Here is a 113,081-nt window from a genome sequence, read left to right on the forward strand (position 1 = left end):
TGCGGCGCGAGCGCGACGAGCAGGATGAAGCCGTAGTACGTGGCGATCATCAACGCGGTGAGCGTGAAGCTGAAGCGCCACCGCACTTGAAGTTGTGGAGCACCACGTCGGCCTGCGCGGCCAGCTCGCGCGCGATGCGCCGGCCGGCTTCGTCTGCAGGTCGACGCAGATCGACCGCTTGCTGCGGTTCACGCTGTTGAAATAGGTGGTCTCGGTGTCGCCGATCCGCAGCCCCCAGTCGCGCGTATCATCGCCGCGCGCCGGATGCTCGACCTTGATCACTTCCGCGCCGAAATCGGCGAGCACCATCGCGCACCACGGGCCTGCCAGCACGCGCGAGAAATCGAGCACCTTCACGCCGGCCAGCGGCAGCGCGCGCGTGTCGTTCGTCATCGTTGTCTCCTCCCTGCGCGTTTGCGCGCCGTTATTGTGTCGACAGCGGTTTCGACAGCGCGATGTAGCGCGCGAGATGGTGATCCTCATCGCCGAGTTGATGATCGATCATCACGAGACGCTTCGCGTAATGCGACAGCGGCAGCTCCCACGTCATCCCGATCCCGCCGTGCAGCTGGATGCTTTCTTCCGCGACGAGCGTGCCGATCCGGCCGATGGTGTATTTCGCCGCCGCGAGCGCGCGTTCGCGCACCGCGCGCGGCGCATCGAGCTGCGCGGCCGCGTTGATCACCGCCGAGCGCGCCTGCTCGACTTCGAGCAGCAGGTCGGCCATCCGGTGCTGCAGCGCCTGGAAGCTGCCGATCGGCAGCCCGAACTGCTTGCGCGTGCGCAGGTAGTCGAGCGTGTGCTCCTTCGCGACGTCCATCGCGCCGAGCGCTTCCGCCGACAGCGCGAGCAGCCCGTAGCCAAGCACGCGCTCGAGCAGTTCGGCGCCCGCCTCGCCGTCGTGCGCATCCGGCGCGCCGAGGGCGGCATCGGCCGGCAGCGCGACGCGCTCGAAGCGCACTTCGGCCGCGCGGCCGCCGTCCATCTTCCGGTAATCGCGCAGCGACACGCCCGGCGCATCGGCCGGCACGACGAACAGGCCGATGCCGGCCGCGTCGTCGTCGTTGCCCGACACGCGCGCGCTGACGACGAAGAACGCCGCCCGCGCGGCCTGGTCGACGACGCCCTTCGCGCCCGTCAGCACCCAGCCGTCGCCCGACCGTTCGGCGCGCGTGCGCACCGTCGTCAGTTCGTAGTGCGAGCCCGGTTCGTCGTGCGCGAAGGCGGCGCTCGCGCTGCCGTCGATCAGCGCGGCGAGCCGCTCGCGATGCGCATCGCCGCCGGCGAGCGCGAGCGCACGACCCGCGAGCAGCGCGCCGAGGAACGGTTCGACGACGAGCCCGCGCCCGAGGCATTCGAACACCACGGCGATGTCGAAGCCCGCGCCGCCGAAGCCGCCGTCAGCTTCGGCGAACAGCGCGCCGACCGTGCCGAGTTCGGCGAAGCGCCGCCACATCGCGCGGTCGAAGCCTTCGGCCGACTGCGCGATGCGCTCGCGCACCGGGAACGCGTACTGTTCGGCGATGAAGCGGTTCAACGTGTCCGCCAGCATCCGGCGGTCTTCTGTGTGCTGGAAATCCATCGTCGCGTCCCTCTTACAGCCCGAGCATCATCTTCGCGACGATGTTCTTCTGGATCTCGTTCGAGCCGCCGAAGATCGACAGCTTGCGGTTGTTGAAATACTGCTGCGCGGCGCTCGCGGCCTCTTCCGGGCCGACCGGCTCGCCGTCGTAATCGGCATCGAGTGCTTCCTCGACGAACGGCTGCGCGTACGGCCCCATCGCGCGCCGCATCAGCGCGGTGATCTCCTGGCGGATCTGCGTGCCGCGGATCTTCAACATCGAGCTTTCCGCGCCCGGCACGCCGCCGCCCGCGACCGCGGCCAGCACGCGCAGGTTGGTCGTGCGCATGTTTTCCAGCTCGATCTCGACGCGGGCAAGCCGCGCCGCGAAGAACGGATCGTCGGCGAGCGGCCGGCCGTGCTTCGTGACTTTCGCGGCGACCGCGCGCAACCGGTCGAGGGCCGCAGTCGAAAAGCCGATCCCCGCGATGTTGGTGCGCTCGTACGTGAGCAGGTATTTCGCGTAGGTCCAGCCGCGGTTCTCTTCGCCGACGAGGTTTTCCACCGGCACGCGCACGTCGGTGAAGAACACCTCGTTCACCTCGTGCTCGCCGTCGAGCGTGATGATCGGGCGAACCTCGACGCCCGGCGTGTTCATGTCGATCAGCAGGAAACTGATGCCCTCCTGCTTGCGCACGTCGGTCGCGGTGCGCACGAGGCAGAAGATCATGTTCGCGTAGTGGCCGAGCGTGGTCCACGTCTTCTGGCCGTTCACGACGTAGTGATCGCCCTGCGCGTCCACACCTCGCACCGCGCTCGTCTTCACCGCCGCGAGATCGGAGCCGGCGCCCGGCTCCGAATAGCCCTGGCACCACCAGTCGGTGCCGTCGAGAATGCGCGGCAGCCAGTGGCGCTTCTGCGCTTCGCTGCCGTACTTGATCAGCACGGGGCCGAGCATGTTCACGCCGAACGGCACGATGCGCGGCGCGCCGGCGAGCGCGCATTCGTTGTCGAACAGGAACTTCTGCGCGACGCTCCAGCCAGGGCCGCCGTATTCGCGCGGCCAGTGGCTCGCGAGCCAGCCGCGCGCGTTGAGTGTCGCATGCCATTCGCGCATGTCGTCGCGCGTCAGGTGCAGGCCCCCCTTCACCTTGCGCGCGATGCGCTCGGGCAGTTCGGCTTGCAGGAAGCGCTGCACTTCCGTGCGAAACGCTTCCTCTTCGGGAGTGAAATCGAGGTCCATCGTGGGTCCGTGGCGAATGCGGTGGGCGTTCAGTCGATGCGGTTCAGGCTCGCGAAATCCGCGCCGCGCGCGACGAGATCGACGAGCAGCGGCGACGGCTTCCAGAACAGCGGATCTTCGTTCGCGAACGCGCGGATATCGGCGAGCACGTTCGCGAGGCCGACCGTGTCCGCGTAGTGCATCGGGCCGCCGCGATAGCGTGGGAAGCCGTAGCCGTACAGGAACACCGCGTCGACGTCGAGCGGGCGCAGCGCGATCTTCTCGTGCACGACGTTCGCGCCTTCGTTGATCATCGCGGCGAGGTAGCGGCGCAGGATTTCTTCATCGGTGAAGGTGCGCGGCGTGACGCCCTTCCTCGCACGCTCTTCGGCGACGATCGCTTCGACTTCGGGGTCCGGCGTGCCGACGCGCGCGCCGTCCGGATACAGGTAGTAGCCGCGGCCGGTCTTCTGCCCGAACCAGCCGCGCTCGCACAGCCGGTCGGAAATCGCCACGTAGCGCGCGTTCGGATCGCGCGTCGCCGCGCGGCGCTTGCGGGTCGCCCAGCCGATGTCGCCGCCCGCGAGGTCGACCACCTGGAACGGCCCCATCGGGAAGCCGAACGCGCGCACCGCGCGATCGATCTGGTACGGCGACGCGCCGTCCTCCATCAGGTAGTCGGCCGCCGTCCGATAGACGGCGAGGATCCGGTTGCCGATGAAGCCGTCGCACACGCCCGCGCGCACCGGCGTCTTCTTCAGTTGCTTCGCCAGCGCGAACGCGGTCGCGACGACGTCCGGGCTCACGCGCTTCGGCACGACGATCTCGAGCAGCTTCATCACGTTGGCCGGCGAGAAGAAATGCAGGCCGATCACGTCGGCCGGCCGGTCGATGCTCGCGGCGAGTGCGTCGATGTCGAGATACGACGTATTGGTCGCGAGCACCGCGCCCGGCTTGCACACGCGCGCGAGTTCGGCGAACACGGCCTGCTTCACGGCCATGTCCTCGAACACGGCCTCGATCACGACGTCGGCCTGCGCGAGCGCATCGTACGACGTGCTGCCCTTGAAGCGCGCGAGCCGCGCCGCGTGGGCGGCCGGCGTCATCCGGCCTTTCGCGACGAGGCCGTCGTACACCTTCTCGACGTGCGCGCGGCCGCGCGCGAGCGACGCGTCGTCGCGCTCGATCATCGTCACCGGCAGTCCGGCGTCGAGCGCCGCGACCGCGATGCCCGCGCCCATCGTGCCGCCGCCGACCACGCCGATCCGCTCGACCGGCCGTGCGCTCGCACGCCGCGCCTCCGGCGCCTTCGCCGCCTCGCGTTCCGCGAAGAACGCATGCACGAGGCCCGCGCGCTGCGGGCTGTCGAGGCACTGCAGGAACAGGCTGCGTTCGAACTTCATCCCCGCGTCGAACGACTGCGTGAGCGCGGCCTCGACCGCGTCGACGATCTTCGCCGGCGAGAAGAGCCCGCGCGATTTCTTCGGTAACTCGGCACGCGCCGCGTCGATCGCGGCCTGCGCGGCCGCGCGGTCGGCCAGGCCCTGCGCGTCGCGCGTGCGGCGCACCGGCGCGCCGAGCGACACGAGTTCCTGCGCATACGCGAGCCCTTCGGCGAGCGTGTCGTCGCTGTGCGCGAGGCGATCGACGAGGCCGAGCGCGAGCGCTTCCTCGGCGCTCGCATGACGGCCCGTCAGCATCAGGTCGAGCGCGGCCTTCGCGCCGATCAGGCGCGGCGCGCGCTGCGTGCCGCCCGCGCCGGGCAGCAGGCCGAGCGTCACTTCGGGCAGCCCGAGTTTCGCGCCGGGCACCGCGAGCCGGTAATGCGCGGCCAGCGCGACCTCGAGGCCGCCGCCGAGCGTCGCGCCGTGCAGCGCGACCACGACCGGCTTGGTCCCCGATTCGATCCGTTCGCACACGTCGGGCAGCGACGGCGGCACGGGCGGCTTGCCGAATTCGCGGATGTCGGCGCCCGCGATGAAGTTGCGGCCGGCACCGACGATCAGCACCGCGCGAATCGCGTCGTCGGCGTGCGCGGCGTCGATCGCGTCGGCGAGGCCGCGCCGCACGTCGGCGGACAGCGCGTTGACGGGCGGATGGTCGATCGTGACGACGAGCACCTTGTCGCGCCGTTCGCGCGTGACGGTGCCGGCCGTGGGGCTGGCGGGGGAAGCGGTGGAATTCATCGTGTCTCCAGTCGTGCGGTGCGCCGGGCGGCGGGAACCGGTCGCGCGGGCCGGCAGCGCCGGTGCGCGAGCCGGTTCGGGCGGCGCGGGAAACGGTCCGGCGTGGTTGCCGGGCATGACTCGATTCTCGATTGATCGAGATTCGTTGACAATTCCCGCACGCCTTTACAAGCTGTCAAGTCTGGCTTGACACTGAATGCTTTCCGACCGTTTCGGATCGCTTCGGGCCGCTTTGAATCGATTAACGGGACGGATCAGGAGACACCCCGCATGGACCTGAACGCGCTGACGCTGCTCGTCGAGATCCTCGATGCCGGCAATCTCAGCAAGGCCGCGCAGCGGCTCAAGATGAGCCGCGCGAACGTGAGCTACCGGTTGAACCAGCTCGAACGCTCGATCGGGCAGCAGCTCGTGCGGCGCACGACGCGGCGCATGGAGCCGACCGAGATCGGGCTGAAGCTGTACGAGCACGGCCGGCGCATCCGCAACGAGCTGCTCGCCGCGCACGAATCGGTGACGACGCTCGGCCAGGACCTGCAGGGCCGCGTGCGCTTGTCGGTGCCGAGCGGCTACGGGCAGATGGTGATGTCCGACTGGCTGCTCGCGTTCAAGCGGCGGCATCCGGGCATCGTGCTCGACGTGGTGTTCGAGAATCGCGTGGAAGACCTGATGCGCGACGAAGTCGACATCGCGATCCGCGTGATGTCCGAGCCGCCGCAGAACCTCGTCGCGCGCGACATGGGCGCGGTGCGCTACGTCGCCTGCGCGTCGCCCGCGTTCGCGGCCGCGCACGGGATGCCGGCGAGCCTCGGCGCGCTGGCCGCCGCGCCGGTCGTCACCGCGACGGTGCTGGGGCGGCAGTTGCGGATCGCCGCGTATCTCGGCGACGAGCGCCACGAGGTGCTGCTCGAGCCGACGCTGATTTCGGAGAACTTCCTGTTCCTGCGCCAGGCGATCCTCGCGGGGATCGGCGTCGGCATCGTGCCCGACTACGTGATGCAGGACGACCTGCGGCACGGCGCCGTCGTCACGTCGCTCGACGCGTACCGGCTCAGCATCTTCGGCACCCACATGTACATGCTCTACATGCCGAACCGCCACCACACGCGCGCGACGTCGACGTTCATAGAGTTCATCCTCGAACAGGCCGGAAAGACCGGCCGGGGCGGGCCCGGCGGGGTGCGTCAGGGTTTCCTGTCGGATGACAAGCCGCCGGGCACGCGGTGACAATAGCGCGCCGGGGCGGGCAGCGCCGTTGCGCCCGCGCCGACGTCAACCTCAACATCGACGCCGCCGTCTCCTTCGAATTCACTGCTGCCGAGGGTTCCATGTTCGACCGGATTCGTCCGCATTCGCGTCCCTGGACGCTGCTCGCCGCCGTCGCGTTCGTCGCGTTCAATGCCGGCTGCACGTCCCCGTCCGCGCCGTCGGGCGCCGTCGTCCCGGTCGCCGCCGCATCGGGCGCGGCCGTCCCGCTGCCGGGCGTTCACGCGCCCGAACTGTCGTCCGGCTGGACCGACAAGCCGGGCTGGACCTCGCAGCACTTCATGATCGCGGCCGCGAACCCGCTCGCGACGCAAGCCGGCTACGACATGCTGAAGGCCGGCGGCACCGCGATCGACGCGGCCATCGCGACGCAGATGGTGCTCACGCTCGTCGAGCCGCAATCGTCGGGCATCGGCGGCGGCGCGTTCATGCTGTACTTCGACGGCAAGACGACGCAGGCGTACGACGGCCGCGAGACCGCGCCGGCCGCCGCGACCGAGCGCCTCTTCTACGGGCCGACCGGCCAGCCGATGGGCTTCTACGAAGGCGTCGTCGGCGGCCGCTCGGTCGGCACGCCGGGCGTGCTGCGCATGCTCGAGGCCGCGCACCGCGCGCACGGCAAGCTGCCGTGGCGCCGGCTATTCCAGCCGGCCATCCGGCTCGCCGAGCGCGGCTTCACGATCAGCCCGCGCCTGGCGATGCTGATCGCGAACGACAAGTACCTGAGCAACGACCCGGCCGCCCGCGCGTACTTCTACAACGCCGACGGCACGCCGAAGGCCGCCGGCACGGTGCTGAAGAACCCGGCGCTCGCGACGGTGCTGCGCCAGGTCGCCGACCGCGGCGCGAACGCGTTCTACAGCGGCGCGATCGCGCGCGACATCGTCACGAAGGTGCGCAAGCACCCGACCAACCCGGGACTGCTGTCGCTGCAGGATCTCGCGCGCTACAAGGCGAAGGTGCGCGCGCCGCTGTGCGCCGACTACCGGCGCTCGGTCGTGTGCGGGATGCCGCCGCCGTCGTCGGGCGGCCTCGCGATCGCGCAGATGCTCGGCATCCTCGCAGCGATGCCCGACTGGCAGCAGATCGGCGCGCAGAAACCGGTGCGCAACGAGGTCGGCTACGAGCCGACGCCGTTCGCCGCGCACCTGTTCAGCGAAGCCGGACGCCTCGCGTATGCGGATCGCGCACGCTACGTGGCCGATCCCGATTTCGTGCCGCTGCCGGGCGGCAACTGGGCGAGCCTCACCGACAAGACCTATCTCGCACAGCGCGCGCGGCTGATCGGCGACGCCAGCATGGGCGTCGCGCAGGCCGGCACGCCGCAGGGCGCGACGCTCGCACTGGCCGACGATCGCAGCCCCGAATGGCCGTCGACCTCCGACATCGCGATCGTCGACCGCTACGGGCAGGCGCTCTCGATGACGACCAGCATCGAGGATGCGTTCGGCTCGCGGCTGATGGTGCGCGGCTTCATGCTGAACAACCAGCTCACCGATTTCTCGTTCGTATCGAACGACAACGGCCGTCCGGTCGCGAACCGCGTGCAGCCCGGCAAGCGGCCGCGCTCGGCGATGTCGCCGGAACTCGTGTTCGACCAGAAGACGAAGCAGGTGACGATGATCGTCGGCTCGGCCGGCGGCCCGGCGATCATCAACCACGTCGCGAAGACGCTGGTCGGCGTGCTCGACTGGGGGATGACGATGCAGCAGGCGATCGCGCCGCCGAACTTCGGGTCGATGAACGGGCCGACGCAGCTCGAACGCGGACGTGTGTCGGATGCGCTCGTCGATGGGCTGAAGGGCCGCGGGCACGACGTGCGGATCGTCGAGATGAACTCGGGGCTGCAGGGGATCCAGCGGCTGAACGTGCAAGGGCAGACGGTGTGGTTCGGCGGGGCGGACCCGCGGCGCGAAGGCGTGGCGATGGGGGAATGAGGGCGAACGACGTCCCTCCGTGGCGGTGTGCGCGAATCGGCGCGCACCGCCTTCCTGTCGTCTCTCCGTTCGCGCGCCGTCCGTGGCCGCGCGTTGCGTGAGCGCTCCGATCCCCCATCCCGGCATTCACGCCGCCCCGCCATCGCGCAACCGTAGCGTGGCCTATCCACGCTAAATCAATTTCGTACCGGTCTGATCGACGGCGCCCGCGTCCGTCCGTATAGTCGCTCGCTCACGTCGGGGCTACGTGATCGCGGTTTGCCGCTCACGAGCAACAACACCTCGCCCCGCGCCTTTCGACCAAGCCACGTATGCGTCAGCCCGCTGCGTCATACATCGTATCGATCAGGACTGCGATTAAATGTCACGTACCTTCGCCTCACCCTCCCGAACCGCGCGCGTCCGCTCGCATGCGGCACCCAAGCGGCAACCCGCGCCCTCCGTCCGCCTGTCGGCGCTCGCGTTCGCCCTCGTCGCGCTCGCGCCGTGCTACGGCCATGCCGCCGACCTGATCCTGGACAATCTGGTGGTCAACGACGGCACGGGTGGCACGCCCACCGCGTCCGGTGCCGGCTCGATCGCAATCGGAACGGGTGCAAAGGCGAATGGCGAGACCGGCGGGGATTACTCGGCGATCGCGATCGGCGCGAAAGCCGAGGCGAACGGACGCTCGACCATTGCCATCGGCGAAGGGGCGCATGTCCGGGGCGACCGCTCGAGCGCGTTCGGCGTGTCGTCGTCCGTCGTGGGCGACCGCTCAAGCGCATTCGGCTCCTCATCGAGCGTCCAGGCGGTCCGCGGCGTCGCGCTCGGCGCGGATTCGCAGGTCACCGCCAACGGCGCGGTCGCGCTCGGCCAGGGTAGCGTCGCCGACCGCACGAACACCGTATCGATCGGCGATACGGGCAGCGAGCGCCAGCTCGTGAATCTTCGCGCCGGCACCCGCGACACCGACGCAACCAACCTGTCGCAGCTGAAGCCCGTCGTTGCCGCGCTCGGCGGCGATGCGGCCGTCAACGCCGACGGAACCGTGCGCGGCCCGACCTACACGGTCGACGGACAATCGTTCAACAACGTCGGCGGTGCGCTGACCCAACTCGACGGACGCGTCACGACAATCGACGGCCGTGTCACCACCGTCGAAAACAACGTGACGTCGATCCGCAACGACGTCACCGATCTCGGCACGCGGCTCGACAACGGCACGACCGGCCTCGTCCGGCAGGATCCGTCGAATCTCGCGATCTCGATCGGCGCCGACAAGGGCGGCACGTCGGTCAGCGTCGCCGGCACGGACGGCACGCGCACGCTGACCGGCCTGTCGAACGGCACCGGCGACACCGATGCCGTGACGGTCGCGCAGCTCAAGGCGACCGGGCTGATCGATCCGAACGGCAAGGCGCTCGGCGCGATCGTGTACGACGACCTGACGCTGGATCGCGCAACGCTCGGCGGCGTCGGCGGCACCTTGCTCGACAACGTCAAGGCAGGCGCGATCGCGGCGAGCAGCATGCAGGCCGTCAACGGCGGGCAGCTCTTCTCGATGCAGCAGCAATTCGACACGCGGCTGGAATCGCTCGACACACGCATCAAGAACATCGAGCGGGTCGGCCCGACTCCCCGGCCGCCGAGCGACGAGCACGGCAACCAGTTGGCGCAGCTGGGCGACGGCTCCGGTGCGACCGGCTCGAACTCGATGGCGCTCGGCCAGGACTCGACCGCATCCGGTAACGGCAGTCTCGCGATCGGCAACAACGCGACCGCGTCGGGGCAGAATTCGCTTGCACTCGGCAACAATTCGGTCGCCGATCGCGACAACACGGTGTCCGTCGGCGCGCCGGGGCAGGAGCGGCAGATCACCAACGTGGCGGCCGGCACCGCGCCGACCGATGCCGTGAACGTGCAGCAACTGAACGACCGCATCGGCAGCGTGCGATCCGACATGGATCACTATCGACGCGATGCAAGCGGCGGGATCGCGTCGGCGGTCGCGATCGCGAACCTGCCGCAGGCGTCGCTGGCGGGTGAAAGCATGGTCGCGGTCGCCGGCGGCACCTACAGCGGGCAATCGGCCGTCGCGTTCGGCCTGTCGACCGCCACCCGCAATGGGCGCTGGGTGATCAAGGCGTCCGGGTCGACCAATACTCGCGGCACGGTCGCGGTGGGCGCCGGCGCTGGCTATCGCTTTTAACTCGCCACGGCGACACCCTTCGCTTTAGACCGTTAAACGACAGCGGCCGAGGTTCGATCGATACGAACCCGGCCCCCTTGCTTTCTCGATACGGGCGCCAGCCCGCGTCCGTGCAGCCCGTACGGCCTACCCCCGCTCCTTCCCCGGCACGACCCGCCGCTCGACCCACCGCATCGCCAGATCGAACAGCCACGCGATCGCGATCCTGGGAACGCTGACGAAATTGCGCTGCGCTAGAAGCCGATGCTTCGCTGCGTCACGATGGCGAGACAAAGAAATGCATAAAAAAACCCGCAAAGCGGGTCTTTTTATGCGCGGAGCGTCAGCGAGCAATCAAACCACTCCTGCCCCGTGCGCCTGCAGGTCGGCGTGATAGCTCGAGCGCACCATCGCGCCGACGGCCGCGTGCGTGAAGCCCATCTTGTACGCCTCTTCCTCGTACATCTTGAACGTATCCGGATGTACGTACGCCCGCACCGGCAGGTGGTGCTCGGACGGCTGCAGGTACTGGCCGATCGTCAGCATGTCGACGTCGTGCGCGCGCAGGTCGCGCATCACCTGCAGGATTTCCTCTTCGGTCTCGCCGAGGCCGACCATCAGGCCCGATTTCGTCGCGACGTCCGGATGCAGCGCCTTGAAGTCCTTCAAGAGCTTCAGCGAGTGCGCGTAGTCCGAACCCGGACGCGCTTCCTTGTACAAACGCGGCACCGTTTCGAGGTTGTGATTCATCACGTCGGGCGGCGCGGCGTTCAGGATCGAGATCGCACGGTCGAGACGGCCGCGGAAGTCCGGCGTCAGGATCTCGATGCGCGTGTGCGGCGACTGCGCACGCGTTTCGCGGATGCACTCGACGAAGTGAGCGGCGCCGCCGTCGCGCAGGTCGTCGCGGTCGACGCTCGTGATCACCACGTACTTGAGCTTGAGCGCGGCGATCGTGCGCGCGAGGTTCTTCGGTTCATCGGCGTCGAGCGGATCGGGACGGCCGTGGCCGACGTCGCAGAACGGGCAGCGGCGCGTGCACTTGTCGCCCATGATCATGAACGTCGCAGTGCCCTTGCCGAAGCATTCGCCGATGTTCGGGCAGCTCGCTTCCTCGCACACGGTGTGCAGGTTGTGCTCGCGCAGGATCGTCTTGATCTCGTTGAAACGCGAGCTGCCGGTGGCCGCCTTCACGCGGATCCACTCGGGCTTCTTCAGCTTTTCGATCGGAATGACCTTGATCGGGATGCGTGCCGTCTTCGCCTGCGCCTTCTGCTTGGCGGTCGGATCGTAGGCCGGGGTCGCGGCCGTATCGGCCGGTGCGGGAGAAGCGGTAACGTCAGTCATTCGATTGTTCCAGTGCGTGCGGCTTGTCGGCGGCCGCGGATGCGCCGTCGAGGTTGGCGATCAGACGGCTCACCAGCGTGTGGGCGACGTCGTTCCAGTCGGCGGCAGCCTCGAGGCTCGCCATGTCGACGGTTTCGAGTCCGGCATAGCCGCACGGGTTGATCGCGAGAAACGGGCGCAGATCCATCTTCACGTTCAGGCTCAGCCCGTGATAACTGCAGCCGTTGCGGATCTTCAGGCCGAGGGCCGCGATTTTCGCGCCTTCGTGCACGCCGGATGCCACGTAGATACCGGGCGCGCCCGCCTTGCGGACCGAAGCGAGATTATACGCCGCGAGGGTTTCGATCACGGCCGCCTCGATCTTCGTCACGAGCGTGCGCACCATCAGCTTGCGCCGGCGCAGGTCCAGTAACAGGTAGACGACGATCTGGCCGGGGCCGTGATAGGTGATCTGTCCGCCGCGGTCGACCTTCACGAGCGGCACGCCGCTGTCGGCCACCAGCAGGTGCGCCGGGTCGCCGGCCTGGCCGAGCGTATAGACGGGCGGATGCTCGACCACCCAGATCTCGTCGCCGGTATCGGCCGTGCGCGTGTCGGTGAATGCGCGCATCGCGTCGAAGCTCGCCTCGTACGCCTCGCGGCCCCGCCACCGCACGGTGACCGGCTGGGCCGGCTGATCCGGGACTCCGGCGGGCGATGCGGAAACGGCGACAGGCGTGGACACGATGGAAACCGGCGAAACGGACATGGGCGGTAGTTTACCGAAAACCCGTGGGTCTCGCCGGCCTTGGAAGGGGGACGGATCGCCGATATCCGTCGGATGAAACGATGGTCAGACGGTGCGCCAGCCGTCGTGCAGCAGCGCGCTCACGCGCTCGCGCAGCCGGGACAGCCCGCCGAGCGCGACTTCCCGCGGCGGCCGCGACACCGAGAACGCGACGCGTGCGCCCTCGCGACCTTCCGCGCTGAGCCACAGCCGCTCGCCGCGGCGCAGCTTCAGCGTCTCGCCGTCGGCCAGGAAGTAGTCGTCGACGTCGTTGCTGCGCGTCGCCCACACCGGCCCGCACTGGACGACCAGCCGCGTGCTGCGTTGCACCTTCATCGGCACGGTCTCGCCCGCGGGAATTTCGAAGGTGATGCTTGAAGAGATTTCTTGCATGATCGACTCCGCCAATAAGTGCTTCGATGACTACAATCCTAGTCACTTGAAGGTGTCCGACCAAACGACCAATTTTCACGTCGATGTGAGGAAAATTAGCAAATGGACCTCCGCCAGCTGCCGCCGCTGAACGCGATTCGCGCGTTCGAAGCCGCCGCCCGCCACGAGAACTTCTCGCGCGCCGCCGACGAGCTGTTCGTCACGCACGGCGCGGTCAGCCACCAGGTGCGCGCGCTCGAGGAAGAGCTCGGCGTGCAGCTGTTCACGCGCAACGGCAAGCGGCTGTGCCTGACCGACGCCGGCATGCGCTACGCGCAGCAGATCCGCACCGCGCTGATGGCGATCGCCGACGCGACACGCGACGTGCGCGCGAGCGACCGCGACCGGCGGCTGGTGGTCTCGATGCTGTCGTCGTTCGCCGCGCGCTTCATCACGCCGCGCATCGGCACGTTCATCGAGCGCCACCCTGAAATCGACGTCGAGCTGCAGTCGACCAACTCGCTCACCGACTTCGCGCGCGACGACGTCGATCTCGCGATCCGCTTCGGCTTCGGCAGCTATCCGGGGCTGCACGTGGAGCCGCTGTTCGAGGAGGTGTTCTTTCCGGCGTGCGCGCCGACGCTGAACGGCGGCAAGCTGCCGCAGACGCCCGCCGATCTCGCGCACTACCCGCTGCTGCGCTCGGACGACGAGCTGTGGCGGCCGTGGTTCGACGCGGCCGGGCTCGATACGCTGACCGAGCCGAAACGGGGGATTCTGTACCAGGATTCGTCGAACCTGCTGCTGGCCGCGATCGAAGGCCAGGGCATCGCGCTGGTGCGCCGCTCGCTCGCGGTGCACGACCTGCTCGACGGGCGCATCGTGCGCCTGTTCGACATCGACGGGCCGAGCCCGTGGCACTACTTTTTCGTGTGTCCGCCGCCGCTCTTGAACACGCCGCGCGTGCAGGCGTTCAGGACCTGGCTGTTCGAGGAAGTCGCCGAATACAAGCGGCTGTGCGACGAGCTGGACGCGCGGCGCGCGGCGGGGAAATGCCCCGCCGAGTGCGCGCTGGAGGGAGGATGGAAAGGGATCAGCGGCCGTTTGCGCTGACCCCGCGCCGAATGGGCGCTTAAAGAACGACCTTGACCATCGGATGGCCGGTCAGCGCGCGGTAGATGTTGTCGAGCTGTTCCTGGCTCGTCGCGCGCACGGTGATCGTGAGGCCCGTGTAATTGCCGCCGCTCGATGCGCGCTCCTCGATCTTCTCGACGTCGATCTCGTTGTCGTGAACGGCCACGACCTTGAAGATCGTGTCCTTGAATTCGGGGTGCGCCTTGCCCATGATCTTGATCGGGAAATCGCACGGAAACTCCAGCAGCGACTCCTTCCGGGTCTCGATCGCGCCGGTCACCTCGACGGTTTTGGTCGGTTCGCTCATCATTTTCTCCGGGTCAGGTCAAACTGTTCAAATTCGCGCGCCTTCGCACGCTGGTACGCGTCATACAGCGCCGCGAACACGGGGCCCGGCTTGCCGCCCTGCACGGGCAGATCGTCGAGCGACGTAACAGGCAGGATTTCCTTGGTGGCCGACGTCAGCATGATCTCGTCGGCCGAACGCAGCTCGACCTCGCTGATCTCGCGCGCGACGAACCGGATCCCGCATTCTTCGGCCAGTTGCTCGACCAGCGCGTAGCGGATCCCTTCGAGGATCTTGTTGCTGCGCGGCGGCGCGAACAGCTCGCCGTTCTTCACGATCCACACGTTCGACGACGAACCTTCGGTCACGTTGTCGTCGCGCAGCTGGATTGTCTCGAACGCGTCGCGTTCGGCCGCATGCTGCGCCATCAACACGTTGCCGAGCAGCGAGATCGACTTGATGTCGCAATGCAGCCAGCGGCGATCCTCGGCCGTCACGCAGCGCACGCCCTTCGCGCGCTCCGCTTCCGACGGCAGCCGCAGCGGGCTCGCCATCGCGAACACCGTCGGCACCGCGTTCGCCGGGAACGCGTGGCCGCGCTTCGCGACGCCGCGCGTCACCTGCAGGTAGACGAGCGCGTTGCCGTCGCCGAGGCCCTCGGCGTTCGCCGCGACCACCCGCTCGATCAGCGCGCGCCAGCCGGCCGCGTCGTGCGGATCGTCGATGCCGATCTTCTTCAGGCTGCGCGCGAGCCGCTCCAGATGCTGTTCGATCCGGAACGGCACGTGCGCGCCGTCGTGCGCATAGACGGGGACGACTTCATACACGCCGTCGCCGAAGATGAACCCGCGGTCGAGCACCGGCACACGGGCTTCGGACAGCGGTACCAGTTCCTCCTGCGCCGAGACGCTGAGGTAGACGATCGGTTCGAATTCGGCTTGGCTCATGGCTGTGACAGATGGGGATGAAGTCGTGAAAACAAAGGCCCGTCGTGCTTACTTCTTCTTGCTGAACATCAGCAGGATCGAGTCCCAGATACGTCCGAAGATACCCGCTTCCGGCACCGCCTGCAGCGCGACGACCGGGAATTCGGACAGCGTCTTGCCGTCGGCGACGATCTTCACGGTGCCGACCTGCTGGCCTTGCGCGAGCGGTGCGATCAGCGGCGCGTTGACGTCGACCTCGGTCTTGACCTTGTCGCCGAGGCCGCGCGGCACGGTCGCCCACTGGTCGGCCGTCACGCCGACCTGCACGGTGTTGTCCTTGCCCTTGTAGACGCGCGGCGTCGAGATCGCCTGGCCGCCCTTGAACAGGCGCACCGAATCGAACGCGCTGTAGCCGTAGTTCAGCATCTTCATGCTGTCCTGCGTACGGTCGCCTTCCTTCGGCTCGCCCATCATCACCGACACCAGGCGGCGCTGGCCGTCGACGCCCGGGATCGCGCGCTTCGCCGATGCGATCAGGCAGTAACCGGCCGCCTGCGTGTGGCCCGTCTTCAGGCCGTCGACGGTCGGATCCAGCCACAGCAGCCGGTTGCGGTTGCCCTGGCGGATGTTGTTGTACTTGAATTCCTTCTCCGAGAAGATGCCGTAGTACTGCGGAAAATCGCGGATCAGGTGGGCCGACAGCTTCGCGAGGTCGCCGGCCGTCGTGTAGTGGTTCGGGTCGGGCATGCCGTTCACGTCGGCGAAGTGCGTGCCCTTCATGCCGAGGCGCGCCGCCTCGTCGTTCATCAGCGTGACGAACTGCCCTTCGCTGCCGCCGACCAGTTCGGCCAGCGCGATCGCGGCGTCGTTGCCCGACTGGATGATCATCCCGTACACAAGGTCGTGCACGGACACCGGCTTGTTCGCCTCGATGAACATGCGCGACTCGTCGCGGCCGACGCGGCGCACCGCGTCGCTCGGCGTGACGATCTGCTCCATCGAGATCTTCTTCTTGTCGAGCGCCTCGAACACGAGGTAGGCCGTCATCAGCTTCGTCAGCGACGCCGGCTCGACGCGTTCGTCCGCATTGCCCGATGCGAGCACCGTGTTGCTGGTCGCGTCGACGAGCACCCACGAGCGTGCGTTCACGCCCGGCGGCGGCACCGCGCCCGGCATGTAGGTCGCGGGCGCGCCGGTGGACTGCTCGGCGGCCGGCGCCGCATGCGCGGCCTTGGCCTTGGCGGCCGGCTTCGCCTCGGCGACGACGATCGTCGATGCGAGCGCGACGGGCAGCATCACGCCGAGCGCGACGTTGCGCGCGGCCGTGCTGAAGGCGATGGAGGAAGCGAGGGACTTGAGGCCTTGGGAAGACAGACGCATGATCGATTCAGGCTGATGGCAGAAAGTGCGGTGCGAAACGCGCAGGGTTGAACGGCAAGGCGGCGGGCGTGTCGGGCATTCGCCCGATACCGTCGGGCGACGCGAAACGCGCCGGTTGGACTCGTGCGGGCGCGTTCGGTTCGCGGCCGTCGCGAGCGGGCGGACAGGCGGCGAAACGAGCGCCGCATGGGCCCAGCCGGGCCGCGGGCAACGCGAAAGCGGCCATTATACGTGGCCGCGCACGGCGCTTTTGCGAACCCGGCCGCGAACGCCCGACTACCCGTTGCGAGAGCATGGCACGGGAATGCGGCGGGCGCGCGTGCTCGAAGCCGCGTGAAAGGCGGCCGCAGGCGGCGTGCAAGCCGGGTTGCGCCGCCGTGCGGCAGGCGGCGCGATGTCGCATGAAGCTTCGGGAAGGATCGCGCATCGTCCGGCCGGGCGCCGGTGCGCGGTACGGGCCGCCGGCGCTTACGCCGGCGCCTGCAAGCGGGCTAACGCCACGCGTCGACGATGATGCGCTTCAGCACGTGCAGCTTGCGATGGAGGAAATGCTCGGCGCCGGGGATCACGACGACCGGCAGCTCCTGCGGCCGCGCCCAGTCGTACACCGACGCGATCGGCACCGTGTCGTCGGTTTCGCCGTGGATCACGAGCGTGTTCTCGGGCACGTCGGCCACGTGCCAGCGGCTCGCGGCCGTGCCGACGAACACCATCCGCTCGATCGTCTCGCCCGCGTCGCGCAGGCGCTTCGCGACGTGCGACAGCACGAAGGTGCCGAACGAGAAGCCCGCGAGCACGAGCGGCAGGTCCGCGTACGCGGGCTGCGCGCGCATGTGCGCGAGCACCGCGAGCAGGTCGTCGGCTTCGCCCGTGCCGTTGTCGTGCACGCCTTCGGTCGCGCCGACCCCACGGAAGTTCGACCGGTAGACGACGTAGTTCAGTTGCACGAGCGTGCGCGCGAGCGTCTGCGCGACCTTGTTGTCCATCGTGCCGCCGAACAGCGGGTGCGGATGCGCGACGAGCGCGATGCCGCGCGGCACGGCGCCGCCTTCGCGCACGGCGTCGGGCAGGTCGACCGCGATCTCGATCTGGCCGATCGGGCCCGCGATCAGCGATTTCTGCGTATGAACGTTCATTCGGCCGGCCCGCTCAGATCTTCAGGCGGTCGACGACCTTGCCGTCGCGCAGGTGCGATTCGACGATCTCGTCGATGTCGGCCTGGTCGACGTACGTGTACCACGTGCCTTCCGGATACACGACCATCACCGACCCTTCCTCGCAGCGGTCGAGGCAGCCGGCCTTGTTGATGCGCACCTTGCCGGCCCCCGCGAGGCCGAGTTCCTTCACGCGCTTTTTCGCGTATTCCTGCATGGTCTGCGCATTGCATTGCGCGCAGCTCGGGCGCTCGGCGCCCGGATCGCGCTGGTTCAGGCAGAAGAAGACGTGGTGCTGGTAGTAGAAATCCATGGTGATGACGAGCGGCCCGGCACGAGGCCGTGCGCAAAGAAGGGCGATGAATTGCCGTTGCGCGAGGCGGCAACGGAGGATGCGGACGATTATAGCGAGCGGCGCACGCGGCTGCCCGCGCCACGGCCGCCGCCGTGCGGCCCGGGCTGCCGTGTCAGCGGCGCAGCACGGCCGGCAGCCACGCGTGCTCGACCCGCTGGCCGAGCCAGATCAGCGCCGCGTAGGGCCAGATCCATGCGAGCCAGCGCGCGATGCTGTTGAAGTGCACGTAGCGGCCCTGCCGCCACCCCGACAGCGTGAAGTCGAAGAACGGGTTGACCGGCAGCAGGTTCACGAGCGCGACGCCGGCCAGCAGCGCGAACGCGGCGAGCAGCGCGCGCCACGTCGCCGGCACGCGCAATGCGACGAGCGCCGCCGCGAAACCGAGCTCGATGCCGAGCCGCGCGCCGGGCGTCGCCCACACGACGACGAGGCCGGTGGCCGACTGCATGAACGTCGCGGCCGCCTTCAGCACGAGCGTGGCGACCACCAGCGCGATCAGCAGCCGGATGCGCGGCGCACGCGGGCGCATCGCGAGCGACGCGATCGCCAGCGCGGCGAACAGCATCATCCCGCCGAGCACCGCTTCCCACGCGGAATCGGACAGCCAGCCGTCGACCCGCTCGGGCCATTCGCTGACGTGCCACGCGGCCGGCAGCCAGGCGAGCAGCGCGTCCTGCATCGACGCGTCGGCGCGCTCCCACAGCGCGGCCGGCCAGTCGCCGATGCCGAACAGGAACGGCGACGGAAACACGATCGCGAACGGCCACAGCGCGGCGAGCAGCAGCGGCGTCGAACCGTCGGCCTCCAGCCATGCGAAGCGCAGCCGGCGCAGTGCGCCGCGGTCGAGGAGCGCGCCGGTGGCCGGTGCGGCCAGCGCCGCGCCCAGCAGCGCGCCGAGCGCATTGGCGCCGAGGTCGAGATTCGACGCGACGCGCGTCGGCAGGTAGGTCTGCAGCGCTTCCATCGTGCCCGACAGCAGCACGCCGAGCCCGCCCGCGATCAGCGTCGCGGCCACGCCGCGCCAGCGCGGGTGCAGCGCGAGCACGCCGAGCGCGCCGAACGGCAGATAACCGAGCACGTTCGTGACCACGTCGAACACGGTCACGTAGCGCTGCATCGGCGCGAACAGGTAATCGAACGGGCCGATGCCGAGCGACACCCAGCCTTCGAACGGATACAGCGACGCATAGACGATCAGCGCCGCATAGGCGGCAAACGCCTGCCGCGCGAGCGGCGACGCGCGATGCGTGCCCGGCACGTTCATCGCGGATGCAATCGCGGATGCGATCGCGGCAGCACGTCGGGCGTCACGGCGTGCCCGCGTACGCCTGCACGCCGACCCACGCGGCGATCTGCGACACGAGTTCGTCGCTGGCCGCCGCGAGCGCACGCGCGCCGCCGGCCGCGTCGGGCGTGCTCGACGGCGCGCGCGCGACGAACGTACGCTGGCCGAGCACCTTGCCGTCCTGCATCAGCGTCGCGCGCGCGGTCACCGCGCCGTGGCTTTGCGACTGCCCGTCGAAGACCTGTTCGAATTCGCTCAGGTCGACCTTGAGCGTCGGCGCACGCACGCCGTCGGCGCCTTCGAGCACCGTCCCGCGCGACGACAGCGCGCCGCGCAGCCGCTGCGTGAGCAACTGCGCGGGCGGCGCGGTCCAGCGGCTGTCGCGATAGACGGCCACGTGCTGCGCATCGGCGTACGCGAGGCGGTACGCGAACTTGTCGGAATCGAGCGCGTCGGGCGCGGCGACGTCGAGCACCTTCAGCGCGGGCCCCGAACCGGCGGTCGTCACCGACGATGCGGGCCCGAGGTCGTAGCGGATGTTCGACAGCACCGCGTCGTTGCCGGCGCAGCCGGCCGCGAGTGCGAGCGTCAGTACGGCCAGCGCGGCCGCGGCCGGGCGCAGCGCGCGGTCAAGAATTCGTGGCATGGCGTGTTCCTGCATGAGATTTGCGGTTTCGATGAGCGTCAGTGCCCGGCCGTTTCCGGCCGGACGGTCGACAGGCGGCCTCCGGGCGTCACTTCCCGGCCGTCGCGCCCGGCCAGACGAAGCCCGCTTCGCCGGGCCCCGGCGCCGCGCCGGGCGAACCGAACAACAGACTGCGCGGGTTGCGGCCAAGTTCACCGGCGACGTCCTTCAATTGCCGCGACGCGTCGCCGACGCTGTCCGCCAGCGCATTGAAGCGCGGCAGCGTGTCGTACTGCACGCGCGCGTTGAGGCCGTTCAGCGCGACGCCGACCTGCTCGGCGGCCGTGCCGGCCTTGTTCAGGTTCGACACGAGCGGCCCGTTCGGCTGCAACAGCGAATTCGCCGACGCCATCGCGCGGTTCACCTCGTGCATCGTTTCCGGCAGCGCGGTGACGGCCGGGCCGAGCTGCTTCGTCAGCGTCGCGGCGCCGTCGGCCGCGTGCTGCAGGCTTTCGGCGGTCGCGCGCAACTGCTCGCGCATCTCGGGCGACATCAGCGCGTTCGCGCTCTTCGCGGCCAGTTCGAGCTGCCGCAGCAGCACGTCGCCGCGCTCCTGGATCTGGTCGAACAGGCTCGGCCGCATCGGGATCTGCGCGATCGACTTCGCGGACGACGGCAGCGGCGCCAGATCGCGCCCCGTATCCTCGAGCTGCACGAACGCGATGCCGGTCACGCCCTGGAAGCCGAGGCTGCCGTAGGTCGACTGCGTGATCGGCGCGTCGTGATCGACGAGGATGCGGATCCGGATCTGGCCCGGATGCGTGCGATCGAAGCCGATCGACTGCACCTTGCCGACGTCGAGGCCGCGAAAGCGCACGGCCGCGTCCGGAAACAGCCCCGTCACGTTGGTGCGCGCGAGCAGGTCGTACGGCACGCGCACGGTGCGGTCGACGTTGAACCAGAACACGGTGCCCGCGATCGCGAGCGTCAGCGCGATCGTGAACAGGCCGGCCCAGAACGCATGTGATTTGTTTTCCATTCGCGGGTTCCTTGCTTCTACAGCTCGACGCTCGACAGCGCCGGTTCGAGGGCCGCCTTCGGCAGCTTCGCGCGCCGCTCGGGCGGCAGCGCCTGCAATGCGCGGCGCCCGCGCAGCCCCAGGAAATATTCGTGGATGAACGGATGGTCGACGTTCGCGGCCTCCTCGACCGGCGCGGCGACCAGCACCTTGCGGTCGGCCAGCACCGCGACGCGCGTCGACAGCGCGACCATCGTGTCGAGGTCGTGCGTCACCATCACGACGGTCAGCCCGAGCGTGCGATGCAGCGTCGCGATCAGCTCGACGAATTCGTCGGACGCCTGCGGATCCAGGCCGGCCGTCGGCTCGTCGAGGAACAGCAGCTCGGGCTCCAGCGCGATCGCGCGCGCGATGCCGACCCGCTTCACCATCCCGCCCGACAGCGCGGCCGGCATCTTCGACGCGTGCTTGCAGGGCAGCCCGACCATCTCGAGCTTCAGCATCACGATGTCGTGCAGCAGGTCGGGCGGCACGCGGCCGAGTTCGCGCAGCGGCTGCGCGACGTTGTCGAACACCGTCATCGACGAGAACAGCGCGCCCTGCTGGAACAGCATCCCCGAACGCGTGCGCATCATCCGCGCGCTTGCATCGTCGATCGTCGCCGTATCCTCGCCGAACACCTTGATCGTGCCCGACGTTGGCCGTTCGAGGCCGAGGATCTGGCGCACGAGCGTCGTCTTGCCGGAACCCGACCCGCCGACGATCGACACGATCTCGCCGCGCCGCACGTCGAAGTCGAGTTTCTGGTGAACGATGTTGCGCCCGTAGCGCTTGGTCAGGTTGCGCACCTCGATCACGAGGTCGCCGGCATCGGCGGCCGCGTCCGGCCCGGCGCCGACCGACCCGGCGCCGATCGCCGCGGCATGCGCGGTCGGTTCGTTCGATGCGTTCATCCGAGCCCCACGTTCTGGAACAGGATCGCGAACACCGCGTCGGCGAGGATCACGACCGTGATCGACGACACGACCGACGTGGTCGTGCCTTCGCCGAGGCTCTGCGAGTTCGCCTTGATGCGGAAGCCGAAATGGCACGCGACCAGCGCGATCAGCATGCCGAACACGACGCCCTTGCCGACCCCGATGTACAGGTTCGCGATCGGCACGACGCCCGGCAGCGAGCGCACGAAATAGTTGATGTCGATGCCGAGCACCAGCTTCGCGGCGAGCGCGCCGCCCGTCAGCGCGATGATGTTGGTCCACATCACGAGCAGCGGCATCGCGACGCCGAGCGCGAGCACGCGCGGCAGGATCAGCCGCAGCCCGTGCGGGATGCCCATCACGCGCATCGCGTCGAGCTCCTCGGTCACGCGCATCACGCCGATCTGCGCGGTGATCGCCGAGCCCGAGCGGCCCGCGACGAGGATCGCCGACAGCACGGGGCCGAGCTCGCGGATCACCGACAGCCCGAGGATGTTCACGATGTAGCGGTTCGCGCCGAACATCTGCAACTGCTGCGCGGACAGGTAGCTGAGCACGATGCCGATCAGGAACGCGACGAGCGCGGTGATCGGCAGCGCCTGCGCGCCGGCGCTGTAGATGTTCGCCGAGGTTTCCTTCCACGGCATCGTCCGCGGGCGGCGCAGCACCGACAGCGCATCGAGGACCACGCGGCCGAACATCGCGATGCCGCCCTGCAGGTGTTCGCCGAACGTGAAGATCGCCAGGCCGAGCCGCGTGACGGGATCGAACCGCACGATGCGCTCGGGCGCCTCGCGCTGGCTGTCGAGGCGTTCGATGCGCTCGAAGATCGTGCGCTGCGTGGCGCTCAGCGCGACGCCGGCCGGCAGCTTGCGCCCCCACACGCGCCACAGCGCCTGGCCACCGACGTGGTCGAGGCGCTCGATGCCGGACAGATCCCATTCGCTCACGCGCCCGTTGGCGATGCTCGCGATGCGGCGCGCCACGGCGCCGCGGTTGCGCGCGAGCGAGAGCGCGGTCCACTGTCCGGTCAGGCGCACCGTCTGGCCCTGGCCGCCGGCATCGACCGACAGGCCGGGAGGAGTCTCGAAGTCCAAGGGCGGGTTGTTTGCAAAAGGATGACAGCGGCCATTGTAGCGAACCGCCCGATGCCGCGACGCGAGGATTTCGGCGGGTTGCGCAGCCGGCGGCGCGAACTCGGGAGGCGCAGCCGGGGCGCGGGGCCGGGGGCGCCGAACGCGGGGCGCGCGATCGAGGCGCCGGGCTCGGGCGCGCAGCCCGGGCGCCGGGCCGGTGCCGGCCGGTGCTGGCCGGGACCAGCCCGAACCGACGCGGACCTCGGCTCGCGGCCGGCGTCGCGACCTTTCATTGTTCCGTCACGTTTCCTTTCGATACTCTCACGCGCCGCACCTCAGGCCGTCGGCGCGCCGCGCCGCCATTCGTGCGTACCTCGCGTTTCATAAAACAGAACACCGAACAGGACATCCGATGCGTCTCCCCCCGCTTTCCCGCCGCCGCGTACCGGCCGCCGCCGCGCTCGCCAGCCTCGCCTTCGTCCTCGCCGGCTGCGGCGGCGACGACGTCACCGCCACGCCGCCGTCGCGGCCCGAAGCCCAGGCGCCCGTCGGCACGACGGCCACGCTCGCGCTGCTCGAGACGACCGACCTGCACACCAACGTGCTGTCGTACGACTATTTCAAGCTCGCCGCCGACAATTCGCTCGGCTTCGAACGCGTGTCCACGCTGATCGCGCAGGCGCGCAAGCAATACCCGAACACGCTGCTGCTCGACAACGGCGACACGATCCAGGGCACCGCGCTGGCGGACTACCAGGCGCTGGTCAAGCCGGTCGGCTGCGACCAGACGCTCGCGATCTACAAGGTGATGAACGCCGCGAAATTCGACGGCGGCGGGATCGGCAACCACGAGTTCAACTACGGGCTGCCGTACCTGTCGCAGGTGACCGGCAACACGTTCGAGATCGACGGCCTGCCGGCGCCGGCCCAGCAGAAGAAGTGCGCGGGCCCGAACTTCCCGCAGGTGCTCGCGAACGTGATCAGCGCGAAGACCAATGCGCCGCTGTTCACGCCATACACGATCCTGACGCGCACGGTGACGGCCACGACGCCGGACGGCAAGACGGTCAGCGCGCCCGTGAAGATCGGCATCATCGGCTTCACGCCGCCCGCGATCATGAACTGGGACAAGCGCTGGCTCGACGGCAAGGTCTACACGACCGGGTTGAAGGAAGCGGCCGAGAAGTACATTCCGGAGATGCGCGCGAAGGGCGCCGATCTCGTCGTCGCGATCTCGCACGGCGGCCTCGACGATTCCGCGTACTCGCCGACGATGGAAAACGGCAGCTGGTGGCTGTCGAAGGTGCCCGGCATCGACGCGATGCTGATCGGCCACTCGCACCAGGTGTTCCCGGACGCGAACAGCACCGTGGCGCAATTCAACCTGCCGGGCGTCGACAAGGTCAAGGGCACCGTCAACGGCGTGCCGACCGTGATGGCCAACTACTGGGGCAAGCACCTCGGCGTGATCAAGCTCGGCCTGAAGTTCGACGGCAAGACGTGGATCGTCGACAAGTCGCAGACGACCGTCGAGGCGCGGCCGATCCAGAACGCCGACAAGAGCTACGTCGCGGCCGACCCGTCGGTCTCCGCCGCGATCGCGGCCGAGCACCAGGCGACGATCGACTACGTGAAGACGCCGATCGGCTCGACCGACTACCGGATGAACTCGTACTTCGCGGACGTCGGCGATCCGGGCGCGATCCAGATCGTCAACGAGGCGCAGGCCGACTACGTGAAGACCTACGTGCAGGCGAACCTGCCGCAATACGCGTCGCTGCCGGTGCTGTCGGTCAGCGCGCCGTTCAAGAGCGGCTTCGGCGGCGGCACCGACTACACCGACGTCGCGCCGGGCGCGCTCGCGATCAACAACGCGGCCGACCTGTACCTGTATCCGAACACCGTGTACGCGGTGAAGGTGAGCGGCGCCGACGTGAAGAACTGGCTCGAGACGGCCGCGAAGCGCTTCAACACGATCGACCCGACCCAGGCCACCGTGCAACCGCTCGTCAGCACCTTCCCCGGCTACAACTTCGACATGTTCACGTCGGCCGATCTCGCCTATGAAATCGACGTCACGCAGCCGGTCGGCAGCCGCATCCGGAACCTGACGTACAAGGGCGCGCCGATCGACCCGAACGCGCAGTTCATCGTCGCGACCAACAACTACCGCGCGAGCGGCGGCGGCAACTTCCCGGGCCTCGATGGCAGCAAGACGATCTTCGCGTCGCCCGACGCGAACCGCGACGTGCTGATCGCGTTCATCAAGAAGCGCGGCGCGATCACGCGCGCGGCCGACGGCGCGCAGCGCAGCTGGCGCTTCACGAAGCTTGCAAGCTCGGTCGCGCACGTACGGTTCGCGTCCGCGCCGAACCGCCTCGGCGACGCGACGGCGGCCGGCCTGACCGGCATCACGCAGATCGCGGCCGACGATGGCTCGGGCAAGAACCTCGCAACCTACGAGATCGACCTCACGCAATGAGACACGCGATGCAACCGATCCGGACGATGCGGCCCGCCGAAACCGGCTTCGCCGCCGCCGCGCGGCGCATGCTGCGCGCGAAACTCCCGCCGGCCGCGCTGCTCGCGGCGGCGGCCGTGACCGTCGCGGCCGTCGTCGCGGCGACCGGCCTGCGCGGCAGCGGCCCCGCGCCAAGCGCCGCGCAGCTCGACGAATGGCAGGCGATGGTCGCGCAGGCGACCGAGCCGCATGCGCTCGCCCAGTTGCGCACGCTCGCGCGCCGCGGCTCGGGCGACGCGCAGGCGGCGCTCGGCATCGCGCTCTCCGATGCGCATGAACCGGGGCTGCGCGACGAGGGACGCGGCTGGCTGGAAACGGCCGCGGCGGCCGACGGCAAGGCCGACGCGCCGGCTGCGCGGCGCGCGCAGCTCGCGCTCGGCAAGGCGTTGCTGCTCGGCAGTGGCGACATGCCGAAAGACTATGCGCGCGCCCGCGCGCTGCTCGGCGCGGCGGCTTCGAACGGCGATCCGGCCGCCGCGTATTACCTCGGGCTGATCTACCGCAGCGGCTACGGCATCGCCGCCGACCCGGTGCAGGCCGCGCACTGGTTCGACATCGCGTCGCGCGCGGACATTCCGGCCGCCGACTTCATGCTCGCGAACGCGTACCGCGACGGCAGCGGCGTGCCGCGCGACGAAGCGCGCGCGCTCGCGCTGTATCGCCGGGCCGCCGAGCATGAACTGCCGGAAGCCGTGCAGACGCTCGCGATGGCCTATCGCAACGGCGAACTCGGGCTGCGGCCCGACGCGGACGAATTCCACGCGCAGTGGATCGAGACCGCGCATGCGCTGAAGCATCCGGTCGTCGCGCCGTGACGGCGGTTCGGCCGGGACAGGCTTGATCCGACGCCCTGCGCATCGATCGTCCGGAAACGGAATCGGTCGCGGGGCGTCGATCGATGCGCGTGCCGCCATGCATTAACATGCAGCCTCACAATAAAACCTGAGAGAACCGCATCATGTCCAATCGCCTGTCGCGGCTTCGCGCCGTCCTCGGCGTGGCCGTCATTTCGGTCACGGCCGCCCCGCTCGCGGCACTCGCCGCACCGCCCGCCCACTACGACATCTTCAACGCCGCGCTCTGCAAGCCACCGTTCACGTCGGACCTGATGGATTCGATCTACAACACCGCGAAGGCGACCGATCCGAAGCCGGACCAGTCGATGCTGGGCGCTGCCGTCTACCGCCTGCCCGAGCCGATCCACCGCGACGGCTTCACGACGCAGCACGTGGTGTTCGTCAGTACCGGCATCGGCGTGCTCGTCGACGGCGAAGTCGCCAGCCAGCTCGCCGAGCGCTACCAGCTCACCCGCGAGAAGGGCAGCCTGCTGGGCGCGTCGTCGGTCGGCTATTCGCGCCGGCTGACCGTCCGCGGCCCGGGCGGCGCGCTGATCCTCGTGTCGGCCCGCCAGGGCCCGGCGCTGAAGGGCAAGACGCTGCTGGCCTGCGAAATGACGTCCGAAGAGGACATCAAGGCGCTGGAGCAGATGGAGAAGCAGCGCTAAGCAGACGGAGCGCTGGCGCAACGCAACGCCACTGCGGGGATATCTCGCATGCGAATACCGTACGTCGTTACTTCTGCTCCGGCAAGACCGTACCGCACGGATTCTCGCAACCTTCCGATGAACACGCTGGAATGAACTCTATCTCTATCTGATTGCGTTCACTCGACGGAACAACGGAGTTGCTTCGCCAGATTTTAGAGTCCATGTGAATCCGATCTTTTGCTACGCCGAGATCGAGCAGATACGCTCGGACAGCATTGGCCCGAGTACGGGCGGTCGAAATTGCGTCTCGCTCGTGCTCGTCGGCATATCCGTAGATCACGACGGGACCGTTATTGGCCGCACTGTCCCGAACTCTAACCAACAAGCTGGCGAGCGCGATCCGGTCAGCATTCGAAATGGTCACGACGCCGCGGTCGAGCTTACTGGCATATTGCAAGGAAAAGCTACAAGCAAACACGACGCCTGACGCACAAAGCCCCGCAAGGCTAATCGATGCACAAGATATACCACGCAATATTGTCCGCATTCCTGATCGCCATTGTCGAAGCCTCTTTGGCGAGTCGCCTGCTGAGAAATTGTCCATAGGTGTTCTTGTAGTCAACCGCTCCGAATGTATCCCGAAAGTGCACGCACTCGTGAACAATGGTCAGTTGCATCGAGGAAAACGTACCCGCACTCGTATCCGGAAGCTCACAGAACTTCGGGGAAATCGATATCGTGTGCGTGGCGGTATCGGGGCCGCAAACGTGCGCAACTTCGCCGTCTAGATTTTTGGTATTCGGCGTACAGCCGAGAGCCCGATCAAGGTCGGGATCGGAGCGAACGAAATTCCTCGCCGTCAATCCATTCATGACTGTGATCAACGCCACCAATCCGTTCGTCAGCACCCCGCGAGTGGGTTCGTCGGCAATCCCGAACCACTCTCTGACTCTCGCCCGCGCAGGCTCTCTCCAGACATCGAGTTCGTCAATTCGCTGCGTGATTATTTTTACGGCATCGTCGCGCAACGTCAGGACTTTCTTCCGAAATGCCGCATCGGTCATGTTTTTGCAGATCGGCGGCCCGTCGACTGCCAATAAAAGCTCAACCTTCGAACCACGCGTCGTATTCGTCATGGCCGAGTCATGCACGGTCACGTATTCGTAGTCATCATGCGGCATGACCATGCTCCACTATTTCAATTCGCAGTTTCTCCGAATGCCGCGTCGCTACGCGCTGTGTGTGCCCGGCACGATCAGTCATACCGCTGAAGACCCGGCCGGAACTGGTATGTATTCGATACGGCACGCATGCCAAGGGCTGCCCCGTCTTCTCGTTTTTCAATACATACTGCTCGTCGCATTCCGCCCCAGCGACGGGCGAGTGAGAATGTTCCTCTCCCAGCCCTTTCTGGTCAGCCGCCCCGTCACCGACCCGCATTCTCATGCCCCGCTCGGCATAGAACACAGGCGGCGGACTGCACCCGCATGCATTGATATCCCCACTCAACGCCCATCCCTGACCATTCGGTGCCCTGCCGGGCAAGCGCGGTCCTTTCGGCGCGACAAACCCGACCCGCTCGCAAGCCGTGCAATAGGTTTTCATGTAGAGCGTGGCGATCTGCACACGTGGCGGCGGATTGGAACACGTGACACATTCCAGTCCCTCGGTGATCGTCGCGCTCCCGCCCCGATCGCCCTTGGCGAGGAAATAGCGGATCATGCGGTATCACCTCGGCTCATCGCGCCCGAGCAACGCTCATCCGTGAAAGCACCGAGCGTCGCGCATCTGACAACGGTCGGCCTGCCAGCGGCATATAGGCCGCCGCTAACCATCAACCGGCCGACAACAACCAACGAAGACTCGAGTAACCATTGCTCGCCACCATTCATCCGGATTCCCTCTCGTCGCTATCAGTGCAAATCTCATCGCACCAAAATGCACGATCGCCACACGAAAATCCATCATACGAATTCGAAATCCTGACCGATCGATATCGGTCGACGATGTTTCGTCGATCGATCAACCGGAATGTCGGAGCTACATTGATTCCAGCTCGCATGCGCACAACTACCTGCATGCAACTTCTCTCAATTCGGCACAAGCGCATTCGCGCGACGCGTCGCACTTCAATCGGCCCCTGCCTCCCGGGGAAATGACCATTCCCCCGCTTGCCGACGCGCCAACGCCCCCTGTCGCTACAATAGGCGCCATGAACGCCCCAACCTCCTCCGACACACCCGAATCCGGCGACGCGCACATCGCGCGCAACCGGCTCGAGGCCCATCTGGACGCCGCACCGCGCGCGTGGCCGCTCGACATCGTCGCCGCCACCGGCTCGACCAACGCCGACGTCGCAACGCGGCTCAAGGCGCTGCCGCGCAGCGCGAACGCGTTGCCCGCGCCGCTCGTGCGCGTCGCGTTCGAGCAGACGGCCGGCCGCGGCCGGCAGGGCCGCCCGTGGTTCGCGCAGCCCGGCAATGCGCTGCTGTGCTCGGTCGGCTGCATCGTGCCGCGCACCGTCGATGCGCTCGGCGGCCTCAGCATCGCGATCGGCGTCGCGCTCGCCGAGGGGCTGGCCACGCTGCCGCTCGACGCCTGCATGCGCGTTGCGCTCAAATGGCCGAACGACCTGCTGCTGACGGCCGACGACGACGGCACGCCGCGCATCGTCGGCAAGCTCGCCGGGATCCTGATCGAAACCGTCTGGACCACCGCCGACGCCACCGCCGTCGTGATCGGCTTCGGCATCAACGTGCGCGGCGCGGAAGCCGTCGCCGCGCAAGTCGACGCGCTGCGCGCGCGCGAAGCGACGCTCGCGAGCGGGCTGCCGCCGGCCGCGTTGTCGATCGCGTGCGCGTCGGCGAACCTCACCGATACGCTCGCCGCGTCGCTGAACGCACTCACGCCCGCGCTCGCGCAGTTCGGCACCGAGGGCCTCGCGCCGTTCCTGCCGCGCTGGCACGCGCTGCACGCGTACGCGGGCCGCGAAGTCGTGCTGCTCGAACAGGGCGTCGAACGCGCGCGCGGCATCGCGACGGGCATCGACGCGACCGGCCAGTTGCTGCTCGACACGCCGAGCGGCGTGCAATCGATCGCGGCCGGCGACGTATCGCTGCGCGAAGCGCAATGAGCGAACCGTACCTGCTGATCGACGCCGGCAATAGCCGGATCAAGTGGGCGCTCGCCGACGCGCGGCGCACACTGGTCGACACGGGCGCGTTCGGCCATACGCGCGACGGCGGCGCCGATCCCGACTGGTCGATGCTGCCCCGGCCGCGCGGCGCGTGGATCTCGAACGTCGCGGGCGCCGACGTGGCTGCACGGATCGATGCGCTGCTCGACGCGCGCTGGCCGAGCCTGCCGCGCACGACGATCCGCTCGCGGCCCGCGCAATGCGGCGTGACGAACGGCTATACGACGCCCGAACAGCTCGGCAGCGACCGGTGGGCCGGCCTGATCGGCGCGCACGCGGCGTTTCCTGGCGAGCATCTGCTGATCGCGACGTTCGGCACCGCGACGACGCTCGAGGCGTTGCGCGCGGACGGCCGCTTCACGGGCGGGCTGATCGCGCCGGGCTGGGCGCTGATGATGCGCGCGCTCGGCACGCACACCGCGCAGTTGCCGACGCTGACCACCGATATCGCCAGCGGCCTGCTTGCGGACGCGCAGGCCGAACCGTTCCAGATCGATACGCCGCGCTCGCTGTCGGCCGGCTGCCTGTACGCGCAGGCCGGCCTGATCGAACGCGCGTGGCGCGATCTCGTCGCTGCGTGGCAGGCGCCCGTGCGGCTCGTGCTGGCAGGCGGTGCGGCGGACGACGTCGCGCGTGCGCTGACGGTCCCGCATACGCGGCATGACGCGCTGATCCTGTCCGGGCTCGCGCTGATCGCAGCGGAGGCAGCCGGCCCGGCAACGGTGCAGGATTGACGCAAAAGCGTCGGCATCGGGCCGGCGCGATGCCGACGCAGGCCAAAGTGAGCCCGACCGGCCCGCGTCACGCCGACGATGCAATACGCGCGGTGCCGCCCCAGCGGTCCGCACGAACGGTCAACGAAAGCCATGAAAAAAGCCGGCCACGCGGCCGGCTCGACTGAACGACGTGATTTACGTCGATGACGACAAGGAGTTTCGACGATGCTGCGCTGGCTGATCGCTGTTCTCTTTCTCGCCAACATGCTCGCGTTCGTGGTGGCGCGCGGCATGTTCGGGCCGCTGCCCGCGGCCGGCCCGCGCGAACCCGCCGTGCTGACGAGGCAGGTGCGGCCCGACGCATTGCGCGTGACACCGCTCATGCGGGCGACCGACCAGCCCGTCGTCGGCGGCCCGATCGCGGCGCCGGCCGTCACGACCGCACCGCTCGCCGCGTCCGCCCCGTGACGGCGCCGCGTCGCGCTCACGGCTGTTGCGCGCGCACCTTCTTCAGCAATGCAGTGGTCGAGCGATCGTGCTCGAACGGAATCGCCAGCGCCCGGCCGCCCCAGCCGCGCACGAGCGCGGATTCCGGCAGCGCATCCATGTCGTAATCGCCGCCCTTCACGAGGATGTCCGGACGGACGGCCTCGATCAGCGACACGGGCGTCTTTTCCGCGAACGTCACGACCCAGTCGACGCTTTCCAGCGCCGCCAGCAAGGCCGCACGATCCTCTTCGCGGTTGATCGGCCGGTCGTCGCCCTTGCCGAGCATGCGCACCGACGCATCGCTGTTCACGCCGACGATCAGGCAGGCGCCGAGCGCTTTCGCATCGGCGAGATACGTGACGTGACCGCGATGCAGGATGTCGAACACGCCGTTGGTGAACACGACGGGCGACGGCAGCGACGCGCGCAGCGCGACGAGGGCATCACGGGTGATCAGCTTGCGTTCGAAGGTGGCGGACATGATGGAGATCGGACGGAATGAACGACGGCGCGCGCGACGGCGGCACCCGATAAAAAGCCCGCCGGATCGACCGGGCGGGCTTCATGCAACGAACGCGACACGGTGCCGCGAGCCGCGCGAATCGGGTGTGAATCGGACCCGACTTGCGGCGGCGGCGCCGGCCGGCCTCAGGCCGGCTGCGCGGCCGACGACGGGCCGCTTTCGGCCTGCAGGCGGCCGGTGACTTCCTTGCGGTAGCGGTTCAGTTCCTGCGCGGTCGCGAACGTGCGCTCGAACAGGATCGACAGGTTGTGCAGGATCCGCTCGACGACCTTCTTCTCCCACTCGCCGTCGAAACGGATCTGCTCGTCGAGCCAGCGCTCGAGCCATTCCGGATCCGGCAGGCGCGACTGCACGGTGTCGCGCGGGAACAGCGCCTGGTTCACGTGCAGGTTGGTCGGGTGCAGCGGCTTCTCGGTGCGACGCGCCGACGCCATCAGCACGCCGATCTTCGCGAATGCGGCACGGGCGACGTCGCCGCAGTTGTTCAGCGCTTTCTTCATGTAGCGCAGGTACGCGCCGCCATGACGCGCTTCGTCGCGCGAAATCGTTTCGTAGATCTGCTTGATGACGGGCTCGGTGTGCCAGTCGGCCGCGCAGCGGTACCAGTGGTTCAGGCGGATTTCGCCGCAGAAGTGCAGCATCAGCGTCTCGAGCGGCGGCGCCGGATCGAACTGGAAGCGCACCGCGTGCAGTTCCTCTTCGGTCGGCACCATCTCCGGCTTGAAGCGGCGCAGGTATTCCATCAGCACGAGCGAATGCTTCTGCTCCTCGAAGAACCATACGCTCATGAACGCGGAAAAATCGCTGTCGTGCTGGTTGTCGCGCAGGAACATTTCCGTCGCGGGCAGCGCCGACCATTCGGTGATCGCGTTCATCTTGATCGTCTTCGCCTGCTCGTCGGTGAGCAGCGAAGCGTCGAACTTGTCCCACGGAATGTCCTTCTCCATGTCCCAGCGGACAGCTTCGAGCGACCTGTAAAGTTCCGGATAAAGCATGGTGTTCATGATGGTCCCACCCCTGTTCTGCGCAATGCGACTTCTCTAAACGTGACTGTTGCCGCGCAAGCGCGCCGCGCGCGCTTTTTGCAGCCAAGACTGTAATTTTACGCGGGAAACCGACCCGCCGGACGCCGATTCCTCGTCCGGCAGCCAGGCGGCCGCGTTGCCGCCGTTGGGCATGCCGCGACCCGCTCCGTTCGAGCGGAGCCGGCCGCGCTTGCCTGAGTGGGGGGCCGGCGCTGGCCGGCTCGTTGGCGCGCCCGTCCCCTGCCCCAGGCGGGTCCCCGAAAGGCCCCGTGCGGATACCGGATCGGCGGGCTGCTCGATATGGTGTATACGGCGGCGGCCATGATAGCACGCGTGCATGACGGTTCCGAGACGCCCGGCCGGTCGCGCGCCGCCAACCGGGGTGCGGCGATCGGTCGCGGCCGGCCGTCGCGAAAATGCAACCTTACAGTACGCCTGCGCGTGTCAGATCCGTATTTCGCCGGTCGCGAGGCCGCCTTCCGGCGGCGTGCCGGCCGCCGGCGCACTGCCGCCGTCCGCCCCCGCGATCCAGCCGGCGAGCGTCTCCTGCTGGGCCCGGCCGTCGCGGTAGCCGAGCTCGATCAGCTCGCGCGTGAACGCTTCCTCGAACAGCAGGTAGCTGGCGAACGACGCGCCGGCCGGCTGGCTGCCGCCGATCGCGCCGAGCAGCCCGCGCATCGTCGCCGGCATCTGCTTCAGGTGCTTCGCGGCGATCAGTTCGATGCGCTCGGACGGCGCGATCGCGAGCACGTCGACGTGCCGCCAGCCGCTGTCGATCTCGACCTGGTGCGGCAGGTGCTCGATCATCTGGTTGATGTGCTCGATCCGTTCGATGTCCGAGCCGATCGAGTCGAGGAACACGCTCGCGAGCACCTGCTGGCCGATCTGCGCGAGCGTCGGGTAGCCACGGGCCCGTCCCGTGCCGTTCGCGGCCGGAATCTCGGGCCGCGGATCGGCCGCGCCGACGACGACGATCCGGTCCGCGCCGAAGTGGATCGCCGGCGACAGCGGCGCGATCTGCCGGATCGAGCCGTCGCCGAAGTACTCGACCTGCCCGTCGAGCACGAGCGGCACGGCGGGGAACACGAACGGAATGGCCGACGACGCGAGCAGGTGCGACGCCGACAGGTCGACGAGCCGCGCGGTGCGCTGCGCGCGCCGCCATGCCTGGATCGGCTCGGCGGCCTGATAGAACGTGAGGTGCCGGCCGCTCGAATAGCTGAGCGCGGTGATCGCGAGCGCGTGCAGCAGGCGCGCCTCGAGCATCTGCTCGATCCGGTGGAAGCTGAGCTCGCGTTGCAGCAGGTGCGCGAGCGGCGTGTTGTCGAGCAGCCCGCGCGGCGAGCGGCGGGCCGCCCAGCCGAACGTCATCGTCGCGAGCCAGCGCGCGCCGGCGCCCGCGATGCCGAGCCAGTCGGTGCGATACACGTAATCGGCGCGCAGCGGCTCCCAGAATTCGAGCAGGCGCCGCACGCCGTGGGAGAAGTCGTCCGCGTGGCTCGCGATCGACGTCGCGTTGATCGCGCCGGCCGACGAACCGCACACGACCGCGAACGGCACCGTATGCCGCCGCGGATCGGCCTCGCGCGCGATCTCGGCCAGCGCCTTCAGCACGCCGACCTGGTATGCGGCGCGCGCGCCGCCTCCCATCAGAACGAGCGCGAGTCGCATGATCGGCCTGCTACCTGCGCCGCATCACGTCGAGCGCTTCGGCGGACGCGTTTCGGGCGACGAAGCGGCCGCCGCGCGCGCCGCGGCCGAGCCGGACGGCTTCGCGCGCTTCGCGGCGGGCTTGCGCGGCGCGGCCGCGGCGGACTTCGCGGCGGGTTCCGGCGCGGCGGCGGTCTCCGGCGGCGCGGCGTCCGGCGCGGCCGGCTGCATGCCCGGCTGCGCCATCGCGAGGCTCGCGAGCTGGTTGAATTGCGTCTGCAGCAGATTCCACCAGCCGGACGGATCGAACGGCTGCTGCGCGGGGTCGCCTTCCGGCGCATCCGCAGCATCGGCCGCGGCCTCGCCCGCCGACGCGGGTTTCGCGGCCTGCGCGGCGGCCACGGCCGCTTCCTCGGCCGCCGACATCGAGCTTTGCGCGAACGCGCCGAACGCACGCAGCGTCGCGAGCGTCGCGCGCTGCACCTCGAGCGCCTGGATCGCGGACTGCAGCATCCCGAGATTGAGCTTCAGCCACTGCTCGACCGCGCGCAGATCGGTGATCCGCTTGTCGAGTTCCTCGACGTTCGTGAGCGGCGACATCATGTCGGACATGCTCGACAGCGACGGCGGCAGCCCGTGCGTGGCGCCTGGAAACGGCGCCATCCCGCCGAACGGCGACATCCGCATCATGTCCCACATCCGGTCCATCATGTCGGCGGGCTGGAACCCGGCAAAGCCGGCGAAAGGGTTGGCGCCGGAGGCATCGGTCGTCATACGGGCATCCTGGTTGACTGGGGGAGCGAGGCGGCCGCCGAGCGTCGCGCAGCCGCGCGTGGTTCGATCATAGCGCGCACGTCAGAACGGTGCGTCTCCGGGAAATGCGGGCGGGCGCCGTTCGCGCAGCGAGCGGATGCCTTCCTGCACGTCGGGCCCCGAAAAACCCATGAATTCGAGCGCGAGCGACGTATCGAAGGTGGGCCCGGCCGTGCGCAGCCAGTTGTTCAGCGCGTACTTGGTCCAGCGGATCGCCGACTGCGAACCGTGCGCGAGCCGCTCGGCCACTTCGTATGCCTTCGGCAGCAGGTCGGCCGGCTCGACCGCGAGCGAGACCAGCCCGATCCGCTCGGCCTCCTCGCCGCTCACGGGCTCGCACAGCATCAGGTAGTACTTCGCCTTCGCCATCCCGCACAAGAGCGGCCACACGATCGCCGCGTGGTCGCCGGCCGCGACGCCGAGCCGCGTATGGCCGTCGATGATGCGCGCATCCTTCGCGGCGATCGAGATGTCGGCGAGCAGCCCGGCGACGAGCCCCGCGCCGACGGCCGGCCCGTGCATCGCCGACACGATCGGCTTGCTGCAGTTGATCACGTTGTAGACGAGATCGCGCGCCTCGCGCCACACGCGGGCGCGCACGTCGAAATCGTTCGCCATGTCCTCGACGAGCGCGAGATCGCCGCCCGCCGAAAAGCCCTTGCCTTCGCCGCGGATCACCGCGACGCGCGTGTCGGGATCGCGATCGACGTCGCGCCAGATGTCGGCGAGCTCGCGATGCATGCGCGCGTTCGCGGTCGCGAGGCCGCTGCGGTTCGCGCCCTCGCCGCTCATCACGATGTCGAGCACGCCATGGGCGCGGCGCGTCACCTTCAGTGCTTCGTAGCCGCCGTATGCGGCGAGATCGGCCATCTGCTGCTCCTTGCTCGAGGCGCTCGAGCGCTTGAATCGAGTGTAGCCAAGCCCGCGCGGTCAAACATCGGGCGAAACCCGGCGCGCGGGCCGAAGCCGGGTTTCGCCGTGTCGTTGCGTATCGCGCCGCTTATGCCGCGCCGTCGGGCGGCGAAACCGACTGCTCGATCGCGCCGAAGATCGACTTGCCGGCCGCATCGAACATCTCGATGCGCACGGTGTCGCCGTAGCGCATGAATTCGGTCTGCGGCGCGCCGTGCTCGATCGTCTCGAGGCAGCGCTTCTCGGCGATGCAGCAGTAGCCGCGCTTCGCATCCTTGTTCGACACCGTGCCCGAGCCGACGATCGAGCCGGCACGCAGGTTGCGCGTCTTCGCCGCGTGCGCGATCAACTGGCCGAAGTGGAACACCATGTCGGTGCCGGCGTCGGGTTGGCCGACCTTCTTGCCGTTCCAGTGGACGATCATCGGGCGATGCACGCGGCCCTCGCGCCATTCGTCGCCGAGTTCGTCGGGCGTGACGGCGACCGGCGCGAACGCGGTGGCCGGCTTGCTCTGGAAGAAGCCGAAGCCCTTCGCGAGTTCGGCCGGAATCAGGTTGCGCAGCGACACGTCGTTCACGAGCGTGACGAGCCGCACGGCCTTCAGTGCGTCGTCGGGCGACGCGCTCATCGGCACGTCTCCGGTGATCACCGCGACTTCCGCCTCGAAATCGATGCCCCATTCCTCGGACGGGCACACGACGTCGTCGCGCGGCCCCAGGAAATCGTCGCTGCCGCCCTGGTACATCAGCGGATCGGTCCAGAACTCGGCCGGCATCTCGGCGCCGCGCGCGCGGCGCACGAGCTCGACGTGGTTCACGTACGCGGAACCGTCGGCCCACTGGAACGCGCGCGGCAGCGGCGCCATGCAGTTGGCCGGGTCGAACGCGAACGCGTTGCGCGCGCGGCCGTGGTTCAGCGCGTCGTACAGGTCGCGCAGTTGCGGCGCATAGAACGCCCAGTCGTCGAGGACGCGCTGCAGCGTCGGCGCGATCGCATCGGCAATCGCCGCGGTGTGCAGGTCGCGCGACACGACGATCAGCTGGCCGTCGCGCGTGCCGTCCTTCAGCGAAGCAAGTTTCATAGGGAGGATCTGCCGTTGTAGTGACGATGGAAGGAATCTATTTTACGATGGTGAATCCATGCGGCGCGCCGTGATCGCGCACGCCGTTTTCGCCCCGTTTTTTCGCTCCGTTTCCTGCCGCATTTTCGCCCACCCGCCGCCCATGCCCGCCAGCCCGCTCCCCGACGACGATCTCGCCGACTCCGATACCGACGACGCCGCCTCCGGCGAGCACGGCGAGAAAGTCCGTTCCGGCATCCAGTCGATCGAGGTCGGCTTCCGCCTGCTCGACGTGCTGACGAGCGAGCCGCGCGCGATGATGCTGCGCGATCTCGCGCAGCGCGCGGGCATGAGCCCGGCGAAGGCGCACCGCTACCTGGTCAGCTTCTCGCGGCTCGGCGTCGTGTCGCAGGATCCCGTCTCGGGCCGTTACGAGCTCGGCGGCTTCGCGCTGCAGATGGGGCTTGCGCGGCTCGCGCGCGTCGACGGCGTGAAGCTCGCGCGGATCGCGCTGACCGAATTCCGCGACCGTCTCGACCAGACGGTCGGCATCGCGGTATGGGGCAACCAGGGGCCGACGATCGTGCACTGGATGGAATCGAGCCATCCGGCAAAGGCGTCGCTGAAGCTCGGCGACGTGATGCCGCTGCTCGGCTCCGCGACGGGCCTGCTGTTCGCCGCATACCTGCCGCGCAGCAAGACCGCCGCGATGCTCGAGCGCGAACTCGCCGATACGCGCCGCTCGCCGCACCACGGGGGCCCGCGCACGCTCGACGAAGTCGATGCGGTGCTCGCCGACGTGCGCGAGCACCAGGCCGCGCGCGTCGAGGGGATGCTGCTGCCGACGATCCACGCGTTCTGCATGCCGGTGTTCGACGCGGTCGGCGAACTCGCGCTCGCGATCGTCGCGCTCGGCCAGGAAGGCTCGTTCGACATCGCGTGGGGCGGCGAGATCGACACCGCGCTGCGCGCCTGCGCGCGGAAACTGTCCTACGAACTCGGCTATAGTCCCGACGCACGCGACGCCTGACGCATCCGATTCACGCCACGTCACGCATCGCGTCGCGAACGCGCAGCGCATCCGACGGTCCGATTCCTGTGGCGCGCGCCGCGCGCCCGCCGTCACGCCAGCGCCCCGACCCTGTTCCGATGCCCATGCAGTCTGCCGACCTTCGCCCGCGTCACGCCCTACCCCGCCGCTGGCTGCGCGTGGGCGTCGCGCTCGCCGCCGTGCTGGTGCTGCATGCGCTTGCCGGGTTCTGGCTGATGCGCAATCGCGAATCGTTCACGCCGCCGCCACCCGCCGACATCCCCGTGCAGATCGAGCTGCTGAAACCGCAGCCGATCGAGCGTCGGCCCACGCCACCGCAGTCGAAGCCGGTCGAACGGCCGGCCGCGCCGACAGCGGCCCCGCCGAAGGCGGCCCCGCCGAAATCCGCGCCGTCGCACGAGCCGGTCCTCACCTCCACGCAAACGGCCGAGCACGGCGCGCCGCCGGCCGCCGCTACATCCGCGGCGAGCGGCGCATCGGGTGCGTCGGGCGCGCAAGCCGCGTCGGCCGCGGGCCCCGGCGCCGCGACGCCGGGGCCGGCCACGAGCGGCGTGAAGTTCTCCGCGCCGCCGTCCGGCGACCTGCAGTACGACACGTTCTACAACGGCATGCAGAACATGATCGGCACGATCCACTGGCGCACCGACGGGCACACGTACGACCTGTCGGTGTCGATGCCGGTGCCGTTCGTCGGCCCGTTCACCTATCGCAGCGAAGGCCGCATCGACGCATTCGGCGTCGCGCCCGACCGTTACGTCGAGAAACGCGGCAAGCGGCCGGAAGACATCGCGATCTTCAACCGCGAGCTCCGGCAGGTGGTGTTCACGCGCACGCCGAACAACGCACCGCTGCCCGACGGCGTGCAGGACCGTTTCAGCATGCTGATGCAGTTGTCGGGGCTGCTGCGCGGCAATCCCGCGGCCTACAAACCGGGCGTCACGCAGCAGTTCTTCGTGATCGACAACAACAGCGGCGAGACCTGGCCGATCACGGTGATCGGCGACGAGCAGGTGCAGACGCAGGCCGGCATCGTCGCGGCGCGGCACTTCATGCGCCTGCCGCGCCGCGACGGCGACACCCGTCGCATCGACATGTGGCTCGCGCCGTCGCTCGGCTGGCTGCCCGCGCGGCTCGTGCAGACAGAGCCGAACGGTGCGCAGATCGAGTTGCTGTGGCACGGCCGCCTCGCCGCACCGAACGTGCCCGCCGACGCCGCGCCGGCGGGCGGCGCAATGAACGCGCCCGCCGCGGCATCGCCCTCCCACGCATCGCCCGCGGAACCGGCGCCATCGGCACCGCCCGCGACGATGCAACCACCGGCGTCGTCGACGGTCACACAGCCATAAACTCACATGAATCGGCAATTTCGACCGATTACAGTTTTTCCGGAAATGGCCGATGACACTCTTTAACAACTATTTCAGTCCACCGGCTCACAATGAGAAACGTTTGATAGACATCGGCTTCTAACCGATACACCCCACGCAACGGGAGAACGGGGTGTGCAGCGCAAGCCCCTTGAAACCGGCAAGGCTTGCCCCACCTAGGGGACAACAAGGCCAGATGCCACTGCGAAGAGGAGTGCCGCCATGCAAATGATCTACAACAGCCCCAACTACTGCGTCGTCGAATTTGCGCCGCAGGCCGGCCATCACCTGATGAATGCCGGCGGATACGAAATCGTCGACAAGAACGCGCAGCGCGAAATCTTCATCGACGGCGAACTTGCCGAACGATTCCGCGCGCACGTGAAGCAGCTGATCGAGGATGAGCCGTCGCTCGACGAAGTCGACGAATTCCTCGGACAATTCGACAGCCTGATGATGATGCCGGTCGTGCTGCACTGACGACTCGCGGCCCGGCGCGTCATGCGGCCGGGCCATTCGCCGCGCATCGATGCGGCGCCGCGTGCACTCCGATCCTGCCCCCGTCCGGCTCGCCGGCGGGGGCTTTCCTTTAGCGGGCCGTCCGGCCCGCACGGCGAGGGCCGACGACCGCTTGACGCACCGGCTACAATGACGGTTTTCCGTCTTCGCCGGTCTCCCACCCCATGTCTGCGACTCCTCTCGCCGCTCCCGTCCCGCTCGACGCGCGCTACACGCGCGGCGCCGCCCTGCCCGCGCTGCTGAAATCGCGCATCCTGATCCTCGACGGCGCGATGGGCACGATGATCCAGCGCTACAAGCTCGACGAAGCCGCGTATCGCGGCGAGCGCTTCAAGGATGTCCCGCGCGACGTCAAGGGCAACAACGAGCTGCTGTCGCTCACGCAGCCGCAGATCATCCGCGAGATCCACGACCAGTACTTCGCGGCCGGCGCCGACATCGTCGAAACCAACACGTTCGGCGCGACGACCGTCGCGCAGGCCGACTACGGGATGGAAGATCTGGTCGTCGAGATGAACGTCGAATCGGCGAAGCTCGCGCGCGAATCGGCCGCGAAATACGCGACTCGGACCAAGCCGCGCTTCGTCGCCGGCGCGATCGGGCCGACGCCGAAGACGGCCAGCATCTCGCCGGACGTCAACGATCCGGGCGCACGCAACGTCACGTTCGACGAGCTGCGCACGTCGTACTACCAGCAGGCGAAGGCGCTGCTCGACGGCGGCGTCGACCTGTTCCTCGTCGAGACGATCTTCGACACGCTGAACGCGAAAGCCGCGCTGTTCGCGCTCGACGAGCTGTTCGAGGACACCGGCGAGCGCCTGCCGATCATGATCTCGGGCACCGTCACCGACGCGTCGGGCCGGATCCTGTCGGGCCAGACCGTCGAGGCGTTCTGGAATTCGCTGCGTCACGCGAAGCCGCTCACGTTCGGCCTGAACTGCGCGCTCGGCGCGGCGCTGATGCGCCCGTACATCGCCGAGCTCGCGAAGCTGTGCGACACCTACGTATCGTGCTACCCGAACGCGGGCCTGCCGAATCCGATGAGCGACACCGGTTTCGACGAAACCCCCGACGTCACGTCGGGCCTGCTGAAGGAATTCGCGCAGGCCGGCCTCGTGAACCTCGCGGGCGGCTGCTGCGGCACGACGCCCGAGCACATCGCCGAGATCGCGAAGGCGCTCGCCGACGTGAAGCCGCGCCGCTGGCCGAACCAGTACAGCGACCACGCCTGACCGACCGCCCCACGTCCTTCATCAAAAGAATTCGCACCGCCATGACCGATCACATGATGCGCCTTGCCGGCCTCGAGCCGTTCAACGTCACGCCCGGGACGCTCTTCATCAACGTCGGCGAACGCACCAACGTCACCGGCTCGAAGGCGTTCGCACGGATGATCCTCAACGGCCAGTTCGACGAGGCGCTCGCCGTCGCGCGCCAGCAGGTCGAGAACGGCGCGCAGGTGATCGACATCAACATGGACGAGGCGATGCTCGACTCGAAGGCGGCGATGGTGCGCTTCCTGAACCTGATCGCGTCGGAGCCGGACATCGCGCGCGTGCCGATCATGATCGACTCGTCGAAGTGGGACGTGATCGAGGCCGGCCTCAAGTGCGTGCAGGGCAAGGCGATCGTGAACTCGATCTCGCTGAAGGAAGGCGAGGACGCGTTCCGCCACCATGCGAACCTGATCCGCCGCTACGGCGCGGCCGCGGTCGTGATGGCGTTCGACGAAACCGGCCAGGCCGATACCTACGCGCGCAAGACCGAGATCTGCAAGCGCTCGTACGATTTCCTCGTGAACGAAGTCGGCTTCCCGCCGGAAGACATCATCTTCGACCCGAACATCTTCGCGGTCGCGACCGGCATCGAGGAGCACAACAACTACGCGGTCGACTTCATCGAGGCGACCCGCTGGATCAAGCAGAACTTGCCGTTCGCGAAGGTGAGCGGCGGCGTGTCGAACGTGTCGTTCTCGTTCCGCGGCAACGACCCGGTGCGCGAGGCGATCCACACCGTGTTCCTGTATCACGCGATCCAGGCGGGCATGGACATGGGCATCGTGAACGCGGGCCAGCTCGGCGTGTACGCCGATCTCGACGCGGAGCTGCGCGAGCGCGTGGAAGACGTGATCCTGAACCGCCGCGACGATTCCACCGATCGCCTGCTCGAGATCGCCGACAAGTTCAAGGCGGGCGGCGCGAAGAAGGAAGAGAACCTCGAGTGGCGCAACCAGCCGGTCGAGAAGCGGCTCTCGCACGCGCTCGTGCACGGCATCACGACCTTCATCGTCGAGGATACCGAGGAAGTGCGCGCGAAGATCGCCGCGGCCGGCGGCCGTCCGATCAACGTGATCGAAGGCCCGCTGATGGACGGGATGAACATCGTCGGCGACTTGTTCGGCCAGGGCAAGATGTTCCTGCCGCAGGTCGTGAAGTCGGCGCGCGTGATGAAGCAGGCGGTCGCGCATCTGATCCCGTTCATCGAGGAAGAAAAGCGCCTGCTCGCGGAAGCGGGCGGCGACGTGCGCGCGAAGGGCAAGATCGTCATCGCGACCGTGAAGGGCGACGTGCACGACATCGGCAAGAACATCGTGTCGGTCGTGCTCCAGTGCAACAACTTCGAGGTCGTCAACATGGGCGTGATGGTCCCGTGCAACGAGATCCTCGCGAAGGCGAAGGTCGAGGGCGCGGACATCATCGGGCTGTCGGGCCTCATCACGCCGAGCCTCGAGGAAATGGCGTACGTCGCGTCCGAAATGCAGCGCGACGACTACTTCCGCGTGAAGAAGATTCCGCTGCTGATCGGCGGCGCGACGACGTCGCGCGTGCATACGGCCGTGAAGATCGCGCCGCACTACGAAGGCCCGGTCGTCTACGTGCCCGATGCGTCGCGCTCGGTGTCGGTCGCGTCGAACCTGCTGTCCGACGAAGGCGCGGCCAAGTATCTCGACGAGCTGAAGTCCGACTACGAACGGATCCGCGACCAGCACGCGAACCGCAAGGCACAGCCGATGGTCACGCTCGCCGACGCGCGCGCGAACAAGACGAAGATCGACTGGGCCGGCTATCAGCCGGTGAAGCCGAAGTTCATCGGCCGCCGCGTGTTCAGGAACTACGACCTGAACGAACTCGCGAACTACATCGACTGGGGCCCGTTCTTCCAGACGTGGGATCTCGCGGGCCCGTACCCGGCGATCCTGAACGACGAGATCGTCGGCGAATCGGCGCGGCGCGTGTTCTCCGATGCGAAATCGATGCTCGCGCGCCTGATCCAGGGCCGCTGGCTGACCGCGAACGGCGTGATCGCGCTGTTGCCGGCGAACACCGTCAACGACGACGACATCGAGATCTACAGCGACGAGTCGCGCTCGGAAGTGCTGCTCACGTGGCGCAACCTGCGCCAGCAGAGCGTGCGCCCGGTGGTCGACGGCGTGATGCGGCCAAACCGTTCGCTCGCCGATTTCATCGCGCCGAAGGAATCGGGTGTCGCCGACTACATCGGAATGTTCGCGGTGACGGCCGGCCTCGGCGTCGACGTGAAGGAAAAGCAGTTCGAAGCCGACCACGACGACTACAGCGCGATCATGCTGAAGGCGCTCGCCGACCGCTTCGCGGAAGCGTTCGCCGAAGCGATGCACGCGCGCGTGCGGCGCGAGCTGTGGGGCTATGCGAGCGGCGAGACGCTCGACAACGACGCGCTGATCGCGGAGAAGTACGCGGGCATCCGCCCGGCGCCCGGCTACCCGGCCTGCCCCGACCACCTCGTGAAGCGCGACATGTTCGACGTGCTGCACGCGGACGAGATCGGCATGAGCGTGACCGATTCGCTGGCGATGCTGCCGGCGGCGAGCGTGTCGGGCTTCTACCTCGCGCATCCGGACAGCCGCTATTTCTCGGTCGGCAAAATCGGGCAGGACCAGCTCGAGGACTACGCGCAACGCATGGCGCTGTCGCTCGACGACGCGCGCCGCGCGCTCGCGCCGCAACTGTAGCCGCGTCGACTGCGGCGACCCGCCGCGTCCATCGCCACGCGCCCCGATCCAGGGGCGCGTCGCACAATGACTCACTTCATCAGGATGGTGCTCGTCCTGTTCTCGTGCCACTGCTTCACACGCAGCTTCAAATGGGACGGACGCACCCGCGATGCCATTTCGGACGACGAGATATACGACGACGGCCGCGAGACACGCGTGCTCTGCGCGGACCGGTATCGCGCGTCACGGAAGCTGTTGCGCGGCTTGATCGTCGGGCTGGGGACGCGCCGGATCGTCGTCGCGGATGAACGGCAATCCCATTTCGTCACGGCGGAAGCGGTCGCAACGGACGACACGCAACGCGTGTACGCCGTGTTCCTCGAGGTGTCGAAGGACCGGATCAGGAAACGCCGCTTCATCCTGCGCGTACAGTCGGCCTGCGTGCTGGAAGGCGGCCTGAACCGGCGCCAGCGGGAAGCCCGGAAAGTCGCGTTGCGCACGTTGCTGCGCGCAATCCTGGAAGACCGCAAGATCCGGGCGTAGAAAAACCAACGGCCGCCTTTCGGCAGCCGTCGCATGCGGGATTCTCTTTCCGTCTTTCGACGAAATACCCACTCCAGGTGGGACCCGGTTGCCCGGGCGGCGCTATGTTTTCGCACCCGCTTTCACATAGTCTTGCGTTGAGTTGTAAGGAATTTCACCCGTCGGTCAAGGCAAGCAGCCACGCTGCCGCCCCGATTTCGCGCCCGTCTTCCGCTCGGCGCGGCTTTCATCAGACAAAATAAAAAGCCCGCTCAAAAGCGGGCTTTTTGCTTTCCGGCGAACCGTCCGATCCGCCAAGCAAGGAAGCTCAGAAGCCCCAGTGCACGTCGGCCTGGCCGGCCTTCGCTTCGCGCAGCATCGTCAGGAACGGCGCGACGCGCTGGGCCAGGCTCGGCGGCACTTCGTGGTGCGCGTGGTCGGCTTCGTCCTCGTGGAAATGGCCGGCGTGCTCGGCGCGCTCCTGCTTCGCCTGCGCGACCGCGCCTTCCAGCTTGGCGATCGCGTGGTCCAGTTCGTCGTGCGTAATGACACCACGCTCGCCCAGTTGCTTGCCGACGAGACCCAGCACATACACGGCGAAATCCTTCAGCACGTCGAGATCCTGTGCCGCCTTGCTCTTGAACGTAATCATGACAATTCCCTTTTCATCTTGTTGTGCCTGCGCGGCGCGGTTGGGGAACGCCGGCAGACCGGCGTCCGGCCTCGCGGACGCGGGCCGCCTGAGCGGCATATTAGCACCTGTTAAAATTCTGCGATCCCTGAAACGCGCGCTTAAAAGCGCGCCGGCGGCCCGGCGTTTCCGGCCGTCACCAACGAAGCCTTCTACCAGCATGCTGCCAGCACACAAACAGACCCTCGAAGCCCTGCTCGCGGATAGCGTCAAGCAGGTCGCACACGCGCTGAAAGGCGCCGACGCGGCATTCGTCGCCCCCGCCATCACGCTGGAGCGCCCGAAGGTCGCCGCGCACGGCGACGTCGCGTGCAACGTCGCGATGCAGCTCGCGAAGCCGCTCGGCACGAACCCGCGCCAGCTCGCCGAGCAGATCGTCGCCGCGCTCACCGCGCAGCCGGCCGCGCAAGGCCTCGTCGAAGCCGCGGAGATCGCCGGCCCCGGCTTCATCAACCTGCGCCTGTCGGCCGCCGCGAAGCAGGCGGTGATCGCCGCCGTGTTCGACCAGGGCCGCGCATTCGGCACGTCGGATCGCGAGAAAGGCAAGCAGGTGCTGCTCGAATTCGTGTCGGCCAATCCGACCGGCCCGCTGCACGTCGGCCACGGCCGCCAGGCCGCGCTCGGCGACGTGCTCGCGAACGTGATCGCGAGCCAGGGGTACGCGGTGCACCGCGAGTTCTACTACAACGACGCGGGCGTGCAGATCGGCAACCTGGCGATCTCGACGCAGGCGCGCGCCCGCGGCCTGAAGCCGGGCGACGCGGGCTGGCCGGAAGCCGCGTACAACGGCGAATACATCGCGGACATCGCGCGCGATTACCTGAACGGCGAAACGGTCGCCGCGTCGGACGGCGAGCCGGTCAAGGGTACGGGCGACGTCGAGGATCTCGACGCGATCCGCAAGTTCGCGGTCACGTACCTGCGTCGCGAACAGGACATGGACCTGCAGGCGTTCGGCGTGAAGTTCGACCAGTACTACCTCGAGTCGTCGCTCTACAGCGAAGGCCGCGTCGAGAAGACGGTCGACGCGCTGGTCAAGGCCGGCATGACCTACGAGCAGGACGGCGCGCTGTGGCTGCGCACGACCGACGAAGGCGACGACAAGGATCGCGTGATGCGCAAGTCGGACGGCACGTACACGTACTTCGTGCCGGACGTCGCGTACCACGTGACGAAGTGGGAGCGCGGCTTCACGAAGGTGATCAACATCCAGGGTTCGGACCACCACGGCACGATCGCGCGCGTGCGCGCCGGCCTGCAGGGGCTGCACGTCGGGATCCCGAAGGGCTATCCCGACTACGTGCTGCACAAGATGGTCACGGTGATGCGCGACGGCCAGGAAGTGAAGATCTCGAAGCGCGCGGGCAGCTACGTGACGGTGCGCGACCTGATCGAATGGTCGGGCGGCGCGGCCGCGGGCCAGGAAGCGGCACCCGACCTGATCGACGAGGCGACCATCACGCGCGGCCGCGACGCGGTGCGCTTCTTCCTGATCTCGCGCAAGGCCGATACCGAGTTCGTGTTCGACATCGACCTCGCGCTGAAACAGAACGACGAAAACCCGGTCTACTACGTCCAGTACGCGCATGCGCGGATCTGCTCGGTGCTCAACGAACTGAAGTCGCGCTACAACGTGGACGTCGCGCAACTGCCGGGCGCGGACCTGTCGCAACTGACGAGCACGCAAGCGGCGTCGCTGATGCAGAAGCTCGCCGAGTATCCGGACATGCTCACGCACGCGGCGAACGAGCTGGCGCCGCACGCGGTCGCGTTCTACCTGCGCGATCTCGCTGGCGAATTCCACTCGTTCTACAATGCGGAGCGCGTGCTGGTCGACGACGAAGCGCCGCGCAATGCGCGCGCCGCGCTGCTCGCCGCGACGCGGCAGGTGCTCGAGAACGGCCTGGCGGTGCTCGGCGTATCCGCGCCCGCCAAGATGTAAGGATGTCCGCGCGGCCCCGAACCGGGCCGCGAATGGCTGCGGCAGCACCCGCCGGCGAATGCCCGCCGCCGGATGCTCGCCGCAGCCCTCTCACGATTCTTTTTGCAGGTGACTCAAGCAATGGCACAACCACGCCGAACTTCGAAGCAATCGAAACAAGCAGGAGGGACATTTCTTGGAATCGTGCTGGGCCTGATCGTCGGCCTCGCGATCGCCGTGGTGGTGGCGCTCTACATCACGCGTTCGCCGTCGCCGTTCGTGTCGAAGGTCGCGCCGCCGCCGGCCGACAACGGCGCGAGCCAGCCGCAGCAGTTCGACCCGAACCGCGCGCTGCAGGGCAAGACGCCCGGCCAGCCGGTGCCGCAGGCCGCGCAATCCGCGCCGCCCAACACCGCGCCCGGCCAGGCCGCGAACCAGACCCAGGGCGGCCTGCTGCCCGAGCCGCAGATCGTCGAAGTGCCGCCGTCGGGTAACGCGAACGGCGCCACCGGCTCGAACAACACCACCGCGTCGAACAATCCGTCGTCGGGCAACGGCGTCGCCGTCGCGCCGAAGCCGGCCGACACCACGCCGCCGAAGAAGACGCAGCAGGCGCAGCAACAGCAGCAAGGCGGCGAGGACGACCTCGCACGCTTCGCCGCGCAGAAGCAGGCGCAGCAGGCCGCCGCGCAAAAGCAGCAGCAACAGCAGCAGGCCGCGAACACGCCGAAGCCGACGTCGTCGGCCGCGGCCGCGGCGGCGGCAACGGCGAAGCCGCCGACCGCGAACGACGCGAACACCGGCTACTTCCTGCAGGTCGGTGCGTACAAGACGGAAGGCGATGCCGAGCAGCAGCGTGCGCGCCTGGGCTTCCAGGGCTTCGAATCGAAGGTGTCGAAGCGCGACGTCAGCGGCGTGACCTATTTCCGCGTGCGCGTCGGCCCGTTCTCGAAGTTCGAGGATATGAACTCGGCCCGTCAGCGCCTGTCCGATGCAGGTGTCGACACGGCGGTGATCCGCTTCACGAAGCAGTAAGCCAACCGGCCGCGCCCACGCAGAACCCGTTACGTTCCGTAACCCGAGCAACTGATTCGACGTTCACAACATGAAAAAACTGCTTAGCACGCTCCTTCTGTCCCTGGGTCTGGCCGCGGGCCTCGCGCAGGCCACGCCCGCCGCGCCGGCCGCCGGCAAGGACTTCGAGGTGATGAAGTCGCCGCAGCCGGTGTCCGCGCCGGCCGGCAAGGTCGAGGTCATCGAGTTCTTCTGGTACGGCTGCCCGCACTGCTACGAATTCGAGCCGACGATCGAGGCCTGGGTGAAGAAACAGGGCAACAACATCGACTTCAAGCGCGTGCCGGTCGCCTTCCGTGACGATTTCATCCCGCACTCGAAGCTGTACTACGCGGTGTCCGCGCTCGGCATCTCGGAGAAGGTCACGCCGGCGATCTTCAACGCGATCCACAAGCAGAAGAACTACCTGCTGACGCCGCAGGCGCAGGCCGACTTCCTGGCCACGCAGGGCGTCGACAAGAAGAAGTTCATGGACGCGTACAACTCGTTCAGCGTGCAGGGCGAGGTGAACCAGTCCGCCAAGCTGCTGAAGGACTACGCGATCGACGGCGTGCCGACGGTCGTCGTCCAGGGCAAGTACAAGACGGGCCCGGCTTACACGAACAGCATCCCGGGTACCGCGCAGGTGCTCGACTTCCTCGTGAAGCAGGTTCAGGACAAGAAGCTCTGATCCCCGCCCGCGCGCCGGCATGACTACTCCGCTGAAGGTCTTCATCACCGGCGCGTCGAGCGGCCTCGGCCTCGCGATGGCCGAGGAATACGCTCGCCAGGGCGCCACGCTCGCGCTCGTCGCGCGGCGCACCGATGCCCTCGATGCGTTCGCGCGGCGGTTCCCGAAGCTGTCCATCTCCGTCTATTGCGCCGACGTGCGCGACGCCGATGCGCTCGCGACGGCCGCCGCGTCGTTCATCGCCGTGCACGGCTGCCCCGACGTCGTCATCGCGAACGCGGGCATCAGCCAGGGCGCCGTCACGGGCCAGGGCGACCTCGCGACGTTCCGCGACGTGATGGACATCAACTACTACGGGATGGTCGCGACGTTCGAGCCGTTCGTCGGCCCGATGACGGCCGCGCGCCACGGCACGCTGGCCGGCGTCGCGAGCGTCGCCGGCGTGCGCGGGCTGCCCGGCTCGGGCGCATACAGCGCGTCGAAATCGGCCGCGATCAAGTATCTGGAAGCGTTGCGCGTCGAGCTGCGGCCGGCCGGCGTCGGCGTCGTGACGATCGCGCCCGGCTACATTCGCACGCCGATGACCGCGCACAACCCGTACCGGATGCCGTTCCTGATGGACGCCGACCGCTTCGCCGCACGCGCGGCGCGCGCGATCGCCCGGCAGCACGCGTTCCGCGTGATTCCGTGGCAGATGGGCGTCGTCGCGAAGGTGCTGCACGTACTGCCGCGCTGGCTGTACGACCGCCTGTTCGAGAAGGCGCCGCGCAAGCCGAAGGCCGGCGCGCACTGAGTGTGTCGCGGATCCGGCGCGCGTCGCGCGCCGGGGCGCGACTTGATCGTCGCGGTCGGATCGCGCGCCGCCGAGCGGATTCCCATCCTCCCGCATTCCCGCATTCCAGACGCCCTGCCACACCACGCGTCGCGCGTCGCTGGCGCGATCGTATCCGTTTCGTCGCTCGAGTCGCACCCCGCATTTGCCCAGCGCATCGCGATCGACTGTCGCCTCGACGCCGTCGCCTCGCGCATCGCTCCTAACCTGCCCGCACCGCCGCCCCAACACGCGTTTCGTCGCGAACGCAGCCGTTTGTCGCTCAATTCACCACGTTCCGGCGCCTTTTTCCACGCGTCGCGCGCTTTGACGGTATGCTATTTGCAAGCCGCGTCGGCCGCTCCTCGACCGCGCCGCGCCTGCCTCCGTCATCCAGCGAAAAACACACGCCACGTGGGAGATCCTATGCACGTCAAGCTGTTCGCCGCGGCCGCCGTGGCCACGACCCTCGCCGCCCTTGCCGCCCCCGGCGTCGCCGCCGCCAAGCCGCTCACCGTCTGCACGGAATCGAGCCCGGACGGCTTCGACGTCGTGCAGTACAACTCGCTCGTCACGACCAACGCATCGGCCGACGTGATCTTCAACACGCTCGTGTCCTACGACGAAGCCGCGAAGAAGGTCGTGCCGGCGCTCGCGGACAAATGGGAAGCAAGCGCCGACGGCCTCACGTACACGTTCCATCTGCGCCCGAACGTCGCGTTCCAGACCACCGACTATTTCAAGCCGGGCCGCACGCTGAACGCGGACGACGTCGTGTTCACGTTCACGCGAATGCTCGACGACGCAAACCCGTGGCACAAGGTGGCCGGCGCGAGCGGCTTCCCGCACGCGCAGTCGATGGGCCTCGTGAAGCTCGTGAAGTCGGTCACGAAGGTCGACGACAGCACGGTGAAATTCGTGCTGAACGAGCCGAACGCGACGTTCGTGCCGATCCTGACGATGGGCTTCGCGTCGATCTACTCGGCCGAATACGCGGACCAGTTGCTGAAGGCCGGCAAGCAGGCCGACCTGAACGCGAAGCCGATCGGCACCGGCCCGTTCGTGCTGAAGAGCTACACGAAGGACGCGCTGATCCGCTACGACGCGAACCCGACGTACTGGGGCACGAAACCGAAGGTCGACCGGCTGATCTATGCGATCACGCCCGACCCGTCGGTGCGCCTGCAGAAGGTGAAGGCCGGCGAATGCCAGATCGCGCTGTCGCCGAAGCCGCAGGACGTGCTCGCCGCGAAGGGCGAAAGCGCGCTGAAAGTCGTGCAGACGCCCGCATTCATGACCGCGTTCGTCGCGCTGAACACGCAGAAGAAGCCGCTCGACAACGACAAGGTGCGCGAGGCGCTGAACCTCGCGTTCGACCGCGCGACCTATCTGAAGGTGGTGTTCGACAATACCGCGACGGCCGCGAACAACCCGTATCCGCCGAACACGTGGAGCTACGCGAAGGACGTCGCGCCGTATGCGTACGATCCCGCGAAGGCGAAGCAGCTGCTCGCGCAGGCCGGCTTCCCGAACGGCTTCTCGACGACCATCTGGACGCGCCCGACCGGCAGCGTGCTGAACCCGAACCCGAAGGTCGGCGCGGAACTGCTGCAGGCCGACCTCGCGAAGATCGGCGTGAAGGCCGAGGTGAAGGTGATCGAATGGGGCGAGTTGATCAAGCAGGCGAAGCTCGGCCAGCACGACATGCTGTTCATGGGCTGGGCCGGCGACAACGGCGATCCGGACAACTACTTGTCGCCGCTGTTCAGCTGCAACGCGGTGAAGTCGGGCATCAACTTCGCGCGCTTCTGCGATGCGCAGCTCGACAAGCTGATCGCCGACGGCAAGTCGACCGCCGATCAGGCCAAGCGCGCGAAGCTCTATGAAAGCGCGCAGAAGATCATCCACGACGAGGCGCTGTGGATCCCGCTCAGCTACCCGACCGCGGCCGCGTTGACGCGCACCAACGTGAGCGGCTATCACGTGAGTCCGTTCGGACGGCAGAACTTCACGACGGTCGCCGTGCAGTAACCGTGCGTGGCGCGCAAGCGACGGCGTTCGCGCCGCTCGCTTGCGGCCCGCGCGCCGCGCTTGCTACACTGCGCGCCTATTCCTCATACCGGACGCCAGCCAAAGTGAACGACTAAGCCTTCCCGAAATGTTTTCGCCGCCCGTGCCACGCACGCCGCGCGCGAAGGTCTTCATGCATTTTTGGAGGTGCTTATGGCTGCAGCCACGCCCACCGGCGCGCTCGTCGCGCTTCATCACGTTTCCTTCCGCTTCGACGACGGCGTCACGCTGTTCGATTCGCTCGACCTGTCGATCGATCGCACGCCGACCGGCATCGTCGGCCGCAACGGCGTCGGCAAGAGCCTGCTCGCGCAACTGATCGCGGGGCAGCGCACGCCGAGCGCGGGGACGATCGAGCGGCATGCGCACGTCGTCTACGTCGCGCAGCAGCATGATCACGACCTCGACCGCGACGACGCGGCGGCCGGCCCGCCGACCGTCGCGCAGATCGCCGCGCTCGATGCGCCGCTCGGCGCGCTCGCGCGTCTCGCGGACGGCCGTGCGACACCGCACGACTTCGACCTGATCGGCGATCGCTGGGATCTCGCCGAACGCCTGCGCACGGCGCTCGACACGGCCAGCCTGCACGACGTCCACGCCGACACGCCCGCGCATGCGCTGAGCGGCGGCCAGCTCGCGCGCGTCGCGCTGATCGGTGCGCTGCTGTCGGGCGCCGGCCTGCTCGTGCTGGACGAACCGACCAACCATCTCGACACACCGGGCCGCGCGTGGCTGCGCGCGGCGCTCGACGGCTGGCGCGGCGGCGTCGTCATCGTGAGCCACGACCGTGCGTTGCTCGCCGGCGTGCAGCGCATCGTCGAGCTGACGCCGCACGGCGCGCGCTCGTACGGCGGCAATTACGCGCTCTACCGCGCGCAGCGCGACGCGCAACAGGAGGCCGCGCACGCGGCGCTCGACCATGCGCGCACCGAGCGCGGACGCGTGCGGCGCAGGCTCGAACAGGAACACGACACGATCCAGCGCCACGCGGCCGCATCGCTGCGCGACGCGAAGACGGCCAACCTGTCGTCGATGGCGCGCCAGAGCCGCAAGGGCGCGGCGCGCGCGATCATGGGAACGGTCCGGCGTCATCAGAGCGACTTCAAGGCGACGCTCGACATACGCGTGCAGGAAGCGGCCGCGCGCGTCGAAGCCGACGCGCCGGTGCTCGTCTCGCTGCCCGGCACGGAAGTCAGCGCGCGCCGCCAGCTGTTCACGCTCGAACGCGCGCGATTGCCGTGGCGCGTCGCGGGCGACGCCGACACGATCACGTGGTCGGCGAGCGGCGCCGTGCGCATCGCGCTGACGGGCCCGAACGGCTGTGGCAAGTCGACGTTGCTGAGGATGCTCGCGGGCGAGCTCGCGCCGCGCTCAGGTATCTGCACGACGCACGTGAGCGCCGCGTATCTCGACCAGCGGCTCGCGCTGCTCGACCCCGAACGCTCGATCGTCGAGCAACTGGGCGCGCTCGATACGCCGCTCGCCGAAGGCGACCTGCGCAGCCGTCTCGCGCTGCTGCAGCTCGACGCGGCGCGGGCGACGCAACCGGCGCGGCAACTGAGCGGCGGCGAACGGCTGAAGGCCGCGCTCGCGTGCGCGTTGTGGCGCGGCACGCCCGCGCAATTGCTGCTGCTCGACGAGCCGACCAATCACCTCGATCTCGAATCGGTGCGCGCGATCGAAGCCGCGCTGGCCGGCTTCCCCGGCGCGATCGTGGTCGCATCGCACGACGCCGCATTTCTCGCGGCGCTCGAACCGACGCACACGATGCAGTGGGATCGCGGCGGGTGGCGCTACGAACCCGCCACATGAGTGAGGACTACGCTTGCTCGTCCGTCCGCGCATCGTCCGATGCGACGACAAACAGCCGGGCGAAGAGACGCTCCGACGCACGCAAGCCTTCATCGGTGAGGACGACGGATTTCGCCTTGTTGAGCGGATCGACGATCAGCCCGCGCTCGTGCAATCGATTCAACGCATGCCAATCGAAGCTTTTCCACGCGCGATTACCGTCGTGCAACGTCAGATGAAGAAGCGCGAGCACGGTGTCGTCGACGGCCCGCACATCGATATTCATCTCCATCTACCCTCCCTTCCGCCGGCCGCATCACGCGCCGAGCTTCTCGAGCAGCTTGATGAAGTTGCGTTTCGCCCGGTAGGTCTTGCGAATGGTTTCCAGTTCCGCGTCGAATGCCGCCTCCTGACGATGCGCAACCCGGAGCCCACGAATCTCGCGCACGATACCGAATGCCTCGTCGTACCGCGCACTGCCCGCGCCATGGTCGAGCGCGAACGGCAGATACCGGTGATACAGCGCGATCGCGTCATCCGGATGCGTCTTCGCGCGCGCCGCCGCCATCGTCGGCCATACGAGGGTATCGACCGGCCCGCCCTGGAACGCCTCCCACGCTGCGTCGTCATCCCGCTCCGCAAGCAAAAGCTTCACCAGTTCGGTGCGCGGCGGCGGCTCCCAGCTTCGTGCGCCGACGCTCGGCCGCCCCGCCGATTCCCGCTCGCGGGCAAGCGACTGGAAATGCGAGATCGCACGCGCTTTCACGGCGGCGTCTCGCCTGATCCGCTTCGCGACCTTCATCAACGCGCGAAATGCCTCCGCCGTCGGGTAATGCGCGAAGCGTTGCCACGCAAGCTCGTCCGCCCGATCGAACGCGCGTCGGCGCACATGCTCTTCGATGCAGAAGCCAAGCAGGCGGTCGTCGTGCCGATCCTTCAGCTCGCGCATCCCGCGTTCGGCCCATGCGAGTCCCTCGTCGAAACGACGGTGCGCCGCGCACAATTCGGCGATCTGCGCATACCGGTACGACGCCGACAGGTCCTTCGACCAGATGCGTATCAGCGCGTCGACGTCGCCGTCATGTTTCGCGAGCGTCTCCATCGCATGTTCCAGATTGTGGCGCACCGTGTCATGTGCGTACTCGTCGCGCTTGTTCGCCGGCTGCGCGGGCAGCACGGCCCAACTCTCCTCTACCCGCTCCCGATAACGGCTCAATCCCGCGTCACCGAGTACCTCCGCGTACGCCGGCAGCACATCGCGGAACGTATCCCACTGGCCGCCGGCTTGCAGACGAAACAGCCGGTCGGCCAGCTTCACCGGATCCGGCCGCGTCTGAATGCACGCATCGAGATGCAGAGCGGCCAGTTCGCCGATGCCGGGCGCGACGCTGCCGTCCGAATCGTCGATCTGTTCGAGGCTCGCTTCCGCGTCGGCAATCGCCAGCTCTGTCAGCTCGACGACCTGCGCTGCATGAGCGCCCGCCAGTTGTCGGCGCAGCATGTCGGCGAGTTCAAACAGCCCTTCTCCAAAAATGTGCGCTTCGTCCCAGCCAAGCGGCCGTGACACGCGGGCCATTTGCCGGACGGCGGTGCGCAGGCTCGCGATGTCGTCGGCATTCGCGGCACGTGCGTCGAACAGCAGCCTGTCGCGCAACGATCGGTCGCGCTCGGCCGCGTCGAGCAGGTAACGGCGCAACGCGTGCTCGTCGAGCGTCTCCAGATGATCGCGAATCAGCTCCGCGTGCGTCTTGCGCTTGCGCCGCGGCCGCGCCGGCTCGGGCGCTTCGTCGTGAAAGACCGCTTCGCCGCTGTCGCCCAGCCACGACAACGCAACCGCCACCGCATGCTTGCAGAACGCGCCGCCGTCACCGACCGGGCAATTGCACGCGTAGTCCAGCGTGTCGTCGTCACCCACCGCGAATGCGACGCGATAGCGATACGTGCCGCGCACGGTCGCCGACAGTTCGCCGTCGCGTTCGGTCAACCCCGAAACGGCGCCGTCGTGATAGTAAGCTCGGCCGCGCTCGAAGGATTGCGGGTCGGCCAGTGTCCGGATGGCCGACAGCGTGATGAGGTCGGAGAGACTGACATTGCGTGGCATGACTGATAGAGCGTATCGGCGCTGAATCGGAAATGATGGACAAACTGTTCCCACTCCGCAACCGGCGAACTCAGGCTAGCGCGAAGCGAATCACCCCGTCGTCTCCCTGCTCGCGCACGAGTTCGCCCGCGAGCCACGGCAGGTTCAGGTGCGCGAGCGCCTCGCCGAGCGCGAAGGTCATCTGGTGGATGTCGAGCTCGCGGCGGCGGAACATGATCGGCACGACGTCGGCCGCGCTCATCGGCTGCTCCGCGCACGCGACGCGCACTTCGGCCAGGCGCGCATCGTGGTGTTCGCGCAGTTGCGCGATGCGCGTGCGCACGCCGCGGAACGGCTTGCCGTGCGACGGCAGCACGAGCGTGTCGGGCGCCATCGTCTCGTAGCGGCCGAGCGATTCGAGGTACAGCGCGAGCGGGTTCGCTTCCGGTTCGAGATCGAACACCGACACGTTCGTCGAGATGCGCGGCAGCACCATGTCGCCGGAAATCAGCACGCCGTCCGCTTCGCTGTGGAGCGCGCAATGTTCAGGCGAATGGCCGAAGCCGGTAACGACGCGCCACGTGCGCGCGCCGATCGCCACCGCGTCGCCTTCGCGCAGGCGCCGGTAGCGCGGCGGCACGGCCGGCACGAGGTCCGAGTAATAGCCGCGGCGGTTGCGCAGCTGGTCGAGCGCGGCCGGATCGGTCAGCCCGTGGCGCGCGAAGTGCTCGGCGGCGGCCGCGCCGCCCGCGTTCGACCCGTTGCCGGCCGCCATCAGGCAGCCGAACATATATTCGCCGAGCGTCATCCACAGCCGCACGTTCCAGCGGCCCTTGTCGCCGCCTTCGCACAGCCAGTTCGCGAGGCCGAAGTGATCGGGGTGGCAGTGCGTGACGAGCACGCGCAGCACGGGCAGGCCGTCGAGATGCGCGTCGAAGATCTGCTCCCAGTGCGTGCGGATCGCATCCGACGCGATCCCGCAATCGACGATCGTCCAGCCGGCCTGCCCGTCGATCTCGTCGCGCAGCAGCCAGAGATTGATGTGGTCGAGCGAGAACGGCAGCGGCATGCGCAGCCAGCGCACGCCGGGCGCGACCTCGAACGTGTCGCCCGCGGCGGGCAGCGTGTCGGCGAAGGGGTACTCGAGTTGATGTTCCAGGGCGTTCATCGGTGGGGCGTCTCGTCGTTATCGGTGCGAATGCGTGCCGGCGGCAGCGCGCGGCGGGCGGTGCGTCGATTCTATCGCCGCCGCGCGAAACGGGTGCCCGACGCACGCCGGCCCGGCAGAAAAAAGTTCGTGTCAGAATCGGTTCCGTACCCGTATCTTTACGCGAAGATGCATCGAACGGCGCCCAACGGCGATCAACGCGCCGATTGACGGCCGTTCGCGCGTCACCGCGAAAGTCATTGAAACGCCGACTTGGGCGCTAAAATGGCGAGTGCTTACAGCCCCTTGAACGAGCCTGCACGCGATGAATCACTTCCCCAAACTGCTGTCGTCGCAGATCGGTTTCGACGTCGCCCAGACGATGCTCGAATACTTCGATCGCCATTACCGGATCTTCCGCGAAGCGGCGGTCGACGCGAAGACGCTGTTCGAGCGCGGCGACTGGCACGGGCTGCAGCGGCTCGCGCGCGAGCGGATCACGTCGTACGACGATCGCGTGAAGGAATGCGTCGAGGTGCTGGAAGACGAATACGACGCGGAGAACATCGACGACGAAGTGTGGCAGCAGATCAAGCTGCACTACATCGGACTGCTCACGTCGCACCGCCAGCCCGAGTGCGCGGAAACCTTCTTCAATTCGGTGTGCTGCAAGATCCTGCACCGCTCGTATTTCAGCAACGATTTCATCTTCGTGCGCCCGGCGATCTCGACCGAGTATCTGGAGAACGACGAGCCGGCCGCGAAGCCGACCTACCGCGCGTACTATCCGGCCACCGACGGCCTCGCGGTCACGCTCGAGCGCATCGTCACGAACTTCCAGCTCGAGCCGGCGTTCGAGGATCTCACGCGCGACATCGGCTGCGTAATGCAGGCGATCGACGACGAATTCGGCCACTTCGACGAAGCGCCGAATTTCCAGATCCACGTGCTGTCGTCGCTGTTCTTCCGCAACAAGAGCGCGTACATCGTCGGCCGCATCATCAACGCCGACCGCGTGCTGCCGTTCGCGGTGCCGATCCGCCACGTGCGCCCGGGCGTGCTCGCGCTCGACACCGTGCTGCTGCGCCGCGACCTGCTGCAGATCATCTTCAGCTTCTCGCACTCGTACTTCCTCGTCGACATGGGCGTGCCGTCCGCATACGTGGATTTCCTCTGCACGATCATGCCGGGCAAGCCGAAGGCCGAGATCTACACGTCGGTCGGGCTGCAGAAGCAGGGCAAGAACCTGTTCTACCGCGACCTGCTGCACCATCTGTCGCATTCGAGCGACCGCTTCATCGTCGCGCCCGGGATCAAGGGCCTCGTGATGCTCGTGTTCACGCTGCCGTCGTTCCCGTACGTGTTCAAGATCATCAAGGATTACTTCCCGCCGCCGAAGGAAACGACGCGCGCGCAGATCATGGAGAAGTACCAGCTCGTGAAGCGCCACGACCGCCTCGGGCGGATGGCCGACACGCTCGAGTATTCGAGCGTCGCGCTGCCGCTCGCGCGGCTCGATCACGCGCTCGTGCGCGAACTCGAAAAGGAAGTGCCGTCGCTGCTCGAATACGAGGACGACAAGCTCGTGATCGAGCACCTGTACATCGAGCGCCGGATGACGCCGCTGAACCTGTACCTGCAGAACGGCAGCGACGCGGACGTCGAGCACGGCGTGAAGGAATACGGCAACGCGGTGAAGGAGCTGATGAAGGCGAACATCTTTCCCGGCGACATGCTGTACAAGAACTTCGGCGTCACGCGCCACGGCCGCGTCGTGTTCTACGACTACGACGAGATCGAGTACCTCACCGACTGCAACGTGCGGCGCGTGCCGCCGCCGCGCAACGAGGAAGACGAGCTGTCCGGCGAACCGTGGTATACCGTCGGCCCGCACGACATCTTTCCGGAGACCTACGGGCCGTTCCTGCTCGGCGACCCGCGCGTGCGCGACGTCTTCATGAAGCATCACGCGGACTTTTTCGATCCCGCGCTGTGGCAGGCGAGCAAGGACAAGCTGATGCAGGGCGAATTGCCCGATTTTTATCCGTACGACACGGCCCTGCGCTTCAGCGTGCGCTACCCCGCGCGCTTCGACGCGACGGGCCGGAACGACGGCGCGGGCGACGCGCAGCGCGCCGCCTGACGCCGGTGCCCCCACCGATATCGACTTGATTTCCGCCAACGGGATCCACACCGATGACTACCCAAGACAATCCGCTTTCACATCTGTTCGACAACAACGATGCCTGGGTCAAACGCCAGCTCGCCGACGATCCCGATTTCTTCGCACGGCTCGCCGACCAGCAGGCGCCGGAATATCTGTGGATCGGCTGCTCCGATTCGCGCGTGCCGGCGAACCAGATCATCGGCCTGCCGCCGGGTGAAGTGTTCGTGCACCGCAACATCGCGAACGTGGTCGTGCACAGCGACCTGAACTGCCTGTCGGTGATCCAGTTCGCGGTCGACATCCTGCGCGTGAAGCACATCATGGTGGTCGGCCACTACGGCTGCTCGGGCGTGAACGCGGCGCTGCACAACCGCCGTGTCGGCCTCGCGGACAACTGGCTGCATCACGTGCAGGACGTGCGCGAGCGCCATGCGGCGCTGCTCGACGAATGGCCGGTCGGCGAAGCGCGGTATCGCCGCCTGATCGAGCTGAATTCGATCGAACAGGTCGTCAACGTGTGCCGCACGACGATCGTCAACGACGCGTGGGCGCGCGGCCAGTCGCTCACCGTGCACGGGCTCGTGTACGGCGTGCACGACGGCCGGATGCGCAACCTCGGGATGTCCGTGTCCAACTTCGACGCGCTCGACGAGACCTACAAGCGCTGCGTGGCCGCGCTGACCGCACGCGGCCAGCACGCGCCGGACAACGACATGGTCGCGGCGGATGCCGCGCGGCTCGAAGGCGTCGCGCAGGCCGTCGCCGCCACGCTGAAACCGTGCGACGACGCGCAGTAACGTGCGGTGACGCGCCCGCCGCCCGGCGGCGGCCACACGGGCGCGGCGCGCCTCGAACGGACTGACACCGGCACCGCCACGGCGGCGCCAATCCAAGGAGCGACGGGTATGAAAACCGTATTGATCGTCGGCGCATCGCGCGGCCTCGGCCGTGAATTCGTCCGGCAATACCGGCGCGACGGCTGGAACGTGATCGCCACCGCGCGCGACGCGGCGTCGCTCGATGCGCTGCGTGCGCTCGGCGTGCAGCCGCATGCGCTCGACATCGCGCAGCCCGCGCAGATCGCGGCGCTCGGCTGGAAGCTCGACGGCGAGCGGCTCGATGCGGCCGTGCTCGTGTCCGGCGTGTACGGGCCGCGCACCGAAGGCGTCGAGACGATCACCGAAGAGGATTTCGACGCGGTGATGCATACGAACGTGCGCGGGCCGATGCAGTTGCTGCCGATCCTGCTGCCGCTCGTCGAGGACGCGCGCGGCGTGCTGGCCGTCGTGTCGAGCCGGATGGGCAGCATCGCCGAGGCGACCGGCACGACCGGCTGGCTCTACCGCGCGAGCAAGGCCGCGCTGAACGACGCGCTGCGCATCGCGTCGCTGCAGACGCGCCATGCCGCGTGCATTTCGCTGCACCCGGGCTGGGTGCGCACCGACATGGGCGGCGCGCAGGCCGCGATCGATCCGGAAACGAGCGTGACCGGCATGCGTCGCGTGATCGCCGAATCCGCTTCGGACGTGTCCCAGGCGAACGGCCGGTTCTTCCAGTACGACGGCATCGAGCTGAGTTGGTGAGCGGCCCAGCCACCGATCGTTGTTAATTCATATTACGCATGACTTTGAATCGACCTGACGCGTGCCCGTGCGGCGGCGCGTCCGCAGCGCCCGCCGGCAACGCGCCGGCGCCGCGCTACGCGGCCTGCTGCGGCCGCTTCATCGACGGCGGGCAAGCCGCGCCGACCGCGCTCGAATTGATGCGCTCGCGGTACAGCGCGTACGTGCTCGGCGCGACCGACTACCTGCGCGCGACGTGGGCCGCGCGCACCTGCCCGCACGATCTCGACACCGATCCGGACGCGCCGGACGCGCCGCGCTGGCTCGGCCTCACGGTCAAACGGCACGTACCGCTCGACGACCGGCATGCAGAGGTCGAATTCGTGGCCCGCTACAAGGTCGGCGGACGCGCTTACCGGCTCCACGAGACGAGCCGTTTCGAGCGCGACGAGCAGGGTTTCTGGCGCTATGTCGACGGCGAAGTAAGTGAACGCTGACAAATAGTTGCCATGTCAGACGCCGGGTAATTCCCGCATTGCACAACCTGATTTTGTCGGGCTACGATGGGTTCGACTTGGTCATGTTGCGTGGCAGGGCTTACGGATGGCGTTCAGCAAGGTATTGGTGGGATGGATGGCGGCCTGCGCGCTGTCGGCCGCTCAGGCCGGTACGCTGCCGAGCGCCGATACGGGCGCGGGCGCCAGCGGGTCGCTCGCTCACGCCGAGCATTTCGACTACGCCGACTCGAACCTGCCGCAGGTCGCCGCCGATCTCAACGAGCAGATCCTCCGCATTCCGGCCGACGCGTCGGGCGCCATCACGCTCGAGGCGACGCTGTTCAAGCCGAACGGGCCCGGCCCGTTCCCGCTCGTCGTCTTCAACCACGGCAAAAATACCGGCGATCTCCATCTGCAGCCGCGCAGCCGGCCGCTCGCGTTCGCGCGCGAATTCGTGCGCCGCGGCTATGCGGTGATCGCGCCGAATCGCCAGGGCTTCGCCGGTTCGGGCGGCACGTATCAGCAGGAAGGCTGCAACGTCGGCAAGAACGGCCTCGCGCAGGCCGCCGACGTCGATGCGACGGTGCGCTACATGTCGCGCCAGCCGTACGTCGATGCGTCGCGCATCGTCGTCGCCGGCACGTCGCACGGCGGGCTCGCGTCGGTCGCGTACGGCACCGAAGCCGCGGCGGGCGTGCGCGGCATCATCAACTTCTCCGGCGGCCTGCGCCAGGACCTGTGCGACGGCTGGCAGCGCAACCTCGTCGACGCATTCGACCAGTACGGCGCGCACACGGCCGTGCGCTCGCTGTGGCTGTACGGCGACAACGATTCGGTATGGACGCCCGCGCTCGTCGCGCAGATGCACGATGCGTACGTGTCGCACGGCACGCAGGCGCAGTTCGTCGATTTCGGCCGCTACAAGGACGACGCGCACCGGCTGATCGTCGATCGCGACGGCGTGCCGGTGTGGTGGCCGGCCGTGCACGCGTTCCTCGCCGAACTGAACCTGCCGACCGCGGTGCGCTATGCGGTCGCCGACCCGCACGAGCCGAAAGCGACCGGCTACGCGTCGATCGACGCGGTCAACGCGGTGCCCTACGTCGACGAAGCCGGCCGCGAAGGCTATCGCCGCTTCCTGAACCAGCATCCGAGCCGCGCGTTCGCGGTGTCGTCGGAAGGCGCGTGGTCGTGGGCCGAAGGCGGTGACGACCCGATGGCGCTCGCGCTCGACAACTGCGCGAAGCAAGGCGCCGGCGCGTGCCGGCTGTATGCGGTCAACAACCGCGTCGTGTGGAACGCCGACACGACACAGACGGCCGACAACGGCGATCGCGCCCGCGATACCGATACGCGCGCACTGGCTTCGCGCTGACGCGCGGCTGCCTTTCCTCCTGCTTCCCTTCGCGCGCCGTCGATTCACGCTCACGGCGGCCCTCCCCCGCCTGCTCGTCAAATCGCGCATACGCTACGTAATGCTCGTTTTTACGAGCAATCGACTTGAATTCGCGCCAGATCTCCTCCAGTCGTCCGGCCTTGCGCCGCCCCATTGATCGGACAATCCGCGGAGCAAGGTCGCCCCGTTGTCGCCACCAACACCGCCCGTCATCGTTCCCCCTATTTCGCCACCCCGGCCGCACCCCGTCCCACGATTTTTTCTGTCGGGGGGTGTCACTCGAACGTCGTCATCTGCGCGCATTTCTCCCGATCCGCCGCGTTCCGTCCCGAGCACCCACGAACTGCGCCGAACTCCCGCCCAGCAAGGCTTTGCGGCGTTTGTAACCGCTAGTGCAACGTCCGGCGGAACACGCTAATCTCTGCGCGTTTCGTATCCCGCCGCGCGGCATTCCGTCGATGCCGCGCGGTCGTTTTACCCCCGGAGTCGCCTTGAGTACGCCAGCCACCGACGACTGGGTCGCGCGCAGCCTGCGCGCGGTCTGGCATCCCTGCACCCAGATGAAGCACCACGAGCGCCTGCCGCTCGTCCCCGTCGCGCGCGGCGCGGGCCTGTGGCTGTACGACCGTGACGGCCGCCGCTACTTCGACGCGATCAGCTCGTGGTGGGTCAACCTGTTCGGCCATGCGAACCCGGACATCAACGCCGCGCTGAAGGACCAGCTCGACACGCTCGAGCACGCGATGCTCGCCGGCTGCACGCACGAGCCCGCGATCGAGCTCGCCGAACGGCTGCATGCGCTCACCGCGCGCACGCTCGGCCATGCGTTCTTCGCGTCGGACGGCGCGTCGGCCGTCGAGATCGCGCTGAAGATGAGCTTCCACGCGTGGCGCAACCGCGGCCGCGCGAACAAGCAGGAATTCGTCTGCGTCGCGAACAGCTATCACGGCGAGACGATCGGCGCGCTCGGCGTGACCGACGTCGCGCTGTTCAAGGATGCGTACGACCCGCTGATCCGCCACGCGCACGTGGTCGCGTCGCCCGATGCGCGCGGCGCGCTGCCGGGCGAGACGGCCGCCGACGTCGCGGGCCGCGCGCTCGCGGACGTGCGCCGACTGTTCGTCGAGCGCGGCGACCGGATCGCCGCGCTGATCGTCGAGCCGCTCGTGCAATGCGCGGCCGGCATGGCGATGCACGATCCGTCGTACGTGCGCGGGCTGCGCGCGCTGTGCGACGAATTCGGCGTGCACCTGATCGCCGACGAGATCGCGGTCGGGTGCGGGCGCACCGGCACCTTCTTCGCGTGCGAGCAGGCCGGCGTCTGGCCCGATTTCATGTGCCTGTCCAAAGGCATCAGCGGCGGCTACCTGCCGCTGTCGCTCGTGCTCACGCGCGACGACGTGTTCGCCGCGTTCTACGACGACGACACGACCCGCGGCTTCCTGCACTCGCATTCGTACACCGGCAACCCGCTCGCGTGCCGCGCGGCGGTCGCGACGCTCGACCTGTTCGCGCGCGACGACGTGCTCGCGAGCAACGCCCGCAAATCGGCGACGCTGCGCGCGGCGCTCGCGCCGCTCGACGCGCACCGCCAAGTGCGCCACCTGCGCGAGCGCGGCACGCTGTTCGCGTTCGACGTCGCGCTCGACGGCGACGCGGCGCGCGGCTTCTCGCGGCGTTTCTTCGAACACGCGCTCGAACGCGAACTGCTGCTGCGCCCGATCGGCACGACCGTGTACCTGATGCCGCCGTACGTGATGAGCGACGACGATATCGCGTGGCTCGCGCAGCGCACGCGCGACACGCTCGACGCGACGCTGGAGGGCCTCCGCCGATGAGCCTGCTCGACACCCTGCAACGCGGCCTCGCCGACCTCGACGCGCAAGGGCTGCGCCGCGTGCGCCGCATCGCCGACACCGCGTGCGACGCGCGCATGACCGTGAACGGCCGCGAGATCGTCGGCTTCGCGAGCAACGACTACCTCGGCCTCGCCGCGCATCCGGCGCTCGTCGCCGCGTTCGCCGAAGGCGCGCAGCGCTACGGCTCCGGCAGCGGCGGCTCGCACCTGCTCGGCGGCCATTCACGCGCGCACGCCAAACTGGAAGACGAACTCGCGGGCTTCGCGGGCAGCTTCTCCGATGCGCCGCGCGCGCTGTACTTCAGCACCGGCTACATGGCGAACCTCGCCGCGATGACGACGCTCGCCGGCAACGGCGCGACGATCTTCTCCGACGCGCTGAACCACGCGTCGCTGATCGACGGCATGCGGCTGTCGCGCGCGAACGTGCAGGTCTATCCGCATGCGGACATGGCCGCGCTCGCCGCGCTGCTCGACGCATCGAATGCCGAAACGAAGCTGATCGTCAGCGACACCGTATTCAGCATGGACGGCGACCTCGCGCCGCTCGCCGAACTCGTCGCGCTGGCCGAGCGCCACGGCGCGTGGCTCGTCGTCGACGATGCGCACGGCTTCGGCGTGCTCGGCCCGCAAGGCCGCGGCGCGCTCGCGGCCGCCGCGCTGCGGTCGCCGCATCTGGTGTACGTCGGCACGCTCGGCAAGGCGGCCGGCGTCGCCGGCGCATTCGTGATCGCGCATGAGACCGTGATCGAATGGCTGATCCAGCGCGCGCGAAGCTATATCTTCACGACGGCCGCGCCGCCGGCCGTCGCGCATGCGGTATCGGCGAGCCTGAAAGTGATCGCGGGCGACGAAGGCGACGCGCGCCGCTCGCACCTCGCCGCGCTGATCGATCGCACGCGCGCGCTGCTGCACCGCACGCGCTGGCAGCCGGTCGATTCGCACACGGCCGTGCAGCCGCTCGTGATCGGCAGCAACGACGCGACGCTCGCGGCAATGCGCGCGCTCGACGCGCACGGCCTGTGGGTGCCGGCAATCCGGCCGCCGACGGTGCCGGCCGGCACGTCGCGGCTGCGCGTGTCGCTGTCGGCCGCGCATTCGTTCGACGATCTGGCAAGGCTCGAAGCGGCGTTGATCGAAGCGAGCGACGAGGCAGCAGCATGACCACCGCCCCGCTCTCCGTTTTCATCACCGGCACCGACACCGAAATCGGCAAGACCTTCGTGTCGGCCGCGATGCTGCACGGCTTCGCGCGGCACGGCCTGCGCGCGGCCGCTTTGAAGCCGGTCGCGGCCGGCGCGTACGAACGCGACGGCGTGTGGCGCAACGAGGACGCCGACCAGCTCGATGCCGCCGCGAACGTCGTGCTGCCGCCCGAACTGCGCACGCCGTTCCTGCTGAAAGCGCCGGCCGCGCCGCATATCGTCGCCGCGCAGGAAGGCGTGACGCTCGACCTCGACACGATCGTCGCGTGCCATCGCGAAGCGCTGACGCGCGCGGACGTGGTCGTCGTCGAAGGCGTCGGCGGTTTCCGCGTGCCGCTGAACGACACGCAGGACACCGCCGATCTCGCGGTCGCGCTCGGCCTGCCCGTCGTGCTCGTCGTGGGCGTCCGGCTCGGCTGCATCAGCCACGCGCTGCTGACGGCCGACGCGATTCGCCGGCGCGGCCTTACGCTCGCGGGCTGGGTCGCGAACCACGTCGACCCGGCCATGTCGTTCGCCGACGAGAACGTCGCGACGATTCGCGACTGGCTCGCGCGCGAGCACCGCGCGCCGCTCATCGGCCGCGTCGCGCACATGACGCCGGCCGCCCCCGAATCCGCCGCGGCGATGCTCGACATCGCCGCGCTCGTCGAATCGCTGCGCACCGCGCGGCATTGACTCAACCGATCCCCCATCCCGCCAGGACAGGAAAACGAAATGACCCAAGCCCAGACCGCCGCCGTGCAACCCGACGCGATTCCCGTGGCGGCGCCGACGCCGCAGCGCTGGCGCGTCGCCGACGTCGTCGCGCTGTTCGAGCTGCCATTCAACGACCTGATGTACCGCGCGCAGCAGGTGCATCGCGAGCACTTCGACGCGAACGCGGTGCAGTTGTCGACGCTGCTGTCGATCAAGACGGGCGGCTGCGAGGAAGATTGCGGCTATTGCTCGCAGTCGTCGCATCACGACACGGGCCTGAAGGCCGAGAAGCTGATGGACGTCGACACGGTGCTCGACGCCGCGCGCGCGGCGAAGGCGAACGGCGCGAGCCGCTTCTGCATGGGCGCCGCATGGCGCAACCCGAAGGAGCGTCACATGCCCGCGCTGACCGAGATGGTGCGCGGCGTGAAGGAACTCGGCCTCGAGACCTGCATGACGCTCGGCATGCTGGAAAACGAACAGGCTCGGCAGCTCGCCGACGCGGGCCTCGACTACTACAACCACAACCTCGACACGTCGCCGGAGTTCTACGGCCAGGTGATCTCGACGCGCACGTACCAGGACCGTCTCGACACGCTCGACCGCGTGCGCGACGCGGGCATCAACGTGTGCTGCGGCGGCATCATCGGGATGGGTGAATCGCGCCGCGAGCGCGCGGGCCTGATCTCGCAGCTCGCGAACCTGAACCCGTATCCGGAATCGGTGCCGATCAACAACCTCGTCGCGATCGAAGGCACGCCGCTCGAAGGCACCGCGCCGCTCGACCCGTTCGAGTTCGTGCGCACGATCGCGGTCGCGCGCATCACGATGCCGAAGGCCGTCGTGCGCCTGTCGGCCGGGCGCGAGCAGCTCGACGATGCGATGCAGGCGATGTGCTTCCTCGCGGGTGCGAACTCGATGTTCTACGGCGACCAGCTGCTGACGACGAGCAACCCGCAGACGCAGCGCGACCGTGCGCTGTTCGAGCGCCTCGGCATCCGCGCGAGCCAGGCCGACATGCTGGCGGAAAACGCGTAAGCGGTCACGGCCGGCGCGCCGCGCCCGCCAACGGAGAAGCCGGGGCATGCCCCGGCTTTTTTCATCCGATCGTCTGCACCGGATTGCCCTGCGCGTCACGGATCACGGTCTTCTCCACCCGCCAGCGCACGCCATCGAGCCCTTCGATCGCGTACTCGCCGGCACGCGGCTTCAGCGTGCGCGCCAGCGCCTGGACCGTCGCATCGGTGAGGCGCAGCGTCGGCGTGCCGTCGTCGTCGGTCACGCCGTTCGCGTCGCCGCGCACGAACCGCACCGCGCCGTCGTGACCGACGAGGCGAAACGGCCGATCGAACGGCAGCCGCAGCGGCAACAGCGTGACGAGTTCGTCGACCTGCCGCGCGCCGACGGTGATCTCGATCACCGGCACGCGCAGCAGCCGCTTGCGGGTTTCCCAGCCGAGCACGTCGGTGAACAGGTAGCCGCTCGCCGAGCCGTCGCGCTGCGTGCCCGCATCGACCTGCTCGCGCACGTCCGCGCGTTCGAGCAGCGACGCGCGGCCGAGATCGGTCACCCACAGCGGCATGTGCGGCAGCAGCGTGTCGAGCAGCGCGCGCGTGCGCCAGCGCTTCGCGGCGCGTTCCTCGTCGAGCGTCAGCCCGACGACCTGCAGGAACGCGAGACGGCCGTGCGGCGTGTCGATCGCCGGCAGTTCCGGATCGAACGCGAAGCCCATCGAGCAGAGCGCCGTATCGGTATCGAGCGCGATCGGGCCGTTGGCCGTCATCCAGTGGCCGTCGTCGAACGCGTTGCCGCTCTGGAATACGTAGCGTGCGAGATTCTGCAGGAAGCTGAACACCCAGCGCGGCGGCTCGTCATCGCCGGCCGCGCACGCAACGCGCATCGTCAACTCGAAGCCGAAGCCGCTGACGGCCGGATCGTCCGACTCCTTCGCATACAGCTCGCTCAGCCCATACGTGACGAAATGCCAGTGCGGCACGGGTTCCGCGCGCTGCCACACGCTGATCCCGTCGAGCGGATCGGGGCCGCCGAGGCGCCACTTGACCAGCGTGCCGTAGTGCTTCGGCGCCTGGCCCGGATAAAGGCGCGCGAGCGCAGCGTCGATCGCGTCCCAGCCGGGCGCGGCATCGTCGTTCGCGCCGTCTTGCGTGTCCTGCGTGGCGTCCGTCATGTGGCCCTCTCTTCCCGATGATGTCGTGTTTTGTGGTGTCGGTGCGTGCGTCACACGTGCGACGCCGCGCCCTCGAGCGCCGCGCGCACGCGCTCGACGCGCTGCGCGTCGACGGGCGCCAGCACCTCGCCGCGCGGCCGCACGCCCGAGCCGAAATGCACCGCGCGCACGCCGGTGGCGCGCACGAAATCGCCGACCGCATCGACCGTGAGCCCCGAGCCGGCCAGCACCGTGCAGGTCGTGCCGGCCGCCTGCCGCACGAGCCGCGTGATCGTCGCGACCGCGTCGAGCACCGACGGATGGCCACCCGACGTCAGCACGGACGTGACGGCCGGCACGCGCAGCAGCGCGTCGAACGCGGCATTGAGATCGCGCGCGACGTCGAACGCGCGGTGGAACGTGAGCGCGCGCCCGTCCGCGGCGGCCGCGATCCGGGCCAGCGCGCCGAGATCGACGTCGCCGTGCGCATCGAGCGCGCCGAACACGACGCCGTTCGCGCCGGCCGCGACGGCCGCGCGCACGTCGCGCTCGATCACGCGCAGATCGTCGGCGTCATAGACGAACGAGCGGCTGTGCGGACGCACGATCACGTTGACGGAAATCGGCACGGCGGCCACGACGGCCTCGATCAGGCCGACGCTCGGCGTCAGCCCGCCTTCGGTGATCGCGGTCACGAGTTCGAGACGGTCGGCGCCCGCGCGGGCGGCGACCTTCGCATCGCCGACGGTCGTGGCGATCACTTCGAGAAGAACGGAAGAAGCGGCATGTCGGTTCATGGGCGGCCCGCGAATCGTCTGGACAATTCGCGCATCCTAGCCGAGCCGCGTGACGGACGCCAGCGGCCGGCGGCCGCGTACTTCACCCGCGTATTTCAGCCCGGTACGTCAGCCGCGCCGCACGAGCCAGACGCCGACGAGCGCGGACAACGCGGTCACGCCGGTGCCGGGCATGAAGCGGAACATCCGCGCGTCGAAGTACGCGCCCTGCTGCTGCATCACGTCGACGATCGCCGGTGTGAGCACGAGCATCCCCCAGCTCACCATCCCGAGCGCGGTGGTCGCGGCCGCGGCGAGCAGCACGATGCCCGCGCCGCGCGCACGCGGCCGGAATGCGCCGGCAAACGCGCCCGCGGCCAGCAGCATGGCGGACACCACGAACAGCACGGCGACGACTATCGCCGTCGCGCCCGCCTGCCCGACTTTCAGGAACGCGGCCGTTTGCGCGGCGATCACGCAGAAGCCGGCGATCGAGAACAGCACGATCGCCAGCGCGTTACGCACGACGCTCATGCAAGGGCCTGCCTGAAATACGCGGTCGCGGGGCGCCGGAACAGCAGGTAGACGAACACCGCGAACAGCAGGACGCCCGGGACCAGCACCATGAGCATCGACGCCGGCATGTTGATCAACGAGAACCCCATGCCGAATACGAACGTCACGATATAGGCCTTGCGCGACCATTCGCGTCCCTTGAGGATCGCGATGCCGATCACGACGTTGGCGGCTTCGACGATCATGCTGATGCCGAACGTGGCCCATACGGGCAGCAGGTAGTGCGACAGCAGCGCCTGGGTGGCCGGCATGCCGATCGAGAACGGCGTGTAGACGCAGGTGATCGCGTTGGTGACGATGATGATCCACGCGAGGATGGTCAGCGAAATCGGTCTTTTCATGGTGTTTTCCTTTTTATATTCGCCGCCATGGTGGCCCCCCGGACGGCGCGCGCGGTCACGACGGCCGCGGTCGCGCCATTGTCGGGGAAGCGCGCGGCGAATGCAACGGCCGCCCCCGCGCCGTCGGTCGCCGCATCCGGACCGTGTGCCGCTACGCCGCTTGCGCGTCCTCGTCGATCCAGTCGATATCGCCGCACAGCACGCGCTGCGTATCGCCGACGCGCACGGCCACCGACAACGTCACGCACGGCTGCGCCTCGTTGATCGACAGGTACGGCCGCGTGACCTGCACGCGCCCCGGTTCGGTGATCGCCGAGCGGAAATACGGCCGGCGCAGCCAGTTCGCGCCCTGCGCGTCCGCCAGCGGCGAAAAGCGCGCCTCGGCGAGCGCGCGGTCGGCGCGCAGCACGACGTTACGGCCCGACTGCCGGCCCCGCGCATCGAGCAGGAAGCAGCGCGCGGCCGCATCGAGCGCGAGGAAGTTCCAGCACACCTCGTCGAGCGGCTCGCCGGCCGCGAGACGCTCGGCCGCCCGTTCGAACGCACGCAGGTACGGTGCGAGCCGCTGCGCGTCGCGCCGCTCGCGCGCTTCGGTCTGCTCGCGAAAGCGCTCGGTCAGCTCGCCGATGCAGCCGGTCGCGGCCGCGCTGTCGGGCAGCCCCGGCGCCGGGCGGCCGAAGTAGTAGCCCTGCACGAAATCGGCCTCGCACGACAGCGCGATCTGCGCTTCGTGCTCGGTCTCGATCCCTTCGACGAGCACCAGCTTGCCGGCCTCGTGCAACAGCGTGACGAGCCCGTGCAGGATCGCGGTGAGCCCCGTGCGGTGCGCCGCGTGCGACAGCATGATCCGGTCGAGCTTCACGATGTCCGGGTTCAGCTGCCAGATCCGTTCGAGGTTCGAATGGCCCGCGCCGAAATCGTCGAGTGCGATCAGGAAGCCGTGCGTGCGGAACTCGCGCACGGCCTCCGCGAGCCGCTCGACGTCTTCCGCGCGCTGTTCCAGCACTTCGAGCACGATGCGCCGCGGCGGCATGCCGAGCCGTTTCAGGTTCGCGAGCAGCGCGGCCGCCTGGAACGGATCGGTGAGCACGCCCGGATGGACGTTGAGAAACAGCCACTCGCGCTCCGCGCCGAACAGCGCGAAGTTCTCCAGATGCAGCGCCTGCGCGAGCCGGTCGAGCTGCAGCAGTTCGTCCCGGCGCGCGGCTTCGCCGAACACGTCGAGCGGCGACACGGGGCGGTCGAGCGCATCGTGTGCGCGCAGCAGCGCCTCGTAGCCCACCGCGCGCTGGTGCGACAGGCTGAATATCGGCTGGAACACGGTCGTGAGCGTCAGGTCGCGGTGCTGCGTCGCCAGCCGTTCGAAGCCCGAGCTCATCTCCCGCTCGAACCGGTACGGCGACGCGGCGGCCGGACGCTCCTGTTGCACGATCGTCATGCCTTCCTCCTGGTGATGCAGTCGAACGCGACGCCCAGCGTCCGGCGAAAAACGACGAACGGGACGGCGCGCCATGTCATTGGTTGGACCCTCGGTTACCCGGCGCAAGCCGGGCGGCTGCTCTCCCTCAAGCAAGCTCCGTGCGAGGTGCCGCCAACCCGTGCGCGGTGCGGCTGTGCGGGGCTGCCGCACCACCGTGGCGCGTGTTCGACGCACCATTCCCGTGCGCACGCACCGGCCACTCGAGCGCACCCGTTACGTCGGCACGCTACACTCCGTACGATCGTTTCATTCCGCGTTATTCGCCGTCTCGATGGAAATCGTTTTCACAGTCCTCATTCTGCTGCTGACCGTCGCGCTGTCCGGCGCCGTCACGCGTCTCCTGCCGTTGCAACTGCCGCTGCCGCTGATGCAGATCGCGTTCGGCGCGATGCTCGCGTGGCCGAAGCTGAACCTGCACGTCACGTTCGACCCCGAGATCTTCATGCTGCTGTTCATTCCGCCGCTGCTGTTCGCGGACGGCTGGCGGATTCCGAAGCGCGAGCTTTACCTGCAGCGCCGCGCGATCCTGATGCTCGCGTTCGGGCTCGTGTTCATGACGGTACTCGCAGTCGGCTACTTCGCGCATTGGCTGATTCCCGAGTTGCCGCTGCCGATCGCGTTCGCGCTCGCGGCCGTGCTGTCGCCGACCGACGCGGTCGCGCTGTCCGGGATCGCCGGCAAGGGTCGCATTCCGCCGCAACTGATGCACATCCTCGAAGGCGAGGCGCTGATGAACGACGCGTCGGGCCTCGTCGCGCTGAAGTTCGCGATCGCGGCCGCGTTGACGGGCGTGTTCTCGCTGCGCGCCGCGTCGGTCACGTTCGTGATCGTCGCGGCCGGCGGGCTCGCGACGGGCGCGATCGTCGCGTGGCTGTTCAGCGCACTGTCGACGCGCTTCCTGAATGCCGAGCAGGAGGGCGACCCGGCCCCCGGCATCGTGATGACGCTGCTGGTGCCGTTCGCGGCCTACCTGTTCGCCGAGCACCTCGACCTGTCGGGCGTGCTCGCGGCCGTCTCGGCCGGGATGATGATGAACTACACGAGCTTCTCCCGCAAAAGCACCGTCGCGTCGCGCGTGCGCGCCGAAAGCACGTGGGCGCTGATCGAGTTCGTGTTCAACGGCATGGTGTTCATCATGCTCGGGCTGCAGTTGCCGCACATCATAGGCCGTGCGCTCGTCGACGCGCACCATACGAGCGACGCGCTGGTCGGCCGGATGATCTTCAACGTGTGCGCGATGATGCTCGCGCTGTATGCGATCCGCTTCCTGTGGGTGTGGCTGCTGCGCTGGTTCGCGAGCCGCCGCGCCGCGCGCCATGGCCTCGCCGGCACGATGGCCGGCGTGCGCACGATCGCGGTGATGACGGTGGGCGGCGTGCGCGGCGCGGTCACGCTCGCCGGCGTGCTGTCGATCCCGGTCGCGCTGTCCAACGGCGCGCCGCTGCCGGGCCGCGACACCGCGGTCTTCATCGCGTCGGCCGTGATCCTCGGCTCGCTGATCGTCGCGGTGATCGGCCTGCCGCTGCTGCTGCGCGGCGTGCGCTCGTCGCGCAACCCGCTCGGCGATGAGGAGCGCATCGCACGCTCGGCCGCCGCGCAGGCCGCGATCCGCGCGATCGATGCGTCGCACGACGCGATCTCGGCCGATCTCGACGAATCGGGCGCGGCGCGCTGCGCGGACATCTCCGCACGCGTGATGGATCAATACCGCCGACGGCTCGCCGCGCTGGCCGACGACGGCCCCACGCCGCGCGCGCAAGCGAAGCAGACCGAAACGATGGAATTGCAGATGCGGATCGCGGCCGTGCGCGCCGAACGCTCGGCGCTGTACCGGCTGCGCGGCGACAGCAAGATTTCCGACGAGACGCTGACGAAGCTGATTCGCGAAATCGACCTGTCGGAAACCGCGCTGTCGACGCGCAAGAAAGGCATTGTTTGACGGGCCGGCGGCGGCCTGCGCGCCGCCACCGAGGACCATAAAAAACGGCGACGCCCACACAGAGCATCGCCGTTTTCACATCCGCCCGCCGCGACGTTACTTCGCGACGACGACCGGAATCCCCTTCAGCATCCCCGCGCCCTTCAGCTCGTCGAGCGCATGCTGGACGGCCGCGCTCGTCGCCGCGTCGATGCCGAGCTGCAACGCGAGCTCGCGTTCCGCGCGCTTCACGCCGGCCAGGTTGCGCACCTTCACGTGACCGAAGCCGCGCACGCGCGCGTGCAGGTCGGCCAACTGCGCGACCTGCGCCGCGTTGCCGGCGGTCATCGCGGCGAGCGCGCGCGTGAGCGTGGTCTCGTAGTCGTCGGCCAGCGCGCGCTCCATCTTGCGCTCGACCGTGCGGCCGAACGGATCGAGCCACGTGCCGCGCAGGCTGTGCACGCGCGCCAGCACGCCGAACACCGGCCACATCCACTGGCCGAACACGCGTTTCTTCGGCGTGCTGCCGTCGCTGCCGGCCTTCGCGAGCGTCGGCGGCGCCAGGTTGAACTTCACGCGGTACGTCTGTCCCGGCACGCCTTCGAACTGCGCTTCGAGCGCCGTGCGGAAGGCGTCGTCCGTGTACAGCCGCGCGACTTCGTATTCGTCCTTCACCGCGAGCAGCCGATAGAACGTCGTCGCGACCGCGCGCGTCAGCGCGTCGTCGCCCTTCGCCTGCGCCGCGCTTACCAGCGCACGGTAACGCTCGACGTAGCGCGCGCCGCCGTACGCGTCGAGACGCGCCTCGCGATCGGCGATCAGCTCGGCGAGCGTCTGCGGCGCGGCATGCGCGGCCACCGCGTGCCGTGCGTTCCACAACGCGTCGAGGCCCGCCGCGTCGCCGGCCGCCATCCGGCCGATCGAGAACGCGAGCTTGTTCATCGGCACCGCGACGTTGTTCAGCTCGATCGCGCGCATCATCGCGGCGAGCGACACCGGCACGAGGCCGAGCTGCCACGCGTAGCCGAGCATCAGGATGTTCGCGCCGATCGAATCGCCGAGGAACTTCGCGGCGAGCGCCTGCGCGTCGCAGCTCGACAGGTAGCCGTCGCCGGCCGCGTGGCGCATTTTCTCGAGCAGCGCGTCCGCATGCAGGTTCGCGTCGGGGTTCTGCACGAACGACGCGTTCGGGATCCGGTGCGTGTTGACGACGATCCGCGAACGCGCGTGACGCACCGTCTGCAGCGCCTCGGCGCTCGCGCCGACGACCATGTCGCACGCGAGCAGCACGTCCGCCTGCTGCGTGTCGATGCGCACCTGGTTCAGCCAGCGGTCGCTCGACGCGATCCGCACGAACGACAGCACCGAGCCACCCTTCTGCGCGAAGCCCATGAAGTCGAGCACCGACGCGCTCTTGCCTTCGAGGTGCGCGGCCATGCTGATCAGCGCGCCGACCGTCACGACGCCGGTGCCGCCGACGCCCGTCACGAGCATGTCGAACGGCGCCGCGTCGAGGTGCGTCGCCGGCACCGGCAGCGCGTCGACACGCGCGGCCAGCGCCGCTTCGTCGAATGCGGCGCCGGCGGCCTTCTTCAGCGCCGCGCCTTCGACCGTCACGAAGCTCGGGCAGAAGCCGTTCACGCACGAATAGTCCTTGTTGCACGACGACTGGTCGATGCGGCGCTTGCGGCCGAGCGGCGTCTCGAGCGGCTCGACCGACAGGCAGTTCGACTGCACGCCGCAGTCGCCGCAGCCTTCGCACACCGCGTCGTTGATGAACAGGCGCTTGTCCGGGTCGGGGAATTCGCCCTTCTTGCGGCGGCGGCGCTTCTCGGCCGCGCAGGTCTGGTCGTAGATCAGCACCGTGACGCCCGGCGTTTCGCGCAATTCGCGCTGCACCGCGTCGAGTTCGCCGCGGTGATGGAACGTCGTGCCGGCGGGGAACTGCCCGTGATGGCCGTCGTACTTCTCCGGTTCGTCCGACACGACGACGAAGCGCGACACGCCTTCCGCCTCGACCTGCCGCGCGATCTGCGGCACCGAGATGCTGCCGTCGACCGGCTGGCCGCCCGTCATCGCGACCGCGTCGTTGTAGAGGATCTTGTACGTGATGTTCGCTTTCGCGGCGACCGCCTGGCGGATCGCGAGGATGCCCGAGTGGAAATAGGTGCCGTCGCCGAGGTTCTGGAACACGTGCTTCGTGTGGGTGAACATCGCGTGCGCGGCCCAGTCGACGCCTTCGCCGCCCATCTGGATCAGCCCCGTCGTGTCGCGCTCCATCCACGACGCCATGAAGTGGCAGCCGATGCCGGCCTGCGCGATCGAGCCTTCCGGCACCTTCGTCGACGTGTTGTGCGGGCAGCCCGAGCAGAAGTACGGCGTGCGCTTCACCGCGTCCGCCTCGTTCGACAGGATCTGCGGCGCGACGAGATCGACGACGCGCTCGCGTCGGTCGAGCGCCGGCTTGTGCCGTGCGAGCCATTCCGCGAACACCGGCAGGATGCGCGACGGGCGCAGTTCGCCGAGTTCGGACAGCAGGCATGCGCCGGCCGCGTCGTGCTTGCCGAGCACGCGCGGGCGCGCGCCGTCCGCACGGTTGTACAGGTAGTCCTTGATCTGCTGCTCGATGACGGGGCCCTTCTCCTCGATCACCAGCACTTCGGCGAGCCCGTCGACGAAGCTTTCGACGCGGGTCATTTCGAGCGGATACGACAGGCCGACCTTGTAGATCCGCACGCCGGCCGCGTCGAGATCGGCGACCGTCAGGTCGAGGCGGCGCAGCGCTTCCATCAGGTCGAGGTGCGCCTTGCCGCAGGTGACGATGCCGACGTTCGCGTGCGTGCTCGGCGCGATCCACTTGTCGATACTGTTGGCACGTGCGAAATGGCGGACCGCATCGAGCTTCGCCGCGAGGCGCGCCTCGATCGTGAGGCTCGGCAGGTCGGGCCAGCGGTTGTGCAGGCCGCCCGCCGGCGGCGTGAAGCCGGCCGGCGCCGGCCAGCGCGTCTGCAACGCATCGAGGTCGACGGTGGAGCCCGATTCGACCGTTTCCGAGATCGCCTTGAAGCCGACCCAGGCGCCCGAGTAGCGCGACAGCGCCCAGCCGTACAGGCCGAATTCGAGCATGTCGGCGATGTTCGACGGGTTCACGACCGGCATGTGCCACGCCATCATCGCGAAGTCGCTCTGGTGCGGCATCGACGACGACACGCAGCCGTGATCGTCACCCGCGACGACCAGCACGCCGCCGTGCGGCGACGAGCCGTACGCGTTGCCGTGCTTCAGCGCGTCGCCTGCGCGATCGACGCCCGGGCCCTTGCCGTACCACATCGCATACACGCCCTCGACCGTGCGCTCGGGGTCGGCCTCGACCCGCTGCGTGCCGAGCACGGCCGTGCCGCCGAGTTCCTCGTTGATCGCGGGCAGGAAGCGCACGCCGCTCGTGTCGAGCAGTTTCTTCGCCTTCCACAACTGCTGGTCGACCATGCCGAGCGGCGAGCCGCGGTAGCCGCTGACGAAGCCGGCCGTGTTGAGCCCCTGTTCGGTATCGACCGCGCGCTGCATCAGCAGCAGGCGGATCAGTGCCTGCGTGCCGGTCAGGAAGATCCGGCCGCGCGTCGCGGTCAGGTTGTCGGTCAGGCGGTAGTCGGACAGGGCAGGCGGGCCGTCGACGGGCAGGCGGGCGGTCATGTGGGGAAGTCTCCGGATTGTGCTGTTCTGAGCGTGCGCGGCGGGCGTCGGATGACGCGCGGGGGCCGGCAGCGAATGACTCTATTTTTTCGCGCGCTGCCGAGAATGTTTTTCCTCATCTTGCGCGGAGCGGCCCGTGGCGAGAAAAACTGCGCAGCTTTTTGGAGGAATTTGAGATAGTTTTGGCGCGGGGCGCTGGAGGGTTGATGGGGGTGCGTTCCGGCGTTCCGGCGGTCGGGCGTTCCAGCGGTCGGGCGTTCCGGCGGTCGGGCGGTCGGGCGGAAAAGGCGGCGCGGGCGGGCGCGCGGCTGGGTCGAAGAATGGCGCTTGAGCCCCGTGCGACAAGGGTTTCGGCGGCATCGGGCCGTCACCCTCACCATTGAAATGCACAGCGTTCCGATTGGTTGGTGGCGACGGATGTCCACAATGTCGCCCCCTTCGGCTGATCGGGCTCGCGCGCTCACCGTTCGATTGCACAGCGTTTCGAGTGGCGTCGGGAGCGGGATGTCCACATCCGGAATCGGGCTCCAGAGCGCTCGGCCGGCGACGCTCACCGTTGAAATTCACAGCGCGGCGAGTGGGTCGCGGCGGTGGATATCCACATCGGAAATCCCGGGTTTCGTCGGTCCTCTTCTTACGCTCACCACGCGAATACACAGGGGCGAGGATGGTTTTGCCGACCGAATATCCTCGTCTGAACACGCAGGCCGTGTGGTTGCCGACTCGCACTCACCTCTGAAATACACAGGGGTTCGACTGGCTGCCGTGGCAGTTGTCCACGTCCGGAGTTTGCGTTGCCTCCCGGCCATCCGCTCACCCTCACCGTTGAAAACCACAGCGCTTCGAGTGATCGATCAGGCCAGATATCCACATGGACGAGCGTTCTCCGATCAATCACCGACGCGCGTTTCGAAGGACGCCGACGACTGGCAATCCATACTGGAAGCGGCTCATCACCCGATCAGGCGCCGATGCTCACCGTCGAAATACACAGTGCCGCGAGTCGTTTCCACGGACGGATATCCACACGGGAACGCGCGTAGCCGTTGCTCGCAACCTTGCCCTGAGCCTGACAGGAATACCGCTTCGCGCGGCATCGGCGAGCGCACGGCCGCATCCCGACGGGTTGCGCGCCGATTGCCGACTCACGCTCACCATCGAATTGCACAGCGCGCCGAGTCGCTGGAAAAGGCGGAGATACGACGTCGAAATCCGCATGTCGCGAACCACGCGCCTGCACTCACCGTTAGAATGCACAGCCCTTCGATTGGGGGCCGGAGCCGGATATCGACGTCGCGGGGCTCGCATCGGATCGTCACGCACTCGCGCCATTCGGCTAGAATGCGCGTCGCCCCGAACCGCGGCAACGGCCGGAAACCCGCGCCGGTGCGGGCGCACCGCCCGCTCGGGCATGACACTCACCGTTGGATTTCACAGCATTTCGCTTCGTCTTGCCGCGAGTTGTCCACACCTCGCTTCATGTCTCGCGCAGTTTCCGGTCATCCTCACCTGTGAAAACCACAGGGCGCCGAGTCGTTTCGAGGCCCGGATATCCACAACCGGGCGCCCGACCGGATCTTCATCCGCCGATCGACGGACGACTCGGCGCGAGACAACCTGAAAGCCGCAAAGGCTTGTCCCGACGGCCTCGGCGGCACACTCACCGTTCAAATGCACAGCGTTTCGACTGGCTCCGAGGGCGAGTTGTCCACATCCCTCCGCCAATGTTTCATCGCGCCGGCACGCGCGCCGAGACGACTTTATTCCGCAATCGATCGAATGATCTTCGCCGGATTGCCGCCGACCAGCGTATTCGGCGGAACGTCCCGGGTGACGACGGCCGCGGCCGCGACGACCGCGTTCTCGCCGATCGTCACGCCGCCGATGATCGTCGCGCCCGCGCCGATCCATACGTTGCGGCCGATCACGATCGGCTTCACGACCACGCAGTCGCGCCGCCGCGAAGGCTCGACCGGATGACCGGACGTGATCAGGCTGACGTTCGGGCCAATCATCACGTCGTCGCCGATCTCGAGCCCGCCCAGGTCGTAGAACGTGCAGTTCTGGTTGACGAACACGTTGCGGCCGACCTTCATGCCGGTGCCGCCCGTCGCGTAGAACGGCGGGATCAACGTGAAACCGTCGTCCACCTGCGTGCCGATCAGTTCACCGAACAATGCGCGTACGTCCGCCGCGTCGTCGAACGTCAGGCGGTTGAGCCGCGCGGTGATCGCCATCGCCCGTTTGACCTCAGCCACCATGGCCGCCGATTCGGGCGTTCTGCGCGGAATGATCGTGATGCGATCGTCGTTGGCCATGCGTGACGGGGCTCCGGTGAAGTGCGGCGTTGCGAGTTGCGTCGGCGATCGCGGGCGCCGATCGCGTTCCTCTGTGCGGGGACGGCGGAATGGGGCGGCCACATTGTAGTCATGCCGATTTCCGCCGCGGCGTCGGCGAATTTTAATAACTAGTTTGCACATAACTAGTTAGCCTCTGAACTTCCATTAGGCCAGGCTTTGCGGGGTATTTCGCCCGATTCACCGCATGCAATCGAACGGGACGCCCCACGCCGCAGGCCCCGCTCGCCCGGCGCCCTGTCCCAACCGCCTGCGCTCGGGTACGCTTGAGCATCGACCGCTGCACCCAATCCGGAGGCGCGATGAAGCTCTACTACTGGCCGAAGACCCGGGCATTCCGGGCGCTGTGGATGCTCGAGGAAATCGGCGTGGTGTACGAACTCGTGCCGATCGACCTGCGCTCGCACGAACAGGGCAGCGATGCGTTCGTGCAGGTCAACCCGATGGCCAAGCTGCCCGCGCTCGACGACGGCAGCGCGCCGTTCGCCGAATCGGGCGCGGTGCTGCTCTATCTCGCCGACCGCTGTCCGGCTGCCGGGCTCGGCGTCGTGCCCGACGATCCGCTGCGCGGCCGTTTCCTCCAGTGGATGTTCTTCACGCCGACCTGCCTCGAACCGGCGATGGCCGAGAAATTCACCGGCGCGTCGGGCAACCCCGTCGCGTTCGGCTGGGGCAACATCGCGCGCGTTCAGCGCGCCCTCGCGCAAGCGCTCGCCCCTAGCCGCTGGCTCGTCGGCGAGCGCTTCACCGCCGCCGACCTGCTGCTCGCAAGCACGCTGAAAATCGCGTTCGACGCGCATCTGCTGCCGCACGACGGCGTGCTCGGCGACTACGTCGCGCGCGCCGAGGACCGCGACGCGTTCCGCCGCGCGGTCGCGATCGAACAGCGCGAAGCGGCGCGCCTGCCGCACGCGTGACGCGCAACGAGGCCGCGCCCCGCCGCCCGCGATCACGCCTGTCCGGCCGGCCCCGACGACGCCGCGTCCGCGTCGATCACCACGCCCGGCGAACCGCGTTCGTCGGTGTCGTCGTCGGCATCGATCGGCACGATTTCATGAAAATGCGTGTAATCGATGTGCGTGATGCCGTCCTCGTCGTGCATCAGGTCGACATAGCGGTGGCGCCAGCGGATCTCGCCATGCGCCCACGCGTGGCGCGCCTGCATGACCTGCGCGGTCGTCTCGTCCGAGCCCTCGATCGTGATCAGCAATTGCGCGTCGCGCGCGGCGAGCGATTCCGGCGTCTCGCCGAACAGCGCGCTCGACTCGTCGATCACGTGCATCAGGTTCCAGCCGAGCAGGAAGATCGGATGCTCGTTGCGCACGAGCGGCAGGTCGTGAATCTTGCGCAGCGCATAGCCCTCGTGCGTGCCTTCGACGCGCATCAGCCGCAGTTTCGCCTGCGCTTCGGCAATCACGTTCTGGCGGGCATTCGCGGCGCGCACCATCAGCGTCATCCGGCCGTTCAGCGGCCGCACGATCGCGTAGCGCGCGAACAGGATCTTCGCCTGCGGCCGCGAAAACCGCGCGAACACGAGCCCCGTGGCCAGCGCGATGCTCGACATCCCGACGAAAATCTCGAACGTCGCGACGAGATGCGCATAGACCGTCTGCGGATGCATGTCGCCGTAGCCGACGGTCGCGAGCGTCTCGACGCTGAAGAAGAATGCGCCGCCGAAGCCGGCCGGCGCCTGGTTCGCGATCGGCGCGTCACCGAGCAGATAGAGCAGCGCGAAGCCGCTGTTGAGCAGCAGGAACAGCACCGCGAGCGACAGGAAGAACACGGGCCAGCTCACCGTCAGCGCGCGGTGATAGAAGTCGCGCCAGCCGAGCGGCGGCATCCCGTATGCGATCACCGGGCGGGTGCCCGACCAGATCTTGCGGCCACGGCCGCGGGAAGCTGGGGAAGACGAATCGACGTTCATCGCGGGGCGCCGGTTGCAGGAAGGCGATGAGCGTAGCACGCGCGGCGGCGGCCGGGAACGCGGGCCGGTCGGGAACGGCAATGCGCCGCGCAGCCGAAAAAAAGCCGGCCGCACGAGCGGCCGGCTACGTCGTCATGCGCGCGCGTGGCGCGCGCCGCGGTCACTTCCGGTCGACGATCACCTGGTCGAACGTGCCGCCGTCGGCGAAATGGGTCTTCTGCGCGTTCGCCCAGCTGCCGAAGACCTGCTCGACGCTGAACGTCTTCAGCGCCTTGAACTCCGCCGCATGCTTCTTCAGCACGGCCGCATCGCGCGGGCGCAGATGGTGCTGCGCGATGATCTCCTGCGCTTCCGGCGTATACAGGTAGTCGAGATACGCCTGCGCGACCTTGCGCGTGCCCTTCTTGTCGACCACCTTGTCGACGACCGCGACGGGCGGCTCCGCGAGGATGCTCGCCGACGGATACACGGCGTCGAACTGCGCGCCCGATGCGCCCGTATCCATCAGCGCGACCTCGTTCTCGAACGTGACGAGCACGTCGCCGATGCCGCGCTGCGTGAACGTCGTCGTCGCGCCGCGGCCGCCCGAATCGAGCACCGGCACGTTGCGGAAGATCGCCTTCTCGAAGTCGAGCGCCTGCTGGTCGGTCGCGCCCTTCTGCTTCTGGAAGCCCCACGCGGCGAGATACGCATAGCGGCCGTTGCCCGACGTCTTCGGGTTCGCGATGATCACCTGCACGCCCGGCTTCGCGAGATCGGTCCAGTCCTTGATCGCCTTCGGGTTGCCCTTGCGCACGAGGAACACCATCGTCGTCGAGTACGGCGAGCTGTTGTCCGGGAAGCGCGCGCGCCAGTCCTTCGGCAGCAGCTGGCCGCGCTCGGCGAGCAGGTCGATGTCGTTCGGCTGGTTCATCGTCACGACGTCGGCCTGCAGACCCTGCAGCACCGACAGCGCCTGCGCGCTCGACGCGCCGTGCGACTGCTTGATCGTGACCGTCTCGCCGGTCTTCTGCTTGTAGGCCGCGGCAAAGCGCGTGTTGATGTCCTTGTACAGCTCGCGCGTCACGTCGTACGACACGTTCAGGATCGACGTGTCCGCGTGCGCGGCCGTCGCCGCCACGACCAGCGCCGCCGCCGCGCCCGTGTGCAGCCAGCGGCCGATCCCCTTGATGCTTGCCATCGTGATATGCCCCGTTTCCAGTGGTGGTGAATGTGCGTGACCGCCCGCATACGCGCTGTCGTCGAAACGTAAGCGGGCATTCTAGCGGCCAGCCGCGGCCCGCCTTCCAATCAGTCGTGGAAAGCAAATCTCGAATTCTGCTAAACGACGCCGGGGCTCGCGCACGCCGCCGCGCCGGTGTTAAGATCGCCGCTCAGCCCATTCACGGTTCATCCATGTTCGCTACCCTGCGCTCGCCCTCGATCCTCGCCGCCGTCGCGGCAGGGGCGCGCGCGGCCGGGCTGAAACTGAAAAAACGACTCCTCGACTGACGGGGACGTCGCGTCCCGTCAGGCGAATGCCGGACGGGATGCCCGCAGGTCGTTTCTTTCTCCTTGCACGCACGCCTCGCTCCGGCACTTCGCCGGCGGAACGGTTCCTTCCCACTCCGTTTCCACCATGAGGCTTTGCATGAACACACGTTTCGAAGGTATCTGGCTGCCGATCATCACGCCGTTCCACCACGGCGAGGTCGACCACGCGGCGCTCGCGCGGCTCGCGCGCCACTATGCGGCCGCGGGCATCGCGGGTTTCGTCGCGGGCGCGACGACCGGCGAAGGCGTGCTGCTCGACGCGCGCGAACAGGACGCGGTGTTCGCGACGCTGCGCGACGCCGTGCCCGCGCTGCCGATCGTCGTGGGGCTGACCGCGAGCGCGACGCACTTCGCGGCCGCCCGCGCACGCGAACTCGCGGCGCTGCGCCCCGACGGGCTGCTCGTCACGCCGCCCGTCTACGTGCGGCCGACGCAGGACGGCATCCGCCGCCATGTCGAAGCGATCGTCGACGCGGCCGACCTGCCGGTGCTCGTCTACAACATCCCGTACCGCACCGGCGTGAACGTCGAACTGGACACGCTGCAGGCGCTCGCCCGCGACTCGCGCGTTGCCGGCATCAAGGAATGCGGCGGCACGCTCGACCGGATGAGCCGGCTGGTGCACGACACGCCGCTCGCGATCCTGTCCGGCGACGACAACCAGAACTTCGCGGCGATGTGCGCGGGCGCGCACGGCGCGATCGCGAGCAGCGCGCACGTGCTGCCCGAATGGCACGTGCGGATTCACGCGTGGCTGCGCGACGGGCGGCTCGCCGACGCGCGGCGCCTGTCGGTCGCGCTGCAGCCGCTCGTCGCGGCGCTGTTCGCGGAACCGAATCCCGCGCCGGTGAAGGCCGTGCTCGCCGCGCAAGGATGGTGCGAGGACGGGTTGCGGCTGCCGTTCGTACCGGCGAGCGACGGGTTGCGGGCGCGGTTGGACAAGCTCTGTGCGGAGCTCGAAGCGTCCGCGTCGTTGCTCCAATAGGCCGAACGTCCAGCCGCTCGATCACTGGCTTGCCGCCACCTGCGGGATCACGCCGCAAGCGCCCCCTCCGTCGCCCCCCGCACCGCCTGCGTCACGATCCGCGCGAGCCGGTCGACCGTCGGCGTCGCCGACGACGTGCGCCGCAGCAGGATCAGCGGCAAGCTCGGCAGCGCCGGCAGCCCGCACGACGCGGCGTCGAGCACGCGCACCGACGCGGGCAACCCGTAATGCGAGCGCACCGTCAGCCCGAGGCCGGCCGCCGCGGCCGCCCATAGTCCGGCCAGGCTCGGCGTCGTGAACGCGACGCGCCACGGCACGCCGGCCCGGTCCAGCGCATCGGTCGCCGCACCGAAGAACCGGCACGGCCGGTCGAACACGACGAGCGGCAACGGATCGCCCCTCCCACGCACGGCACGACCGCCGGTTTCGCCGACACCCTCCCCGCCCGCGTCTCCGCCAGCATCCGGCACCCCGACGCTCCCGCCCGCCACCGCGCCGATCCATTGCATCGGCACGTGCGCGACCGCTTCGCCGTCGATCCCCGCCCGCGACACGAGCGCCGCCGACGCCGGGTCGCCCCACACGAGCGCCAGATCCAGCTGGTTCGCATCGAGCCGGTCGAGCAGATCGGCGTTGCGCGCCACGCGCGCCTCGATCTTCACCTTCGGATGCGCGCGCGCGAACCGCCCGAGCACGTCCGGCAGGATCGCCTCGCCGAAATCCTCCTGCAGCCCGACCCGTACCCAGCCGTCGAGCTTCACGCCACGCACGGCCGCGGCCGCCTCGTCGTTCAGCTCGATCATCCGCCGCGCGTAGCGCAGCATCGCGTCGCCGGCGTCGGTCAGCGCGAGCCCGCGTCCGGCTTTCACGAACAGCGGGGTGCCGGCCTGCTCCTCGAGCTTGCGGATCTGCGCGCTCACCGCCGACGACGAGCGCGCGACGCGGTCGGCCGCCTTCGCGAAACTGCCGAGATCCACGCCTGCGACGAGGCTGCGCAGCGCCGCGACGTCGAAGTTGGGCCGCGCCAGCGCGGCATCGGCGCCCGCGAGCGGCTCGCCGCCGTCGCGGGGTATGGCTTGTCCGGACATCTCAACCATCCTGATTTATCGAACGATTCATCAAAAACTTTCCGATTTTCAGGATTAATGTAGGCCGGCAGACTGAGGCCGTCAACTTCGAATCGGGCTTGCCGTCATGGATACCTCGTGCATCGCTTCCCCCTCTTCGCCTGCCCGCGCCGCCCGCGGGCAGACCCATCGCTGGCGCGTGCTGGCGGCCGGCGTCGCCGCGAACATGAGCTTTTCGGCCGCCGCGGCCGGCATTCCGACCACGGCCGTGTGGATGCGCTCGGCCTATCACCTCGACAACGGCGCGCTCGGCCTCGTGCTCGGCGCGCTCGGCTTCGGCGTCGCGCTGTCCGAGCTGCCGTGGGGGATCGCCGCCGACCGCTTCGGCGATCGCCGCGTGCTGCTGACCGGGCTCGTCGCGACGGCCGCGATGCTCGCGCTGATGATGTGCACGATCGCCCCGACCGCGCACGCGGTGCCGCCGCTGATGCGCGTCGTCGCGGCCATGGGCTGCGTCGGCCTGCTCGGCGGCAGCGTGAACGGATCGAGCGGACGCGCGGTGATGCGCTGGTTCGGCGAGCGCGAGCGCGGACTCGCGATGAGCATCCGTCAGACGGCCGTGCCGCTCGGCGGCGGCCTCGGCGCGGCGCTGCTGCCGTCGCTCGCGTCGCATGCCGGCTTCGCCGCGGTGTTCGGTGCGCTGATGCTGCTGTGCGCGGGATCGGCCGCGCTCACCTGGCGCTGGCTGCACGAGCCACCCGCTGTGCCGGCGGCGGTGCACGTCGCCACGCCGCTCGCCACGCGTCTCGCCGCACAACGACCGCAGCCCGCCGGCCACGCGCGCAATCCGCTCGCGAGCGGCCCCGTATGGCGCATCGTGCTCGGCATCGGCTTGCTGTGCACGCCGCAGTTCGCGGTGCTCACGTTCGCGACGGTGTTCCTGCACGATTTCGGCCGGCTCGGCCTCGCCGGCATCAGCGCGGCGATGGTCGCGCTGCAGCTCGGCGCGATGGCGGTGCGCGTCTGGAGCGGCCGCCATACCGACCGGCACGGCAACCGGCGCGCGTACCTGCGCGGTTCCGTGTTCGTCGCCGCCGGGTCGTTCACGCTGCTCGCCGCAGCAACGGCCGGCAGCCCGCATGTACCGCTCGCCGCGATCGTCGCGATTCTCGTGTTCGCCGGCATCTGCGTGTCGGCATGGCACGGCGTCGCGTACACGGAACTCGCGACGCTCGCGGGCGCGAACCACGCCGGCACCGCGCTCGGGATGGCCAACACGGTCGTCTACCTCGGGCTGTTCGCGACGCCGCTCGCGATTCCGCCGCTGCTCGCCGCGAGTTCGTGGAGCGTGGTGTGGCTCGCCGCGGCGTTGATCGCCGCCGCGACCTATCCGCTGTTCGCGCGCTGACGGGCGCGCGGCGGCCGACGGCGTCGAGTGGCAGCCGCCGTCGCGCTGCGCGGTCAGAACTTGTACACGGCGGACAGCATCGCCGAACGGCCGTCGCCGAGCTCGACCGCCGACGACCGCGATTCGCTGCCCGACACCTGCCGCACGCGTTCGACGTACGCGCGATCGAACAGATTGTCGACGTTCAGCTGAATGCGCAGCCGGCGGCTCACGTCGTAGCTCGCCATCAGGTTGTGCACCCAGTACGCGCCGAGCTTGCCGTCGCCCTGCGACGTCACGTTGCGTCGGCCGACGAAGTGCGAACCGTAGCCGAGCGTCCAGCCCGCCGGCAACCGATAGGTCGTCCACACGTTGAACGCGTGCCGCGGCGTGTTGCCGAGCGCCTGCCCGTCGCGCCGCGGCGACGACGGCGAGCTGAGCGTCACGCTCGCCAGATACGTGTAGTTCGCGAACACGTCCCAGCGCGGCGTCACCTTGCCGGCGGCGCCGAGCTCCACGCCGCGCACGCGTTGCCGGCCCGCGAGCGCATAGCTGCCGTCGGCCATGCGTTCGCGCGCGTTCTTCTTTTCGGTCTGGAACAGCGCGCCGTTCAGCGCGATGCCCGCGAGTCCTTCCCATTTCGCACCGAGTTCGAAGCTCTCGTTTTTCTCGGGCGCGAGCGCGCCGGTCGCCGCGCTCACGCCGGAGCCGGTGGTCACGAGGAATTCGGCGGACGGGTTGAACGACGTGCCGTACGCGAAATACGCGCGACCGTTGTCGGTCGGCTTGAACACGAGCCCCGCGCGCGTGCTCAGATGTCGATCGGCGGTGTCCGCGCGCTCGGTCGGCTTGCCGGCCGCGGTCCCTTCCGACCACCCGTCGATCCAGTCGTGCCGCAGCCCGACGTCGATGTCCCAGTAGCGGCCGACCGAGATCGTGTCGAACGCGTACAGCGCCTTCACGACCAGCGCGGTGTCGTTGCGCGCGCTGTCCTGGCGCTGCGCCGGGCCGCGCCACACGCCGGGCGGCGCGGCGAGCGCGAAGCCGTCGGCCGGGTAGAAGCGGTTGAGCCCGTACGAATAGGTCGTGCGGCCGTACGTCTCGCGCGAGATCTCGAAACCCGTGACCAGCGTATGCCCGATGCCGAACGTCGAGAACGCGCCGGTGACGTTCGTCTGGTTCGCCCACATCGCGGTCGACGCATCGCGGCCATAGCCCTGCGGCCCGGCCGGCTTGTAGCGCCCCGGCGGCAGGCCCTGCAGGTTCACGTGCGACGCCGAAATCACCGTGTCGCGATTCAGGTGCGCATAGCGGCTCAGGTTCTGCACCTTCAGGCCGGACGACACGTCGTGTTCGGCCTTCACGGTGAACGTATCCGACGTGATGCGCTCGCGGTCGAGATTGCGCCAGCCGAAATAGCGGTCGCGCGGCACGCCGGCCAGCACCTGGCCGTTGTGCGCCGGCAGCCCGTAGTCGGGCAGGTTGTTGTCGTACTGGTGGAAATAGCCGAGCGTGACGCGCGTCGGCGTGCCGAGACCGAACGCGAGCGACGGCGCGATGCCCCAGCGCCGCTTGCGGACGTCGTCGCGGCCGGGCACGTCGTTGACGTGCGCCATCGCATTCAGGCGGAACGCCGCGCGGCCGTCGGAGCCGGGCAGCGGCCGGTTCGCATCGAGCGTCACGCGGCGGTAGTCCGATGTGCCGAGCATCGTGCCGGCCTCGGTGAACGCACCCGCCTTCGGTGTCTTGCTGACCAGGTTCACCGAGCCGCCCGTCGTGCCGGCGCCGCCGAACACCGAGTTCGGCCCCTTGATCACCTCGACCGCCTCGACGTTGAACAGGTCGCTGCGATTGTTCTGCGCGCTGTCGCGCAGCCCGTCGAGCTGCAGGTTCGCGTTCGCGCCGAAACCGCGGATATTGAACAGGTCGCCCGACCCGCCGCCGCCCTCGCCGGCGTTGAACGTGATGCCCGCGACGTTCGACAGCGCCTCGCGCAAGCTCAGCGCCTGCTGTTCGTCGAGCACCGCGCGCGGGACGACGGTGATCGTCTGCGGCACGTCGAGCAGCGGCGTCGCATATTTGGCGGAACCCGACCGGTCGACGCGCGAACCGGCGTCGCGCGCGCCGTGCACGACGATCGGGTCCAGGTGCGGCGCGTGGCGCGGCTCGCCTTCCTCCGCGCCTGCCGGCGCGGCCGCACAGGTCATCATCGCGAACGCGACGGATGCGGTCGCGCGCCGCGGCGGCGTCGCGCTCGACTGGATGCAACGGCTCATGTTCACTCCACTCCATTGATGAGAATGCTTCTCATTCAATAGAATTGGGCGCGACATGGCAATTGGACACGTCCGAACTTCGCGGTCCGAACGAACCGCCGCACGAAACGGCCGGGCTCGGCCCACGTGCGGCCGTCGGCGAGCTCGGCTTCGATCGATGCGCTTCACCGACGCGAACGTGCTGATCGACGCGGCGCTGCAAGGCCGCGGCGTCGCCCTCGCGCGCCGCTCGCTGATCGAGCCCGAACTCGCGGACGGCACGCTCGTGCGCATATCGACGGTGCGCATCGCCGACGTGTACGCGCACTACGTCGTGTGGCGCCCCGACCATCCTCACGAAGCGGCGATCCGCGCGTGGCTCGACTGGCTGCGCAGCGAAGTGCGGCGCAGGACGCCGCGGCGCTGACGCCCACGCCGGCGCCGACGCCGACGCCGACGCTCACGCGCGCATCGGCATCGCCACCTTGTCGAGCGTGATCGGCAGATCGCGCACCCGCACGCCGGTCGCGTGATAGACCGCATTGGCGATCGCGGCCGGCACGCCGGTGATGCCGATTTCGCCGATGCCGCGAATGCCGAGCGGATTGAAATGCGTGTCGCTTTCGTCGACGAAACTCACGTCGAGCTCGCCGATGTCCGCGTTCACGGGCACGTGATATTCGGCGAGATTCGCGTTCGTGAAGCGGCCGTGCCGCACGTCGAGATGCGAGCCCTCCTCGAGCGCGGTGCCGAGCCCCCACACCATCCCGCCGATCAACTGGCTGCGTGCCGTTTTCGCGTTGAGCAGGCTGCCGACGCTGTAGACGCCGACGATGCGCGGTACGTGAATCGTGCCGAGCTCGGCGTCGACGTGCACTTCGGCGAATACCGCGCCGAACGAATGGGACGCATAACGCGACTTCTCGTCGCCCGGCTTCGTCGTCGCCTGCGCGTCGATCGGCCGGCCGCCCGCGCGCGCGATCACCGCCGCGGCCGGATCGCGCCGCGACGGCTCGCCGCGCTGCACGACCCAGCCGTCGTCGACCGTCACGTCGTCGGCCGCGGCGCCGTGCAGCGGCGAACCCGGATCGGCGATCGCCAGCGCGATCAGCTTCGCGCGCGCCTGCAGCGCGGCCTCGCGCACGGCGGGCGCCACGCTCGCCGCGGATTGCGAGCCGCCCGATACCGGCGCGCGCGGCAGGCTCGAATCGCCGAGCACAAAGCGCACGTTCTGCGGCGCGAAACCGAGCGCATCGGCCGCGACCTGCGTCATCACCGTGTAAGTACCGGTGCCGATGTCCTGCGTGCCCGACGCGACTTCGGCCGTGCCGTCCGGCAGGATGCGCGCCCGCGCCGACGCTTCGCTGCGGTTCGCCGGATACGTGGCGGCCGCCATCCCGAGGCCGATCAGCGTGTCGCCGTCGCGCATCGTGCGCGGCGCGCCGGTGCGCCGCGACCAGCCGAAGCGCCGCGCGCCGACCTCGTAGCATTCGCGCAGCTTGTTGCTCGACCACGGCTTGCCGTCCTGCGGGTCGACCTCGGCGTAATTCGCGAGCCGCAGCGCGACCGGGTCCATCCCGAGTTGCCACGCGAGCTCGTCCATCGCCGATTCGAGCGCGAACGAGCCCGACGCCTCGCCGGGCGCGCGCATGAACGTCGGCGTGCCGACGTTCAGCGACACGATCCGGTGCGTGGTCGCGTGGTTCGGCACCGCGTACATGATCCGCGACGGCATCCCGCACATCTCCATCCAGTCCTCGAACGTCGACGTGGTGGCGATCGTGTCGTGGCGCATCGCCGTCAACGTGCCGTCCCGGCGGGCGGCCAGCACGATGCGCTGTTCGGTGAACGGCCGCCCGCCGACCGGGCCGAACATCTGCGGCCGCGTCAGCGCGAGGCGAACCGGGCGCCCGACCTGCTTCGCGGCCATCGCGCACAACGACACGTGCGACCACGACGAGCCCTTGCAGCCGAAGCCGCCGCCGAGGAACGGCGAAATCACGCGCACGTGTTCCGGTGCGATGCCGAACACGGCGGCCACCGCCGTGCTCGCGCCCGACACGCCCTGCGTCGCATCGTGCAGCGTGAGCGTCGGGCCGTCCCAGCGCGCCATCGTCGCGTGCGGCTCGATCGGGTTGTGGTGCTGCATCGGCGTCGTATAGGTCGCGTCGATGCGCACCGCGCCTTCGCGCAGGCCCGCGTCGACGTCGCCGCGCCGCGTATCCATCGGGCGGCCCTGCTGCTTCGGCGGCACGCGCGCGCCGCGCTTCGCCTGCGCGAAATCCGCGACGGCATCGCTCGCGCGATAGCGCACCTGCACGGCCTGTGCGGCGTCGGTCGCCTGCTCGAGCGTTTCGGCGACGACGACCGCGACCGGTTCGTTGCTGTAGCGCACCGTGTCGTCCTGCAGCAACGTAAGCCGGCGCCCGGCCGGCGGCGACAGCGGCGGCCGACCGCCGTCGGGCAGCCGCATCGCGTTCTCGTGCGTGATCACGATCAGCACGCCCGGCATCGCGCGGGCGCGCGCCGCATCGATCGACTCGATGCGCCCGGACGCGATCGTGCTCGTCACGAGCACCGCGTGCGCGAGCCGCGCATCGGAGAATTCGGCCGCGTAGTGCGCGCCGCCCGTCACCTTCAGTACCCCGTCGACACGGTCGAGCGGTTGTCCCGTCATCGTGTTCATGCGGCCCCTCCTGTCGTGGCGGCTGCCGTTCCGACCGCTCGGACGATCGCCCGCTGGGCGAGCGCGACCTTGAAGCCATTACCGTCGAGCGGCCGCGCATCGCGCAACGCCAGCGCGGCCGCCTCGCGCAGCGTCGCGTCGGTCGGCGTGCGGCCAACGAGATGCGCTTCCGCCTCCATCGCCCGCAACGGCTTGTGCGCGACGCCGCCGAGCGCGATGCGCGCGTCGGCGATGCGCGGACCGTCCATCCGCAAGGCGGCCGCGACCGACACCAGCGCGAACGCGTAGCTCGCGCGATCGCGCACCTTCAGATAGTGCGCATGGTCGGCGAAGCGCGGCGGCGGCAGGTCCACCGCGGTGATCAGCTCGCCCGGTTCGAGCGTCGTGTCGAGATCGGGACGATCGCCGGGCAAGCGGTGAAACGACGCGATCGGAATCTGCCGTGCGCCGCGCGGGCCGCTCACCTGCACGACGGCGTCGAGCGCGGCGAGCGCGACGCTCATGTCCGACGGGTTCACCGCCACGCACTGCGGACTGGCGCCGAGGATCGCGTGCATCCGGTTGTGACCGCCGATCGCCGCGCAGCCGCTGCCCGGCGCGCGCTTGTTGCATTGCGCGAACGCGGGATCGTAGAAATACGGGCAACGCGTGCGCTGCATCAGGTTACCGCCGACGGTCGCCATGTTGCGCAATTGCGCGGACGCGCCGGCGAGCAGCGCCTGCGACAGCAGCGGATAGTCGGCGCGCAGGTGCGGATGATCGGCCGCCTCGCTGTTGCGCACGAGCGCGCCGATGCGCACGCCGCCGCCGGGCAGCGCGTCGACCGTATCGAGGCCCGCGATGCGCGTGATGTCGATGAGCGCGACGGGCCGCGCGACGCCGCCCTTCATCAGGTCCAGCAGGTTCGTGCCGCCGCCGATGAAGGCCGCGCCGGGCCGCTGCGCCGCGCGCACGGCGCCGGCGACGTCGGTCGCGCGTTCGTAGGAGATCGCTTCCATTGCCGTGGCCTCCGCGCCTAGCCGCGCGCCGCATGCGCGGCGCGCACGGCGGCGACGATGTTCGGGTACGCGCCGCAGCGGCACAGGTTGCCGCTCATGCGCTCGCGGATCTCGTCGTCCGACAGCTGCACGGGACGGCGCCGCACGTCGTCGGTGGCGGCGCTCCCGGCCCCCGCCGCGAACTCGTCGAGCAGCGCGGTCGCCGAGCAGAGCTGGCCGGACGTGCAGTAGCCGCACTGGAACGCGTCGCATTCGACGAACGCGCGCTGCACCGGGCTCAGCTCGCCGCCGCGCGCCAGCCCTTCGACGGTCGTGATCCGCGCGCCTTCGTGCATCACCGCGAGCGTCAGGCATGCGTTGATGCGCCGGCCGTCGACGAGCACCGTGCACGCGCCGCACTGCCCGCGATCGCAGCCCTTCTTCGTGCCCGTGAGCCCCGCGTATTCGCGCAGTGCGTCGAGCAGCGTGACGCGCGGTTCGAGTTGCAGCGTGTATGCGCGCCCGTTGATGTTGAGGCGCACGGGCTGCGCCGGCACCGCGTCGCGGCGGGGCGCGGCCGGCGTGGATGCCGCGTGCGGCGGCTGCGGATGAACGTGCGATGCGGCGCTGACGGTCGCGGCCGCCGCCGCGGATTGCAGGAAACGGCGCCGCGCGGCGCTGGACGGCGTATCGGGCGGCAACGGCGGCGCCGCCGCTGAACGGCCCGGCCCGAGCGGCGACGGGGCCGCATCGCGCGCCGGTTCGGCAGACGGGGAATCGGATCGATCGCTGGACATGACTTCTGCTCGCTCCGTGGTTGATGGACGCGGATGTGCGCCGCGTGCCCGGATGGCAGCGCGGTCGGCACGCGCATCGGCAAAGAGCAATTCGGGTGCCGCGAAACGGCGGGAGCCGCGTACGGGGGCAGGGCCGGCCACCGTGAGCGGCGCGCACCGGGCGGCAGACGGGGCGAGCCGGCGGTGATAGCGCCGTCATGACGCCACGCTGGCGCGCGGCTGGCCGTTCGCTGACGAAGCGGCAATAACGCCCGGTTTTCGGGCGTGGCCGGGCGCGCATCGGTCACAAGTTGCCGGTCGCATTGGCCATGCCGCGCAGGGCGGCCGCGTCGGCCGTGGCCGGGTCCCGACGTGGCGCGCCGTGTAAATGCGCGCAGCATCGGCCTCTGCTGGAAAATTCCGCCATGGGTGGGAGGAACGCCGCGACAGCATTCGATCACGCTGACGAAACCATTTCGCGATCACTCGCGATCACGCCGGAATCGCAAACGATTCACCGAAACGTCGCATCGCGGCGGCATACTCGAAAACGTTTCCCGATCAGCCTGTCAGGAGAGAAGTCATGCGTCGCGTTTCCGTCGCCGTCGTTCTGTGTGCCGCCGTGTTCGTCGCCGCGTGCAGCGACGACGCGCCGCACGACGCCAACGCGACCGACGCCGCCCAGCAGGCCGGCGCGTCGAGCGGCGTCGCCAGCGCGTTCAACAGCGACGCGACCGCGAACGCCGCCGCGTCCGATGCCGCGCCGCTCGCGCCGCCCGTCGTGCACTACCCGCCCGATGACGACGACGACGCGAAGCCCTCCGCGAACGCAGCCGCGTCAAGCGCCGCCGCGTCGCCGCCGGGCTGATCCCGCCGCCACGTGACAGGAGTCGCCCCTGTTCAGGCAGCGCAGTGGACGCGCGCGTCGAGCCGCTGCTGACATGACGTAATGGTAGGCGACGGCGCGAACGGCACGGTATCGCGCCGCTTCGCGAGCCACGTCGAGCATGGCCGGCCGAGGGATTCGCACCCGGCCGCCGTCAGGCAGGGCCGCCTGCGCGTTGCACGCGCGACGGCCCGCCATGCCGCGACCGCCACCGCGCGGCACGCGCCGTGCAACCCGCCCGTCAGACCGCGAGCGCGCGCTCGACGAGCGCGGCGTCGAAGCCGTCGTCCGCGTCGCGAAAACGCAGCGGCGCCGCGCAATGCACCAGCGTGTCGATGAAGTATTTCGCGCGCGGCCACGGCCCGTAGCCGGCCGCCGTGTTGATGTGCCCGGCATCGCCGAGGTTCACGAACGCGCTGCCCAGGCGCTGCGCGAGCATGCGCGCATCGGCGAGCGGCATCCACGGATCGGTCTCGCTGCCGATCACGATCGACGGCACCGCGAGCCGGCGCGCGTCGAACGGCCCGGCAAACGTGAATTTCTTCGGGCTGGCCGGCGCGACGAACAGCACGCCCGCGACATCGCCCGCGTGCGGCGACTGCGCGAGCGCATGCGCGGCCGCGAGGCAGCCGAAGCTGTGCGCGGCGAGCACGAACGGGCCGCGCTCGCGATCGAGCAGCGCGCGCACCGATTGCGCCCAACCCGCGAGATCGGGTGCGTCCCAGTCGTGCTGCTCGACCCGCAACGCGCGCGGAAACTGCCGCTCGAGCCAGGTCTGCCAGTGAGCGCCTTCGCTGCCGTGCAGGCCCGGAACGGTGACGAGCCGCGGCGGCCACGCCGATTTGCTGCATGCGCGCATGATTGCCCTCGCTTGCTTGAAGACGAGGTTCGATTGTGGCGTCGGGCACGCGGCGGCCGAACCAATATTTTGTGCTTTGCTTTTGCGCGGCGACCGGAGGCGGCCGCGCCACCGCGCGACGGCGGCCCGCGCCGGCCGCAAGGCCCGCACCGACGGCGCAATGTGCCGCGAAACCGTAGAATGTGGGCTTCCCGTCAGCTTCACACGGAACCGGTCCCCGCGCCGACGCGCCGGGCCGGTCGTCAGGAGTCGCCCGATGTCCGCTACATCCGCCGGCGCGCCGCGCCCGGCTTCGCTCGCCGTTCCCGTGACGCGCCTCGCCGGCGCGCGCGCCGTCACGCAATGAAGATCCTGTTCCATTCACCGCATCAGGAAGCCGTCGCCTGGCGCGACGAAATCGCCCGCGCGCTGCCCGAAGCCGAACTGCGCGCATGGCAGCCGGGCGATACGGCCGCCGCCGACTACGCGCTCGTGTGGCGCGCGCCGCGCGAGTTCTTCGCGCCGCGCGACGGCCTGCGCGCGGTCTTCAACCTCGGCGCGGGCGTCGATGCGCTACTCGCGCTCGAGCGCGCGCATCCGGGCACGCTGCCCGCGCACGTGCCGCTCGTGCGGCTCGAGGATTCGGGCATGGCGCGGCAGATGGTCGAATACGTGACGCACGCGGTGCTGCGCTACCTGCGCCGCTTCGACGAATACGACCTGCAACAGCGCGAACGCCGCTGGCAGCCGCTCGAACCGCATGCGCGCGCGGGCTTCACCGTCGCGGTCCTCGGCCTCGGCGTGCTCGGCGCCGAAGTCGCCCGCGCGCTCGCCGCGCTCGGCCTGCCGGTGCGCGGCTACAGCCGCAGTGCGAAGCAGCTCGACGGCATCGCGACCTTCGCCGGCGACGGCGCGTTCCACGCGTGCATCGACGGCGCGAAAGTGCTCGTCAACCTGCTGCCGAGCACGCGCGACACCGACGGCATTCTGTCGGCACGCGCGTTCGCACGGCTCGCGCGCGGCGCGTACGTCGTCAACGTCGCGCGCGGCGCGCATCTCGTCGAAGCCGATCTGCTCGACGCACTCGCGAGCGGCCAGGTCGCCGCGGCCACGCTCGACGTGTTTCAGCACGAACCGCTGCCGGACGACCATCCGTTCTGGCGCGCGCCGCGCATCACGATCACGCCGCACAGCTCGGCCGAGACGCTGCGCGCGGAAGCCGTCGAGCAGATCGCCGGCAAGATCCGCGCGTTCGAGCGCGGCGCGCCCGTCAGCGGCATCGTCGACTACGCGCGCGGCTACTGAATTCCGCCCGAGATAAAACTGGAGACAACCATGACGTTCCCCACCGCCGTCAAGATCGTCGAAGTCGGCCCGCGCGACGGCCTGCAGAACGAAAAGACCTTCGTGCCCACCGACGTGAAGATCGCGCTCGTCGACAAGCTGTCGCGCGCCGGCTTCCGCAACGTCGAGGCCGCGTCGTTCGTGTCGCCGAAATGGGTGCCGCAGATGGCCGACGGCGCCGACGTGATGGCCGGCATCGAGCGCCGCGCGGGCACCGTGTACTCGGTGCTCACGCCGAACCTGAAGGGCTTCGAGAATGCGGTGGCCGCCCGCGCGGACGAAGTCGTGATCTTCGGCGCGGCGAGCGAAGCGTTCTCGCAGCGGAACATCAACTGCAGCATCGCCGAGAGCATCGCGCGCTTCGAGCCCGTCGCGCAGGCCGCGAAGGACGCGGGCCTGCGGCTGCGCGGCAGCGTGTCGTGCGCGCTCGGCTGCCCGTATCAAGGCGAGGTGCCGGTCGCGTCGGTCGTCGACGTCGTCGAGCGGTTCGCCGCGCTCGGCTGCGACGAGATCGACATCGCCGACACGATCGGCGTCGGCACGCCGAAGCGCACGCGCGAGGTGCTCGCGGCGGTCACGCGCGTGTTCCCGCGCGAGCGCCTGTCGGGCCACTTCCACGACACCTACGGCCAGGCGCTCGCGAACATCTACGCGGCGCTGTTCGAAGGAATCGAGATCTTCCACGCGTCGGTCGCGGGCCTCGGCGGCTGCCCGTACGCGAAGGGCGCGACCGGCAACGTCGCGACCGAGGACGTGCTGTACCTGATGCAGGGCCTGGGCATCGAGACCGGCATCGATCTCGCGCAGGTCGTCGCCGCCGGCGACTTCATCTCGAACGCGATCGGCCGCGCGAACGTGTCGCGCGCCGGTCGAGCACTGCTTGCCAAGGCGCAAAGCGCGGCCGACGCCGCGAACTGCGTCTGATCACGCCATTCCACGGATTCCTTTCCATGACGACACCCGCTTCATTCGATTCCCTCCCCGATTCCGCGCGACGCGTCGCGCTGCTGCTGCGCGAGCGCGGCCATGCGAAAGGCATCGTGATGCTCGCCGAAACCGGCAAGACGTCGGCCGAGGCCGCGGCCGGGCTCGGCTGCTCGGTCGCGCAGATCGCGAAGTCGATCCTGTTTCGCCGGCAGGCCGACGGCGCGCCCGTGCTGGTGATCGCGAGCGGCGTGAACCGCGTCGACGAGCAGAAGGTCGCCGCGCAGGTCGGCCCGGTCGGTCGCGCGGACGCGAAGTTCGTGCGCGACCACACCGGCTATGCGATCGGCGGCGTGTGCCCGATCGGCCATCTGGTCGAACCCGTCACGCTGATCGACGCCGACCTGCTCGCGCTCGACAGCCTGTGGGCCGCGGCCGGCCATCCGCACGCGGTGTTCAACCTGTCGCCGCACGAACTCGTGTCGCTGACGGGCGCGCCCGTCGCGGACGTCGCATTGCGGGCGTCCGCATGAGCGACGTGACGATGCAGGTCGCCACGGTCGCGTCGCCGTGCACCGACGTCTGCCGGATCGATCCGCGCACCGACTGGTGCGCGGGCTGCCTGCGCACGCGCGGCGAGATCAAGGGATGGCGTGAGTCGGACGACGATGCGAGGCGCGCGCTGCTCGCACGGCTGGACGCGCGTCGGCGGCTGATCGCGGGCAGCGAGACATAAAAAAAAAGCCGTTCAGCCTCACGGGCGAACGGCATCGAGATCGGAATCCTGTGAACGTGATCAACGTCACAGCCCGCATCATACGAGCGACGCGGGCGCATCGCATCGGGTGTTTCCCTACAGCTTCTTGCAGCGCTTTTCATCGATGCGCACGACGTCCGCGCGACGTCGTTGCGCAGGCAATCTGCATCCCCGACACGCGCCTTCGACGTGCCGCGGCGTGAGCGCGCCGGCGCGCCGAATCGTCCGACCGTTTCAGTTGCCGACCGTCGCGCGACGGGCCGGCACGATGCGCCAGCCGAGGTTCACGCCGGCCGCCGCGAGAAGGATCAGCAGCGCGCCGAACACCTGCGTCCATGCGAGCGTCTGCCCGAACGCCACGCGATCGACGGCGATCGCGACGACCGGATAGACGAACGACAGCGCGCCCGTCATCGCGGTCGGCAGCTTCTGGATCGCGCCGTACAGCAGCACGTACATCAGCCCCGTGTTGACGATGCCGAGCACGATCAGGTCGGCCCATTGCCCGGCCGTCGCCGGCAAGGTGTCGAACTGCGCGAACGGCGCGAGCAGCACGATGCCGAGGCCGACCTGCAGCAGCGCGAGCAGATGCGGCGGCGTGCCCTTCAGGTGCTTCGTGATGATCGACGAGATCGCATACAGGAATGCCGCGCCGAGCGACAGCGCGACGCCTTCCAGATATTCGCCGGGCACCGCGAGCACGGCCGGCTCGACGCGCACCACGAACACGAGCCCGGCGAACGCGAGCGCGAGCCACGCGAGCGTCGACGCGGTGATCCGCTCGCGGAACACGATGGCGCCGAGCGCGACGAGCATGAACGGCTGGGTGTTGTAGACGGCCGTCGCCATCGAGATCGACGCGCGCGAATAGGCGGCGAACAGCAGCAGCCAGTTCGCGACGATCGCGAGGCTGCCGAGCGTCGTGAGCGCGAGCATCCGCGGCGAGAACAGCGAGCGGCGCAGAAAGCCGAACGCCGCGCAGACGATCGCGAGCGTCGCGGCGCCGAACACGCAGCGGAAGAACACGACATTCGTCAGCGGCTGCCGCGACGACATCACGAGCCAGCCGATCGTGCCGGACATCAGCATCGCGACGATCATCTCGGCGGCGCCGCGGCGCATTTCATTCGAGGCCATCAAGAACTCCGTTGAATAGCGGGGATGACTTCGATTCTAGAAACTTGCTTCCGCCGAAACCACGGCTAAACTGAAGTGAATCAGCCGATTCACCTTCAAAAGCAAAGCGATCATGCCGAAACGCCTTTCTCCGCCCGCGGTCGCGTCGCTCGACGCGACCGACCGCGCGATCGTCGCCGCGCTGGCCGACGACGCCCGCATCGCGACCAGCGAACTCGCCCGGCAGATCGGGCTGTCGGCGCCCGCGACCGCCGACCGCGTGCGGCGGCTCGAGGCGCAAGGCGTGATCGCCGCGTTCACCGTCGAGCTCGACCCGCGCGCGCTCGGCTACACGCTGCAGGCGATCGTCCGCGTGAAGCCGCTGCCGGGCCAGTTGCATCTGGTGGAGGAGTTGCTGCGGCGCATTCCCGAATTCGTCGAATGCGACAAGGTGACCGGCGACGACTGCTTCATCTGCCGGCTCTACCTGCGCACGATCGAGCACCTCGACGACATCCTGTCGAAGGTCACGGAGCGCGCGGAGACGAGCACCGCGATCGTGAAATCGACGCCCGTGCCGCGCCGCCTGCCGCCGCTCGTCGAGGACGACCACGCGCACCGCTAAGCCGCGCGCGGCGCACGTCGCCGAGCCGCGAACAGCGCGCGCCATCGGGCCGCAGGCGGCACGCGCCGCCGCCCGCCCCGTCACGCGGCCGCGTCGCGCGCGTCGAAGAACGCGAGCAGTTCGCCGATCAGCGCGGCGGGCGCCTCTTCCGGAATGTAGTGCCCGCAATCGAGCGCGCGGCCGCTGACGTCGCGCGCGACGCGCCGCCACTCGTCGAGCGGATCGAAGCAGCGGCCGACGACGCCGTGCTCGCCCCACAGCACCCGCAGCGGGCACGCGATCTTGTTGCCGCGTTCGAGATCCGCGCGATCGTGCTCGAGATCGATCGTCGCCGAGGCGCGATAGTCCTCGCACATCGCATGCACGGCGCCCGGCTGCGCGAGCGCCGCCCGGTACGCGTCGAGCGCCTCGGGCGCGAACGGCGCGAGCCCGGCCGACCGGTTGCCCATCACGCGCTCGACGTACGCGTCGGTGTGCGCGCCGATCAGCGTCTCGGGCAGCGGCTCGGGCTGGATCAGGAAGAACCAGTGGAAATACGCGGTCGCGAACGCGCGATCGGTTTTCTCGTACATCGCGAGCGTCGGCGCGATGTCGAGCAGCATCATCCGCTCGACGGCCTCCGCGTGATCGAGCGCGAGCCGGTGCGCGACCCGCGCGCCGCGATCGTGCGCGCACACGTGGAACTGCGCGAAGCCGAAATGCCGCATCACGGCGACCTGGTCCGCCGCCATCGCGCGTTTCGAATACGGCGCGTGCCGCGCGTCGCTCGGCGGCCGGCCCGAGGCGCCGTAGCCGCGCAGGTCGGTGGCGATCACGGTGAAGTGATTCGCGAGCGTCGCGGCGACGCGATGCCAGATCATGTGGGTCTGCGGATGGCCGTGCAGCAACAGCAGCGGCGGACCCGCGCCTCCTTTGACACCGAAAATGTCGGTGTCCTGCACCGTCACGCGAAACGGTGCAAACGCCTCAAACGACATGGTTTATTTCTCGTTGGTTTGTTATGGCGGCTATTTTAGGAGCGCCGGCGCGTCTTCACAGCGGGGTAAGCACGCGAAACCGTAGAAAGAGAACACTCACTCGATTGCCGGCCCACCGCCGAGTTTGTTAAGCTCGCGTAGAATCGCACGACCGTTCGTATTAATATGAACGAACGCGTTCCGCCGCTACACTCAATACACGCAAATCACCGTCCGCCCGCAACGCCCCCGGAGACTGGAGACATCACATGGCATTGCCCACCGTCCTGCAGAACCTGACGCTGCCCGTCATCGCGTCGCCGATGTTCATCGTCAGTTACCCCGAACTCGTGCTCGCGCAATGCAAGGCGGGCATCGTCGGTTCGTTTCCCGCACTCAACGCGCGTCCGGCCGAACTGCTGGACGAGTGGCTCACGCAGATCCAGTCGGAACTCGCCGACCACAAGGCGAAACACCCCGATGCGGTGATCGGCCCGATCGCGGTCAACCAGATCGTCCACCAGTCGAACACGCGGCTCGAGCACGACGTGCGCGTGTGCGTCGAGCACAAGGTGCCGATCTTCATCACGAGCCTGCGCGCGCCGGCGCGCGAGATCGTCGACGCGGTGCACGGCTACGGCGGCATCGTGCTGCACGACGTGATCAACCTGCGCCACGCGCAGAAGGCGCTCGAAGCGGGCGTCGACGGGCTGATCCTGGTCGCGGCAGGCGCCGGCGGCCACGCGGGCACGACGTCGCCGTTCGCGCTGGTCGGCGAAGTGCGCAAGATCTTCGACGGCCCGATCGTGCTGTCCGGCTCGATCGCGAACGGCGGCTCGATCCTCGCCGCGCAGGCGATGGGCGCGGATTTCGCGTACATGGGCACGCGTTTCATCGCGACGCAGGAAGCACACGCGATCGACGACTACAAGCATGCGATCCTGAATGCGAAATCGTCGGACATCATCTACACGAACCTCTTCACGGGCGTGCACGGCAACTACATCCGCGAGAGCATCGAGAAGGCCGGCCTCGATCCGGACGCGCTGCCGGAATCCGACAAGACCAAGATGAATTTCGGCAGCGACAAGACGAAGGCGTGGAAGGACATCTGGGGCGCCGGCCAGGGCGTCGGCCTGATGGACGATCTGCCGAGCGTCGGCGCGCTCGTCGAGCGGCTCAAGCGCGAGTACGACGACGCGAAGGCGCGACTCGGCATCCCGCGCTGACGGAGGCGGAGGCCGTCGCGGCCGCCCTCGACGCGAGAATCGTCCAGCCAAACGAAAAGCGCGAACCGCAATGGTTCGCGCTTTTCGTTTGGGCCGCCGCGGCGGGAAACGTCGCTCAGACCGCGCGCTTCATCCGCGTGATCGGCAGCACGCGCAGGCGCGATTCGATCGACGGGCACAGCGACTGCCCTTCGAAACGCGCGGCCAGGAAATCGACGAACGAGCGCACCTTCGCGGACACGTGGCGGCGGCTCGCATACACCGCATAGATCGGCGCCTCGTGCGGCGGCACGGAATCGAGCAGCACCGGCACGAGCCGGCCCGATTCGATGTCGTCGCCGACCACTTCGGTGCCGAGCAGCGCGATGCCCGCGCCGGCGAGCACGGCCGCGCGCAGCCCTTCGAGATGATTGACGATCAGGTTGCCGTTCAGGCTCACGCGCGACGCGGCGGCCGCGTCGATTACCAGCGAATCGAGCATCGTCGAATTCGAATCGCGCCGCAGGTAGTTGTGGTGCGCGAGATCGGCGATCGTCTGCGGCGTGCCGTGCTTCTCGAGATACTCGGGCGACGCGACCAGCAGGATGTGCGCGGTCGCGATCTGGCGCGCGACGAGCGACGACGATTTCAATCCGTTCGGCGCCGCGCGCACCGCGACGTCATAGCCTTCCTCGATCAGGTCGACCACGCGATCGGACAGCGTCATGTCGACGGTCACGTCCGGGAACCGGCCCGCATAATCGGTGACGGCCTGCATCACGTGCCGCAGCCCGAACGCGGACAGCGACGTCACGCGCAACCTGCCCTGCGGCACCACGCTCGCGGCGCCGACGGCCTGGCCGGCTTCGTCGAGTTCGGACAGCGCCTGCACGAGGCGCTCGTAGTATTCGCGTCCCGCCTCGGTCGGCGCGACGCGTCGTGTCGTGCGATGCAGCAGCCGCGCGCCGAGCTGCTGCTCGAGGTGCATCACGTGCTTGCTCGCCATCGCCGCCGACATCTGCATGCGCTCCGCCGCGCCGACGAAGCTGCCCACTTCGACGACGTAGCGAAACACATTCATGCTGACGAGGGTATCCATCGAACTAGCTCGCAATCCCGGGGAATCAACCAATTACGAGATAGGGTAACAAAGGCGTGGGAACAGAAAGGTCAAGAAAGGCAAAACGGCGCCGCGGGTGACGGCGCCGCTTCGGGCCGGAAATGACGGGCGCGAAAACATGCAGTCGGCACGCGTGATTGACGCGCGCGGCCGGCGCTTCGATCGCGCGCGTGGGTCAGAACTTCGCGCGAATGCCTGCGCCGAACGTGTTGCCGGTCGACAGGCCGCTGATATGGTCGTTCATGTAGGCCGCGTAGACGTCGGTGCGCTTGGACAGCGGATAGTCGTAGCCGACGGCCCAGGTCTGGCGCGTCTGGTCGAGGCCGCCCGCGTCGCGCGAGTATGCATACGACGCCATCGCGTTGCCCACGCCGATCGGCACCGACACGCCGCCCTGCGCGGTGTTCACGTGCCAGCTGCCCGCGACCTGGTCGTTCTTCGTATACATGTACTGGCCGAACAGCTTCACGAGCTTCAGGTCGTAGGTCGCGCCGACCAGCGCGATACCCTGGCTCTTCATGCCGGTCACGAGCGCGCTCAGGTCCTGCGGGCCGTTGTTGAAGTTCACGTACTGATATACGGCGGTCGCCGCGAACGGGCCGTTCGCGTAGTTGAACTGCGCGCTCCACTTCTTCGAGCGGTTGTCGCCGGCCTGGTTGCCAAGGGCGTACATCGCGCCGAAATTCAGGCCACCGAACGAAGGCGACGTGTAACCCACCGCGTTGTTCCAGCCCGAATCGCCGACGGCGCCCTGGTCGCTCGGATAGGTCGGGAACGTGCCAAGGCCGAGGAACACGTGATACACCATCGGCGAGAAGGTGTACGAGTCGTAGAACGGGTTGAACAGGATCGTCGACAGGAACAGGTGCGTCGTCAGGCGGCCTGCCGTCACCGTGCCGTACGGCGAGCTGATGCCGACGTACGCGTTGCGCGCGAAGAACGTGTCGCCCTGGAAGCGGCCGTACTGGCCGTTCTGCGCGCGGAAGAAGCTCTCCAGCGTGAAGATCGCCTTGTAGCCGTCGCCGAGATCCTCGGTGCCGTGCAGGCCCCAGTACGACGTCGACATCCCGCCGCCCGACACGTTCCACGCACGATCGCCGCCCGGGAACTTGGTGGCGCCGACCCATTCGTCAACCTGCCCGTAGAGCGAGACGCTCGACTGCGCATGGACGGGTGCGGCGGCCGCCACGCAGGCGGCTGCGGCGATCAGCTTGACGGACGTGCGCGACGCACGGCGGGCGAATGCTTTCATGGGATCTCCAGGTTTTGTCGGATAGTCGATAAGTGGCGCGAGCGTTGTTGTTTGGAGCCGAGTGCTTGCGTCGTATGGGGCGCAGCCATCTTTACGGATCATTCGTCCGGTCAAAATTGCGCACACTTATTGCGGGTATAGCGCCTGCATTAACTTCGCGGCATGTATCCATGGCCGGATGCACGGCGGCGGCCCGGCGCGAATACGGTCGCACCGGCGGACGGCGGCGCGGCATGCGCGCACCGGGCGCGAAAGATAGCGCAATGCGGCGGGAAAATCAGCGGAAATCTGCGCGCGACTGTGGCGAATTCGCATCAGCCGGCAAGGGGACGAGCGCCGGGGGCGCTCAGTTTCGGTAGAACGGGGAGAACGAAGGCGAGTGTGCAGGCTCTTCCTGCGAGCGGGGCGGCGGCATCGGGCGACCGCCGCGCTCCTCGTTGTAGCGGGCGACGTCGGCGCGGATCGAGCCGGCCCGCAGCGGGACGTTGCCGCCGCCCGGCGGGCGCGGCATCTGGCGGACTTCGGCGCTGATCGGCCGATACGGGCTTTGCGCGGCGTAATGGCCGTACGACGGCGTCGGGCGCAGCCCCCAGCGGGAGCCGGCGCCGCTCACGCCGCCGGCACGTACGCCGGCAGGCGGTGCGACGTGACGCCAGCCCGGACCGCCGCCGGGGCCGCCGGCCGGCCGGCCGTACGCGCGCATGTCGCCGCCGCCGAAGCCGTGGCCGCCGAAGCCGTGACTGCCATGGGGCGGCTGGGCCAGCGCGAGCGGCATCAGCAGCGCGCCGAGCGCGCCTGCCACCCATCGTCCGATCTTCCGTTTCACCCGTTCCGTCATCGTTCCGTGCCCATCGACGCCCGCCGTCGGTTCCTTTCGGCCGACCCAAGGCTTTCAGCAGTAATTTATGAGCGGGGGGAAAGTGTGTCGAGCCAAAAAGTGTTAGGTCGCCGGCATCGGTGTAACACCATGTTACTGCTAGGTTTTTTCGCTTCGGCACGCGATTGCGGCAGAACGTTCTTCTGCGGTTTCGAGCATGGCCGGGGCGACGCGGCGGCCTTCGCGTCATGCAATCGATTCATCAATCGATTCACACAATGAATTTGTTTGGTGAATCGCCAACCCGGACAATAACGCCATCCGCGCGCGCGACGCGCGCCTTCGCCGTTTCCAAATCGAGTTCCCGATGGCCCGTCCCCGTTTTCTGCCCGACAACTTCACGCTCGCGCTCATCGGCACCGTCGTGCTCGCGAGCCTGCTGCCCTGCCGCGGCCCGGCCGCCCATGCGTTCAACTGGGCGACCAACATCGCCGTCGGCCTGCTGTTTTTCCTGCACGGCGCGAAACTGTCGCGCGAAGCCGTCGTCGCCGGCGCGACCCACTGGCGGCTGCACGCGATCGTGCTGCTCAGCACGTTCGCGCTGTTCCCGCTGCTCGGCCTCGCGCTGAAACCGGTGCTGCAACCGCTCGTCACGCCGACGCTGTATGCGGGCGTGTTGTTTCTGTGCGCGCTGCCGTCGACGGTCCAGTCGTCGATCGCGTTCACGTCGATCGCGAAAGGCAACGTGCCGGCCGCCGTGTGCGCGGCCTCGGCGTCGAGCCTGCTCGGAATCTTCGTCACGCCGGCGCTCGTCGGGCTGATGATCACGTCGCAGTCGGCCGCGGCCGCGTCGCCGTGGAGCACCGTCGGCAGCATCGTGATGCAGTTGCTCGTGCCGTTCATCGCCGGCCAGTTGCTGCGGCCCGTGATCGGCGGCTGGATCGACCGCAATCGCGGCGTGCTGCGCTTCGTCGACCAGGGCTCGATCCTGCTGGTCGTCTACGTCGCGTTCAGCGAGGCCGTCAACGAAGGGCTGTGGCACCAGATTCCGCCGCGCGCGCTCGGCGGCCTGCTCGTCGTCAACCTCGTGCTGCTCGCGATCGCGCTGCTGCTGACCGCGTTCGTCGGCAAGCGGCTCGGCTTCAACCGCGCCGACCAGATCACGATCATCTTTTGCGGGTCGAAGAAGAGCCTCGCGGCCGGCGTGCCGATGGCGAAGGTGATCTTCTCGGCGAACGCGGTCGGCGCGATCGTGCTGCCGCTGATGCTGTTCCACCAGATCCAGCTGATGGCGTGCGCGGCGCTCGCGCAGCGCTGGGGGGCGCGCGACACGAGCGGCGAGCACGACGAAGGCGACACGGCAGCCAGGTCCGGCGCGCTGAGCGCGGGCAAGCGCTGATGCGCTGATGCGCTGATGCGCGGGGGCGCGGGGGCGCGATGGCCGCCGATGGCGGCCTTCCGCCTTCCGCCTTTCTGCTTCCCGCTTCCCGCCTCTCCCGCCCACCTCCCTTCCACCCCTCGCCCCGATGCGCATCCGGCTCGCTGCACCGGCAACACGTGTCGTGTCACACAATCTTCATTCAATTCTCCGCCAGCGGTGCCGTTAAGCCGGTCGTCCCGTCGATTCGGCTGCCTTCGCCAATGCCCGCGTCCTCCTCCGATTCCGCCGCCCCCCGCACCACGCGCCTGATCGCGGATCGCGCGCTCGCCGCCGTGTTCCAGCCGATCGTCGACCTCGGATCGGGGACAGTCGTCGGTTACGAAGGGCTGATCCGCGGCCCGCGCGGCACCGACCTCGAGCCGCCCGCCGCGCTGTTCGCGCAGGCCGCGCGCGAAGGCGAAACCATCGCGCTCGAACGAGCCGCCGCGCTCACCTGCCTCGACGCGTTCGCCGCGCTCGGCTGCGACGGCAAGCTGTTCCTCAATTTCAGCGCGGGCGCGATCCTCACGCTCGCCAGCGAACGCGAGCGCACACGCCAGTTCCTCGGCCGCGCGCGGATCGGCGCCGAACGCATCGTGATCGAACTCACCGAGCAGAACGCGATTCCCGATCTCGCGGACATCGGGCCGGCGGTCGCGTCGCTGCGCGACGCCGGCATCCAGTTCGCGCTCGACGACTACGGCACCGCGAATGCAAGCATGAACCTGTGGCTGCGCCTGCACCCGGACGTCGTGAAGATCGACCGCTTCTTCATCCACGACATCGCGCACGACCCGCTCAAGTTCGAAGCCGTGAAGGCCATGCAGCACTTCGCGCAGGCGAGCGGCGCGAAGCTGATCGCGGAAGGCATCGAGAACGAATGCGACCTGATCGTCGTGCGCGACATGGGCATCTGCTGCGTGCAGGGCTTCCTGCTCGGGCGGCCGAACGCGCAGCCGTCGCGGGTGGTCGCGCCGGCCGCGCGCGACGCGATCCGCGCGCCGCACATCGCGGTGTTTCCCGGCGTGACGCGCGCGGTGCGGCCGGCCGGCACGATCGCCGGCAAGATGCTCGTGCCCGCCCCGGCGCTGCCGCGCGACGCGACCAGCAACGACGTGATCGACCTGTTCAACCGGATGCCCGATCTGCACGCGGTCGCGCTCGTCGAGCGCGGGCGGCCCGTCGCGCTCGTGAATCGCCGCAGCTTCATCGACCGTTTCGCGCTGCCCTATCACCGCGAGGTGTTCGGGAAGAAGCCGTGCCTGCAGTTCGCGAACGATGCGCCGCTGATGATCGACAACGCAACCACGTTCGAGCAGCTCGCGACGCTGCTCGCGCGCCACGACCAGCGCTATCTCGCGGACGGCTTCGTGATCACCGAACACGGGCGCTATGTCGGGCTCGGCACCGGCGAGAGCCTCGTGCGCGCGGTGACCGAGATGCGCATCGAGGCCGCGCGCTACGCGAATCCGCTGACCTTCCTGCCCGGCAACATTCCGATCAGCGCGCACATCGACCGCCTGCTCCAGCGCGACGCCGGCTTTCACGCGTGCTACGTCGACCTGAACCAGTTCAAGCCGTTCAACGACCAGTACGGCTACTGGCAGGGCGACGAAGTGCTGAAATTCGCCGCGACGGTGCTGGCCGGCGTGTGCGATCCGCAGCGCGACTTTCTCGGCCATGTGGGCGGCGACGATTTCCTCGTGCTGTTCCAACGCGACGACTGGCGCGAGCGCGCCGCCGACGCGATCGCACGCTTCAACGACGGCGCGCAACTCTTCTACACGCAGGCGGACCGGCAGGCGGGCGGGCTGCGCGGCGAGGACCGCCACGGCAACCCGGCGTTCTTCGGGTTCGTGACGATGGCGATCGGCGCGGTCGGCGTGCCGGCCGGCGCGCACGGCGCAAAGCGCTACGGCAGCGACGAGATCGCGTCGGTCGCGGCGCTCGCGAAGCGGCGGGCGAAGCAGCAGCCGGACGGGCTCGCGGTCGTCGATCTCGATGCCGGCCGCGCCGCGCTGCGCGATCGCGGCGAACCGCCGGCCGTGGCGATCGCGGCGGGCTGAACGGCAGGCAGCCGCAGGGTGCGCACGGAAAGCGCTCGCGCACCGTGCGGCGGCACCGATGCCCGGCCGGCGCAAGGTTCGACTATTGCGCAACGGCATCGCTCGTTGCAGGGCCGCGGCCACAGCGCGGCGCGCCCCCACGCTCGCCTCGGCCCGCAGTCCGGCTGCCCCTCGCGGCCCCTTTTCGGCACTCCGTCGGCACCGGCAGACAATCCGCACACCCACCTTGCCTTTTTCGCGTTTTGTTTAGTATTTTTAGTAACGGCGTTTTCGCAGATTAGCGCCTGAAAACCCGTTATTCGCGGGTATTCCCCGGTTATCCGGCCCGAATTCCGCGATACGTTTTACTATACAATCGCCTCCACCCTAAACAAACGGACCCCGAACGATGGGTACGACCATTCGCGACGTGGCGCGGGCGGCAGAGGTCTCGATCGGCACCGTCTCCCGCGCGCTGAAAAACCAGCCCGGCCTGTCCGAAGCCACGCGCGCGCGCATCGTCGAGATCGCGCGGCAGCTCGGCTACGATCCCGCGCAGTTGCGGCCGCGCATCCGCCGGCTCACCTTCCTGCTGCACCGCCAGCACAACCGCTTTCCGGCAAGCCCGTTCTTCTCGCACGTGCTGCACGGCGTCGAGGACGCATGCCGCGAGCGCGGCATCGTGCCGACGTTGCTCACGGTCGGCCCGAACGACGACGTGCTGCGCCAGATGCGCCCGCATGCGCCCGACGCGATCGCGGTCGCGGGCTTCATCGAGCCCGAGACGATCGAGGCGCTCGCCGCCACCGGCCGGCCGCTCGTGCTGATCGACCTGTGGGCGCCCGGGCTGCGCTCGGTCAACATCGACAACGCGACGGGCGCGGCGCTCGCGATGCGCCACCTGCTCGCCACCGGCCGCTCGCGGATCGCCTTCATCGGCGGCTCGGCCGCGCACTACAGCATCGCGCAGCGCGCGATCGGCTATCGGCGCGCGTTCTTCGAAGCCGGGCGATTGTTCGATCCCGCGTACGAAGTGACGATCGACGCGGGGCTCGACCCCGACACCGGCGCCGCGCGTGCGATGGAGCAACTGCTCGACGCGCCCGGCCCGCGCCCCGACGCGGTATTCGCGTACAACGACGCGGCCGCGCTGGCCGCGCAGCGCGTGTGCGTCGCACGCGGCCTGCGGATTCCGGACGACATCGCGATCGTCGGCTTCGACGACATCCCGGCCGCCGCGCACGCGAACCCGCCGCTCACGACGCTCGCGGTGGACAAGGAAGCGCTCGGCCGCCGCGGCGTCGAACTGCTGCTCGCGGAATCGCCCGAGCGCACCGAGATCTCCCTGCCCGTCGAGCTGATCGTGCGGGCCAGCAGCCAGCCCGCCGGCTCCCCGGCATTCGATACCGCCACTGTCCAAGAATCATGAACATGCCCCCGGCCCACTCCCGCGCCGCCGCGCCGGCCAGCCACGCGCAAGCGGCACCGTTCGTCGCGAGCTTTCGCGACCCGTCGTTCCTGCTGTCGCATATCGAAGACACGCTGCGCTTCTACGCGACGAACGCATTCGACCCGACGGGCGGCTTCCACCATTACTTCCGCGACGACGGCAGCGTCTACAACCGCACGTCGCGCCACCTCGTCAGCACCTGCCGGTTCGTCTTCAACTACGCGATGGCGTACCGCCATTTCGGCGATCCGCGCCACCTGGAATACGCGCGCCACGGGCTGCGCTTCCTGCGCGACGCGCACTGGGACGACGCGCTGCAGGGCTACGACTGGGAGCTCGACTGGCGCGACGGCGCGAAGCACGCGACGCTCGACGGCACGCGCCACTGCTACGGCCTCGCGTTCGTGCTGCTCGCGGCCGCGCACGCGACGATGGCCGGCATCGACGAAGCGCGCCCGCTGATCGCCGCCACCTACGAGCTCGCCGAGCACCGCTTCTGGGATGCGGCCGCGGGCCTGTATGCGGACGACGCGACGCCGAACTGGATCGTGTCGTCGTACCGCGGCCAGAACGCGAACATGCACATGACGGAGGCGCTGCTCGCCGCCTACGAGGCGACCGGCCACCTCACGTACCTCGATCGCGCGGAGAAGGTGGCGTCCCACGTCACGCAGCGCCAGGCCGCGCTGTCGGGCGGGCTCGTGTGGGAGCACTACCATGCGGACTGGTCGATCGACTGGGATTACAACAAGGAAGACAGCTCGAACATCTTCCGTCCGTGGGGCTTCCAGCCCGGGCACCAGACCGAATGGGCGAAGCTGCTGCTGATCCTCGAGCGGCACCGCCCGCTCGACTGGCTCGCGCCGCGCGCGGCCGAGCTGTTCGACGCGGCGCTCACGCACGCGTGGGACGCCGATCACGGCGGCCTGTGCTACGGCTTCGGCCCCGACTTCACGATCTGCGACCACAACAAATATTTCTGGGTGCAGGCGGAAACCTTCGCGGCCGCCGCGATGCTCGGCGCGCGCACCGGCAGCGAGCGCTTCTGGGACTGGTACGACGAGATCTGGCGCTACAGCTGGGCGCATTTCGTCGATCACCGCCACGGCGCGTGGTACCGGATCCTGACCTGCGACAACCGCAAGTACAGCGACGAGAAGAGCCCGGCCGGCAAGACCGACTATCACACGATGGGCGCCTGCTACGACGTGCTCGCGACCCTCGCGCGCCTGCAACGCAGCGAGCCGACGCAATGAGCGGCGGCACGTTTCCGGCTTTCGTGTCGGCGGGCGACATCCTGACCGACATGGTGCGCGCGGGCGACGCGCAATGGACGTCGGTGCCGGGCGGCGCCGGCTGGAACGTCGCGCGCGCGGTCGCGCGGCTCGGCATCCCGAGCGCGCTCGCCGGCTCGATCGGCGAAGACTGCTTCTCCGACGTGCTGTGGCGCACGAGCGAAGCGGCCGGCCTCGACCTGCGCTTCCTGCAGCGCGTCGCGCGGCCGCCGCTGCTCGCGATCGTCCACGAGACGCGCCCGCCCGCGTACTTCTTCATCGGCGAAGCGAGCGCCGATCTCGCGTTCGATCCCGCGCGGCTGCCGGCCGGCTGGACCGAGCACGTGCAATGGGCGCATTTCGGCTGCATCAGCCTCGTGCGCGAACCGCTCGCGGGCACGCTGGCCGCGCTCGCGGCCGACCTGCACGCGCGCGGCGTGAAGATCAGCTTCGATCCGAACGTGCGGAACCTGATGACGGCCGCGTACCGGCCGACGCTGGAGAAGATGGCCGCGCTCGCCGACCTGATCAAGGTGTCGGACGAAGACTTGCGGCACCTGTTCGGCGGCGACGGCCCCGACGCGATCGCGGCGGTGCGCGCGCTGAACCCGCGGGCGGCCGTGCTCGTCACGCGCGGCGCGCAGGCGGCGACGCTCTACGCGGAGGGCGCCGTGCACGAAGCCTGCCCGCCGCGCGTCGAGGTGGCCGACACCGTCGGCGCGGGCGACGCGTCGATCGGCGGCCTGCTGTTCAGCCTGATGGCCGCGCCGCAGCGCGGCTGGCGCGAGCATCTCGCGTTCGCGCTGGCGGCCGGCGCCGCCGCGTGCCGGCATACGGGCGCACATGCGCCGACGCTCGACGAGGTCGTCGCGCTGCTCGAAGGTTGAACGGACTGTGAAGGGCGCGCAGGCGGGTGACCGGCCGCCGATCGGTCACCGATAAACCGCGTTCCCCATGCTGCGCCGCAGTGCTACGATGAAGCGTCCTTTTCGCGGGAGAGCACGATGGACACGAACACGTTCACGAAAGGCATCTACACGGCCAAGGCGCATACCCAGCATGCGGGCAACGGGCAGTTCCAGGGTTACGTGATCCTCGCGCGCGACGACGGGGACGACACCGAGAACATGCGCTACGACGTCCACTCGACGAGCCCCAGCGAGGAAGAAGCGTTCGACGAGGCGAAGGCGCTCGCGCACCGGATCCTCGGCGAGATCGAGCTGTGACGCGCGTCCTCTGTTCGGCGCGGCTCAGAGCAGCCGCGCCACCATCGATACCAGCATCGTCAGCACCAGCGTCGACATGAACGGGAACGGGTAGCGCCGCCCGCCGAGCGTCAGCGTGACGTCGCCCGGCATCCGCCCGATGCCGAGCTTGCCGAGCCACGGCCAGCAGCGCGTGAGGATCATCACCGCGATGAACGTCGTCAATAGCCAGCGCAGCATGCCGGGTTCCCCGTCAAAGCGCGTGCGAGCGGTCGCCGCGCGCGAACGCGTCGAGCGTGCCGTCGATCCCGCGCGAAAACGCGATCACCTTGAACAGCTCGCCCATCTCGGCTTCCGAGATCAGCTTCTGCACCGCGTTCGCGGCCGGCAGGAACTGATGGACGTCGGACGGATCGATCGCGGCCAGCGCGTCGGTGATGCCCG

100 protein-coding genes and 2 pseudogenes (2 of these 102 only partly in view) are annotated in these 113,081 nt (G+C 68.7%); 49 read left to right on the plus strand and 53 right to left on the minus strand.

Annotation, left to right across the window (positions count from 1 at the left end):
- From CFB89_RS15045 to CFB89_RS15065, 5 genes and pseudogenes are all read right to left on the minus strand, one after another.
- Window positions 1–47: pseudogene (locus CFB89_RS15045) on the minus strand (DUF485 domain-containing protein) (its annotated part extends 331 nt beyond the left edge of the window); the annotation flags it as partial.
- A gap of 26 nt (window positions 48–73) precedes the next feature.
- Window positions 74–393 (minus strand): annotated as a pseudogene (locus CFB89_RS15050) (CoA transferase); the annotation flags it as partial.
- Between the two features lie 31 nt (window positions 394–424).
- Window positions 425–1,582, minus strand: a complete 1,158-nt coding sequence (locus CFB89_RS15055; protein ID WP_089468543.1) for an acyl-CoA dehydrogenase family protein — start codon at window positions 1,580–1,582, stop codon at window positions 425–427.
- 13 nt (window positions 1,583–1,595) lie between these two features.
- Complete coding sequence (locus CFB89_RS15060; protein ID WP_089468544.1) at window positions 1,596–2,804, minus strand: acyl-CoA dehydrogenase family protein; 1,209 nt, start codon at window positions 2,802–2,804, stop codon at window positions 1,596–1,598.
- A 29-nt stretch (window positions 2,805–2,833) separates the two neighbouring features.
- Window positions 2,834–4,969 (minus strand): 3-hydroxyacyl-CoA dehydrogenase NAD-binding domain-containing protein, encoded by a 2,136-nt coding sequence (locus CFB89_RS15065; protein ID WP_089468796.1) that lies wholly within the window; start codon window positions 4,967–4,969, stop codon window positions 2,834–2,836.
- A 270-nt stretch (window positions 4,970–5,239) separates the two neighbouring features.
- Here CFB89_RS15065 and CFB89_RS15070 point away from each other — a divergent pair, with 270 nt between their 5' ends.
- From CFB89_RS15070 to CFB89_RS15080, 3 genes are all read left to right on the plus strand, one after another.
- Window positions 5,240–6,196 (plus strand): LysR family transcriptional regulator, encoded by a 957-nt coding sequence (locus CFB89_RS15070; RefSeq protein ID WP_089468545.1) that lies wholly within the window; start codon window positions 5,240–5,242, stop codon window positions 6,194–6,196.
- Window positions 6,197–6,297: 101 nt separating this feature from the next.
- Window positions 6,298–8,172, plus strand: a complete 1,875-nt coding sequence (gene ggt, locus CFB89_RS15075; RefSeq protein ID WP_089468546.1) for a gamma-glutamyltransferase — start codon at window positions 6,298–6,300, stop codon at window positions 8,170–8,172.
- Window positions 8,173–8,533: 361 nt separating this feature from the next.
- Window positions 8,534–10,363 (plus strand): YadA family autotransporter adhesin, encoded by a 1,830-nt coding sequence (locus CFB89_RS15080; RefSeq protein ID WP_089468547.1) that lies wholly within the window; start codon window positions 8,534–8,536, stop codon window positions 10,361–10,363.
- Window positions 10,364–10,696: 333 nt separating this feature from the next.
- On the opposite strand, the gene lipA is transcribed toward CFB89_RS15080, so the two are convergent.
- The 3 genes from lipA to CFB89_RS15095 form a co-directional block, all read right to left on the minus strand.
- Complete coding sequence (lipA, locus tag CFB89_RS15085) at window positions 10,697–11,689, minus strand: lipoyl synthase (protein WP_089468548.1); 993 nt, start codon at window positions 11,687–11,689, stop codon at window positions 10,697–10,699.
- Window positions 11,682–12,437 carry a lipoyl(octanoyl) transferase LipB gene (gene lipB / locus CFB89_RS15090; protein ID WP_089468549.1) on the minus strand — a complete coding sequence of 252 codons (756 nt, stop codon included), beginning with the start codon at window positions 12,435–12,437 and terminating at the stop codon, window positions 11,682–11,684. Before lipB ends, lipA begins: the two co-directional genes overlap by 8 nt.
- Before the next feature lie 84 nt (window positions 12,438–12,521).
- Complete coding sequence (locus CFB89_RS15095; protein ID WP_089468797.1) at window positions 12,522–12,848, minus strand: DUF2917 domain-containing protein; 327 nt, start codon at window positions 12,846–12,848, stop codon at window positions 12,522–12,524.
- A 102-nt stretch (window positions 12,849–12,950) separates the two neighbouring features.
- On the opposite strand from CFB89_RS15095, the gene CFB89_RS15100 reads away from it, so the two are divergent.
- Window positions 12,951–13,940 carry a transcriptional regulator GcvA gene (locus CFB89_RS15100; protein ID WP_089468550.1) on the plus strand — a complete coding sequence of 330 codons (990 nt, stop codon included), beginning with the start codon at window positions 12,951–12,953 and terminating at the stop codon, window positions 13,938–13,940.
- A 19-nt stretch (window positions 13,941–13,959) separates the two neighbouring features.
- Here the strand turns inward: CFB89_RS15100 and CFB89_RS15105 are convergent, their stop codons facing one another.
- The 10 genes from CFB89_RS15105 to CFB89_RS15150 all read right to left on the minus strand — a co-directional run bounded on the left by CFB89_RS15105 (window position 13,960) and on the right by CFB89_RS15150 (window position 23,064).
- Entirely contained in the window at window positions 13,960–14,268 is a 309-nt protein-coding gene (locus CFB89_RS15105) for a YbeD family protein (protein ID WP_011546305.1), read from the minus strand.
- A complete protein-coding gene (locus tag CFB89_RS15110) occupies window positions 14,268–15,194 on the minus strand; it encodes a D-amino acid aminotransferase (protein ID WP_089468551.1) in 927 nt (308 codons plus the stop codon). The genes CFB89_RS15105 and CFB89_RS15110 overlap by 1 nt, the downstream gene beginning before the upstream one ends.
- A gap of 48 nt (window positions 15,195–15,242) precedes the next feature.
- Window positions 15,243–16,553 carry a D-alanyl-D-alanine carboxypeptidase family protein gene (locus CFB89_RS15115; RefSeq protein ID WP_089468552.1) on the minus strand — a complete coding sequence of 437 codons (1,311 nt, stop codon included), beginning with the start codon at window positions 16,551–16,553 and terminating at the stop codon, window positions 15,243–15,245.
- A gap of 491 nt (window positions 16,554–17,044) precedes the next feature.
- Window positions 17,045–17,689, minus strand: a complete 645-nt coding sequence (locus tag CFB89_RS15120) for an alpha/beta hydrolase (RefSeq protein ID WP_089468553.1) — start codon at window positions 17,687–17,689, stop codon at window positions 17,045–17,047.
- Window positions 17,690–17,702: 13 nt separating this feature from the next.
- On the minus strand, window positions 17,703–18,020 hold the full coding sequence (locus CFB89_RS15125; protein WP_089468554.1) for a ferredoxin: 318 nt from the start codon (window positions 18,018–18,020) through the stop codon (window positions 17,703–17,705).
- Between the two features lie 154 nt (window positions 18,021–18,174).
- Window positions 18,175–19,326 (minus strand): VanZ family protein, encoded by a 1,152-nt coding sequence (locus CFB89_RS15130; protein WP_089468555.1) that lies wholly within the window; start codon window positions 19,324–19,326, stop codon window positions 18,175–18,177.
- A 43-nt stretch (window positions 19,327–19,369) separates the two neighbouring features.
- Window positions 19,370–19,993: an ABC-type transport auxiliary lipoprotein family protein gene (locus CFB89_RS15135; RefSeq protein ID WP_089468798.1), complete on the minus strand. Its 624-nt coding sequence runs from the start codon at window positions 19,991–19,993 to the stop codon at window positions 19,370–19,372.
- An 88-nt stretch (window positions 19,994–20,081) separates the two neighbouring features.
- Window positions 20,082–21,011, minus strand: a complete 930-nt coding sequence (locus tag CFB89_RS15140; RefSeq protein WP_089468556.1) for an MlaD family protein — start codon at window positions 21,009–21,011, stop codon at window positions 20,082–20,084.
- Window positions 21,012–21,028: 17 nt separating this feature from the next.
- Window positions 21,029–21,943, minus strand: coding sequence for an ABC transporter ATP-binding protein (locus CFB89_RS15145; protein WP_089468557.1), 915 nt, complete (start codon window positions 21,941–21,943; stop codon window positions 21,029–21,031).
- Window positions 21,940–23,064 carry an ABC transporter permease gene (locus tag CFB89_RS15150; protein WP_089468558.1) on the minus strand — a complete coding sequence of 375 codons (1,125 nt, stop codon included), beginning with the start codon at window positions 23,062–23,064 and terminating at the stop codon, window positions 21,940–21,942. The genes CFB89_RS15145 and CFB89_RS15150 overlap by 4 nt, the downstream gene beginning before the upstream one ends.
- Before the next feature lie 391 nt (window positions 23,065–23,455).
- On the opposite strand from CFB89_RS15150, the gene CFB89_RS15155 reads away from it, so the two are divergent.
- From CFB89_RS15155 to CFB89_RS15165, 3 genes are all read left to right on the plus strand, one after another.
- The gene (locus CFB89_RS15155; protein WP_089468559.1) at window positions 23,456–25,525 is read left to right on the plus strand and encodes a bifunctional 2',3'-cyclic-nucleotide 2'-phosphodiesterase/3'-nucleotidase; all 2,070 of its coding nucleotides are present in this window, start codon (window positions 23,456–23,458) and stop codon (window positions 25,523–25,525) included.
- Window positions 25,526–25,533: 8 nt separating this feature from the next.
- Window positions 25,534–26,379 carry a tetratricopeptide repeat protein gene (locus CFB89_RS15160; RefSeq protein WP_089468560.1) on the plus strand — a complete coding sequence of 282 codons (846 nt, stop codon included), beginning with the start codon at window positions 25,534–25,536 and terminating at the stop codon, window positions 26,377–26,379.
- A 143-nt stretch (window positions 26,380–26,522) separates the two neighbouring features.
- Window positions 26,523–27,068: a hypothetical protein gene (locus CFB89_RS15165; protein ID WP_089468561.1), complete on the plus strand. Its 546-nt coding sequence runs from the start codon at window positions 26,523–26,525 to the stop codon at window positions 27,066–27,068.
- A 67-nt stretch (window positions 27,069–27,135) separates the two neighbouring features.
- On the opposite strand, the gene CFB89_RS35770 is transcribed toward CFB89_RS15165, so the two are convergent.
- From CFB89_RS35770 to CFB89_RS15180, 3 genes are read right to left on the minus strand one after another with little or no spacing between them, the layout of a single operon-like run.
- The gene (locus CFB89_RS35770) at window positions 27,136–27,654 is read right to left on the minus strand and encodes an OmpA family protein (protein WP_089468562.1); all 519 of its coding nucleotides are present in this window, start codon (window positions 27,652–27,654) and stop codon (window positions 27,136–27,138) included.
- A complete protein-coding gene (locus CFB89_RS15175) occupies window positions 27,557–28,231 on the minus strand; it encodes a M35 family metallo-endopeptidase (protein ID WP_179233443.1) in 675 nt (224 codons plus the stop codon). The genes CFB89_RS35770 and CFB89_RS15175 overlap by 98 nt, the downstream gene beginning before the upstream one ends.
- Window positions 28,221–28,772 carry a hypothetical protein gene (locus CFB89_RS15180; protein WP_089468564.1) on the minus strand — a complete coding sequence of 184 codons (552 nt, stop codon included), beginning with the start codon at window positions 28,770–28,772 and terminating at the stop codon, window positions 28,221–28,223. Before CFB89_RS15180 ends, CFB89_RS15175 begins: the two co-directional genes overlap by 11 nt.
- Before the next feature lie 490 nt (window positions 28,773–29,262).
- On the opposite strand from CFB89_RS15180, the gene CFB89_RS15185 reads away from it, so the two are divergent.
- From CFB89_RS15185 to CFB89_RS15195, 3 genes are all read left to right on the plus strand, one after another.
- Window positions 29,263–30,183, plus strand: coding sequence for a biotin--[acetyl-CoA-carboxylase] ligase (locus CFB89_RS15185; RefSeq protein WP_089468565.1), 921 nt, complete (start codon window positions 29,263–29,265; stop codon window positions 30,181–30,183).
- Window positions 30,180–30,980, plus strand: a complete 801-nt coding sequence (locus CFB89_RS15190; RefSeq protein ID WP_089468566.1) for a type III pantothenate kinase — start codon at window positions 30,180–30,182, stop codon at window positions 30,978–30,980. Before CFB89_RS15185 ends, CFB89_RS15190 begins: the two co-directional genes overlap by 4 nt.
- 207 nt (window positions 30,981–31,187) lie before the next feature.
- The gene (locus tag CFB89_RS15195) at window positions 31,188–31,430 is read left to right on the plus strand and encodes a hypothetical protein (protein WP_089468567.1); all 243 of its coding nucleotides are present in this window, start codon (window positions 31,188–31,190) and stop codon (window positions 31,428–31,430) included.
- Window positions 31,431–31,446: 16 nt separating this feature from the next.
- On the opposite strand, the gene rfaE2 is transcribed toward CFB89_RS15195, so the two are convergent.
- From rfaE2 to CFB89_RS15230, 6 genes are all read right to left on the minus strand, one after another.
- Complete coding sequence (rfaE2, locus tag CFB89_RS15200) at window positions 31,447–31,932, minus strand: D-glycero-beta-D-manno-heptose 1-phosphate adenylyltransferase (protein ID WP_006497810.1); 486 nt, start codon at window positions 31,930–31,932, stop codon at window positions 31,447–31,449.
- A 167-nt stretch (window positions 31,933–32,099) separates the two neighbouring features.
- Complete coding sequence (locus CFB89_RS15205) at window positions 32,100–32,978, minus strand: diiron oxygenase (RefSeq protein ID WP_011353352.1); 879 nt, start codon at window positions 32,976–32,978, stop codon at window positions 32,100–32,102.
- A 465-nt stretch (window positions 32,979–33,443) separates the two neighbouring features.
- Window positions 33,444–34,670: a patatin-like phospholipase family protein gene (locus CFB89_RS15215; RefSeq protein WP_089468568.1), complete on the minus strand. Its 1,227-nt coding sequence runs from the start codon at window positions 34,668–34,670 to the stop codon at window positions 33,444–33,446.
- Between the two features lie 24 nt (window positions 34,671–34,694).
- Window positions 34,695–35,423 carry a PhaM family polyhydroxyalkanoate granule multifunctional regulatory protein gene (locus CFB89_RS15220; protein ID WP_089468569.1) on the minus strand — a complete coding sequence of 243 codons (729 nt, stop codon included), beginning with the start codon at window positions 35,421–35,423 and terminating at the stop codon, window positions 34,695–34,697.
- Window positions 35,424–35,504: 81 nt separating this feature from the next.
- Window positions 35,505–36,332: an enoyl-CoA hydratase/isomerase family protein gene (locus CFB89_RS15225; protein ID WP_089468570.1), complete on the minus strand. Its 828-nt coding sequence runs from the start codon at window positions 36,330–36,332 to the stop codon at window positions 35,505–35,507.
- 130 nt (window positions 36,333–36,462) lie between these two features.
- On the minus strand, window positions 36,463–37,455 hold the full coding sequence (locus CFB89_RS15230) for a fumarylacetoacetate hydrolase family protein (protein WP_089468571.1): 993 nt from the start codon (window positions 37,453–37,455) through the stop codon (window positions 36,463–36,465).
- Between the two features lie 142 nt (window positions 37,456–37,597).
- Here CFB89_RS15230 and CFB89_RS15235 point away from each other — a divergent pair, with 142 nt between their 5' ends.
- From CFB89_RS15235 to CFB89_RS15265, 6 genes are all read left to right on the plus strand, one after another.
- A complete protein-coding gene (locus CFB89_RS15235; protein ID WP_089468572.1) occupies window positions 37,598–38,464 on the plus strand; it encodes an IclR family transcriptional regulator in 867 nt (288 codons plus the stop codon).
- A 119-nt stretch (window positions 38,465–38,583) separates the two neighbouring features.
- Complete coding sequence (locus tag CFB89_RS15240; protein ID WP_089468573.1) at window positions 38,584–39,831, plus strand: DUF3108 domain-containing protein; 1,248 nt, start codon at window positions 38,584–38,586, stop codon at window positions 39,829–39,831.
- A gap of 243 nt (window positions 39,832–40,074) precedes the next feature.
- Window positions 40,075–40,332 carry a DUF3567 domain-containing protein gene (locus CFB89_RS15250; protein WP_006477667.1) on the plus strand — a complete coding sequence of 86 codons (258 nt, stop codon included), beginning with the start codon at window positions 40,075–40,077 and terminating at the stop codon, window positions 40,330–40,332.
- A 203-nt stretch (window positions 40,333–40,535) separates the two neighbouring features.
- Window positions 40,536–41,603: a homocysteine S-methyltransferase family protein gene (locus CFB89_RS15255; RefSeq protein WP_089468574.1), complete on the plus strand. Its 1,068-nt coding sequence runs from the start codon at window positions 40,536–40,538 to the stop codon at window positions 41,601–41,603.
- 29 nt (window positions 41,604–41,632) lie between these two features.
- A complete protein-coding gene (metH, locus tag CFB89_RS15260) occupies window positions 41,633–44,362 on the plus strand; it encodes a methionine synthase (protein ID WP_373559865.1) in 2,730 nt (909 codons plus the stop codon).
- A gap of 66 nt (window positions 44,363–44,428) precedes the next feature.
- Window positions 44,429–44,887: a hypothetical protein gene (locus tag CFB89_RS15265; RefSeq protein ID WP_256979675.1), complete on the plus strand. Its 459-nt coding sequence runs from the start codon at window positions 44,429–44,431 to the stop codon at window positions 44,885–44,887.
- A 307-nt stretch (window positions 44,888–45,194) separates the two neighbouring features.
- Here the strand turns inward: CFB89_RS15265 and CFB89_RS15270 are convergent, their stop codons facing one another.
- Entirely contained in the window at window positions 45,195–45,518 is a 324-nt protein-coding gene (locus CFB89_RS15270; RefSeq protein WP_006489103.1) for a DUF1840 domain-containing protein, read from the minus strand.
- A gap of 199 nt (window positions 45,519–45,717) precedes the next feature.
- On the opposite strand from CFB89_RS15270, the gene argS reads away from it, so the two are divergent.
- The 6 genes from argS (at window position 45,718) to CFB89_RS15300 (ending at window position 53,915) form a co-directional block, all read left to right on the plus strand.
- On the plus strand, window positions 45,718–47,499 hold the full coding sequence (gene argS / locus CFB89_RS15275) for an arginine--tRNA ligase (RefSeq protein ID WP_089468576.1): 1,782 nt from the start codon (window positions 45,718–45,720) through the stop codon (window positions 47,497–47,499).
- A gap of 120 nt (window positions 47,500–47,619) precedes the next feature.
- Window positions 47,620–48,513, plus strand: a complete 894-nt coding sequence (locus CFB89_RS15280) for an SPOR domain-containing protein (RefSeq protein ID WP_089468577.1) — start codon at window positions 47,620–47,622, stop codon at window positions 48,511–48,513.
- Window positions 48,514–48,583: 70 nt separating this feature from the next.
- Window positions 48,584–49,222, plus strand: a complete 639-nt coding sequence (locus tag CFB89_RS15285; protein ID WP_089468578.1) for a thiol:disulfide interchange protein DsbA/DsbL — start codon at window positions 48,584–48,586, stop codon at window positions 49,220–49,222.
- A 19-nt stretch (window positions 49,223–49,241) separates the two neighbouring features.
- A complete protein-coding gene (locus tag CFB89_RS15290; protein ID WP_089468579.1) occupies window positions 49,242–50,015 on the plus strand; it encodes an SDR family oxidoreductase in 774 nt (257 codons plus the stop codon).
- A gap of 444 nt (window positions 50,016–50,459) precedes the next feature.
- Window positions 50,460–52,064: an ABC transporter substrate-binding protein gene (locus CFB89_RS15295; protein WP_089468580.1), complete on the plus strand. Its 1,605-nt coding sequence runs from the start codon at window positions 50,460–50,462 to the stop codon at window positions 52,062–52,064.
- A gap of 192 nt (window positions 52,065–52,256) precedes the next feature.
- The gene (locus CFB89_RS15300) at window positions 52,257–53,915 is read left to right on the plus strand and encodes an ABC-F family ATP-binding cassette domain-containing protein (RefSeq protein WP_089468581.1); all 1,659 of its coding nucleotides are present in this window, start codon (window positions 52,257–52,259) and stop codon (window positions 53,913–53,915) included.
- 7 nt (window positions 53,916–53,922) lie between these two features.
- Here CFB89_RS15300 and CFB89_RS15305 read toward each other — a convergent pair whose 3' ends face one another.
- From CFB89_RS15305 to CFB89_RS15315, 3 genes are all read right to left on the minus strand, one after another.
- Window positions 53,923–54,180, minus strand: a complete 258-nt coding sequence (locus CFB89_RS15305; protein WP_179233451.1) for a DUF6429 family protein — start codon at window positions 54,178–54,180, stop codon at window positions 53,923–53,925.
- A 30-nt stretch (window positions 54,181–54,210) separates the two neighbouring features.
- Window positions 54,211–55,995, minus strand: coding sequence for an SWIM zinc finger domain-containing protein (locus CFB89_RS15310; RefSeq protein WP_089468583.1), 1,785 nt, complete (start codon window positions 55,993–55,995; stop codon window positions 54,211–54,213).
- Between the two features lie 70 nt (window positions 55,996–56,065).
- Window positions 56,066–57,142: an MBL fold metallo-hydrolase gene (locus tag CFB89_RS15315; protein ID WP_089468584.1), complete on the minus strand. Its 1,077-nt coding sequence runs from the start codon at window positions 57,140–57,142 to the stop codon at window positions 56,066–56,068.
- Between the two features lie 304 nt (window positions 57,143–57,446).
- Between CFB89_RS15315 and aceK the strand changes: the two genes are divergently transcribed.
- From aceK to bioB, 9 genes are all read left to right on the plus strand, one after another.
- Window positions 57,447–59,264 (plus strand): bifunctional isocitrate dehydrogenase kinase/phosphatase, encoded by a 1,818-nt coding sequence (gene aceK, locus CFB89_RS15325; RefSeq protein WP_089468585.1) that lies wholly within the window; start codon window positions 57,447–57,449, stop codon window positions 59,262–59,264.
- A 53-nt stretch (window positions 59,265–59,317) separates the two neighbouring features.
- The gene (gene can / locus CFB89_RS15330; RefSeq protein WP_089468586.1) at window positions 59,318–60,085 is read left to right on the plus strand and encodes a carbonate dehydratase; all 768 of its coding nucleotides are present in this window, start codon (window positions 59,318–59,320) and stop codon (window positions 60,083–60,085) included.
- A gap of 108 nt (window positions 60,086–60,193) precedes the next feature.
- Window positions 60,194–60,871, plus strand: a complete 678-nt coding sequence (locus CFB89_RS15335; protein WP_089468587.1) for an SDR family oxidoreductase — start codon at window positions 60,194–60,196, stop codon at window positions 60,869–60,871.
- A 38-nt stretch (window positions 60,872–60,909) separates the two neighbouring features.
- Entirely contained in the window at window positions 60,910–61,347 is a 438-nt protein-coding gene (locus tag CFB89_RS15340; protein ID WP_089468588.1) for a YchJ family protein, read from the plus strand.
- Between the two features lie 106 nt (window positions 61,348–61,453).
- The gene (locus CFB89_RS15345; RefSeq protein ID WP_089468589.1) at window positions 61,454–62,722 is read left to right on the plus strand and encodes a dienelactone hydrolase family protein; all 1,269 of its coding nucleotides are present in this window, start codon (window positions 61,454–61,456) and stop codon (window positions 62,720–62,722) included.
- A 512-nt stretch (window positions 62,723–63,234) separates the two neighbouring features.
- On the plus strand, window positions 63,235–64,581 hold the full coding sequence (gene bioA, locus CFB89_RS15355; RefSeq protein WP_179233444.1) for an adenosylmethionine--8-amino-7-oxononanoate transaminase: 1,347 nt from the start codon (window positions 63,235–63,237) through the stop codon (window positions 64,579–64,581).
- Window positions 64,578–65,765, plus strand: coding sequence for an 8-amino-7-oxononanoate synthase (gene bioF, locus CFB89_RS15360; RefSeq protein ID WP_089468592.1), 1,188 nt, complete (start codon window positions 64,578–64,580; stop codon window positions 65,763–65,765). Before bioA ends, bioF begins: the two co-directional genes overlap by 4 nt.
- On the plus strand, window positions 65,762–66,484 hold the full coding sequence (gene bioD / locus CFB89_RS15365; protein ID WP_089468593.1) for a dethiobiotin synthase: 723 nt from the start codon (window positions 65,762–65,764) through the stop codon (window positions 66,482–66,484). Before bioF ends, bioD begins: the two co-directional genes overlap by 4 nt.
- A 39-nt stretch (window positions 66,485–66,523) precedes the next feature.
- Complete coding sequence (bioB, locus tag CFB89_RS15370; RefSeq protein WP_089468594.1) at window positions 66,524–67,543, plus strand: biotin synthase BioB; 1,020 nt, start codon at window positions 66,524–66,526, stop codon at window positions 67,541–67,543.
- 61 nt (window positions 67,544–67,604) lie between these two features.
- Here bioB and CFB89_RS15375 read toward each other — a convergent pair whose 3' ends face one another.
- The 5 genes from CFB89_RS15375 to CFB89_RS15395 all read right to left on the minus strand — a co-directional run bounded on the left by CFB89_RS15375 (window position 67,605) and on the right by CFB89_RS15395 (window position 71,803).
- Entirely contained in the window at window positions 67,605–68,693 is a 1,089-nt protein-coding gene (locus CFB89_RS15375) for a suppressor of fused domain protein (RefSeq protein ID WP_089468595.1), read from the minus strand.
- A 50-nt stretch (window positions 68,694–68,743) separates the two neighbouring features.
- Entirely contained in the window at window positions 68,744–69,469 is a 726-nt protein-coding gene (locus tag CFB89_RS15380) for a copper homeostasis protein CutC (RefSeq protein ID WP_089468596.1), read from the minus strand.
- 108 nt (window positions 69,470–69,577) lie between these two features.
- Window positions 69,578–69,982: a hypothetical protein gene (locus tag CFB89_RS15385; RefSeq protein WP_089468597.1), complete on the minus strand. Its 405-nt coding sequence runs from the start codon at window positions 69,980–69,982 to the stop codon at window positions 69,578–69,580.
- On the minus strand, window positions 69,979–70,365 hold the full coding sequence (locus CFB89_RS15390) for a hypothetical protein (RefSeq protein WP_089468598.1): 387 nt from the start codon (window positions 70,363–70,365) through the stop codon (window positions 69,979–69,981). Before CFB89_RS15390 ends, CFB89_RS15385 begins: the two co-directional genes overlap by 4 nt.
- Before the next feature lie 151 nt (window positions 70,366–70,516).
- Window positions 70,517–71,803: an EAL domain-containing protein gene (locus tag CFB89_RS15395; RefSeq protein WP_089468599.1), complete on the minus strand. Its 1,287-nt coding sequence runs from the start codon at window positions 71,801–71,803 to the stop codon at window positions 70,517–70,519.
- A gap of 313 nt (window positions 71,804–72,116) precedes the next feature.
- Between CFB89_RS15395 and CFB89_RS15400 the strand changes: the two genes are divergently transcribed.
- Entirely contained in the window at window positions 72,117–73,784 is a 1,668-nt protein-coding gene (locus tag CFB89_RS15400; RefSeq protein WP_089468600.1) for a Na+/H+ antiporter, read from the plus strand.
- A gap of 96 nt (window positions 73,785–73,880) precedes the next feature.
- On the opposite strand, the gene CFB89_RS15405 is transcribed toward CFB89_RS15400, so the two are convergent.
- Both CFB89_RS15405 and CFB89_RS15420 read right to left on the minus strand, forming a co-directional pair.
- On the minus strand, window positions 73,881–77,453 hold the full coding sequence (locus CFB89_RS15405; protein ID WP_089468601.1) for an indolepyruvate ferredoxin oxidoreductase family protein: 3,573 nt from the start codon (window positions 77,451–77,453) through the stop codon (window positions 73,881–73,883).
- A 1,760-nt stretch (window positions 77,454–79,213) separates the two neighbouring features.
- On the minus strand, window positions 79,214–79,771 hold the full coding sequence (locus tag CFB89_RS15420; RefSeq protein WP_089468603.1) for a DapH/DapD/GlmU-related protein: 558 nt from the start codon (window positions 79,769–79,771) through the stop codon (window positions 79,214–79,216).
- Between the two features lie 341 nt (window positions 79,772–80,112).
- Here CFB89_RS15420 and CFB89_RS15425 point away from each other — a divergent pair, with 341 nt between their 5' ends.
- Window positions 80,113–80,727: a glutathione S-transferase family protein gene (locus tag CFB89_RS15425; RefSeq protein ID WP_089468604.1), complete on the plus strand. Its 615-nt coding sequence runs from the start codon at window positions 80,113–80,115 to the stop codon at window positions 80,725–80,727.
- A 32-nt stretch (window positions 80,728–80,759) separates the two neighbouring features.
- Here the strand turns inward: CFB89_RS15425 and CFB89_RS15430 are convergent, their stop codons facing one another.
- Together CFB89_RS15430 and CFB89_RS15435 are read right to left on the minus strand one after the other, a co-directional pair.
- Window positions 80,760–81,734 (minus strand): ion channel, encoded by a 975-nt coding sequence (locus tag CFB89_RS15430; RefSeq protein ID WP_089468605.1) that lies wholly within the window; start codon window positions 81,732–81,734, stop codon window positions 80,760–80,762.
- A 160-nt stretch (window positions 81,735–81,894) separates the two neighbouring features.
- Window positions 81,895–82,914, minus strand: coding sequence for a sulfate ABC transporter substrate-binding protein (locus CFB89_RS15435; protein ID WP_089468606.1), 1,020 nt, complete (start codon window positions 82,912–82,914; stop codon window positions 81,895–81,897).
- Window positions 82,915–83,364: 450 nt separating this feature from the next.
- Between CFB89_RS15435 and dapA the strand changes: the two genes are divergently transcribed.
- A complete protein-coding gene (gene dapA, locus CFB89_RS15445; RefSeq protein ID WP_089468608.1) occupies window positions 83,365–84,252 on the plus strand; it encodes a 4-hydroxy-tetrahydrodipicolinate synthase in 888 nt (295 codons plus the stop codon).
- Window positions 84,253–84,299: 47 nt separating this feature from the next.
- Here dapA and CFB89_RS15450 read toward each other — a convergent pair whose 3' ends face one another.
- On the minus strand, window positions 84,300–85,340 hold the full coding sequence (locus CFB89_RS15450) for a LysR substrate-binding domain-containing protein (RefSeq protein WP_089468609.1): 1,041 nt from the start codon (window positions 85,338–85,340) through the stop codon (window positions 84,300–84,302).
- Between the two features lie 106 nt (window positions 85,341–85,446).
- Between CFB89_RS15450 and CFB89_RS15455 the strand changes: the two genes are divergently transcribed.
- Entirely contained in the window at window positions 85,447–86,727 is a 1,281-nt protein-coding gene (locus CFB89_RS15455) for an MFS transporter (protein ID WP_089468610.1), read from the plus strand.
- Between the two features lie 53 nt (window positions 86,728–86,780).
- Here CFB89_RS15455 and CFB89_RS15460 read toward each other — a convergent pair whose 3' ends face one another.
- Window positions 86,781–88,982: a TonB-dependent siderophore receptor gene (locus tag CFB89_RS15460; protein WP_089468611.1), complete on the minus strand. Its 2,202-nt coding sequence runs from the start codon at window positions 88,980–88,982 to the stop codon at window positions 86,781–86,783.
- Between the two features lie 55 nt (window positions 88,983–89,037).
- Between CFB89_RS15460 and CFB89_RS15465 the strand changes: the two genes are divergently transcribed.
- Window positions 89,038–89,388, plus strand: a complete 351-nt coding sequence (locus CFB89_RS15465; RefSeq protein ID WP_256979676.1) for a LysR substrate-binding domain-containing protein — start codon at window positions 89,038–89,040, stop codon at window positions 89,386–89,388.
- 33 nt (window positions 89,389–89,421) lie between these two features.
- On the opposite strand, the gene CFB89_RS15470 is transcribed toward CFB89_RS15465, so the two are convergent.
- Genes CFB89_RS15470 through CFB89_RS15480 form a run of 3 tightly spaced genes read right to left on the minus strand, consistent with a single transcriptional unit; the run spans window position 89,422 to window position 93,421 of the window.
- Window positions 89,422–91,647: a xanthine dehydrogenase family protein molybdopterin-binding subunit gene (locus CFB89_RS15470; RefSeq protein ID WP_089468612.1), complete on the minus strand. Its 2,226-nt coding sequence runs from the start codon at window positions 91,645–91,647 to the stop codon at window positions 89,422–89,424.
- Complete coding sequence (locus CFB89_RS15475; RefSeq protein WP_089468613.1) at window positions 91,644–92,645, minus strand: xanthine dehydrogenase family protein subunit M; 1,002 nt, start codon at window positions 92,643–92,645, stop codon at window positions 91,644–91,646. The genes CFB89_RS15470 and CFB89_RS15475 overlap by 4 nt, the downstream gene beginning before the upstream one ends.
- Window positions 92,646–92,662: 17 nt before the next feature.
- A complete protein-coding gene (locus tag CFB89_RS15480) occupies window positions 92,663–93,421 on the minus strand; it encodes a (2Fe-2S)-binding protein (RefSeq protein ID WP_089468614.1) in 759 nt (252 codons plus the stop codon).
- A gap of 562 nt (window positions 93,422–93,983) precedes the next feature.
- Here CFB89_RS15480 and CFB89_RS15485 point away from each other — a divergent pair.
- On the plus strand, window positions 93,984–94,268 hold the full coding sequence (locus CFB89_RS15485) for a hypothetical protein (protein WP_089468615.1): 285 nt from the start codon (window positions 93,984–93,986) through the stop codon (window positions 94,266–94,268).
- Window positions 94,269–94,527: 259 nt separating this feature from the next.
- Here the strand turns inward: CFB89_RS15485 and CFB89_RS15490 are convergent, their stop codons facing one another.
- On the minus strand, window positions 94,528–95,145 hold the full coding sequence (locus CFB89_RS15490; protein ID WP_089468616.1) for an alpha/beta hydrolase: 618 nt from the start codon (window positions 95,143–95,145) through the stop codon (window positions 94,528–94,530).
- A gap of 342 nt (window positions 95,146–95,487) precedes the next feature.
- Here CFB89_RS15490 and CFB89_RS15495 point away from each other — a divergent pair, with 342 nt between their 5' ends.
- Genes CFB89_RS15495 through CFB89_RS15510 form a run of 4 tightly spaced genes read left to right on the plus strand, consistent with a single transcriptional unit; the run spans window position 95,488 to window position 98,128 of the window.
- Window positions 95,488–96,429, plus strand: a complete 942-nt coding sequence (locus CFB89_RS15495; protein WP_089468617.1) for a glyoxylate/hydroxypyruvate reductase A — start codon at window positions 95,488–95,490, stop codon at window positions 96,427–96,429.
- Window positions 96,430–96,459: 30 nt separating this feature from the next.
- Window positions 96,460–97,392 carry a hydroxymethylglutaryl-CoA lyase gene (locus CFB89_RS15500; protein WP_089468618.1) on the plus strand — a complete coding sequence of 311 codons (933 nt, stop codon included), beginning with the start codon at window positions 96,460–96,462 and terminating at the stop codon, window positions 97,390–97,392.
- A gap of 26 nt (window positions 97,393–97,418) precedes the next feature.
- On the plus strand, window positions 97,419–97,925 hold the full coding sequence (locus CFB89_RS15505; RefSeq protein WP_089468619.1) for a YbaK/EbsC family protein: 507 nt from the start codon (window positions 97,419–97,421) through the stop codon (window positions 97,923–97,925).
- Window positions 97,922–98,128 (plus strand): DUF1289 domain-containing protein, encoded by a 207-nt coding sequence (locus tag CFB89_RS15510; RefSeq protein WP_089468620.1) that lies wholly within the window; start codon window positions 97,922–97,924, stop codon window positions 98,126–98,128. The genes CFB89_RS15505 and CFB89_RS15510 overlap by 4 nt, the downstream gene beginning before the upstream one ends.
- Window positions 98,129–98,383: 255 nt before the next feature.
- On the opposite strand, the gene CFB89_RS15515 is transcribed toward CFB89_RS15510, so the two are convergent.
- Complete coding sequence (locus CFB89_RS15515) at window positions 98,384–99,286, minus strand: DMT family transporter (RefSeq protein ID WP_089468621.1); 903 nt, start codon at window positions 99,284–99,286, stop codon at window positions 98,384–98,386.
- Window positions 99,287–99,398: 112 nt separating this feature from the next.
- On the opposite strand from CFB89_RS15515, the gene CFB89_RS15520 reads away from it, so the two are divergent.
- Window positions 99,399–99,890 carry an Lrp/AsnC family transcriptional regulator gene (locus tag CFB89_RS15520; RefSeq protein ID WP_050014344.1) on the plus strand — a complete coding sequence of 164 codons (492 nt, stop codon included), beginning with the start codon at window positions 99,399–99,401 and terminating at the stop codon, window positions 99,888–99,890.
- 80 nt (window positions 99,891–99,970) lie between these two features.
- On the opposite strand, the gene CFB89_RS15525 is transcribed toward CFB89_RS15520, so the two are convergent.
- Complete coding sequence (locus CFB89_RS15525; RefSeq protein WP_089468622.1) at window positions 99,971–100,867, minus strand: alpha/beta fold hydrolase; 897 nt, start codon at window positions 100,865–100,867, stop codon at window positions 99,971–99,973.
- A 248-nt stretch (window positions 100,868–101,115) separates the two neighbouring features.
- On the opposite strand from CFB89_RS15525, the gene CFB89_RS15530 reads away from it, so the two are divergent.
- The gene (locus CFB89_RS15530; protein WP_089468623.1) at window positions 101,116–102,075 is read left to right on the plus strand and encodes a nitronate monooxygenase family protein; all 960 of its coding nucleotides are present in this window, start codon (window positions 101,116–101,118) and stop codon (window positions 102,073–102,075) included.
- 115 nt (window positions 102,076–102,190) lie between these two features.
- Here CFB89_RS15530 and CFB89_RS15535 read toward each other — a convergent pair whose 3' ends face one another.
- The 3 genes from CFB89_RS15535 to CFB89_RS15545 form a co-directional block, all read right to left on the minus strand.
- Window positions 102,191–103,153 (minus strand): LysR family transcriptional regulator, encoded by a 963-nt coding sequence (locus tag CFB89_RS15535; RefSeq protein ID WP_089468624.1) that lies wholly within the window; start codon window positions 103,151–103,153, stop codon window positions 102,191–102,193.
- 196 nt (window positions 103,154–103,349) lie between these two features.
- Complete coding sequence (locus CFB89_RS15540; RefSeq protein ID WP_089468625.1) at window positions 103,350–104,426, minus strand: porin; 1,077 nt, start codon at window positions 104,424–104,426, stop codon at window positions 103,350–103,352.
- A 346-nt stretch (window positions 104,427–104,772) separates the two neighbouring features.
- Window positions 104,773–105,264: a peptide-binding protein gene (locus CFB89_RS15545; RefSeq protein WP_089468626.1), complete on the minus strand. Its 492-nt coding sequence runs from the start codon at window positions 105,262–105,264 to the stop codon at window positions 104,773–104,775.
- Window positions 105,265–105,610: 346 nt separating this feature from the next.
- On the opposite strand from CFB89_RS15545, the gene CFB89_RS15550 reads away from it, so the two are divergent.
- The 6 genes from CFB89_RS15550 (at window position 105,611) to CFB89_RS15580 (ending at window position 112,658) form a co-directional block, all read left to right on the plus strand.
- Window positions 105,611–106,642, plus strand: a complete 1,032-nt coding sequence (locus CFB89_RS15550) for a bile acid:sodium symporter family protein (protein ID WP_089468627.1) — start codon at window positions 105,611–105,613, stop codon at window positions 106,640–106,642.
- Window positions 106,643–106,884: 242 nt separating this feature from the next.
- Complete coding sequence (locus CFB89_RS15555; protein ID WP_089468628.1) at window positions 106,885–108,729, plus strand: phosphodiesterase; 1,845 nt, start codon at window positions 106,885–106,887, stop codon at window positions 108,727–108,729.
- A 388-nt stretch (window positions 108,730–109,117) separates the two neighbouring features.
- Window positions 109,118–110,137: a LacI family DNA-binding transcriptional regulator gene (locus tag CFB89_RS15565; RefSeq protein ID WP_089468629.1), complete on the plus strand. Its 1,020-nt coding sequence runs from the start codon at window positions 109,118–109,120 to the stop codon at window positions 110,135–110,137.
- Window positions 110,134–111,414 carry an AGE family epimerase/isomerase gene (locus CFB89_RS15570; RefSeq protein ID WP_089468630.1) on the plus strand — a complete coding sequence of 427 codons (1,281 nt, stop codon included), beginning with the start codon at window positions 110,134–110,136 and terminating at the stop codon, window positions 111,412–111,414. The genes CFB89_RS15565 and CFB89_RS15570 overlap by 4 nt, the downstream gene beginning before the upstream one ends.
- Window positions 111,411–112,319, plus strand: a complete 909-nt coding sequence (locus CFB89_RS15575; protein WP_089468631.1) for a carbohydrate kinase — start codon at window positions 111,411–111,413, stop codon at window positions 112,317–112,319. The genes CFB89_RS15570 and CFB89_RS15575 overlap by 4 nt, the downstream gene beginning before the upstream one ends.
- 117 nt (window positions 112,320–112,436) lie before the next feature.
- Window positions 112,437–112,658, plus strand: a complete 222-nt coding sequence (locus CFB89_RS15580) for a hypothetical protein (RefSeq protein WP_027785622.1) — start codon at window positions 112,437–112,439, stop codon at window positions 112,656–112,658.
- A gap of 24 nt (window positions 112,659–112,682) precedes the next feature.
- Here CFB89_RS15580 and CFB89_RS15585 read toward each other — a convergent pair whose 3' ends face one another.
- Together CFB89_RS15585 and CFB89_RS15590 are read right to left on the minus strand one after the other, a co-directional pair.
- On the minus strand, window positions 112,683–112,877 hold the full coding sequence (locus CFB89_RS15585) for a DUF2905 domain-containing protein (RefSeq protein WP_011546377.1): 195 nt from the start codon (window positions 112,875–112,877) through the stop codon (window positions 112,683–112,685).
- A 13-nt stretch (window positions 112,878–112,890) separates the two neighbouring features.
- Window positions 112,891–113,081, minus strand: the 3' end of a protein-coding gene (locus CFB89_RS15590; protein WP_089468632.1) for a class I SAM-dependent methyltransferase. It continues 1,000 nt past the right edge of the window; only the last 191 of its 1,191 coding nucleotides appear in the window; the start codon falls outside the window, past its right edge; its stop codon occupies window positions 112,891–112,893.

The sequence above is a fragment of the Burkholderia sp. AU16741 genome, assembly GCF_002223345.1.
Lineage (GTDB): Bacteria > Pseudomonadota > Gammaproteobacteria > Burkholderiales > Burkholderiaceae > Burkholderia > Burkholderia sola.

What these genes read in the sequence shown, in the direction of transcription:
- CFB89_RS15055 (WP_089468543.1), bottom strand. Translation starts at nt 1,582, where the DNA reads ATGGATTTCCAGCACACAGAAGACCGCCGGATGCTGGCGGACACGTTG.
- CFB89_RS15060 (WP_089468544.1), bottom strand. Translation starts at nt 2,804, where the DNA reads ATGGACCTCGATTTCACTCCCGAAGAGGAAGCGTTTCGCACGGAAGTG.
- CFB89_RS15065 (WP_089468796.1), bottom strand. Translation starts at nt 4,969, where the DNA reads ATGAATTCCACCGCTTCCCCCGCCAGCCCCACGGCCGGCACCGTCACG.
- CFB89_RS15070 (WP_089468545.1), top strand. Translation starts at nt 5,240, where the DNA reads ATGGACCTGAACGCGCTGACGCTGCTCGTCGAGATCCTCGATGCCGGC.
- ggt (WP_089468546.1), top strand. Translation starts at nt 6,298, where the DNA reads ATGTTCGACCGGATTCGTCCGCATTCGCGTCCCTGGACGCTGCTCGCC.
- CFB89_RS15080 (WP_089468547.1), top strand. Translation starts at nt 8,534, where the DNA reads ATGTCACGTACCTTCGCCTCACCCTCCCGAACCGCGCGCGTCCGCTCG.
- lipA (WP_089468548.1), bottom strand. Translation starts at nt 11,689, where the DNA reads ATGACTGACGTTACCGCTTCTCCCGCACCGGCCGATACGGCCGCGACC.
- lipB (WP_089468549.1), bottom strand. Translation starts at nt 12,437, where the DNA reads ATGTCCGTTTCGCCGGTTTCCATCGTGTCCACGCCTGTCGCCGTTTCC.
- CFB89_RS15095 (WP_089468797.1), bottom strand. Translation starts at nt 12,848, where the DNA reads ATGCAAGAAATCTCTTCAAGCATCACCTTCGAAATTCCCGCGGGCGAG.
- CFB89_RS15100 (WP_089468550.1), top strand. Translation starts at nt 12,951, where the DNA reads ATGGACCTCCGCCAGCTGCCGCCGCTGAACGCGATTCGCGCGTTCGAA.
- CFB89_RS15105 (WP_011546305.1), bottom strand. Translation starts at nt 14,268, where the DNA reads ATGAGCGAACCGACCAAAACCGTCGAGGTGACCGGCGCGATCGAGACC.
- CFB89_RS15110 (WP_089468551.1), bottom strand. Translation starts at nt 15,194, where the DNA reads ATGAGCCAAGCCGAATTCGAACCGATCGTCTACCTCAGCGTCTCGGCG.
- CFB89_RS15115 (WP_089468552.1), bottom strand. Translation starts at nt 16,553, where the DNA reads ATGCGTCTGTCTTCCCAAGGCCTCAAGTCCCTCGCTTCCTCCATCGCC.
- CFB89_RS15120 (WP_089468553.1), bottom strand. Translation starts at nt 17,689, where the DNA reads ATGAACGTTCATACGCAGAAATCGCTGATCGCGGGCCCGATCGGCCAG.
- CFB89_RS15125 (WP_089468554.1), bottom strand. Translation starts at nt 18,020, where the DNA reads ATGGATTTCTACTACCAGCACCACGTCTTCTTCTGCCTGAACCAGCGC.
- CFB89_RS15130 (WP_089468555.1), bottom strand. Translation starts at nt 19,326, where the DNA reads ATGAACGTGCCGGGCACGCATCGCGCGTCGCCGCTCGCGCGGCAGGCG.
- CFB89_RS15135 (WP_089468798.1), bottom strand. Translation starts at nt 19,993, where the DNA reads ATGCCACGAATTCTTGACCGCGCGCTGCGCCCGGCCGCGGCCGCGCTG.
- CFB89_RS15140 (WP_089468556.1), bottom strand. Translation starts at nt 21,011, where the DNA reads ATGGAAAACAAATCACATGCGTTCTGGGCCGGCCTGTTCACGATCGCG.
- CFB89_RS15145 (WP_089468557.1), bottom strand. Translation starts at nt 21,943, where the DNA reads ATGAACGCATCGAACGAACCGACCGCGCATGCCGCGGCGATCGGCGCC.
- CFB89_RS15155 (WP_089468559.1), top strand. Translation starts at nt 23,456, where the DNA reads ATGCGTCTCCCCCCGCTTTCCCGCCGCCGCGTACCGGCCGCCGCCGCG.
- CFB89_RS15160 (WP_089468560.1), top strand. Translation starts at nt 25,534, where the DNA reads ATGCAACCGATCCGGACGATGCGGCCCGCCGAAACCGGCTTCGCCGCC.
- CFB89_RS15165 (WP_089468561.1), top strand. Translation starts at nt 26,523, where the DNA reads ATGTCCAATCGCCTGTCGCGGCTTCGCGCCGTCCTCGGCGTGGCCGTC.
- CFB89_RS35770 (WP_089468562.1), bottom strand. Translation starts at nt 27,654, where the DNA reads ATGGACAATTTCTCAGCAGGCGACTCGCCAAAGAGGCTTCGACAATGG.
- CFB89_RS15175 (WP_179233443.1), bottom strand. Translation starts at nt 28,231, where the DNA reads ATGCCGCATGATGACTACGAATACGTGACCGTGCATGACTCGGCCATG.
- CFB89_RS15180 (WP_089468564.1), bottom strand. Translation starts at nt 28,772, where the DNA reads ATGATCCGCTATTTCCTCGCCAAGGGCGATCGGGGCGGGAGCGCGACG.
- CFB89_RS15185 (WP_089468565.1), top strand. Translation starts at nt 29,263, where the DNA reads ATGAACGCCCCAACCTCCTCCGACACACCCGAATCCGGCGACGCGCAC.
- CFB89_RS15190 (WP_089468566.1), top strand. Translation starts at nt 30,180, where the DNA reads ATGAGCGAACCGTACCTGCTGATCGACGCCGGCAATAGCCGGATCAAG.
- CFB89_RS15195 (WP_089468567.1), top strand. Translation starts at nt 31,188, where the DNA reads ATGCTGCGCTGGCTGATCGCTGTTCTCTTTCTCGCCAACATGCTCGCG.
- rfaE2 (WP_006497810.1), bottom strand. Translation starts at nt 31,932, where the DNA reads ATGTCCGCCACCTTCGAACGCAAGCTGATCACCCGTGATGCCCTCGTC.
- CFB89_RS15205 (WP_011353352.1), bottom strand. Translation starts at nt 32,978, where the DNA reads ATGAACACCATGCTTTATCCGGAACTTTACAGGTCGCTCGAAGCTGTC.
- CFB89_RS15215 (WP_089468568.1), bottom strand. Translation starts at nt 34,670, where the DNA reads ATGCGACTCGCGCTCGTTCTGATGGGAGGCGGCGCGCGCGCCGCATAC.
- CFB89_RS15220 (WP_089468569.1), bottom strand. Translation starts at nt 35,423, where the DNA reads ATGACGACCGATGCCTCCGGCGCCAACCCTTTCGCCGGCTTTGCCGGG.
- CFB89_RS15225 (WP_089468570.1), bottom strand. Translation starts at nt 36,332, where the DNA reads ATGGCCGATCTCGCCGCATACGGCGGCTACGAAGCACTGAAGGTGACG.
- CFB89_RS15230 (WP_089468571.1), bottom strand. Translation starts at nt 37,455, where the DNA reads ATGAAACTTGCTTCGCTGAAGGACGGCACGCGCGACGGCCAGCTGATC.
- CFB89_RS15235 (WP_089468572.1), top strand. Translation starts at nt 37,598, where the DNA reads ATGCCCGCCAGCCCGCTCCCCGACGACGATCTCGCCGACTCCGATACC.
- CFB89_RS15240 (WP_089468573.1), top strand. Translation starts at nt 38,584, where the DNA reads ATGCCCATGCAGTCTGCCGACCTTCGCCCGCGTCACGCCCTACCCCGC.
- CFB89_RS15250 (WP_006477667.1), top strand. Translation starts at nt 40,075, where the DNA reads ATGCAAATGATCTACAACAGCCCCAACTACTGCGTCGTCGAATTTGCG.
- CFB89_RS15255 (WP_089468574.1), top strand. Translation starts at nt 40,536, where the DNA reads ATGTCTGCGACTCCTCTCGCCGCTCCCGTCCCGCTCGACGCGCGCTAC.
- CFB89_RS15265 (WP_256979675.1), top strand. Translation starts at nt 44,429, where the DNA reads ATGACTCACTTCATCAGGATGGTGCTCGTCCTGTTCTCGTGCCACTGC.
- CFB89_RS15270 (WP_006489103.1), bottom strand. Translation starts at nt 45,518, where the DNA reads ATGATTACGTTCAAGAGCAAGGCGGCACAGGATCTCGACGTGCTGAAG.
- argS (WP_089468576.1), top strand. Translation starts at nt 45,718, where the DNA reads ATGCTGCCAGCACACAAACAGACCCTCGAAGCCCTGCTCGCGGATAGC.
- CFB89_RS15280 (WP_089468577.1), top strand. Translation starts at nt 47,620, where the DNA reads ATGGCACAACCACGCCGAACTTCGAAGCAATCGAAACAAGCAGGAGGG.
- CFB89_RS15285 (WP_089468578.1), top strand. Translation starts at nt 48,584, where the DNA reads ATGAAAAAACTGCTTAGCACGCTCCTTCTGTCCCTGGGTCTGGCCGCG.
- CFB89_RS15290 (WP_089468579.1), top strand. Translation starts at nt 49,242, where the DNA reads ATGACTACTCCGCTGAAGGTCTTCATCACCGGCGCGTCGAGCGGCCTC.
- CFB89_RS15295 (WP_089468580.1), top strand. Translation starts at nt 50,460, where the DNA reads ATGCACGTCAAGCTGTTCGCCGCGGCCGCCGTGGCCACGACCCTCGCC.
- CFB89_RS15300 (WP_089468581.1), top strand. Translation starts at nt 52,257, where the DNA reads ATGGCTGCAGCCACGCCCACCGGCGCGCTCGTCGCGCTTCATCACGTT.
- CFB89_RS15305 (WP_179233451.1), bottom strand. Translation starts at nt 54,180, where the DNA reads ATGAATATCGATGTGCGGGCCGTCGACGACACCGTGCTCGCGCTTCTT.
- CFB89_RS15310 (WP_089468583.1), bottom strand. Translation starts at nt 55,995, where the DNA reads ATGCCACGCAATGTCAGTCTCTCCGACCTCATCACGCTGTCGGCCATC.
- CFB89_RS15315 (WP_089468584.1), bottom strand. Translation starts at nt 57,142, where the DNA reads ATGAACGCCCTGGAACATCAACTCGAGTACCCCTTCGCCGACACGCTG.
- aceK (WP_089468585.1), top strand. Translation starts at nt 57,447, where the DNA reads ATGAATCACTTCCCCAAACTGCTGTCGTCGCAGATCGGTTTCGACGTC.
- can (WP_089468586.1), top strand. Translation starts at nt 59,318, where the DNA reads ATGACTACCCAAGACAATCCGCTTTCACATCTGTTCGACAACAACGAT.
- CFB89_RS15335 (WP_089468587.1), top strand. Translation starts at nt 60,194, where the DNA reads ATGAAAACCGTATTGATCGTCGGCGCATCGCGCGGCCTCGGCCGTGAA.
- CFB89_RS15340 (WP_089468588.1), top strand. Translation starts at nt 60,910, where the DNA reads ATGACTTTGAATCGACCTGACGCGTGCCCGTGCGGCGGCGCGTCCGCA.
- CFB89_RS15345 (WP_089468589.1), top strand. Translation starts at nt 61,454, where the DNA reads ATGGCGTTCAGCAAGGTATTGGTGGGATGGATGGCGGCCTGCGCGCTG.
- bioF (WP_089468592.1), top strand. Translation starts at nt 64,578, where the DNA reads ATGAGCCTGCTCGACACCCTGCAACGCGGCCTCGCCGACCTCGACGCG.
- bioD (WP_089468593.1), top strand. Translation starts at nt 65,762, where the DNA reads ATGACCACCGCCCCGCTCTCCGTTTTCATCACCGGCACCGACACCGAA.
- bioB (WP_089468594.1), top strand. Translation starts at nt 66,524, where the DNA reads ATGACCCAAGCCCAGACCGCCGCCGTGCAACCCGACGCGATTCCCGTG.
- CFB89_RS15375 (WP_089468595.1), bottom strand. Translation starts at nt 68,693, where the DNA reads ATGACGGACGCCACGCAGGACACGCAAGACGGCGCGAACGACGATGCC.
- CFB89_RS15380 (WP_089468596.1), bottom strand. Translation starts at nt 69,469, where the DNA reads ATGAACCGACATGCCGCTTCTTCCGTTCTTCTCGAAGTGATCGCCACG.
- CFB89_RS15385 (WP_089468597.1), bottom strand. Translation starts at nt 69,982, where the DNA reads ATGAGCGTCGTGCGTAACGCGCTGGCGATCGTGCTGTTCTCGATCGCC.
- CFB89_RS15390 (WP_089468598.1), bottom strand. Translation starts at nt 70,365, where the DNA reads ATGAAAAGACCGATTTCGCTGACCATCCTCGCGTGGATCATCATCGTC.
- CFB89_RS15395 (WP_089468599.1), bottom strand. Translation starts at nt 71,803, where the DNA reads ATGACGATCGTGCAACAGGAGCGTCCGGCCGCCGCGTCGCCGTACCGG.
- CFB89_RS15400 (WP_089468600.1), top strand. Translation starts at nt 72,117, where the DNA reads ATGGAAATCGTTTTCACAGTCCTCATTCTGCTGCTGACCGTCGCGCTG.
- CFB89_RS15405 (WP_089468601.1), bottom strand. Translation starts at nt 77,453, where the DNA reads ATGACCGCCCGCCTGCCCGTCGACGGCCCGCCTGCCCTGTCCGACTAC.
- CFB89_RS15420 (WP_089468603.1), bottom strand. Translation starts at nt 79,771, where the DNA reads ATGGCCAACGACGATCGCATCACGATCATTCCGCGCAGAACGCCCGAA.
- CFB89_RS15425 (WP_089468604.1), top strand. Translation starts at nt 80,113, where the DNA reads ATGAAGCTCTACTACTGGCCGAAGACCCGGGCATTCCGGGCGCTGTGG.
- CFB89_RS15430 (WP_089468605.1), bottom strand. Translation starts at nt 81,734, where the DNA reads ATGAACGTCGATTCGTCTTCCCCAGCTTCCCGCGGCCGTGGCCGCAAG.
- CFB89_RS15435 (WP_089468606.1), bottom strand. Translation starts at nt 82,914, where the DNA reads ATGGCAAGCATCAAGGGGATCGGCCGCTGGCTGCACACGGGCGCGGCG.
- dapA (WP_089468608.1), top strand. Translation starts at nt 83,365, where the DNA reads ATGAACACACGTTTCGAAGGTATCTGGCTGCCGATCATCACGCCGTTC.
- CFB89_RS15450 (WP_089468609.1), bottom strand. Translation starts at nt 85,340, where the DNA reads ATGTCCGGACAAGCCATACCCCGCGACGGCGGCGAGCCGCTCGCGGGC.
- CFB89_RS15455 (WP_089468610.1), top strand. Translation starts at nt 85,447, where the DNA reads ATGGATACCTCGTGCATCGCTTCCCCCTCTTCGCCTGCCCGCGCCGCC.
- CFB89_RS15460 (WP_089468611.1), bottom strand. Translation starts at nt 88,982, where the DNA reads ATGAGCCGTTGCATCCAGTCGAGCGCGACGCCGCCGCGGCGCGCGACC.
- CFB89_RS15465 (WP_256979676.1), top strand. Translation starts at nt 89,038, where the DNA reads ATGGCAATTGGACACGTCCGAACTTCGCGGTCCGAACGAACCGCCGCA.
- CFB89_RS15470 (WP_089468612.1), bottom strand. Translation starts at nt 91,647, where the DNA reads ATGAACACGATGACGGGACAACCGCTCGACCGTGTCGACGGGGTACTG.
- CFB89_RS15475 (WP_089468613.1), bottom strand. Translation starts at nt 92,645, where the DNA reads ATGGAAGCGATCTCCTACGAACGCGCGACCGACGTCGCCGGCGCCGTG.
- CFB89_RS15480 (WP_089468614.1), bottom strand. Translation starts at nt 93,421, where the DNA reads ATGTCCAGCGATCGATCCGATTCCCCGTCTGCCGAACCGGCGCGCGAT.
- CFB89_RS15485 (WP_089468615.1), top strand. Translation starts at nt 93,984, where the DNA reads ATGCGTCGCGTTTCCGTCGCCGTCGTTCTGTGTGCCGCCGTGTTCGTC.
- CFB89_RS15490 (WP_089468616.1), bottom strand. Translation starts at nt 95,145, where the DNA reads ATGCGCGCATGCAGCAAATCGGCGTGGCCGCCGCGGCTCGTCACCGTT.
- CFB89_RS15495 (WP_089468617.1), top strand. Translation starts at nt 95,488, where the DNA reads ATGAAGATCCTGTTCCATTCACCGCATCAGGAAGCCGTCGCCTGGCGC.
- CFB89_RS15500 (WP_089468618.1), top strand. Translation starts at nt 96,460, where the DNA reads ATGACGTTCCCCACCGCCGTCAAGATCGTCGAAGTCGGCCCGCGCGAC.
- CFB89_RS15505 (WP_089468619.1), top strand. Translation starts at nt 97,419, where the DNA reads ATGACGACACCCGCTTCATTCGATTCCCTCCCCGATTCCGCGCGACGC.
- CFB89_RS15510 (WP_089468620.1), top strand. Translation starts at nt 97,922, where the DNA reads ATGAGCGACGTGACGATGCAGGTCGCCACGGTCGCGTCGCCGTGCACC.
- CFB89_RS15515 (WP_089468621.1), bottom strand. Translation starts at nt 99,286, where the DNA reads ATGGCCTCGAATGAAATGCGCCGCGGCGCCGCCGAGATGATCGTCGCG.
- CFB89_RS15520 (WP_050014344.1), top strand. Translation starts at nt 99,399, where the DNA reads ATGCCGAAACGCCTTTCTCCGCCCGCGGTCGCGTCGCTCGACGCGACC.
- CFB89_RS15525 (WP_089468622.1), bottom strand. Translation starts at nt 100,867, where the DNA reads ATGTCGTTTGAGGCGTTTGCACCGTTTCGCGTGACGGTGCAGGACACC.
- CFB89_RS15530 (WP_089468623.1), top strand. Translation starts at nt 101,116, where the DNA reads ATGGCATTGCCCACCGTCCTGCAGAACCTGACGCTGCCCGTCATCGCG.
- CFB89_RS15535 (WP_089468624.1), bottom strand. Translation starts at nt 103,153, where the DNA reads ATGGATACCCTCGTCAGCATGAATGTGTTTCGCTACGTCGTCGAAGTG.
- CFB89_RS15540 (WP_089468625.1), bottom strand. Translation starts at nt 104,426, where the DNA reads ATGAAAGCATTCGCCCGCCGTGCGTCGCGCACGTCCGTCAAGCTGATC.
- CFB89_RS15545 (WP_089468626.1), bottom strand. Translation starts at nt 105,264, where the DNA reads ATGACGGAACGGGTGAAACGGAAGATCGGACGATGGGTGGCAGGCGCG.
- CFB89_RS15550 (WP_089468627.1), top strand. Translation starts at nt 105,611, where the DNA reads ATGGCCCGTCCCCGTTTTCTGCCCGACAACTTCACGCTCGCGCTCATC.
- CFB89_RS15555 (WP_089468628.1), top strand. Translation starts at nt 106,885, where the DNA reads ATGCCCGCGTCCTCCTCCGATTCCGCCGCCCCCCGCACCACGCGCCTG.
- CFB89_RS15565 (WP_089468629.1), top strand. Translation starts at nt 109,118, where the DNA reads ATGGGTACGACCATTCGCGACGTGGCGCGGGCGGCAGAGGTCTCGATC.
- CFB89_RS15570 (WP_089468630.1), top strand. Translation starts at nt 110,134, where the DNA reads ATGAACATGCCCCCGGCCCACTCCCGCGCCGCCGCGCCGGCCAGCCAC.
- CFB89_RS15575 (WP_089468631.1), top strand. Translation starts at nt 111,411, where the DNA reads ATGAGCGGCGGCACGTTTCCGGCTTTCGTGTCGGCGGGCGACATCCTG.
- CFB89_RS15580 (WP_027785622.1), top strand. Translation starts at nt 112,437, where the DNA reads ATGGACACGAACACGTTCACGAAAGGCATCTACACGGCCAAGGCGCAT.
- CFB89_RS15585 (WP_011546377.1), bottom strand. Translation starts at nt 112,877, where the DNA reads ATGCTGCGCTGGCTATTGACGACGTTCATCGCGGTGATGATCCTCACG.